General features: G+C 59.6%; 91 protein-coding genes, 6 tRNA genes and 2 pseudogenes (2 of these 99 cut by a window edge). 34 read left to right on the plus strand and 65 right to left on the minus strand.

Annotated features, from left to right (window positions below; all coding sequences use genetic code 11):
* The 11 genes from G1C94_RS00350 to G1C94_RS00400 form a co-directional block, all read right to left on the minus strand.
* A protein-coding gene (locus G1C94_RS00350) for an RluA family pseudouridine synthase (protein ID WP_172143645.1) crosses the window boundary here: on the minus strand, positions 1-201 show its start. Its footprint begins 726 nt before the window's first position; only the first 201 of its 927 coding nucleotides appear in the window; the start codon lies at positions 199-201; its stop codon lies beyond the left edge, outside the window.
* Complete coding sequence (gene lspA / locus G1C94_RS00355; protein WP_172143647.1) at positions 198-725, minus strand: signal peptidase II; 528 nt, start codon at positions 723-725, stop codon at positions 198-200. The genes G1C94_RS00350 and lspA overlap by 4 nt, the downstream gene beginning before the upstream one ends.
* Positions 722-1,903 carry a DivIVA domain-containing protein gene (locus tag G1C94_RS00360; RefSeq protein WP_172143649.1) on the minus strand — a complete coding sequence of 394 codons (1,182 nt, stop codon included), beginning with the start codon at positions 1,901-1,903 and terminating at the stop codon, positions 722-724. The genes lspA and G1C94_RS00360 overlap by 4 nt, the downstream gene beginning before the upstream one ends.
* Before the next feature lie 96 nt (positions 1,904-1,999).
* Entirely contained in the window at positions 2,000-2,281 is a 282-nt protein-coding gene (locus G1C94_RS00365) for a YggT family protein (protein WP_172143651.1), read from the minus strand.
* A 72-nt stretch (positions 2,282-2,353) separates the two neighbouring features.
* The gene (locus tag G1C94_RS00370; protein WP_172143653.1) at positions 2,354-2,818 is read right to left on the minus strand and encodes a cell division protein SepF; all 465 of its coding nucleotides are present in this window, start codon (positions 2,816-2,818) and stop codon (positions 2,354-2,356) included.
* Between the two features lie 53 nt (positions 2,819-2,871).
* On the minus strand, positions 2,872-4,050 hold the full coding sequence (ftsZ, locus tag G1C94_RS00375) for a cell division protein FtsZ (protein WP_172143655.1): 1,179 nt from the start codon (positions 4,048-4,050) through the stop codon (positions 2,872-2,874).
* Positions 4,051-4,255: 205 nt separating this feature from the next.
* A complete protein-coding gene (gene dusB / locus G1C94_RS00380) occupies positions 4,256-5,452 on the minus strand; it encodes a tRNA dihydrouridine synthase DusB (protein ID WP_335341194.1) in 1,197 nt (398 codons plus the stop codon).
* A gap of 65 nt (positions 5,453-5,517) precedes the next feature.
* Positions 5,518-6,993, minus strand: coding sequence for a glycine--tRNA ligase (locus G1C94_RS00385; RefSeq protein ID WP_172143657.1), 1,476 nt, complete (start codon positions 6,991-6,993; stop codon positions 5,518-5,520).
* Between the two features lie 66 nt (positions 6,994-7,059).
* On the minus strand, positions 7,060-8,148 hold the full coding sequence (ychF, locus tag G1C94_RS00390; RefSeq protein ID WP_172143659.1) for a redox-regulated ATPase YchF: 1,089 nt from the start codon (positions 8,146-8,148) through the stop codon (positions 7,060-7,062).
* Between the two features lie 27 nt (positions 8,149-8,175).
* A complete protein-coding gene (gene proC, locus G1C94_RS00395; RefSeq protein WP_172143661.1) occupies positions 8,176-8,976 on the minus strand; it encodes a pyrroline-5-carboxylate reductase in 801 nt (266 codons plus the stop codon).
* A 51-nt stretch (positions 8,977-9,027) separates the two neighbouring features.
* Positions 9,028-10,365: an alpha/beta fold hydrolase gene (locus tag G1C94_RS00400; protein WP_172143663.1), complete on the minus strand. Its 1,338-nt coding sequence runs from the start codon at positions 10,363-10,365 to the stop codon at positions 9,028-9,030.
* Between the two features lie 75 nt (positions 10,366-10,440).
* Between G1C94_RS00400 and G1C94_RS00405 the strand changes: the two genes are divergently transcribed.
* Both G1C94_RS00405 and G1C94_RS00410 read left to right on the plus strand, forming a co-directional pair.
* Positions 10,441-12,726 carry a sensor histidine kinase gene (locus tag G1C94_RS00405; protein ID WP_172143665.1) on the plus strand — a complete coding sequence of 762 codons (2,286 nt, stop codon included), beginning with the start codon at positions 10,441-10,443 and terminating at the stop codon, positions 12,724-12,726.
* A gap of 5 nt (positions 12,727-12,731) precedes the next feature.
* Complete coding sequence (locus G1C94_RS00410; RefSeq protein ID WP_172143667.1) at positions 12,732-13,421, plus strand: response regulator; 690 nt, start codon at positions 12,732-12,734, stop codon at positions 13,419-13,421.
* 126 nt (positions 13,422-13,547) lie between these two features.
* Here G1C94_RS00410 and G1C94_RS00415 read toward each other — a convergent pair whose 3' ends face one another.
* Positions 13,548-14,864 carry an O-acetylhomoserine aminocarboxypropyltransferase/cysteine synthase family protein gene (locus G1C94_RS00415; protein WP_172143669.1) on the minus strand — a complete coding sequence of 439 codons (1,317 nt, stop codon included), beginning with the start codon at positions 14,862-14,864 and terminating at the stop codon, positions 13,548-13,550.
* 350 nt (positions 14,865-15,214) lie between these two features.
* Between G1C94_RS00415 and G1C94_RS00420 the strand changes: the two genes are divergently transcribed.
* Genes G1C94_RS00420 through G1C94_RS00430 form a run of 3 tightly spaced genes read left to right on the plus strand, consistent with a single transcriptional unit; the run spans position 15,215 to position 18,520 of the window.
* Entirely contained in the window at positions 15,215-15,643 is a 429-nt protein-coding gene (locus tag G1C94_RS00420; protein WP_172143671.1) for a YraN family protein, read from the plus strand.
* The gene (locus tag G1C94_RS00425) at positions 15,643-17,184 is read left to right on the plus strand and encodes a YifB family Mg chelatase-like AAA ATPase (RefSeq protein ID WP_172143673.1); all 1,542 of its coding nucleotides are present in this window, start codon (positions 15,643-15,645) and stop codon (positions 17,182-17,184) included. Before G1C94_RS00420 ends, G1C94_RS00425 begins: the two co-directional genes overlap by 1 nt.
* Positions 17,185-17,194: 10 nt before the next feature.
* Positions 17,195-18,520, plus strand: a complete 1,326-nt coding sequence (locus G1C94_RS00430) for a DNA-processing protein DprA (RefSeq protein ID WP_172143675.1) — start codon at positions 17,195-17,197, stop codon at positions 18,518-18,520.
* Between the two features lie 7 nt (positions 18,521-18,527).
* Here G1C94_RS00430 and G1C94_RS00435 read toward each other — a convergent pair whose 3' ends face one another.
* Positions 18,528-18,872: an MGMT family protein gene (locus G1C94_RS00435; RefSeq protein WP_172143677.1), complete on the minus strand. Its 345-nt coding sequence runs from the start codon at positions 18,870-18,872 to the stop codon at positions 18,528-18,530.
* A 194-nt stretch (positions 18,873-19,066) separates the two neighbouring features.
* On the opposite strand from G1C94_RS00435, the gene G1C94_RS00440 reads away from it, so the two are divergent.
* The 3 genes from G1C94_RS00440 (at position 19,067) to G1C94_RS00450 (ending at position 22,577) form a co-directional block, all read left to right on the plus strand.
* Positions 19,067-20,890, plus strand: coding sequence for an FAD-binding protein (locus G1C94_RS00440; RefSeq protein WP_172143679.1), 1,824 nt, complete (start codon positions 19,067-19,069; stop codon positions 20,888-20,890).
* Positions 20,891-20,964: 74 nt separating this feature from the next.
* Complete coding sequence (locus G1C94_RS00445; protein WP_172143681.1) at positions 20,965-21,882, plus strand: succinate dehydrogenase/fumarate reductase iron-sulfur subunit; 918 nt, start codon at positions 20,965-20,967, stop codon at positions 21,880-21,882.
* Between the two features lie 23 nt (positions 21,883-21,905).
* Positions 21,906-22,577, plus strand: coding sequence for an O-methyltransferase (locus G1C94_RS00450; protein WP_172143683.1), 672 nt, complete (start codon positions 21,906-21,908; stop codon positions 22,575-22,577).
* Here G1C94_RS00450 and G1C94_RS00455 read toward each other — a convergent pair.
* The 8 genes and pseudogenes from G1C94_RS00455 to G1C94_RS07705 form a co-directional block, all read right to left on the minus strand.
* Complete coding sequence (locus tag G1C94_RS00455; RefSeq protein WP_172143685.1) at positions 22,567-23,373, minus strand: LOG family protein; 807 nt, start codon at positions 23,371-23,373, stop codon at positions 22,567-22,569. The genes G1C94_RS00450 and G1C94_RS00455 overlap by 11 nt on opposite strands.
* 322 nt (positions 23,374-23,695) lie before the next feature.
* Positions 23,696-24,973: pseudogene (locus G1C94_RS00460) on the minus strand (Na+/H+ antiporter NhaA); the annotation flags it as partial.
* Positions 24,974-25,128: 155 nt separating this feature from the next.
* Positions 25,129-25,202: transfer RNA gene (locus G1C94_RS00465), tRNA-Arg, on the minus strand.
* An 80-nt stretch (positions 25,203-25,282) separates the two neighbouring features.
* On the minus strand, positions 25,283-26,611 hold the full coding sequence (gene clpX, locus G1C94_RS00470; protein ID WP_172143689.1) for an ATP-dependent Clp protease ATP-binding subunit ClpX: 1,329 nt from the start codon (positions 26,609-26,611) through the stop codon (positions 25,283-25,285).
* Positions 26,612-26,714: 103 nt separating this feature from the next.
* Positions 26,715-27,362: an ATP-dependent Clp protease proteolytic subunit gene (locus tag G1C94_RS00475; protein ID WP_172143691.1), complete on the minus strand. Its 648-nt coding sequence runs from the start codon at positions 27,360-27,362 to the stop codon at positions 26,715-26,717.
* Positions 27,363-27,367: 5 nt separating this feature from the next.
* Complete coding sequence (locus tag G1C94_RS00480; RefSeq protein WP_172143907.1) at positions 27,368-27,982, minus strand: ATP-dependent Clp protease proteolytic subunit; 615 nt, start codon at positions 27,980-27,982, stop codon at positions 27,368-27,370.
* Between the two features lie 156 nt (positions 27,983-28,138).
* Positions 28,139-28,672 (minus strand): DNA-deoxyinosine glycosylase, encoded by a 534-nt coding sequence (locus G1C94_RS07700; RefSeq protein WP_172143909.1) that lies wholly within the window; start codon positions 28,670-28,672, stop codon positions 28,139-28,141.
* A gap of 168 nt (positions 28,673-28,840) precedes the next feature.
* Positions 28,841-29,350: pseudogene (locus tag G1C94_RS07705) on the minus strand (endonuclease III domain-containing protein); the annotation flags it as partial.
* A gap of 126 nt (positions 29,351-29,476) precedes the next feature.
* On the opposite strand from G1C94_RS07705, the gene G1C94_RS00495 reads away from it, so the two are divergent.
* A complete protein-coding gene (locus G1C94_RS00495) occupies positions 29,477-30,592 on the plus strand; it encodes a metallophosphoesterase (RefSeq protein ID WP_172143693.1) in 1,116 nt (371 codons plus the stop codon).
* 331 nt (positions 30,593-30,923) lie between these two features.
* Here G1C94_RS00495 and G1C94_RS00500 read toward each other — a convergent pair whose 3' ends face one another.
* The gene (locus G1C94_RS00500; RefSeq protein ID WP_172143695.1) at positions 30,924-31,613 is read right to left on the minus strand and encodes a DUF3800 domain-containing protein; all 690 of its coding nucleotides are present in this window, start codon (positions 31,611-31,613) and stop codon (positions 30,924-30,926) included.
* Between the two features lie 964 nt (positions 31,614-32,577).
* Positions 32,578-33,591: a colicin transporter gene (locus tag G1C94_RS00505; RefSeq protein ID WP_172143697.1), complete on the minus strand. Its 1,014-nt coding sequence runs from the start codon at positions 33,589-33,591 to the stop codon at positions 32,578-32,580.
* 236 nt (positions 33,592-33,827) lie between these two features.
* On the opposite strand from G1C94_RS00505, the gene G1C94_RS00510 reads away from it, so the two are divergent.
* The 5 genes from G1C94_RS00510 (at position 33,828) to G1C94_RS07935 (ending at position 38,173) form a co-directional block, all read left to right on the plus strand.
* Positions 33,828-34,073: a helix-turn-helix domain-containing protein gene (locus G1C94_RS00510; protein WP_253902242.1), complete on the plus strand. Its 246-nt coding sequence runs from the start codon at positions 33,828-33,830 to the stop codon at positions 34,071-34,073.
* Between the two features lie 164 nt (positions 34,074-34,237).
* Positions 34,238-34,561: a hypothetical protein gene (locus G1C94_RS00515; RefSeq protein WP_172143700.1), complete on the plus strand. Its 324-nt coding sequence runs from the start codon at positions 34,238-34,240 to the stop codon at positions 34,559-34,561.
* Positions 34,562-34,639: 78 nt separating this feature from the next.
* Entirely contained in the window at positions 34,640-36,055 is a 1,416-nt protein-coding gene (locus G1C94_RS00520) for a hypothetical protein (RefSeq protein WP_172143702.1), read from the plus strand.
* Positions 36,056-36,794: 739 nt separating this feature from the next.
* The gene (locus G1C94_RS00525; RefSeq protein WP_172143704.1) at positions 36,795-37,991 is read left to right on the plus strand and encodes a hypothetical protein; all 1,197 of its coding nucleotides are present in this window, start codon (positions 36,795-36,797) and stop codon (positions 37,989-37,991) included.
* Positions 37,991-38,173 (plus strand): helix-turn-helix domain-containing protein, encoded by a 183-nt coding sequence (locus G1C94_RS07935; protein WP_417852134.1) that lies wholly within the window; start codon positions 37,991-37,993, stop codon positions 38,171-38,173. The genes G1C94_RS00525 and G1C94_RS07935 overlap by 1 nt, the downstream gene beginning before the upstream one ends.
* Here the strand turns inward: G1C94_RS07935 and G1C94_RS00535 are convergent.
* From G1C94_RS00535 to guaA, 12 genes are all read right to left on the minus strand, one after another.
* A complete protein-coding gene (locus tag G1C94_RS00535) occupies positions 38,161-39,426 on the minus strand; it encodes a tyrosine-type recombinase/integrase (RefSeq protein ID WP_172143708.1) in 1,266 nt (421 codons plus the stop codon). The two genes, G1C94_RS07935 and G1C94_RS00535, sit on opposite strands and share 13 nt — an antisense overlap.
* A gap of 165 nt (positions 39,427-39,591) precedes the next feature.
* Positions 39,592-39,664: transfer RNA gene (locus tag G1C94_RS00540), tRNA-Ala, on the minus strand.
* A gap of 91 nt (positions 39,665-39,755) precedes the next feature.
* A complete protein-coding gene (locus tag G1C94_RS00545; protein ID WP_172143710.1) occupies positions 39,756-40,466 on the minus strand; it encodes a histidine phosphatase family protein in 711 nt (236 codons plus the stop codon).
* 15 nt (positions 40,467-40,481) lie between these two features.
* Complete coding sequence (gene rsfS / locus G1C94_RS00550; RefSeq protein WP_172143712.1) at positions 40,482-40,862, minus strand: ribosome silencing factor; 381 nt, start codon at positions 40,860-40,862, stop codon at positions 40,482-40,484.
* A 9-nt stretch (positions 40,863-40,871) separates the two neighbouring features.
* Positions 40,872-42,254, minus strand: a complete 1,383-nt coding sequence (gene glmU, locus G1C94_RS00555; protein ID WP_172143714.1) for a bifunctional UDP-N-acetylglucosamine diphosphorylase/glucosamine-1-phosphate N-acetyltransferase GlmU — start codon at positions 42,252-42,254, stop codon at positions 40,872-40,874.
* 97 nt (positions 42,255-42,351) lie between these two features.
* A tRNA-Gln gene (locus G1C94_RS00560) sits at positions 42,352-42,422 on the minus strand.
* A 63-nt stretch (positions 42,423-42,485) separates the two neighbouring features.
* Positions 42,486-43,505 carry a ribose-phosphate diphosphokinase gene (locus G1C94_RS00565; protein WP_172143716.1) on the minus strand — a complete coding sequence of 340 codons (1,020 nt, stop codon included), beginning with the start codon at positions 43,503-43,505 and terminating at the stop codon, positions 42,486-42,488.
* A 233-nt stretch (positions 43,506-43,738) separates the two neighbouring features.
* Positions 43,739-44,974, minus strand: coding sequence for an ATP-binding protein (locus G1C94_RS00570; protein WP_172143718.1), 1,236 nt, complete (start codon positions 44,972-44,974; stop codon positions 43,739-43,741).
* Positions 44,975-45,166: 192 nt separating this feature from the next.
* Entirely contained in the window at positions 45,167-45,853 is a 687-nt protein-coding gene (locus tag G1C94_RS00575) for a phage head-tail adapter protein (RefSeq protein WP_172143720.1), read from the minus strand.
* A 528-nt stretch (positions 45,854-46,381) separates the two neighbouring features.
* Positions 46,382-47,629 carry an ATP-binding protein gene (locus tag G1C94_RS00580; protein ID WP_172143722.1) on the minus strand — a complete coding sequence of 416 codons (1,248 nt, stop codon included), beginning with the start codon at positions 47,627-47,629 and terminating at the stop codon, positions 46,382-46,384.
* A gap of 234 nt (positions 47,630-47,863) precedes the next feature.
* The gene (locus tag G1C94_RS00585) at positions 47,864-48,535 is read right to left on the minus strand and encodes a DUF3800 domain-containing protein (protein ID WP_172143724.1); all 672 of its coding nucleotides are present in this window, start codon (positions 48,533-48,535) and stop codon (positions 47,864-47,866) included.
* A 202-nt stretch (positions 48,536-48,737) separates the two neighbouring features.
* Positions 48,738-50,300 carry a glutamine-hydrolyzing GMP synthase gene (gene guaA / locus G1C94_RS00590; protein ID WP_172143726.1) on the minus strand — a complete coding sequence of 521 codons (1,563 nt, stop codon included), beginning with the start codon at positions 50,298-50,300 and terminating at the stop codon, positions 48,738-48,740.
* Positions 50,301-50,778: 478 nt separating this feature from the next.
* On the opposite strand from guaA, the gene G1C94_RS00595 reads away from it, so the two are divergent.
* The 5 genes from G1C94_RS00595 (at position 50,779) to G1C94_RS00615 (ending at position 60,232) form a co-directional block, all read left to right on the plus strand.
* Complete coding sequence (locus G1C94_RS00595; RefSeq protein WP_172143727.1) at positions 50,779-53,256, plus strand: phosphoketolase; 2,478 nt, start codon at positions 50,779-50,781, stop codon at positions 53,254-53,256.
* 94 nt (positions 53,257-53,350) lie between these two features.
* Positions 53,351-54,643, plus strand: coding sequence for an MFS transporter (locus G1C94_RS00600; protein ID WP_172143728.1), 1,293 nt, complete (start codon positions 53,351-53,353; stop codon positions 54,641-54,643).
* A gap of 122 nt (positions 54,644-54,765) precedes the next feature.
* Positions 54,766-57,012: an AMP-binding protein gene (locus G1C94_RS00605; RefSeq protein ID WP_172143729.1), complete on the plus strand. Its 2,247-nt coding sequence runs from the start codon at positions 54,766-54,768 to the stop codon at positions 57,010-57,012.
* A 239-nt stretch (positions 57,013-57,251) separates the two neighbouring features.
* Positions 57,252-58,919, plus strand: coding sequence for a phosphate acetyltransferase (pta, locus tag G1C94_RS00610; RefSeq protein WP_172143730.1), 1,668 nt, complete (start codon positions 57,252-57,254; stop codon positions 58,917-58,919).
* Between the two features lie 86 nt (positions 58,920-59,005).
* A complete protein-coding gene (locus G1C94_RS00615; RefSeq protein WP_172143731.1) occupies positions 59,006-60,232 on the plus strand; it encodes an acetate/propionate family kinase in 1,227 nt (408 codons plus the stop codon).
* 72 nt (positions 60,233-60,304) lie between these two features.
* Here G1C94_RS00615 and aroA read toward each other — a convergent pair whose 3' ends face one another.
* The 3 genes from aroA to G1C94_RS00630 form a co-directional block, all read right to left on the minus strand.
* Entirely contained in the window at positions 60,305-61,630 is a 1,326-nt protein-coding gene (gene aroA / locus G1C94_RS00620; protein WP_172143732.1) for a 3-phosphoshikimate 1-carboxyvinyltransferase, read from the minus strand.
* Between the two features lie 8 nt (positions 61,631-61,638).
* Positions 61,639-62,568 carry a hypothetical protein gene (locus G1C94_RS00625; protein ID WP_172143733.1) on the minus strand — a complete coding sequence of 310 codons (930 nt, stop codon included), beginning with the start codon at positions 62,566-62,568 and terminating at the stop codon, positions 61,639-61,641.
* 38 nt (positions 62,569-62,606) lie between these two features.
* Positions 62,607-62,680 (minus strand) — tRNA-Pro (locus G1C94_RS00630).
* Positions 62,681-62,754: 74 nt separating this feature from the next.
* Here G1C94_RS00630 and G1C94_RS00635 point away from each other — a divergent pair.
* On the plus strand, positions 62,755-63,912 hold the full coding sequence (locus G1C94_RS00635; protein ID WP_172143734.1) for an ABC transporter permease: 1,158 nt from the start codon (positions 62,755-62,757) through the stop codon (positions 63,910-63,912).
* 7 nt (positions 63,913-63,919) lie between these two features.
* Here G1C94_RS00635 and glgX read toward each other — a convergent pair whose 3' ends face one another.
* The 11 genes from glgX to G1C94_RS00690 all read right to left on the minus strand — a co-directional run bounded on the left by glgX (position 63,920) and on the right by G1C94_RS00690 (position 79,114).
* Positions 63,920-66,064, minus strand: a complete 2,145-nt coding sequence (gene glgX, locus G1C94_RS00640) for a glycogen debranching protein GlgX (protein WP_172143735.1) — start codon at positions 66,062-66,064, stop codon at positions 63,920-63,922.
* A 12-nt stretch (positions 66,065-66,076) separates the two neighbouring features.
* A complete protein-coding gene (locus G1C94_RS00645; RefSeq protein WP_172143736.1) occupies positions 66,077-66,985 on the minus strand; it encodes a Nif3-like dinuclear metal center hexameric protein in 909 nt (302 codons plus the stop codon).
* 57 nt (positions 66,986-67,042) lie between these two features.
* A complete protein-coding gene (gene polA, locus G1C94_RS00650; RefSeq protein ID WP_172143737.1) occupies positions 67,043-69,886 on the minus strand; it encodes a DNA polymerase I in 2,844 nt (947 codons plus the stop codon).
* Positions 69,887-69,897: 11 nt separating this feature from the next.
* Positions 69,898-70,653 carry an ANTAR domain-containing response regulator gene (locus G1C94_RS00655; RefSeq protein ID WP_172143738.1) on the minus strand — a complete coding sequence of 252 codons (756 nt, stop codon included), beginning with the start codon at positions 70,651-70,653 and terminating at the stop codon, positions 69,898-69,900.
* Positions 70,654-70,710: 57 nt separating this feature from the next.
* A tRNA-Leu gene (locus G1C94_RS00660) sits at positions 70,711-70,784 on the minus strand.
* 174 nt (positions 70,785-70,958) lie between these two features.
* Entirely contained in the window at positions 70,959-72,401 is a 1,443-nt protein-coding gene (pyk, locus tag G1C94_RS00665) for a pyruvate kinase (protein WP_172143739.1), read from the minus strand.
* Between the two features lie 152 nt (positions 72,402-72,553).
* Complete coding sequence (locus tag G1C94_RS00670; protein WP_172143740.1) at positions 72,554-73,543, minus strand: TerC family protein; 990 nt, start codon at positions 73,541-73,543, stop codon at positions 72,554-72,556.
* A 35-nt stretch (positions 73,544-73,578) separates the two neighbouring features.
* Positions 73,579-75,690: an excinuclease ABC subunit UvrB gene (gene uvrB / locus G1C94_RS00675; protein ID WP_172143741.1), complete on the minus strand. Its 2,112-nt coding sequence runs from the start codon at positions 75,688-75,690 to the stop codon at positions 73,579-73,581.
* 9 nt (positions 75,691-75,699) lie between these two features.
* Positions 75,700-76,296 (minus strand): dephospho-CoA kinase, encoded by a 597-nt coding sequence (gene coaE, locus G1C94_RS00680; RefSeq protein ID WP_172143911.1) that lies wholly within the window; start codon positions 76,294-76,296, stop codon positions 75,700-75,702.
* Between the two features lie 291 nt (positions 76,297-76,587).
* A complete protein-coding gene (rpsA, locus tag G1C94_RS00685) occupies positions 76,588-78,060 on the minus strand; it encodes a 30S ribosomal protein S1 (RefSeq protein ID WP_172143742.1) in 1,473 nt (490 codons plus the stop codon).
* A 184-nt stretch (positions 78,061-78,244) separates the two neighbouring features.
* Positions 78,245-79,114 (minus strand): bifunctional methylenetetrahydrofolate dehydrogenase/methenyltetrahydrofolate cyclohydrolase, encoded by an 870-nt coding sequence (locus G1C94_RS00690; RefSeq protein WP_172143743.1) that lies wholly within the window; start codon positions 79,112-79,114, stop codon positions 78,245-78,247.
* 315 nt (positions 79,115-79,429) lie between these two features.
* On the opposite strand from G1C94_RS00690, the gene G1C94_RS00695 reads away from it, so the two are divergent.
* From G1C94_RS00695 to G1C94_RS00710, 4 genes are all read left to right on the plus strand, one after another.
* Complete coding sequence (locus G1C94_RS00695; RefSeq protein ID WP_172143744.1) at positions 79,430-80,452, plus strand: metal ABC transporter solute-binding protein, Zn/Mn family; 1,023 nt, start codon at positions 79,430-79,432, stop codon at positions 80,450-80,452.
* Between the two features lie 77 nt (positions 80,453-80,529).
* A complete protein-coding gene (locus tag G1C94_RS00700; protein WP_172143745.1) occupies positions 80,530-81,399 on the plus strand; it encodes an ABC transporter ATP-binding protein in 870 nt (289 codons plus the stop codon).
* Entirely contained in the window at positions 81,396-82,229 is an 834-nt protein-coding gene (locus G1C94_RS00705) for a metal ABC transporter permease (RefSeq protein ID WP_172143746.1), read from the plus strand. The genes G1C94_RS00700 and G1C94_RS00705 overlap by 4 nt, the downstream gene beginning before the upstream one ends.
* 605 nt (positions 82,230-82,834) lie before the next feature.
* A complete protein-coding gene (locus G1C94_RS00710; RefSeq protein WP_172143747.1) occupies positions 82,835-83,881 on the plus strand; it encodes a hypothetical protein in 1,047 nt (348 codons plus the stop codon).
* 966 nt (positions 83,882-84,847) lie between these two features.
* Here the strand turns inward: G1C94_RS00710 and ispF are convergent.
* Positions 84,848-85,342 carry a 2-C-methyl-D-erythritol 2,4-cyclodiphosphate synthase gene (gene ispF / locus G1C94_RS00715; RefSeq protein ID WP_417852139.1) on the minus strand — a complete coding sequence of 165 codons (495 nt, stop codon included), beginning with the start codon at positions 85,340-85,342 and terminating at the stop codon, positions 84,848-84,850.
* Complete coding sequence (locus tag G1C94_RS00720) at positions 85,330-85,920, minus strand: CarD family transcriptional regulator (RefSeq protein WP_172143751.1); 591 nt, start codon at positions 85,918-85,920, stop codon at positions 85,330-85,332. The genes ispF and G1C94_RS00720 overlap by 13 nt, the downstream gene beginning before the upstream one ends.
* 139 nt (positions 85,921-86,059) lie before the next feature.
* On the opposite strand from G1C94_RS00720, the gene glgB reads away from it, so the two are divergent.
* Genes glgB through G1C94_RS00735 form a run of 3 tightly spaced genes read left to right on the plus strand, consistent with a single transcriptional unit; the run spans position 86,060 to position 90,155 of the window.
* The gene (gene glgB / locus G1C94_RS00725; protein ID WP_172143913.1) at positions 86,060-88,315 is read left to right on the plus strand and encodes a 1,4-alpha-glucan branching protein GlgB; all 2,256 of its coding nucleotides are present in this window, start codon (positions 86,060-86,062) and stop codon (positions 88,313-88,315) included.
* A 29-nt stretch (positions 88,316-88,344) separates the two neighbouring features.
* Positions 88,345-89,070: a response regulator transcription factor gene (locus G1C94_RS00730; RefSeq protein ID WP_172143753.1), complete on the plus strand. Its 726-nt coding sequence runs from the start codon at positions 88,345-88,347 to the stop codon at positions 89,068-89,070.
* A 20-nt stretch (positions 89,071-89,090) separates the two neighbouring features.
* Positions 89,091-90,155, plus strand: a complete 1,065-nt coding sequence (locus G1C94_RS00735; protein ID WP_172143755.1) for a sensor histidine kinase — start codon at positions 89,091-89,093, stop codon at positions 90,153-90,155.
* Here the strand turns inward: G1C94_RS00735 and G1C94_RS00740 are convergent.
* Entirely contained in the window at positions 90,124-90,852 is a 729-nt protein-coding gene (locus G1C94_RS00740; RefSeq protein ID WP_253902244.1) for a ComF family protein, read from the minus strand. The genes G1C94_RS00735 and G1C94_RS00740 overlap by 32 nt on opposite strands.
* A 23-nt stretch (positions 90,853-90,875) precedes the next feature.
* Complete coding sequence (locus G1C94_RS00745) at positions 90,876-91,670, minus strand: HAD-IIB family hydrolase (RefSeq protein WP_172143757.1); 795 nt, start codon at positions 91,668-91,670, stop codon at positions 90,876-90,878.
* A gap of 76 nt (positions 91,671-91,746) precedes the next feature.
* Here G1C94_RS00745 and G1C94_RS00750 point away from each other — a divergent pair, with 76 nt between their 5' ends.
* Positions 91,747-92,175, plus strand: coding sequence for a metallopeptidase family protein (locus G1C94_RS00750; protein WP_172143759.1), 429 nt, complete (start codon positions 91,747-91,749; stop codon positions 92,173-92,175).
* Between the two features lie 8 nt (positions 92,176-92,183).
* On the opposite strand, the gene G1C94_RS00755 is transcribed toward G1C94_RS00750, so the two are convergent.
* Genes G1C94_RS00755 through G1C94_RS00765 form a run of 3 tightly spaced genes read right to left on the minus strand, consistent with a single transcriptional unit; the run spans position 92,184 to position 97,020 of the window.
* The gene (locus G1C94_RS00755; protein WP_172143761.1) at positions 92,184-93,656 is read right to left on the minus strand and encodes a DUF5719 family protein; all 1,473 of its coding nucleotides are present in this window, start codon (positions 93,654-93,656) and stop codon (positions 92,184-92,186) included.
* A gap of 17 nt (positions 93,657-93,673) precedes the next feature.
* Entirely contained in the window at positions 93,674-96,724 is a 3,051-nt protein-coding gene (locus G1C94_RS00760; protein ID WP_172143763.1) for a glycosyltransferase family 2 protein, read from the minus strand.
* Positions 96,721-97,020: a WhiB family transcriptional regulator gene (locus G1C94_RS00765; RefSeq protein WP_172143765.1), complete on the minus strand. Its 300-nt coding sequence runs from the start codon at positions 97,018-97,020 to the stop codon at positions 96,721-96,723. The genes G1C94_RS00760 and G1C94_RS00765 overlap by 4 nt, the downstream gene beginning before the upstream one ends.
* Positions 97,021-97,237: 217 nt before the next feature.
* On the opposite strand from G1C94_RS00765, the gene G1C94_RS00770 reads away from it, so the two are divergent.
* From G1C94_RS00770 to G1C94_RS00785, 4 genes are all read left to right on the plus strand, one after another.
* Positions 97,238-98,614: an LCP family protein gene (locus tag G1C94_RS00770; RefSeq protein WP_335341191.1), complete on the plus strand. Its 1,377-nt coding sequence runs from the start codon at positions 97,238-97,240 to the stop codon at positions 98,612-98,614.
* 128 nt (positions 98,615-98,742) lie between these two features.
* Positions 98,743-100,059: an LCP family protein gene (locus G1C94_RS00775; protein ID WP_172143767.1), complete on the plus strand. Its 1,317-nt coding sequence runs from the start codon at positions 98,743-98,745 to the stop codon at positions 100,057-100,059.
* A 96-nt stretch (positions 100,060-100,155) separates the two neighbouring features.
* On the plus strand, positions 100,156-101,904 hold the full coding sequence (locus G1C94_RS00780) for an FtsK/SpoIIIE domain-containing protein (RefSeq protein ID WP_253902245.1): 1,749 nt from the start codon (positions 100,156-100,158) through the stop codon (positions 101,902-101,904).
* A 94-nt stretch (positions 101,905-101,998) separates the two neighbouring features.
* Positions 101,999-102,277 carry a WhiB family transcriptional regulator gene (locus tag G1C94_RS00785; protein WP_172143769.1) on the plus strand — a complete coding sequence of 93 codons (279 nt, stop codon included), beginning with the start codon at positions 101,999-102,001 and terminating at the stop codon, positions 102,275-102,277.
* Positions 102,278-102,383: 106 nt separating this feature from the next.
* On the opposite strand, the gene G1C94_RS00790 is transcribed toward G1C94_RS00785, so the two are convergent.
* The gene (locus G1C94_RS00790; RefSeq protein ID WP_172143771.1) at positions 102,384-103,871 is read right to left on the minus strand and encodes a sensor histidine kinase; all 1,488 of its coding nucleotides are present in this window, start codon (positions 103,869-103,871) and stop codon (positions 102,384-102,386) included.
* 129 nt (positions 103,872-104,000) lie between these two features.
* Here G1C94_RS00790 and trhA point away from each other — a divergent pair, with 129 nt between their 5' ends.
* A complete protein-coding gene (trhA, locus tag G1C94_RS00795) occupies positions 104,001-104,891 on the plus strand; it encodes a PAQR family membrane homeostasis protein TrhA (RefSeq protein ID WP_172143773.1) in 891 nt (296 codons plus the stop codon).
* Between the two features lie 116 nt (positions 104,892-105,007).
* On the opposite strand, the gene G1C94_RS00800 is transcribed toward trhA, so the two are convergent.
* The 5 genes from G1C94_RS00800 to G1C94_RS00820 form a co-directional block, all read right to left on the minus strand.
* On the minus strand, positions 105,008-105,490 hold the full coding sequence (locus tag G1C94_RS00800; protein WP_172143775.1) for a GreA/GreB family elongation factor: 483 nt from the start codon (positions 105,488-105,490) through the stop codon (positions 105,008-105,010).
* Between the two features lie 71 nt (positions 105,491-105,561).
* A complete protein-coding gene (locus G1C94_RS00805) occupies positions 105,562-105,969 on the minus strand; it encodes an FKBP-type peptidyl-prolyl cis-trans isomerase (protein ID WP_172143777.1) in 408 nt (135 codons plus the stop codon).
* A 76-nt stretch (positions 105,970-106,045) separates the two neighbouring features.
* Positions 106,046-106,615, minus strand: a complete 570-nt coding sequence (locus tag G1C94_RS00810) for a cadmium transporter (protein ID WP_172143779.1) — start codon at positions 106,613-106,615, stop codon at positions 106,046-106,048.
* Positions 106,616-106,755: 140 nt separating this feature from the next.
* A complete protein-coding gene (locus G1C94_RS00815) occupies positions 106,756-108,183 on the minus strand; it encodes an ATP-binding protein (RefSeq protein ID WP_172143781.1) in 1,428 nt (475 codons plus the stop codon).
* A 600-nt stretch (positions 108,184-108,783) separates the two neighbouring features.
* Positions 108,784-110,586, minus strand: coding sequence for a cell wall-binding repeat-containing protein (locus G1C94_RS00820; protein ID WP_172143782.1), 1,803 nt, complete (start codon positions 110,584-110,586; stop codon positions 108,784-108,786).
* Between the two features lie 481 nt (positions 110,587-111,067).
* Between G1C94_RS00820 and G1C94_RS00825 the strand changes: the two genes are divergently transcribed.
* On the plus strand, positions 111,068-113,470 hold the full coding sequence (locus tag G1C94_RS00825) for a Cna B-type domain-containing protein (RefSeq protein ID WP_172143783.1): 2,403 nt from the start codon (positions 111,068-111,070) through the stop codon (positions 113,468-113,470).
* Between the two features lie 225 nt (positions 113,471-113,695).
* On the opposite strand, the gene G1C94_RS00830 is transcribed toward G1C94_RS00825, so the two are convergent.
* From G1C94_RS00830 to G1C94_RS00840, 3 genes are all read right to left on the minus strand, one after another.
* Positions 113,696-113,775 (minus strand) — tRNA-Leu (locus G1C94_RS00830).
* A 39-nt stretch (positions 113,776-113,814) separates the two neighbouring features.
* Positions 113,815-114,813 (minus strand): Ppx/GppA phosphatase family protein, encoded by a 999-nt coding sequence (locus G1C94_RS00835; protein WP_172143785.1) that lies wholly within the window; start codon positions 114,811-114,813, stop codon positions 113,815-113,817.
* Positions 114,810-115,343 carry the 3' portion of a DUF501 domain-containing protein gene (locus G1C94_RS00840; protein ID WP_417852135.1) on the minus strand. 63 nt of this gene lie beyond the right edge of the window, so only the last 534 of its 597 coding nucleotides appear in the window; its start codon lies beyond the right edge, outside the window — the gene reads right to left on this strand; its stop codon occupies positions 114,810-114,812. Before G1C94_RS00840 ends, G1C94_RS00835 begins: the two co-directional genes overlap by 4 nt.

Genomic DNA, 115,343 nt, shown 5'->3' on the forward strand with positions numbered 1-115,343 from the left:
GCGTTCTTCAACGAGGTCGATTTCGACCGTCTCCCCCGCCTGAAGCACGGCGGATTTGGCCACTTCCCGGCCAATCACGCGCACCTGCCCGCTGTCAATCAGACTGGCCGCCTTGGAACGCGACACTCCCAGCATTTTGGCAACGGCCACGTCGAAACGCGAGCCAATCAAACCTTCGGGTGCGGGCACAAGTCGGCTCATGCCCGTTCGCCTTTGTGTTCGTCATCGCTTTTGCGCTCAAACGGCACATTGAACGCCAGCATCAGCACGATGGCCACGCCAACGATGACCAGATAGATGTCCGCGATATTGCCCACGGACCAGCCATAATCGATGAAATCGACGACCTTGCCATCAAGAAAACCGTCCGCATAAGCCACGCGATCAACCAGATTGCCGAGCGCGCCGGCGAATGCAAAGGCCAAAGTGAGCACCCAGGCATACGAGGTGGTGCGTAAAGCCAGCACGACCAACCCCACGCAGACCGCCATGGCCAACAGGGAAAACACCCAAGTGAACCCGGAGCCGAAACCGAGGGAAGCGCCGGGATTGCGCACCAGCGTGAAGGAAAGCTCTCCCTCGATCACCGTCAGACTGCGGCCGTCGGACAGCGCCGACAAAGCCCACTGTTTGGACAGCTGGTCAATCAACAACGCCACCGCCGCCACGCATACGAAGACGGCCACGCGCCAGCGTAGCCGTCCTGTCGTATTGTTGCCGTTCACTGAGCAGGCTGCTCGGTCTTGTCGTAGTTGTTCGTATCGGACACCTGGCTCATCAACTGGCCGAGGAACTCGGTGAGACGGGCGCGATACTCGGTCTCGAACTGCTTGAGACCCTGGATGTTGCCCTCGACGACCTTGGACTGGGTGGCCAAGTTGACGCGCACCTGCTGGGCGTACTCATCGGCGGCGGAACGGGTCTGCTGATCGTATTCGGCGGAACGACGCTGCACTTCGGCCTCGTACTGGTCGGCCTCGGTATGCTTGCCGTTCATATAGGTATCGGCGTCCTGACGGGTCTTCGCGGAATACGAATCGGCCTCGGAACGGGTCTGCTGCAGATAGGCATCCGCCTGCTGGCGCACCTGCTGGCTGTAGTTGTCGGCTTCGGTGTGCGTATGGTTGGAGTATTCCTCCGCCTTGGCAACGAGTTCGTCGTAGGCGCGCTGGGCCTGATCCTTGAGTTCGGTGGCCGTCGCCTTGCCCTTGTCGACGTACTGATCGTGCAGTTGCATGGCCAGCGTGAGCATCGCCGTGGCGCGCTCGGGTTCGGTGCTGGCGGCAGCGGCGGCACCCGCGATCTTCTGCAGGGAACCGGTCTCGGTGTTCGGCTCGACCTTGGAAAGCTGTTCGCGCAGCTGCTCTTCGCGCTGCTTGGCTTCCTGCAGCTGACGGGAAAGATCCTCGCCTTGGGCACGAAGCTGGTCGCGTTCCTGCTGAATGGCGGCGATCTGCTGAGCCACTGCCTCCTGATTGCCCGAAGCCTGAGCCGCCTGGGCGGTGAGTTGATCGATCTGGGCGTTCAGATGATCGACCTGCCCCTTGAGCTGCTCGTTCTGGGCAGTCAACCCGCGGTTCGATTCCTCCGCCTCGCTCAGCTTCGCCATAACGGCCTTGTCGCCATCGGCGGCCAGGGACTGGGCGTTCTTGAGGTTGCTGTTTTCGTTCTGCAACTGCTGGACCTGCGCGGTGAGATCCGAAATCTTGCCGTTCAGCTCCGCGACATCCGGCCCCAAGGACTGAGTGGACTGCCCTCCTGCAACGGCCTGCTTGCTCAACGCCTCAATGGTTTCGGTGACTTGATCAAGAAACTCATCAACCTCGTCGGCGTTGTATCCCTCTTTGAAACGCACGAGCTGGAACTGATGTTCCCGAATGTCCTTCGGCGTCAACAAAACCATAACCAATACTCCTCACTTCGAGGCAGCCGCCTCTCTTAAGTGCATACCATGAAAGACCATACCACGACCCCCGCACCCACGCAGGGAACGGGGTTGTCATATAAGAACGCGGAGCACCACAAGGAGGAAATAGAGGACGATGAAACTCATATCGAGGGCGACGGCACCCATGCGAATGGGAGGTATATAGCGGCGCAACCAGCGAAGCGGGGGTTCCGTGACGCGATAGATCACGTCGATGATTTCTGCGAGCAAGCCGCGCGGATACCAGCGAGGGGACAGAACGGCCACCCAATCGAGGATCATCCTGGCGAAGAGCACGGCTATATAGGCGTCAATGATGGCATTGACGACACGCATCAGCAGATAGAACAGCATGACTTCACCGTATCAGGGGCGGATGGCATTTCGCCCGAGACGTAAAACGGGGCGAAAACGGCCATAGGGGAATCAGTCAGCGAACAGGTCGTGCGAAGAGCTCGCGGGAGCCACCTCTTCGACCTTGATGTTCACTTGGGAGGGGCTCAGCAGGAAGACGCGGGGGGTGACGCGCTCCATCGAACCGTGCACGCCGAAAACGACACCCGCGGAAAAGTCGACGATGCGATAGGCCACGGATTCGGAAACATCGGTCAGGTTCAGCACGACGGGCACGCCGTCGCGAATGGCGCGACCCACCATCTGCGCGTCCTCATAGGACTTCGGATGGATGGTGGTGATGCGGCTGAGCTTGCCGGGGAACGGGGTGGAGGTGCGGGACGAAGACGCCGAGGCCGTGGAAATCGGGGTGACGGTGTGGTCTGAATCGAACGAGCCTTCTTCCTCTTCGATGCTCTCATCGACGGTAAAATCGTCGTCCTCGGCCACATCGGACATGCCAAGATACGACATTGCGTTCTTCATAAACCCGGCCATGACAGGTTCCTTTCCTTAACGTTCCTCAAAAACCTACGATCCGCTCACCCTGATCAGCGCAGAAAATCGGGGATATCAAGATCATTCGTTGCATCGCCCGTGTCGCCGGACGGCAGATCCTCCAACGACTGGATGTTGTTTTCGCCGTTTGCTGGGGCGAAATTGAACGGCACCTGCCCGGTGGGAACGGCAGGCGTTTGCGGCGTTTGCGGTGCCACCGGGGTGTCTGGTTCCACTTTGCTTTCCTGATTCGAGGCCGATCCCATATTGGACTTGTTGGCATCGAAGCCCGCGGCAATGACGGTGACGCGCACCTCGTCGCCGTATGCGTCGTCCAACGCGAGACCCCAGATGATCTGGGCTTCGGGATGGATGGACTTGCGCACCAGCTCAACCGCCGCGGAAGCCTCCTGCAAGCCGATGTCGGTGGGGCCGGCGACATTGATCAGCGCGCCGTGGGCGCCTTCGATGCTCTCCTCCAACAGGGGGGAGGAAATGGCCAGCTCGGCCGCTTGGGTGGCGCGATCCTCGCCGCGAGCCGAACCGATGCCGAACAGTGCGGTGCCCGCCCCGCGCAGGATGGCCGTGACGTCGGAGAAATCGACGTGAATGTAGGAGTTGGAAGTAATCAGATCGGTGATGCCCTGCACGCCGGAAAGCAGCGCGCTATCGGCGGTCTTGAAGGCCTCCATGATCGTGATGGAACGGTCGGAAAGCTCAAGCAGACGGTCGTTGGGGATGACGATGAGCGCGTCGACTTCATCGCGCAGGTTGGTGATGCCAAGCTCGGCGGAAGCGGAACGCTGCGGCCCCTCGAACGTGAACGGGCGGGTGACCACCGCAATGGTGAGCGCACCCTGCTGGCGGGCCGCACGCGCGACAATCGGGCTTGCACCAGTGCCGGTGCCGCCGCCTTCACCGCAGGTGACGAACACCATGTCGGCGCCTTTAAGCGATTCTTCGATATCGGACTGATGATCCTGAGCGGCTTTCGCACCCTTCTCCGGGTCGGCGCCCGCGCCAAGACCGCGGCTGGAATTGTCGGAGAGCGAAATCTTGACATCCGCATCGGAGCGGAGCAGATCCTTCGCATCGGTGTTGATGGCCACAAACTCGACGTTCTGCAGACCTTCGGAAATCATGCGGTTGACGGCATTGCCGCCTGCACCACCGACGCCAACGACCTTGATATTGGTTTTGTCGTTCAACTCAGTCTGGGCGATTTCGCTCACGTTTGGCTCCTGTCATTCCACGGTCACGCATAACTGTAGCGCAGAACAGGCCGATATTGTGTGACATTTGTGCGCGTGTGCGCAGTTTATTTACCTAATCTCACCGATTTTCCGGCGGTTGGCCGAGCGTTGAATCATCACGCGGCGCATTACAGGCGCTCTATCAGGGGCGATATATAACCCCGAAGGCAATTTGGCGCGATGGCTAGTAGCTGGCATCCATCGGGTCGTCACCGAACAGCGTCTCGCGTTCCTGATGGGTGGTGGTGCGTGAATCAAGCCAGCCGTAAGGCAGATGCACTTTCTTGGCGAAACGGACACGCCCACGGGGCTTGTCAACCACACGTTCGGGAAAGCGCACACTCGGATCGAGCCGGTCGATCTGGCAGCGCACGTCGTCAAGACTTTCGCATTCCATGAACGACTTGCGCGTGGCCCCTCCCACGGGGAACCCTTTCAGGTACCAGGCGATATGCTTGCGCAAATCATGCACGGCCATCCGCTCGTCGCCGTCATAGAACTCGGTGAGCAACTCAGCGTGGCGCATAATGACGCGACATACCTCACCCAGTGTGGGGTTGCAACGCTCAGCGGAACCGGCAAAGGCGTGCTTGATGTCGGCGAACAGCCACGGGCGGCCTTGGCAGCCGCGCCCGATGGCCACGCCGTCGCAGCCGGTCTGCTCGACCATGGCGAGCGCGTCATCGGCGCCCCAGATGTCGCCGTTGCCGAACACGGGGATGTCGAGTGCTTGCTTGAGCTGGGCGATGCGGGTCCAATCGGAATGCCCGCCATAATATTCGGCGGTGGTGCGCGCGTGCAGCGTGACGGCGGCGCACCCCTCATCTTGCGCGAGACGTCCGGCTTCGAGGAAGGTCTCGTGCTCGTGGTCGATGCCGACGCGAATCTTGGCGGTGACGGGGATGTCCGCCGGCTCGCACACCCGCACCACGCGGCTGATGATTTCGGCGAACAGATCGGTTTTCCAAGGCAGGGCGGAGCCTCCCCCGCGACGGGTGACTTTGGGCACCGGGCAGCCGAAATTCAAGTCCACATGGTCGGCCATGTGCTCGTCCACCACGATTCGCGCGGCCTGTTCGACAATGGCGGGGTTCACTCCATACAGTTGCAGCGAGCGGACATTCTCGCTGGGGGCGAAGCGACACAGACGCAACGCCTTGGGATTGCGGGCCACCAGGGCACGGGCAGTGATCATCTCGGCCACATACAGGCCGTCGGGGCCGTATTCCTCGCAAATCACGCGGAACGGCCAGTTGGTCACGCCGGCCATCGGCGAAAGCACCACCGGGGTGGGCACGCTGATGGGGCCAAGCTTCACCGGGCGCATGGGCCGCGAGGCGACGTGCGAGGAGCGCTTTTGCGAGCGCGGATCGACACCCACGCGGCAATCGCCCCGAGCGTCGAGATACTCGATGTCGTGGTCGTCGCTCACGCTCGACACCCGGCTCAGTACAGGCCGCCGGCCTCGGCGATATGAACAGAATCAGGCCAAGCCTGCCCACCCATGGACACCGGCATCTGCGGCACGCTGACGTGCTTCTCGCCGATGCGCTCGGCCACATAGTCGGCCACCTTGTCGAGGCTGACACGCTCCTGGGTCATGGCGTCGCGCTCGCGGATGGTGACGGCCTGATCGTCGAGCGTATCGAAATCGACGGTGACGCACAGCGGCGTGCCGATCTCGTCCTGGCGGCGGTAACGACGGCCGATGGCACCGGCCTCGTCGTAATCGATCATCCACTCGCGCTGGCGCAGATCGCCGGCCAGTTGCTGGGCCACGTTCTGCAGTTCCGGCTTCTTGCTCAGCGGCAATACCGCGGCCTTGACGGGGGCGAGACGCGGGTCGAGGTGCAGCACGGTGCGCTTGTCCACGCCGCCCTTGGTGTTCGGGGCTTCGTCCACATCGTAGGCATCCACCAGGAAGCACATCAGGGAACGGGTCAGGCCCGCGGCCGGTTCGATGACGTAGGGCACGTATTTCTCGCCGGTGGCTTGGTTGAAATAGCTCAAGTCCTCGCCGGAATGCTTGGCGTGCGCGGACAGGTCGAAATCGGTGCGGTTGGCCACGCCCTCAAGCTCGCCCCAATCGGAACCCTGGAAGCCGAACTTGTATTCGATATCCACGGTGCGCTTCGAATAGTGCGAGAGCTTCTCCTTCGGATGCTCATAATGGCGCAGGTTTTCGGGCTTGACGCCCAAGTCGAGATACCACTGGGTGCGCGCGTCAATCCAATACTGGTGCCAATCCTCATCCTCGCCGGGCTTGACGAAGAACTCCATCTCCATCTGCTCGAACTCGCGGGTGCGGAAGATGAAATTGCCGGGGGTGATCTCGTTACGGAAGGACTTGCCCATGTTGGCGATGCCAAACGGCGGCTTCTTGCGCGAGGATGTCATCACGTTCTTGAAGTCCACGAAAATGCCTTGGGCGGTTTCCGGGCGCAAGTAGTGCAGGGAATTCTCGTCCTCCACCGGGCCCAAGTGGGTGCGCAGCATCATGTTGAAATCGCGCGGTTCCGTCCACTTGCCGCGCTCGCCGCAATTGGGGCAGGCGATGTCGGCCATGCCGTTCTCGGGCAGCTTGTCGCCGTGCTTTTCGGCGTAGCTTTCCTCGAGTTTGTCGGAACGCTGGCGCTTATGGCAGTTCAGGCACTCGACCAGCGGATCGTTGAACACCGCCACATGGCCGGAGGCCACCCACACGTCGGTGGGCAGGATGATGGAAGTGTCCACGCCTACCACGTCGCCGCGGGTGACGACCATGGAACGCCACCATTCGCGTTTGATATTGTCCTTCAACGCCACGCCGAGCGGACCATAATCCCACGCGGAACGGGTGCCGCCGTAGATTTCGCCGGCGGGGAACACGAAGCCGCGACGCTTCGCAAGGGAGACGACTTCATCAAGTTTGGACTGAGCCACAATGCACCTTCTGGTTTGAACGGTTTGGGGGTCTTACAAATTCCGAAGCATATCTGTATATGTTGACTAGACATTGAATTTGAATTCGACGATGTCGCCGGGCTGCATGACGTAGTCGCGGCCCTCCTGGCGCAGTTTGCCTTCCTCTTTGATCTTGGCCATCGAGCCCTCCGCGGCCACGAAATCGTCGTAGGAGACGATATCCGCCTTGATGAAGCCCCTCTCAAAATCAGTGTGAATCACACCGGCGGCCTGCGGGGCGGTGTAGCCCTTGTGAATCTGCCAGGCGCGCACTTCCTTTTCGCCGGCGGTCAGGAAAGTCTGCAAACCGAGGATGTCGAAGCCCACGCGGGCCAGCTGGTCGAGGCCGGATTCCTCCAGCCCCGCGTCGGCAAGCATTTCGCGCGCGTCCGCCTCGTCCAGTTCGGTCAGATCGGCTTCAAATTGCGCGTTGAGGAAGATGGCCTTGGCCGGAGCCACGCCGGCGGCCAGTTTGGCTTTCAACTCATCGTTGGCCAGCTCGTTGTCGTCCACGTTGAACACGTAGATGAACGGCTTGGCCGTCATCAGGTGCAGGTCGTACACGTCGGCCTTGCCGATTTCACCTGCCGAGGCGGCCTCGTCGATGGTGCGTCCGGCCTCAAGAATCTCTTTGGCTTTCTTGACGGCATCCATATAGGATTGCTCGATCTTCTTGCCGCGCAAATCCTTTTCCAGTTTCGGCAGGGCGTTCTCGATGGTCTGCAAATCGGCCAGAATCAGCTCGGTGTTGATCGTCTCGATATCGTCGGTGGGGTCGACCTTGCCGTTGACGTGCACGATGTCGTCGTCCTCGAAGGCGCGCACCACCTCACAGATCGCGTCGGCCTCGCGGATGTTGGCCAGGAACTTGTTGCCTAAGCCTTCGCCTTCGGACGCGCCCTTGACGATGCCCGCAATGTCCACGAAAGTGACGGTGGCGGGCACGACCTTCTCGGTGTGCACCAAATCGGCCAAAATCGGCAAACGGCCGTCCGGCAGGGGCACCACGCCGGTGTTCGGCTCGATGGTGGCGAACGGGTAGTTCTCCGCGAGCACGTTATTGCGGGTCAGGGCATTGAACATGGTGGACTTGCCCACGTTGGGCAGTCCGACGATTCCGATGGTAAGAGACATGATTCCCTACAGTACTTGCCCGCCTTGTCATCCGACGATGGCATCGATGGCGTCGATAACTGCGCCGCGGAAAGCGTGCTTCTCAAGGCTGGCAACGCCCTTGATGGTGGTTCCGCCCGGCGAGCAGACGGCGTCCTTCATCGCGCCGGGGTGGGTTTCGGCGGCCATATACATCGCGCCGACGCCTTCGATCATCTTGGCGGCGAGACGATATGCCGCCGCGCGCTGCAAACCATGTTTGACGCCGGCGTCCCCAAGCGCTTCGAGATACATATCGGTGAAGGCGGGGCCACAGCCGGCGATGGTTCCGGCGACACCCATCAGCGGGGCATCGACGCGCTCGATCAGGCTGATCGCCGAGAACAAACGTTCAAACGTCTCGGCTTGATCCGCTTCGAGCGTGTGTTCGGCTTCGGTGACCAGCACGCCTTTGCCGACGGCCATCGGGGTGTTCGGCACCGTGCATTGGATGCGCAGGCTGGCGAACCGGTCGGCGAACAGTGTGCGATACGTGCTCAACGTCCAGCCGGCCGCAATCGAGACGATGAACTTGCCGGGCTTGGCGAGCTCGCTGGCAAGTGGAGCCATGACCGATTCAATCTGATATGGCTTGATGGCGATAATCACCATATCTGCGGCCTGCACGACGGCGCTTGCGTCACGCAACGGGCGAATGCCGAGCTTGGCCGCGTTTGCTTCGAGCTTGTCGAAATGCGCGGCGCATGCGACGATATCGCCGCCCGTGAGCGCGCCGGCATCGACCAACCCCTGCGCGATGGCCTGGGCCATATTGCCGTATCCGATGAAACCGATGGTTGGATTGGACATAAATCACTCCCTTTATTTCATGCGTTATTTCATACGCTGTTTCAGACGCTGTCAGAACAGTTCTTCCAAGTCGCCGCGGTTCAGCGCCTCGGTGAAGATGTGCTTGAACACCACACATCCGTGCAACCCGTCATGCTCGAACTCATTGGTAGTCCAATAATGTGAATTGCCGACGCGCGACAGCGTGTCGAGCTGCATGCCGGAATCCACATACATGTCGTCAAAATACACCGCGGCTTGCAGTGGCACTTCGTTGCGCGCCAGCTGCTCGACATCGTAGATCGTGCCGAAATGCGTGTCTTCCATCAGCGCATCCATGGCCGGTTTGAACGGGCGCAACGCGCTCTCCTGCTCAAACATCCACGGAAAGACGCACTCGCCGGTCATCATCAACGGGCGGCGGCCCGTGTCGAATTCGGCGGTGTCGTCGCGCACGCGCTGTGCGGCCCAACGAATTGGCTCGTCCAGCTCGCCGTTGGCATAGATGAACTCCTGCAGCGGCCAATAGAGCGGGCGCGAGGAGGTGGCATCCATCACCTTGGCAAGGAACTCGTCAGACAGCCGCGCATCGACATCAGCCGAGCCGTCGCCATCGAGGAAGGCATCGTCAAGAATCCAATGCACGCGCTCGAAACTCGGTTTCATGCCGAAATCGGAGCCCAGGCATTGCAAACGCTGCACGGTGAGCGGGTCGCCGTTCGGCAGTGCGATATCGCCGGCCTCGAGTTTGTCGGCCACACTCGCCATACGTTCGACATCCTGCGGATAGCGCTCATAGAACTGCTTGGTCTTGGCGACCATGCGCGGGAAGGTATGGCGGTACACCTCGGTGGCATCGGCCGGAACGTGCGGAATGCCTCCGGTGGTGAAGCTGGCTGCCACACCTCGCGGGAACAGGGAAAGGTATGTCAGCGTCAGGAACCCGCCGTAGCTCTGGCCGAGCGTGACCCAACGCGCGCCGCCGAACTCGCTCAAGCGCAGGTGCTCGAAGTCGCGCACAATCGAATCGGCAAGGAAATGCTTCAAATAGGCCGCGCCCTGAGCGCCATCCATCGTTTTCATCACGTGCGTGTCCACGCGCGAGGAACGCCCGGTGCCGCGCTGGTCGGGCAGGATCACACGAAAATGCTTGATGGCCTCTTCGATCCAACCGTCCGAGGCGGGGCTCAGCGGGCGCGGCCCCGAATCTCCCGGCCCCCCTTGCAGGAACACCAGCAGCGGCAAATCGTCATGCACATGCTCCGGCGCGGCGACCACGCGGTAGAACAGCTTGATGGTTTCCCCGGCAACATCCTGGCCGGGCTGGCAGGCCGACCAGTCGAGCGGCACATCAATGGAGTGATCTTCAACGGCCAAACCGGGCACATAATATTTCGCAAGCAATGTCATATCCCCGACTGTATCGCACAAATCAGCCGTACGAGTGATGTCGGCTCGCGAACGCGCACATTATTCTTGAAACTTATGAACGCTGACGGCCGCCTGAAAACATGGGTCGTATCGAATCGCACGCTGTTGCTCGATACGCTACTGGCCGTGCTGCTAGTCGGCACGGCCATCGGTCTCATCGGCATCACCAACCAAGACGATGTGCCGGGTCTGCTGTTGCCCACATCTCCCGCGGCATTGGCGGGGTGGACGTTGCCCGCCTTGATTCCGCTGGCTTTGCGGCGCATCAAGCCCGAGCCTGCGGCCTGGATGTTCATTGCATTGACGATGATTCATCTGATATTCGGCCCAGCAACCGCATACAGCGACTTCTATGCGCCGCTGATGCTGTATTCCGTGCTGGTATATGGCGCGTACAACCATACCGTTCGTTTCATTACGACGGCGATGGCGATGTGCGTGTTCGCCACGCTCATCTGGTCATGGGCGACACGATTGGACGGCAGCATATTGTCATTCGCCCTGGCCAGCGGCATGTGCGTGGTCAGCGTCGTCATCATGGCGTTCTGGCAACGAGCACGGCGCGCCACGGTGAAAGCCATGCAGGAACGCAACACCTTGATCGCCACACGAGCACAAGATGAATGCCGCATTGCCGCACAAGCCGAGCGCGCACGCATCGCTCGCGATATGCACGACGTGGTGGCGCACACGCTGTCAACAATCATCGTCCAATCCGATGGAGGGCGATACGCCGGCACGCAGGATCTCGATGTCGCGCAACGCACGATGGCAACCATCCGCGCGGAAGCGCAACGCGCGCAACATGATATGACGGGCCTGTTCGACATATTCGCCAATTCCGACAACGCCGGTTATGCAGGGCTGGACACGCTTATCAGGCACGCCCAATTGCCCGTGACGCGGCGCATCAACGGCGTCGCGCGGCCGGAATTGCTGAACGGGCAAACCAGCGAGGCGTTGTTCAGGCTTGTGCAGGAGGCCCTGTCCAACGCGCGCAAATACGCCGGTGCCGACGCGAACGTGATCGTCACCGAAATATGGTCGTCGGGCACGTTGCTCATCAGCGTGTCGGACGACGGGCAAGGGGCGCGAGTCTGCTTGGACGGGCACACGCCGGGCTATGGGCTGATTGGCATGCGTGAGCGCGTCGAAGCGGCCGGAGGCACCGTCAGCGCCGGGCCGCAAGCTGCGGGCGGTTTCATCGTGCAGGCCAGCTTGCCGTTGGCGAACGTCCAACAGCACTCCCCGGACTTTGTGCCCAAGGCATTCACCGCGAAACTGCACGAGATGGCGAGCGCGTTGCGTTCCAAGCCGTTCGCGCAGGACAATGCGTCGAAGGTCAATTGGATCGCCACGCTCTCCCTGTGGTGCGAGCGGCATTATCTGCTGATGGATATGCTGATCGCACTCGCGCTGATGATTCTGCTGAACTCCACCACATTAAGCGAGATGCTCATGTCAGGGCAGTTTCTTGACAGCGGCATGACGCGCCTTATCGCCACACTCGTCACCGTGGCGCTCTTGTTGCCGCTGGCGTTTCGGCGGCGTTTGCCCGAAACCAGCGCCCTGACGCTGGCCGTGCTGTCGCTGTTGCAATCGCTGTTCTTCCCCGCGCCGCTACTGACCGTCAACTTCTTTGTGCCGATTTCCGTATATTCGGCGGTGATGTATGGGCGGGACAAGGCGTGGCGCTGGGTGAGCGTGGCGCTGGTCATCGATTCGTGGGTTGCGGGCATGCGCATCATGGCCGGATACAATGGCGTCGCTTCGATATACCAAGTGCTATTCGTGGATTCCACAGGCTTCAATGTCCCCGCGCTGCTGTTCGCCGGAATCCTTCCCAGTGCGATAATCATGATTGGTTGTTTCGGGTGCGTGGCCTTGGCGCGATGGACGCGTTCGCAGGGAGCGAACGCGCTGGTTCTGCAACAGCGCGAGGAGGCGTTACGTGCCGAGGAGGAAAGGCAAAAGGTGCTGGCGGCCAATCTGGAACGCAATAGGATTGCCGCGGCCATGCAGGAGGATGTCACAGCCACGCTGGGCACGGTGATCAAGCAGGCCGACAACGGCTTGGCTCTGTTGGGCGGCACTGCGCGCCCCGTTCCCACCACCGAAGACATCGCCGGGGCCTTCGCTTCAATCGGAGAGCAGGGGCGCCGGGCGCTGGCGCATATGCGTCAGCTGCTGGCTGTGTTGCGCGAGACCGGGTTCAGCGACGACAGGCACGAGGATGTTCAAATGCGTCTCAAACCTGCGGCGCGCCTGCAAGAGCAGATAGAATCAGGGGGATTTCAGGATATGTCGAACGATGACGGCAACGTCTCTTCATTAAGGTGAGGGTTATGAGCGCAGAACGAATTCGTGTGGTTATCGCCGACGATCAGGAACTGGTCCGTGCCGGTTTCGCCATGGTGATTGGCTCCCAGCCGGATATGCAGGTGGTCGGCCAAGCGGGCGACGGCACCGAAGCGGTGGCATTGGCTGAAGAGCTGCGTCCCGATGTGATTTTGATGGATGTGCGCATGCCGCAGATGGATGGGCTCGAAGCCACCAAGCACATCACCGCCACGATGTCCGGCCAGACGCATGTCATCATCCTGACCACTTTCGATTTGGACGAATATGTGATGGCGGCGATCAACGCCGGTGCCTCCGGATTCCTGCTCAAAGACACCGAACCGGAAACATTGCTCGCTTCGATACGCACGGTGCTCAACGGCAATGCGATCATCGCGCCATCGGCCACCAAACGTCTGATCGAAACGATGATGAAAACCGGGTTCGCCAACGGCACCAACAGCGCCGGAGCGGCCAGCGCCTCGTACACCGATCCCGAGCTGGACGACCTGACCGACCGTGAACGCGAGGTACTGGTCGAAATCGCGCACGGCCTGTCGAATCAGGAGATTGCCGACAAACTGTTCATCAGTCTGCCGACGGTGAAAACGCACGTGGCGCACATCCTGTCGAAAATCAACGCACGCGACAGAGTGCAAGCCGTGGTGTTCGCCTACGACAACCATTTGGTCTAGTTGGTCTCTAGACATACTGCGGTTTTCGCTGGCTGAATAAGCTGAATAATATAGCGCGGCGGCCCGCATCGCGATATGTGCACGATGCGGGCCGTCGAAATATATTCAGCCAGTGAAAAGCCGTGGCTACTTGGCCAGGCCGGATGCGCGCAAAGCCTCGAAGCCGCCCTTCAGGTCGTCGAGGATGTCCTCGATGTTCTCGGTGCCGATGGACAGGCGGATGGTGCCCTGATGGATGCCCTGATCCTCCAGCTCCTCGGCCGTCTCCTGGGAGTGGGTGGTGGAGGCCGGGTGGATCACCAGGCTCTTGGCGTCGGCCACGTTGGCCAGCAGGCTGAACAGGTGCAGGTTGTCGATGAACACGCGCGCCGCATCCTTGCCGCCCTTGATGTCGAAGGTGAAGATGGAGCCGCCGCCGTTCGGGAAGTACTTCTTGTACAGCGCGTTGTCCTTGCGGCCTTCGATGGAGGGGTGGGAGATGGACTCGACCTCGGGCACCGTCTTCAGATAGTCGACGACCTTCAGGGCGTTCTCGACGTGACGCTCGACGCGCAGCGAGAGGGTCTCGGTGCCCTGCAACAGCAGGAACGCGGCGAACGGCGAGAGCGTGGCGCCGGTGTCGCGCAGCAGGATGGCGCGCACGCGGGTGACGAAGGCCGCGCCGCCCAGCGCCTCGTAGAAGTTCAGGCCGTGGTAGGAGGGGTCGGGCTCGGTCAGGGTGGGGAACTTGCCCGGTACCTCAGCCCAGTTGAAGTTGCCGCCCTCGACGATGACGCCGCCGAGCGTGGTGCCGTGGCCGCCGATGAACTTGGTGGCCGATTCCACCACGATGTCCGCGCCGTGCTCCAGCGGGCGGAACAGGTAGGGCGTGGCGAAGGTGTTGTCGACGATCACCGGCAGGTGGTGCTTGTGCGCGATGGCGCTGATGGCCTCGAAGTCGGGCAGGTCGGCGTTCGGGTTGCCGAAGGTCTCGAAATAGACGAGCTTGGTGTTTTCCTGAATGGCGTCCTCGAACTCCTGCGGGTTTTCGGCGGAGACAAAGGTGGTGGTGATGCCGTCGCGCGGCAGGGTGTGGCGCAGCAGGTTGAAGGTGCCGCCATAGATGTTCTTGGCCGCCACGATGTGGTCGCCACTCTGGGTGATGTTGCGCACCGCGTATTCGACGGCCGCCGCGCCGGAAGCCACGGCCAGGCCAGCCGTGCCGCCTTCGAGGGCGGCGATGCGATCTTCGAACACGCCTTGGGTGGAGTTGGTCAGACGGCCGTAGATGTTGCCCGCATCGCTCAGGTCGAAGCGCGCCTCGGCATGGTCGAAGTTGTGGAAGACGTAGCTGGTGGTCTGGTAAATCGGCACCGCGCGGGAGTCAGTGGCCGGGTCGGCTTGTTCCTGACCGACGTGCAGCTGCAGGGTTTCAAAGCGATAGTTCTTGTTCTTCTCGGTCATGTTGGCTCCTTTGTGGATTCGATTTACGTTGTTCCCGTCACCCGCCTGCCGTGTGGCGGTTGGCGAGGTGCTGGTTATGAACGTATTCGTTTGCGGGCTCATAATGCAAGCCAAACGCTATCGGGGTTGCCTATAGCCCCTTCTAAACCGTTGGAATCACTGGGGTTCAAGGGAGTTTTAATACGATTTTCCCCATATCGGAAAGTCCTCGCGACACGCCGAGGCCCGGCCGAATGTGGATAACCGCATCTCTATCCACACGTTATCCACGACACGCCCGAGGCAGGGGGTCGAGTACACATTCCTCCCCACGGTTGCATCAACGCTTGGGCACCCCGCACAGTGGAGGCATGAGCAACATATCGACACACCAACAGGCGCTTGACGTCGTCGCCGCGCAACTGTGCGACGAGACGCTTTCCAGCCGCAAGCTCGGCTCGCTCGGCGAAGACTATGCCGCGACATGGCTTGCCGCGCAGGGCTGGCGCATCCTTGAGCGCAACTGGCATTGTCGTTACGGCGAACTGGACATCGTAGCGGTTGACGACGAAAGCCGCATCGTGTTCGTCGAAGTGAAAACAAGACGGGCCACGCGATTCGGCACGCCCCAGGAGGCCGTCACGCAAGCCAAGCAGAAGAATCTGCGCCGCGCCGCCGTGCAATGGCTGTTGGCCCCGGAACATCGAGCCAGGCATCGCGGCGTGCGCTTCGACGTGATCACCGTGGTGATACAACACGGCGGGCAACCGGCCGTCCACCACATCAAGGAGGCGTTCTGATGGCTATTGGAGGCGCATTATCCATAGGTCTCATCGGCTTGAAGGCCTTCACCGTCACGGCTCAGGCGTTCATCAGCCCGGGCCTGCCCTATTTTTCCATCATCGGCTTGCCGGACACTTCGCTGTCAGAGGCGCGCGAACGCGTGAAATCTGCCTGTCAGGCGAGCGGCTTTTCATGGCCGCAAACCCGTGTGACCGTGAACCTCTCCCCCGCGGCGATGCCCAAACGCGGCTCGTCACACGACCTGGCCATTGCCGCGGCGGTGCTCAGCGCGGCCGGCGCGATCGGCCACGACTCCCTGGCCTCAACCGTGGTGATGGGCGAGGTGAATCTCGACGGCACGGTGCTGCCCATCAACGGCGTGCTGCCGATTCTGCTGCATGCCCGCGAGCGTGGCATCACACAGGTGATTCTGCCCGAAGGCAATATGGATGAGGCACATCTGATCGACGGTTTGCACGTGCGTGGCGTGCGGCATGTGGGCGAACTCATCGAACTTATGGGAGGGCAAGCACGATATCGCATACCCGACAACTACCGCCCGAACGAGCGGGTCGCTTCGGCCGACGAGCCGCTCATGTTTCCCGGATTGGGCGATATGAGCGAAATCGTCGGTCAGGAGCATGCCAAATGGGCGCTGGAGGTGGCTGCGGCCGGCGGCCATCACCTGCTGATGACGGGGCCTCCCGGCTCGGGCAAGACCATGCTCGCCTCGCGCATGCCGGGCATCATGTGCCCTCTGACGGACGACGAACAGTTGGAGGTGGCGATGATTCGTTCGTTGTGCGGCGCATTGCCCGCGCATGGCATCAGCGACGTGCCGCCGTTCGAGGCACCCCACCACACCGCTTCCACCGCGGCGTTGACCGGAGGCGGCACCGGCCTTGCGCAACCGGGGGCGATCACGCGCGCGCATCGCGGCGTGCTGTTCCTGGACGAGGCGCCCGAGTTCTCCGCACGGGCGATGCAGACGCTCAGAGAGCCATTGGAATCCGGGTATATCGCCATATCGCGCTCAAAAGGCACCACGTATTACCCGGCGTCGTTCCAGCTGGTGATGGCGGCCAACGCATGCCCGTGCGGCATGTCCTACGGCACCGGCGAGCGTTGCACATGCAGCCAACGCGAGCGGCAACGCTATTTCGCCAGACTTTCCGGCCCTATTCTCGACCGCATCGACATTCAGGTGGAGGTGCCGCCGATTTCGCGCATCATCGTCAATCGCGAGGTGATGGAGCCTCGCGCCACCAGCGCCCAGATTCGTGGGAGGGTCATCCAAGCACGTCAGATTGCGCGCGAACGCTTCCGTGCGCACGGCTGGAATTGCAATGCCCAGGCTTCGGGCACTTGGCTGCGCGAACATCTGTCGGCGAGCGCGCTCGAACCCATCAACCACGCTCTCGAAACACACCGTCTGAGCTTGCGGGGTGCCGACCGCGCCATGAGATTGGCATGGACGCTGGCCGATCTTGCAGGCGCAACCTCCCCCGGGCGCGACGAAATCAATCAGGGCATCGCCCTGCGCACCCATTTGAGCTAAGGAAACCCGCATGAATGCCGCAATCCATCCCCCATTGAGCACAGAGGCGCTGGCACGCGCCACACTCACGTTCTGCCTCGATGGCGCGGACGCGCTGATGTATGCCGCGCTCAAAGGGGCGGGTTCGGCGCAGGAGGTGTTGGAGCTCATCATCGCCTCGCGTCCCGACGCTTCTGGGCAAACGGAGGCTTTGCATCGGCTTGATCAGGTGTTCGCCACGGGATTGTCCCGATGGGGGCGCAAACCCACGGCTCAGGCCCTTGCCGCGTTCCATCGATCGTTGGACGGGTGGCATGCGAGGCTCGCCCAACTGCCTTCCTTGAATTGGCAACAGTTGGGCGACTGGTTCACGATGGATGGCGCCCAGTGGATCGTTGGGCCGGACAGTGCGTTATGGCCGCGTCAGTTGATGGACTTGTCCACGCGCAAGGACTGGGCGCCGCCCTTGTGTCTGTGGGGCATCGGCGACGCCGAAGCGTTGACTTGTTGCGACAACCCCGTGGCGGTGGTCGGTTCGCGCGGTGTCAACGACTATGGCCGTGGCGTGGCCCGCGAGGTGGCGGCGTGCGCCGCTTGTGATGGGCATTTGGTGGTTTCGGGAGGGGCGTTGGGCACCGACGCGGCGGCGCATTGGGGTGCCCTATCCGCCACGCAACATCGCGGGCTTGAAGCTTCAGGCCGCACGGTGGCGGTGTTCGCCGGAGGGCTCAATCATATTGGCCCGCCGTCGAATCTACGCCTGTTCGACCAGATCACGGCGAATGGAGGCGCGCTCATCAGCGAACTGTGCCCCAGCACCATTCCCGAGCCGCGTCGATTTCTGATTCGCAACCGCATCATCGCGGCATTGGCATCAACGGTGGTGATCGCCCAGGCACGCCTGCGTTCGGGCGCGCTCAACACCGCGGGGTGGGCCAACGAGCTGGGGCGCACGGTGGTGGCCGCGCCCGGAGACATCACTATGCCGCACAATGCCGGGTGCAACCGGCTGATTTCCCGCGCGGAGGCGCTGATTCTGACCAGTCCGCCAGACATCAGGGAGTTCTGTCATGCCCCGCACCCTCCGCTCGGAAGCGACGGTTTCAACGACAAAGAAACCGACGGCCCACCTGCCGGGGATGATCATCTGACGGATTCCCAACGCACGCTCATCGACACGATTCGATTATGTCACCGACGTCATCTGACGGCCACGCCGGACGCCCTACTGTCATGCATGATGCGACAGGCGAACGCCAGCAAACCGACCATCGCCCAGATCATGGCCGACTTGGGGACTTTGGAAGTGCAGGGTCTCGTCGAATACAACGGCGCGGCCAATCTCACCACGGGCTGAACGGAATCTATGCCTGCCATTGGCACCGGTCGAGATCGACGCGCCAGCCGTCGGCACCGGCGTTGCCGTTGGGGGCAGGCGGGATGAATGTCACGCCCTCGTCTTCAAGCAGGGCGCGCTGCTCGTCTGGCCCGCCGAAGGCGAAGCCGGGGGCCAGCGACCCGTCGCGGAACACCACGCGATGGCATGGGGTCACGCCAGGTTCGGGGTTGGCATGCAAGGCATACCCCACCGTTCGCGCGTTGCGCGGCGCTCCGGCCAGCGCGGCCACCTGCCCATAGGTTGCCACGGTTCCACGCGGAATACGCTTGACCACTTCATACACGCGACTGTTGAATGATTGCTCCGCCATACCTCTCATTATGTCCATTATGTCCGCCAATGGCCCCGACTGTGCGATTCGCGCGCAAAACCGTGCGGCAATCGGGCAAAGCCGCGGCCCCAAACACCCAATCCCGACATGAGCCATCTTCTCCATGACGCGCCTGCCCAGCCACAACCGACCATCTGCCCGGCAAGTCACCCCTTGTTGTGAGAATGGCAGATATGAGCCCGAAGCACTTGGAAAACATGTATGACGCGGTGATTGTCGGCGCGGGAGCGGCCGGCCTGTCGGCGGCGTTGGGGTTATTGCGTTCCCCCGAAGTTGGGGACATGCGGGCGAGCGGAACCGAGCCGAAGATCCTGGTGATATCCAAGCTGCAACCGCTGCGCTCGCACACCGGCTCGGCCGAGGGAGGCATCGCCGCGGCCCTGGGCAATGTGGAGCAGGACGATTGGCAGTGGCATTATTACGACACCGTCAAAGGCGGCGACTGGCTGGTCGATCAGGACGCGGCCAAGCTGCTCGCGCAATACGCGCCTGAAACGGTGATCAATCTGGAGCGGCAGGGCGTGGCCTTCTCCCGCACCGAGGACGGGCATATCGCGCAACGTCGCTTCGGCGGCCACACCCGCGATTTCGGCGGCAATGCAGTCAAACGCGCCGCCTATGCGGCCGACCGTGTGGGGCATCAGATTCTGCACACGTTGTGGCAACAGTGCGTGGCCAATGGCGTCGATTTCGCCGAGGAATGGTACGTCACCGATCTGGTGCTCGATGACGAGCGTTCGCGCGTGGCCGGCGTGGTCGCCTTCGACACGCATGCCGGCACGTTGCATGCCGTGCATGCGCGCAACGTGCTGCTCGCCACCGGCGGCGCCGGGCGTCTGTTCCACACCACTTCGAACTCATGGGACTTGACCGGCGACGGCATGGCGCTGGCGCTGGCGGCCGGATTGCAGTTGGAGGACGCGGAGTTCGTGCAGTTCCATCCCACCGGCTTGGCGCACACCGGCATTCTGCTGTCCGAGGCGGCTCGCGCCGAAGGTGGCGTGTTGCGCAACGCGCGAGGAGAGGCGTTTATGGAACGGTATGCGCCGGGGCATGGCGATCTGGCCGCACGCGATGTAGTGAGCCGTTCGATCATGGCCGAAATCGACGCGGGCCGCGGTGTGGTCGACCCGAAGGAGCCGAACGGCCCCAAGGATTGCGTGTGGCTGGATCTGACGGGCATCGACGCCGAACATATGGAGCGCACCTTGCCCGAAGTGGTCGAGACGATACGCGCATACGCGAACCTCGACCCGACGCGTGATCTGGTGCCGGTCAAGCCCACGGCGCATTACACGATGGGCGGCATTCCCATCACCACGGATGGCGAAGTGTATCGCTGGGAAGATGGCCGGCGAGCCGTCATCGAAGGTCTGTTCGCCGCGGGCGAGTGTTCCTGTGTGTCCGTGCATGGCGCGAACCGCCTGGGCGGCAACTCCCTGCTCGACGCCTGTCTGTTCGGCACCCGCGCCGGCAAGGCCATTGCCGCGCGCCTCGACGCGCCGGCAGCCGGCACCGATGATGTTGATCCCGCAGTGGATACCGCCGCATCGGCACGCAAAAGCGACCTCGATGCGTTATTGTCCGCTCAAAGAGACAACGAGGACAATCCCTACCGGCTGATGGCCGATCTCGGCATCGTAATGGAGCAGGCGGCTGCGGTGCGTTGCAGCGAAGGCACACTCGCCAAGGCAGCCGACGCGCTGGACGGCGAACTTGCGTCACGCGCCGCGGCACTCACCGCCCATGAGCATTCCCCCGCTTTCAATCAGGAGGTCACCGCCATTTGGGAGGCACGCCACCTCATCATGCTGGGCAAAGCCGTGCTCACCGCCTCCGATGCGCGGCACGAATCCCGCGGCTCGCTCAAGCGCACCGACTACCCGCAGCGCGACGACGAGCATTTCCTCGCGCATTCGATGACCGACGCGAGCCACACGGTGGCTTGGCAGCCGGTGCACATCGTGGACGTTGAGCCAAAGAAGCGCGAATACTGATAGTTTGCGGACAAACAGTTCGCGGACAATGGTTTGTGACACAATAGTGTGCTGAACGAATAGGAGACTTGCGCATGACGAACACCACGGTGACTTTGCAAGTGCATCGGTTCGCACCTCGTCCCGAACGCGATCGCGGCAGCAGCCCGTTTGCCCGCACAAGCTCACCGTTCGGCTCCTCCGGCGAAAGGCGTCGTCGCCCTCGCGGCAAGCAGTGGGTGCAGGAATATACGCTTGAAGCGCGCCCCGAAGACACGGTGCTCGACTGTCTGCTGACCATCAAACGCACCATCGATCCGACACTGGCCTTCCGCTATTCGTGCGGACATGGCATGTGTGGCTCCGATGCGGCATCCGTCAACGGCACGCCCACGCTGCTGTGCACCGCAACGTTGAAAGATTGGGCCAAACCGTGCGTCCCCGGCTCCGCAACCGATGATGAGGGGTTCCGTTCCACAGGCGAGCCCGGTGCCGGCACCGTCTCTGCCACCGAACACAGCGAAACCGGAGGCCGCAATCTCGGCGTCATCGAGCTTGCGGCCCTGCCCGGCTTCCCGGTGCAGCGCGACCTGATCGCCGACATCGACCCCATGCTCGAACAGATCAAGAAACTCAAGCCGTTTCTGCAGGCGGACGGCGTGCTTGCCACCACTAAGGGCGGCAAAGTCGATGTCTTTGAATACCTGCAACATCCCGACGAACTCGCGCGCTATGAGCAGTTGAGCAACTGCATCGCCTGTGGCGTGTGCGAAGGCTCCTGCCCCGTGTTCGCGGGCGGCGATGCCTTCATCGGCCCGGCCGCGTTGATTTCGGCCAGCCGCTTCATCAACGATTCACGCGACAGCGCAGCCCAAGCGCGCCTGGATGCCATCGACACCGCCGACGGCGTGCCCGCCTGCCAGTCGGTGCGCGCCTGCACACGCGAATGTCCGCGTGGCATCGACGTGGGCGAGGAGATGTGGCAAATCGTCGCTAAGGTAAGGGAACGTTAACGAGCGTAAAGGAGCTTCGCATCATGAATCAGACCACCTACACCAATCTGGCCAAGGCTTGGGGATATGTGGAGGATCATGCGTTCGCTCGACAGGCACCCGAACTCAACGAGGCTCGCACGCATGCGCAGGCGGCCGGCATGCCCCAGGGCTCGGCGGCGCAGGCTCATCTGCTGGCCTTGCTGGTGCGCATAACAAATGCGAAATCCGTCATCGCCGTCGGCACCGGCTCCGTGGTCGAGACGCTTGAGCTGGTGCAAGCCCTTGAGTCAGAAGGCCAACTCACGGCGGTCGACTCGTCTTCCCAGGGCATCACGCTTATTCGCCAGGCGTTCGCGCGCCTCCAGGACGAGACATCCACCACCCTGCGCGCCGTGAATGCCAAAGCCAGCGAATTTCTGCCCCGTCTCAACGGCGAGGATTACGATCTGATCGTTGTGGCCGGCGACCCCGGCAATTACGCGCCCGCATTCGAGCAGGCGTCGCGACTGTTGCGCACACGAGGCACCATCGTGTTCACCGACATGCTGGCTCTCGAAAGCGAAGGCAGCAACGGCGGCGTGATCAACCCCGCAGACCGCGGCGACAAGGCCACCGCAATGCGCGAGCTGCTCGGCACCATCGAAGCGGACGAGCGATTCGACACCGCCCTGATCCCAACCGGCACTGGGCTGCTGATCGCCGTCAAGCGCTGATTGCGCCGGTGGCGACGCGCACCGCTTCATCCACGTCATCGGTGATGGTGACGAGCTGTGGATCCACGCCGGAAATCATGCCGCCGCTCTTGACGGTCCCGTTCAACCAGTCGAACAGGCCCTGCCAGTAGTCGCAGCCAAACAGCACCACCGGCATCGAGGTGACCTTGTGCGTCTGCACCAGCGTCAGCACCTCGAACAATTCATCAAGCGTGCCGAAACCGCCCGGGCACACGATCATGCCCGACGAATATTTGACAAGCATGGTCTTGCGCACGAAGAAATAACGAAAACTCATACCGAGGTTCACATAGTCGTTGATGCCCTGCTCACGAGGAAGCTCGATGCCGAGCCCGACCGACTTGCCGCCCGCGAGCGCGGCGCCACGGTTGGCCGCCTCCATAATGCCAGGGCCACCGCCGGTGATGATGGCGATTCCACGCGAGGCGATCGCCTTGCCCATGTATTGCGCCGCCTGATAATACTGTGAATCCTCGCGGGTGCGAGCCGAACCGAAAACACTGACGGCCGGGCCAAGCTCGGCGAGCGCGCCGAAGCCGTCAACGAATTCGGATTGTATGCGCAATACGCGCCACGGATCGCGATGCAGCCAGTCAGTGGATTGGTCGGCTTTCAGCAGTGCGGCTGTGGAGCTGTCAGCCGGAATCAGGTTTCCGCGCAGAATCTCCGGGCCACGGCGGTATGTGCGCTCAAATGGCACGGACGGGGCGGAACCGCTTGAAGCGGCTGCCGTACGCTCGATTGGGTTTGATGATTCGTTGCGTTGTATAGTCATACGTCAACTCCACGCCTATATGTCTTCTATATCTATATTTACTGTCGTCTGCTCATTATTGTAGCGAAATGGCATGTTTATTCGGCTGACGAAAGATTTCTCCGCTCGCTTCGCTCGGTCGAAATGACAATCCCGTTCACTGTCATTTCGAGCGGAGCGAACGCAAGTGAGCGCAGTCGAGAAATCTTATAAACAATTACCGATTCTCTTCGGTGCCCGACGCTTCAGGCGAGGCGATGCTGCCAGAACCGAACGTCTCGACGCTCATGCCCATAGTGCCACCAGAACGCTCAACACCCCTCGAAACAGACGGTTCATCCGCATGTTTCGCCGCCGCCTGATCGGCGTACCGTTTCGATTGCCGGCTCAACAGCACGCCTGAAATGGCCGCAGCCAACAGCGAGGCGACCAATACGCCGAAACGCGCTTCGGCCGACAGCTCCGCATCAGGATAGGCCAGCGAGGCAATCAGGAAGGAAACGGTGAAGCCGATGCCGCAGGCGCAGGCCGCGGGGAACAGATCGCGCACGCGTAAGCCCTTGGGCATCTTCAGCCCGGCCACATGCGTGGAGATCCATGCCACCAGCATGATGCCCACGGGTTTGCCGACGACCAACGCGACGACGATGCCGACCACCACGGGGGAAACCATCAGCGCCAAAGTGAGCGATTCAAAATGCACGCCCGTGGCGAACAAGGCGAAGATGGGCAGGGCAACCAAGGCGGACAGGGGCTGCAATTTGTTGTGATAGCGTTCCGCTCGCGGCGACTTCTCGCCATACATCTCGCGCGAGGGCGTGAGCAAACCGACCAGCACGCCGGCCAATGTCGGGTGCACGCCGGCCTCGAACATCATCACCCATGCCAGCACGCCAACCAAGCCGGCCAGCAGCCAGGGAATCTTTCTCAGTCTGACCAGATAGGCCCAAGCGACGGCGCACACGGCAATGCCGATGAACCAATACCACGCATTCAACGACGAGAAGAACAGCGCGATCAGCACGATGGCAAGCAAATCGTCCACCGTGGCGAGCGTCATCAGAAACGCGCGAATCGAGCCGGGCAGCGCTTTGGCGAACAGGGCGAGCACCGCCAGCGAAAACGCGATGTCCGTGGCCGTGGGGACGGCCCAGCCTTGCGCGATGGAGGCAAAGGAATGTACCGCGCCGGAGGCGATGGTCTCGAAACCAGGGCCGGGAGGCGCGAAATACGAGAACAGCGCGGTGACCGCCAGGAAGAGCACCGGCGGCACCAGCATGCCGCCCACCGCGCACAGCATGGGCACGGCGGCGGCTTTGGGGTTGGCCAGCGAGCCGGTGGTCAGTTCCTGCTTCAAATCAAGCCCGACCATCAGGAAGAACACCGTGAGCAGACCGTCCTGCGCCCAGTGGCCGAGCGGAAGGTCGATGTTCGTGTGCGGGATGGCCACATGCGTTTCGGCGATGGTTTCGAACAGATGCGCCGTGGCGGGCAGGTTCGCCAGAATCAGGCCGAGCAGGGCGAACGCGAGCATGATGAGACCTGAGATGCGATCGGATGCGGCGATTCGTCGGATGGTGGCCCACCATCCCCCGGTCGTGTGCTCGCGGGTCTCGCCCATTATCACTCCTTAACGCTTCCGGCATGCCCACTGAATCGGCCTGCCCCATACCAGTGCCAACAATACCGAAACCATACGAATGATTTCGCCCCCAGCGTTACGCAAGCCCCACCAACCAGAAAAACCCGCCGCAACTAGGCGACGGGTTCCTGCGGTGCGCCAGACAGGATTCGAACCTGCGACCTGCTGATCCGTAGTCAGCTGCTCTAATCCGCTGGGCTACTGGCGCGTATTGCCTCGTTCAGGCAACTCGACTCATGTTACTCAGGGCCCATCCCTTTCGCAACCCGGCGTGTCACCCTAGTCACCCTATGCCGCCCGCCGCTTGCGCATGGAAGCGGCTTCATCTCGTTCGGCACGCACGATCTTCGGCGCGCCCGCGCCCAACACCGCGGATTCATCGACCACCACTTCGGTGACGTCATCCATGCTGGGCAGCTGGAACATGGTGTCCTGCAAGGTGCGTTCGATAATCGAGCGCAACCCGCGCGCGCCGGTGCCCTGACGGATGGCGGTGTCGGCAATCGCATGAATCGCGCCATCGGTGAACTGGAGTTTGACGCCATCCACAGCGAACAGCTTCATGTATTGCTTGACCAGCGCATTGGATGGCTGGGTCAACACCGCGGCCAAATCGCCGGCGGTCAGTTCCTTGAGCACACTGATCACCGGCAGACGCCCGATGAACTCGGGCAACAGGCCAAACTCCGCCAGATCGTCGGCGCTGACCTGTTCGAGCAGCTCCTCATCCGCCACCTCGTGGTCGTGCCATTTGGCGCCAAAGCCGCTTTCCCTAGCACCGAGCCGCGTCTTGATGATGTCGGTCAGCCCGACGAACGCGCCGCCGCAGACGAACAGGATGTCGCGCGTGTTGACCTGGATGGTCTCCTGATCACGATGCTTGCGCGTGCCCTCGGCAGGCACGGAGGCGATGGTGCCTTCGAGGATTTTCAGCAGGGCCTGTTGCACTCCCTCGCCCGACACATCGCGGGTGATGGAGGTGTTCTCCCCTGATTTGCGGGCGATCTTGTCGATTTCGTCGATATAGATGATGCCGTGCTCGGCTTTCGCCACATCGCCGTCCGCCGCCTGCAGCAGCCGTTGCAGCACGGTTTCCACATCGTCGCCCACATACCCGGCCTCGGTGAGCGTGGTGGCGTCCGTAATGACAAACGGCACATTCATCACCTTGGCGAGCGTTTGGGCCAAGTAGGTTTTGCCCACGCCGGTCGGTCCCATCAGCAAAATGTTCGATTTGGCCACCTGCACGTCGGCCAGCGGGTTGCGTTTCGCGGTGCCGCGCGCCTTGCCGTCAAGCTGCCCGGAGGCTTGTTCAAGCTCCATATTGACGCGCTTGTAATGGTTGTACACCGCGACGGACAGCGCTCGTTTGGCCGCCGCCTGACCGATAACGTATTTATCCAGATACGCGTTGATCTGCACCGGCTTGGGCAAGGTCAGCGCGTTGACTTCGGCGTCCTTGCGCCGCTCGTCGGAGATGATGCCCACGCACAGTTCGATGCACTCGTCGCAGATGGCGGCGCCTTGGCCGGTGACGAGCTTGCGCACCTGATGTTCGGTTTTGCCGCAGAACGTGCAGGTCGGCACGTCGTCGTTATAACTCACCACACGTGGCATGCGTCCTCCTGACCATCTGCCTGTTTCCTGCAGACAGAATACCCCTGCCTTCCATCGGGCAAGGGTATTCGTTTGTAAAGATACGTGGCGTATGGCCGAGTCGTCACTGACGGTGCTCAAGCACCTCGTCGACGATGCCGTATTCCTTCGCCTCCGGTGCCGTCAGGAAGGTGTCGACTTCGATGTCCTTGCGGATCTTCTCGACATCCTGACCGGTGTGTTTGGCGAGTGTGTTTTCGAGCCATTCGCGCATGCGCAGCATCTCGCGCGCCTGGATCTCGATTTCGGTGGCTTTGCCGAAGCCCTGGTCGATGGCCGGCTGATGGATGAGCACGCGCGCGTTCGGCAGCATCAGGCGCTTGCCTTTGGCACCCGCAGCCAGCAGGATCGCGGCGGCGGAGGCAGCTTGGCCGAGGCACACGGTCTGCACGTCGGGCTTGATGTACTGCATGGTGTCGTAGATGGCCGTCATGGCCGTCATCGAACCGCCGGGCGAGTTGATGTACATCATCACGTCGCGGTTCGGATCCTGACTTTCGAGCACCAGCAGCTGGGCCATGATGTCGTCGGCGGAGGTGTCGTCCACCTGCACGCCCATGAAGATGATGCGATCCTCGAACAGCCTTGAATAGGCATCCATCGTCTTCATGCCATACGGCGTCTTCTCAGAGAACTGCGGCATGATATAACGGTTGGTCGGCCCGGCCAAACGCTGGGCGCGGGCGACGAACTGCGCTTCCTGACTTGCCATGTGGCTCACTCCCCTTCCGTCATCGTGTCGTGCGTGGTGATGATCTTGTCCACGAAGCCGTATTCCAGCGCCTCGGAAGCGGTGAACCAGTGGTCATATTCGTTGTCGCGGTAGATTTCCTCGACGGTGTGCCCGGTCTGCTCGGCGGTCAGCTCGCTCATCGTCTTCTTCATGTCCATGATGAGTTCGGCGTTGATGCGCACGTCGGTGGTGGTGCCGCCGATGCCGCCGGACGGCTGGTGCATGAGCACGCGGGCGTGCGAGGTGAGGAAACGCTTGCCTTTGGTGCCCGAGCTCAACAGGAACTGCCCCATCGAGGCGCACATGCCCAAGCCCACCGTCGCCACGTCGGGCTGGATGAGCTGCATGGTGTCGTAGATGGCCATGCCGGCGGTGATCGAACCGCCCGGCGAGTTGATATACAGCCAAATGTCCTGATTGGGGTCTTCGGCGGCCAGCATCAGCATCTGCGCGCAGATGCGGTTGGCCATATCGTCTTTGACTTCCTCACCCATCCAGATGATGCGGTCTTTGAGAAGTCGGTTGAAAATCGGATCAGCCGGCCCTTGGGGCGCGTCGTCGCCCGTCATTACCGGCAAAGGTGCCAGGGTATTGCTCACCATTTTCTCCATTCGAATACACGTCGAACAAACATTGTCCAGCCTACCGCCCTCAAGCGACCGCGCGCCGCATTCACCCCCTTTTCGGCTCCGCGCGTATTGCACTGCCCATCCCCGCTCTTACAATAAACCGCCCATATTCCATTCGGGTCGATCTCAACGTGACGATTTCGCGATGCACGAATACTCGTCCACCAATCGAGACAGCTTGGCGGCCGCGTTGGCAGGGCTGGTCGAAGGCAGTTGCGTCATCGGCAAATCAGTGATGCCGGCATCCGCCAGTCGCGGTTCGCACAATTTGCGATACAGCTGCGCGGCTTTGGTTCCGGTGGTGAATACGTGCGCGATATGCGAGGCTTTGATCAGCGCGACCAGGTCATTCGGTTCGGCGTTGCGAATGCTGGCATCGCTGGCACCGACGATATCACACGAGGCGATGACGTCCCACAACGCCACATGATGCCGCAACGCGAACCGTTTGCGCGCCTCGACCAGACGCTCGCCATCAACGCCGCCCGCCAAACAACTATCGTCGTCGAACACCGCCGCCATCACCGGCCAGAAACGATTGCGCGGGTGCCCGTAATAGAACCCCATCTCGCGCGATTTCGGGCTGGGCATCGACCCCAAGACCAGCACGCGGGACTCGGCGTCGAACACCGGCGAGAACCCATGCTCCACATGCTGCAAGTTTTCGAAGGTCAATGCATAACCGGCGATGAAGCTCTCATTCCAGTCATGCTCGTTACGGCAGGTCTTGCCCAGCTCGTCAATCAGCCCGTGGAACTCCTTGAGCTCGTCAATGTCCCAATCGGCCACGAACGGCTGAACGCGCGACCGGAAGCCTTCATAGGATTTCGGCAAATCAGCAATCCCCAACGTCTCGAACAGACGGCGGGCGTAACGATCCGCAATGAATGCGGGACGATCGAAAACATACAGCAGAATGTCATCGGCCGTCTCGCCGCCAATGCCTCGGACGGCGAGCAACTCGTCGCGCAACTCGGCATCGGTGCGATCGCGCACCATATCGGGTATCAGGTCGTCGTCGCGTAGCTCGCCAATCGACGAAAACCAAGCACAGAACGCTTTGACGTAACCGGCTTTCGTCCGCCAGTAGCCAGCCGGGCGAATCAGTTCGCCCAGTTCCTCGTCAGGCATGTCGAGCAGGGCTTGCGGCTCGAGCACGTTGCGCTCTTTGAGTTGGCGCAATGCGGTTTCGACATTGCCCCATGCCGTATTCTGCGTGAGAATCGCGCCAATCGCAATCTCAAACCGACCGTCGGCCGGCCACCACCACGTGCGCCCCATACGCTCGAGCATCAGCTCATACAGCCCGCGCACCGTAATCCATGCACCCATACCCATCAGCCTACACACTAGGCCATCGACACCCCCATTTTTCGGGGGTAACCTCGCAGCGCGATATGGGTTTACGCTGTACCCCCAGTTCGCCGACGACGGCGACACCCACAACCTTAAAAGGGGGTTCCAATGTTGGATTTTGTGATATGGGCGGCGCTCTGCCCACTCGCCATCGTGTTGCTGTTCTTCGCACAGCGTCCCATACGCAAACGCTCATCGGTCGTATTGAACATCATCATGTTCATCATCAAAGCGTTTCTGATGGTATTGTTCGCGCTTCTGGCCGTTACCTTCGATTCGATACTCAGTTGGGGACTTGTCGGCCTCACCTACGCGATATACATCGCGTTCCTTGGCGATCTTCTCTTCGACTGCATTCGCGGGATTGTCTATGTGGTTCGACGCGACACGGCAATGCTCGACAAAAGCCTCACGGCCAGCCTCACCCTCAGCCTCGTATGCGGGCTTGGGGTGATGGCATACGGCGGCATCAACTCGCAAATCGTGCGCAAGACCACCCGAACCTACTACTCCAGCAAACTCACCAGCGAACACAACTTCGTGTTCCTTTCCGATGTCCACGTCGGCGGTGCGCAGTCACATGACACCTTGCGCAAAGTTTGCGAGCGCATCGATAAGGACAACCCTGATTTCGTTGTTCTCGTCGGCGACATCACGGATGAATACACCACGAAACAGGACATGCAGAACACCTATGAGCTGTTCGGAGGACTCAATGCACCCGTGTATTTCGTCTACGGCAACCATGATCGCCAATACAACTCCCACTTTACGGACGGGCGCAAATACACCGAGGAGGAGCTCCGCGACGCCATCACCGGCAACGGTCTGACCATTCTGAAGGACGAGTACCAGCGTATCTCGGACGATCTGGTGTTGATAGGGCGCGAGGATCTGACCGCAGGAAAGGGGCGCAAGGACTCGCAATCCCTGCGCAAACGCAACCCCGACGCGAATGCGTTCCTGCTGGCCGCGGAACACCAGCCATACAACACCGCCGACACCGTCGCGCTGGGCCCGGATCTGCAGGTTTCCGGGCACTCCCACGGTGGGCAGCTGTTCCCGTTAAGGACCCTGTACACGGCTCTCGGGTATGAATCCTTTGGCGAATACCAGCACGGCGACACCACACTGCTTGTCAGCTCGGGCGAATCGGCTTGGAAACTGCCCGTGCGCACCGAATCACCCTGCGAATACGTGCACGTAACCCTCAAACCGCAGTGATAGGGGCACCGCGCCATGCCAGTCGCTTGTCGTACTGGCTGGGTGAGAAACCTTTACAACCCGGCGGGCGCCAATGCAATCTGAGCCATTGGCCCCCGCCGCAAACTTAAGCTTCCATGAAATAGAGTCCCAAGACTTCCATCCGGCCAATGATGGTAATTTGATTGCTGGCGTTCCTTAAAAGGAAAAAGCGGCCTTCAGCTTAATCCAACGCTTACGTCTCTGCCTTCACGTCTCTGTCGTTGGGAAATCGGATACCTAAAAAGGTACCTAAAGGGCACGTTACCTGCATCATGTTTTCGAGGAACACTTTCACGCCATGTCGCTGGAATTAGGGCAAGGTGATGTAGTCGATGGTTTCCTTGATGAGGTCGTACCGTCCGCTAGTGGCGGCGTAATAAAGCCTGTTGGCGGTAATGTCAGCCGCCCGCACGAGCGAATCCTGACATGAATCCTTAAGCTGGAGATTGACCGCGCCCATGCCTGGGAAAAGCGGGGGAAAGAAATGTTCCCACCGATAGTTGTATGTGCCAATCTTGAACTCATTCTCAAGCGCTTCACCCAATTCGTACCGGCCGTCAGTGGCAGTGGAATGCTCGTCCATAAACACGAAGAGATCATTCACGGCATCACAACTGATCTCACCATTGCGAATCATGGTCTTGAATGCAGATTTGAGTCCCATTTTGAATACGTAGTCAAGGTAGCGCTGCTTGCTTTTCTTGTTCTGGTAGATGTTCTCCAGAACATCTCGCTGCCGAACAACAACACCGAATCTATGACAATGGTTCATGGCACGGAACATTGCCGCCTTCTGTTTGTTGCTCAGATAGACGGCCTTCATTTCGCGGTGTCCTTTGGCAGCGCCCGCCTTGCGCTGTTCGCGTTCGGCTGAGATATAACGCCTCTGGGCAATGTCGCGAGACTTCTTGTTGAGGAAAATGAGCCCGCCGAACACGAAGAAATCGTTGTGCACCTGATCGAACACGCCCGACTCGTCGGCGTACACGAATATGTTCATCGGCCCTCCTTACGAATGCAGAAAAGGCCGCTGTGGAGCGGCCTTTTCTCCATGGGGCCGACGCCGGTAACACGACGCTTAAACGTTAATTCGGAATCCCATGTATACAGCGCATATCTGCCTGTACCAGTCAGGCTACCACACGGCACCCCCGCAATGGCGAATCTTGCCGAAACCTCTTCTCGACATAACGCCTCCTATCGGCATGTCTCGGTGCCCGCCCGTGCCGCCCTGTGCGCTCCAAACGTGCCCTTCAGCCTGTAGAAACCCGCTTAATTTAGTAGAGATAGGCGAAATATGCCCCACCAAGAGAAATAAACAAAATCCGCAGAACATTGATATTCCGCGGATTTCAGTCCATACATTGTGGAGCTGAGGAGATTCCGTATATTTGTTGCTATTCCAATGATTTTACGTCTTTTTTATAGAATATGGTGATTTTATTGGGTATATAAATGATATCTAGCATATCCATTCTGAGCTTGCGTACACCCGTTCACAGGCGGATGCGACTTCGCATACGGGGTTCGATCCATCGCATTGGGATACGGCGACCCGACCGCACGAGATGAAGCGGATCGCGACCCACTGCCCGGGCCGCCCGACCTCAGTCGACGAGCACCCGAACTCGGCTGGGCTCCCGTCGACTGGTCAAAACCGCCGGTCAGGCCGAAGCAGACATTCCCGGGTTTGAGGGGTTGGCTGCACAAAAGGCATCTCGATTCTCGCTACAGGCGGGAGTGGAAAGACTCACGGGAATACGTCGAATGGCGCATCAGACAGATATGGGCGGAAACCTCTTCAGAGACGAACGGGCGGAACGCAACCCGGTAGAAGCCACCGGGCTGCTGCGGGTCGCCCACCCCTTTACGGGCATGAAAAAGGGCCTTCGGAATACTCCGAAAGCCCTATAGGAACGAAGCCATGAAAAAGGAGGGGATCGTATGGAGCCTATTTGTTGACCCTAATTAAGAGACCAGCCGTAGCCCCCCGCGCAAGAGTCTCCATTAATGCTTATATCCACTGAGCAACCGACCCAGCCATCGTGCATTTCATAATCACCAGTCACCCACCAATGCCCTTCGTTGTCGTTCGACTGCGTGTTGGTTTGTGGCGTACTGGAGGTGGAGCCGCCGCCACTGCCGGAGCTGGAGCTGGAGCCGCTGTTGCCTCCGCTCGTGTAGCCGCTGTAGCCGCTGTAGCCGGTGTTCGTGTACGCGGGCGTATACGACTGGGCTTGCGCGGCGGCGGCTTCCGCAGCGGCCTGGGCTTCCGCCTCCGCCTGCGCCCTGGCCTCCTCATCCGCGCGGGTCTTCGCCGCGACGGAATCATTCACCCTCGCGACAGCCTCGCCGATGGCCCGCTCGTCCCTGCCCTCAATGGCCTTCGACAGGTCGTCACGCACCGCATTATCCTGCACCTTACCGTCCGAATCGTTCAACAGCGTCGTGGCGTCATCAATGATCTTGTCGAGCTTCGACTGGTTGACGTTCTCCACGGCCTTGTTCAGGCTTTCCTTGTGGGTCTTATACCAGTCCGTCTGTTCACCCAGCTTCACGGTCGCGTCCTTCAAGCCCTTCACGTCCTTGACGGGACAGTCCACGACCTCCGGCTCGCTGGCTTTCAATTCCGTGGCAAGGTTTTCGACGGTCTTGCCGTCCTTGACCTGCTCGACCGTGATCCCGCTCGCGGTTTTCGCGTCACCGGCCACCAGCTTCGCATACCCCGCCTTCACGCTCCCCACCGATTCCGCCGCACTCGCGCAATCCGCCTTCGCCACGTCCAGCTCATGCTTCGACCACGCCAGCCAGCCGCCCACACCGGCCGCAACCAGCACGACCACCACAACCGCCGCGATGATCGCAACCAGCCGTTTGCGGTCACCCTTGCCGGTGCCAGTCTCCGCAGCCTCCTCGGCCTCCTCGGCACCAACGGCGCTAACGTCCTCGTCCAAGTCCTTGTCGTCCATACTTCTCAAACCCTCCTTGAAAGGTCTTTTCCAAACCTCACGGTCATACCTGTTGCTCTACATGCGGGGGTGTTTGCCGATTGAGTTAGCTTGTTTCGTTTCCCTTTCGTCTCCGGGGTCCGTTCCAGGTTTCCTGTCACAGGCCTCCGTTCTTTTCCGCATCCGCAGAAAGCTACATTAGTGTAGCTACATGTATGTTAGCGCGCGCTTAGCCTGACCGCATGTCGGATGTCGAGGAATGGGCCTTGTACGCGAAGCGGGTCGGGTTGAACCTGCAGAAGGCGCGTTTGGCCAAGGGGTACAGCCAGGAGCGCGTCGCCTATGACGCGGGTCTGTCGAAGGTGCAGTACCAGCGTTTGGAAAACGGCGGTTTCGCCGGTGATCCGCCAAGTAATCCGACCATCCGCACCCTTATGGCCGTTTGCCAGATTCTCGGGGTTCGCCCGGACGACGTGCTGCCCGAGCCTTGGCCGGACCTGCACGCGCGATAGGTTCCGCGAAGGCCGCCCGGCGGCCTGCCGTTTTCCCCGGCCGTTTTCCCTCGCCCCTCTCATACAGGGGTTTTCCGCCCGCATAGTCGCGGTGTATCACGGGGGTTGTCCCCGTGGGCACTGTCACGGGGTGCATTTCCCGTGGATAAGGGGGAATATCAGTCATGATTATTCCTGTTGATTTGTCTCGGTTCGCTGATCAGGTGCAGTTCCTGAGCGTCTCGCCCGTGGAGGTGTTCGAGGACGGGCATCGTGTCGAGGGCATGCAGGCCGTGAACTCGGACGGCGTGCCCTTGTGGGCGGTGCAGGCGCTGGTGCTGCGTCAGGGGCGTCGTCCCCAGTTACTGAAGGTCAAGGTGCCTTCGGACAAGCCGTTCGGCATTCCGCCGACCCGTCCGATTGTGTTCGACGGTCTGACGGCCGTCACGTGGGAGCGCAACGGGCGCAGCGGTGTCTCGTTCAACGCCTCGGGTATCGCCGAGGCCTAGTCCCGTCCGTATCGGGACGGCAAGGCCCCGCGATCCAAAGCGGGGCCGTCCGCCCTTCGTCTTTTAGGAAGTGATGATATGAAAAAGATTGACGGGAAATCGCGTGCGGGCCTGTCCTTGGCATGTTCGCTGCTGCGTGCGGTGTGCGCGAGTCTTGCGTGGCTGATTGTCGGGGTGGTGTTTTCGCTGGTGCCGGGCCTGCCCCTGTGGGTGCGTCTGTCGCCCGTCGCCTGCCTGCTCGCCCTGACCGGCGTGTGCCTGTGCAGGAGGTTGCCCGAACGGGTCCGCCGTGATGCCGGGTACTGCATTCCCGTGCTTGGCGACCTCATGCGTCGCGACCGCCGCCGACGGCGGCGGGACGCGAATGGGTGGCTGCGCGAATGCGCCGTGGTGCGCCGTGACGATGAAACCGTGTACGAGGTGTACCTGCGTCGCCCTTCCCTCAAGTCGACGGGTCTGCTGGAAGTGGACGACCTGCCCGTATATGGGATGAGCGAGGAACGGTTGCGCCGCGCCCTGCGCGACGGGATGGCCGCGTGTGACGCGGAGGATTTTGACCTGTACCGGCCCGACCCGGTGCGTTGGCCGCATCGGTGGCGCGCCACCCTGTATTACAACGACCGCCTTGCCGGTTTGCGCGAACCGCGACGATTGGACGCGCTGCCCGACACGCAAGTGGGGACGGGCCACCTGTCCGTGTTGGTGGGACGCGCCCTGCACGGCGAGCGTCGCCTCGAACTGTCCGAACTGCCGGGCCTGACCTTTGCCGGCATCCCCGGCATGGGCAAGACTGCCGCCGCCAGCTTGCTGGTGTCGGGACTGCTGTCACGTCCCGATCTGGTGGACGTGTACGTGGCCGATGGCAAAGGAGGCGGTGACTGGCAGTGGGCCGGGCGTTTCCTGCCGGAAGACCGGTACACCAATGACGACTCCTACGAGCACGTGCTGGCCATGCTGCGCCATATCCAGCTGATCATGCGCGAGCGCCTGTCGAGCAACGCGGCTAGCCACGGCGACAGCAATTTTTGGCATTGGGGGCCCACCCGCGAGCAGAAGGCCGTTGTGCTCGTGCTGGACGAAATCCAGACATGGACCGATCCCGCCTCGCGCACCAAGGCGAACCGGGACAAGGCGGCCGAGTTCACCGCTCTGGCGACCGATCTAGTCAAGAAAGGCCGCAGCGCTGGCATCAGCGTGCTCGCCATGACCCAGAAGCCCACCACCGACAGCCTGCCCAGCGCCCTACGCGACAACGCCGCCATGAAAACCGCGTTCCGCTGCACCACGCCCGACATGGCCAAGGCCGCGCTCGGCACCATCCCCGACGACGCCCCGGACCCGACCCTCATCCCCGGCAACGCCAAGGGCCTGTCCGTGATGACCCGCCCCGACGGCGGTGCCGAATGGGTCCAATGGGATTGGCTGCCCGAACCCCTCATCCCCCGTCTGCTGGAGACAGCGCGCGACGACACGCCGCCGCCCCCACGGCGGTGAGGACGGGAGGGCGGCCACCGGGGCGACCGGAGGCCGCCCTTTCGCATACCAGGGAACCCTAAGGAGTGCTTTCGGAGGGACGGGGACGAAAAACAAACCTCAGGCCGGTCCGGTTGCGTCAATGCGCGGCCGAACGGACGCGCCGAACCCCAAAGGGGTTCGTCTCCACGAGTTGACGCAACCGGACCGGCCGATACACTCGACAAACCCCCGCACCCCGTCTCACCGGCACTGTCCCGTCGGCGACACGCCCGACCCCGCAGTGGACGCGATTCCCCAAAACCCCTTCCACAGGCCTCCGACCGAACGGAATCCACCACGACAGAAACTAAAAAACGTTGATTTTTCAACGATCCCGCGAAGACACGTTTGTGTACAAATCGTGAAAGTGTGATGTAAATCACATTCCAGACGCGCGAAGGCGCATTTCTCCTTGAAATCGCAACGGACAGGAAAAACGGCTTAATTCCGCCATTCCCCCGACTTCCGGCAAACATCCGCCCGAATGCATGGGACGCATATACGCGGGCATGAAGATAACAATATCGCGTGCACCCGGCGTTACAGGGGCCTCGAGTGAGGGAAATTCAGGGGGTAGTGTTACCCCTGAATTTCCCGTGCCATGTGCCAAAACCTATTCCATCGTTGGAATTACGCCATTTCTGATGGCACATCCGTCTGGCACTGCTTACATGCCGTGCCAAGAACCTGCAATTCCATTCCCGCATAGGCGGTGCGTATGACCACCGCAAACAGAACCGCCAGAGGCGGGAAGAAGAAATCCCTCAAGGCGCGCGACTGGTGCGTCACCATACCCTTCGAGGACATGGGATTGGACCAATTATCCGCACTGATGCAGGACAGAGGATGGCTGTGGATCGCTTCCCATGAACGCGGAAGCTCTTCCACCGAACGGAACCCTGATGGGTACGAGCATTGGCAGTTGTATTTCAGCGCTCCGAACGCGGTGCACTTCACCGCGCTCAAAAAGGTCTTCCCATCCTCGGCGCATTTGGAGCCACGGCGAGGTTCGGTCGCTGACGCAGTGAATTACTGCATGAAGATGGACGCAACGCATGTGGGCGGCCCCTACGGCAACAAACCGGAAGATTTCAAGGGGTGGAAACCGGAAGGCCAAGCCGAACCCCATACTCCCTCCGAAAAGAAACGCGATGCGGTGCGACGGGCGATCAGGTCGGGTATGTCTTTCGACAAGCTGTTGTCGGATGACTATCTGGCAACGATTGCGTTCGGAATGCAGAAGTGGGCGATTGATGCGTTGTTTGAGCAACAAGCCAATCAGGGTGCCCGCAATGTGACGGTCGTCTGGGTTGAGGCCAATGACGTCTTTGAGGTGTCCAATTCGGCCCGCATCTGGCTGTCCAAGCGTTTTGGTTCGCAATGGGGTGAGTGGAAGCTGGACGAAAGTTTGGGAGTCGATAAGCTGCAGAGTGGGTTGACTCCTGCCACTCGCGCGGTGCTGCTAAGCTGCCCCGCGTCGATTAACTCGTCCACGCTGGACGTCCTGCGACTTCTGGTTGCCGAGTCACCGATGCAGGTTCCGCGACGATGGGGCGAAACGTTCTGGGCCGGCTGGTCGCTCGTGGTGATCGTGGCGACGAATTCCCCCGAAGTGCTGAATATTGCCGGGCAGAACGGTAAATTCATCACTGGGCGAATCTCTTCTTGGGGCAAGATTGCTTCGGAATGTCCCGGGACGGACGCGGCCCGATTTAACGAACTGCTCGACAAAGCGGCGGTCGAGGGTGGCCTGCGGTTTTTAAAGCATTTCCTCGGAGCCCGCGAACTCACCTCACACACAGCTGACGAGCTCGCCGACAATGACCGTTTTCTCCCGTTGTCGTGGGATGGCTATCCCGTCTTCGACAACGTGAAGTCCCATGTGGACGTTCTCCGTTCCGGGGGTGATGCCTAATGCACTTCACCCATGAATGGTGCACGAGACGGGAAGCCGCCGACTACTTGCATGTGAGCACGCAGACGATAGACCGCTGGCGCTTGCAAAAGCGCCTGACATGGCGACGTGTGGGACCGAGAATGATTCGCATCAGAACGGACTCGATCCAACGACTTCTCGACTGGGATTATGCCGCCTGATGCGACATCTTGGCTAGCTCGGTTTTCAACCGGGCTAGCCGCTCTTCGGCTTCGCGTATCTCCGCCTCGACCTGTGCCGCGTTTCGGGGCATAAGCGTCTGCATCGCCTTGTTGATGCCCTCGCGCTGCCGCGTCGCCTTGTCACGCTGGTATATGAAGTTGATGGTTTCGCTGGTATGTCTTGCCGCATCCGCGGTTTCCCTAGGACTCAAACCGCCCTCGTTGATGAGGGTATCGGTGAAAAGGGCTTTCAACTGGTGCGGCGTTAAATCCGGCCTTCCGGCGATTCTCGCGGCTGTCTCGAAATGCTCTCGGACAGTGTTGTCACTGATGATGCGACGCCCTTCCGCCCGGGACTCTATCAGCATTGATTCAGGGTCGTTTGGCTGCCTGCCCATGCGTTCCTCGAGCAACGGCACCAATGGGTCCGGTATGACCAGATCCGAAGAGCTCGTCGGGGTTTTCGTTTCCTTGAGCCTTCGTTCCCCCCGGTCATGATCTCCCCTGCCTACACTATGACGGACATGGAGTATCTTGCGTTTTAGGTCGATGTCCTTTAGCTGCAGGGCGCAAACCTCGTTGATTCTCAGTCCGCAGAAAGCTGCGACATAGACAAAAATTCGGGTATATTCCGGCATGTTCTGATAGATGATTCGCAACTGGTCACCGGTGGCCGGTTCCACACTCTGCCTCTTGCTTTGGGGGACTTTGGGGTTCGGGAGAACGCAGGGGTTCTCATTGATGATGCCCTCGTTAATCGCCTTGCGCAGAATTCTTTTCAGAAGCATGTAGGTACGACGCTTGGATGAGGGCTTGTCGTTCATCTTCGTCTCGTACCAAGTTTCTATGTTTTCCCTTGTGATTTCCGCTATTGTGCCATGAGTGAAACCCATCTCATCGATATGGGACAGGGCTTCGCGCAGTTTTCTTTTCGTCCCCTCGGTCTTGTTGATGCTGAATTCCGCAACGGCTTTTGCCGCGTAGGGCATGAATGGCTGATGCTGTTTCACCCATTCGGCCTCTTCCTTCTTACGCCTCTCCTTCGGGGGCAGCCACCGTTGCTTGCCAAGCCGGTGGAGACGCACCAGTTCTTTTTCTTCAGCCAACCATGCGTAGGCTTCACGTTTGGTTTCAAAGGTCGGGCTTTTGATACGAGCAGGTTTGCCACCTTTGATGGGGTTGGCATAGGTGCCCCTGTACTTACCGGATGGAGTTTTCTCCGTGCTGCCAAATGTGTCTTTTGTGCGTGCCATATATTTCAGCCCATTCCTGATGGGGATATTTTTGGGTATATCCATGATATCTTATGGCTTTTTATGATATGTACAGCCAGCAGATGTGATAGCCGACAAACGTTGATATTCCGCCATTTTCGGCATGAAAAAAGGGTTTCCGGATTTCTCCGAAAACCCTGCCGGTGGAGCTGAGGAGATTCGAACTCCTGACCCTCTCCATGCCATGGAGATGCGCTACCAGCTGCGCCACAGCCCCGTATTCAATTATCGGTTCGTTTGAAACCTCGTCTACCTTACGACAGAAATCCCGATTCGGCAAATATGGCGTGTCGCGTGCGGCGTCATGTTCAGCGCTCGCGTTCCCACTCCTGCGTGTCGGCTATGGCGGGGCCATGATTGTAGTCCATCAGACGCCAGCGCACGGTGCCATCTGCGAAGTCCATCGGCACCAGGCGAACCCAGTGCGCATTGCGCATCGACAGCATGCTTGCGAACGTCGGATCGACCTGCTCAAGCCCCAGCAAAGTCTGCAGCGTCTGCGAAATCCACGCGCCGTGCGAGAACATATACAAGTCCGTGTCGCCTCCCCCGCGCGAGGCCCAGTCCAGCAACGCTTCGACACCGCGACGCCCCACCGCCGCCTTGGGTTCCGCGCCGTACTTCATCTCGCCGCCCTTGTGTTCGGCCCACAGCCGGTAATCTTCGGGGTAGCGCTCCTGCAAATCGCTGACGGCGCACCCGTCCCAATCACCGAAACTGCGCTCACGCACGCGCTCGTCGGGTTGTACGGCGACATCAACGCCGGTCTCGCCAAGCACATCAGCGAAGGCCTGAGCCGTGGCGCGCGCACGCACCAGATCGGAGCAGACGATGAGCCTGTTGCTCACCTGCGGTCGCTGATCCACATACAGCTCCTTCAGCGCGACCGCCGTCTGACACGCCTGCCAGCGCCCCACGGCATCGAGGGGGATATCGACCTGCCCTTGCAAACGATGCGCCGCATTGTAGGCGGTGCGGCCATGACGTACCAGAATAATGGAACGGACGTGTTCAGCCATAATTTCCCGGCCTTTCTAAGCGCTTTGGGGGTGTTCGAGTTTCAGGTCGACCTGCGGGCAGTCGCGCCACAGCCGTTCGAGGCCATAGAACTCGCGTGATTCGACGTGCATGACATGAATTACGTAATCACCGTAGTCGAGCAACACCCACTGCCCCTCGGTCAGGCCCTCGCGTTCGCGCGGCTGACGTTTGGAGCATTTCGTATACAGGTCGCGCTCGATTTCCTCGGCCACTGCGAGCACCTGCCGCTCGTTGGAGGCGGTGGCGATCATCATGATGTCCGTGATGCCGAGCGGTCCGGTCACATCGAAAGCGACGATATCGGTGGCTTTCACTCGGTCGGCCGCCGCCGCGGCGATGCGAATGTCGTCAATGGATGATTGCAGTGCTGGCATATTGTCCTTTCAGCGTTCCCAAGCCGGCTTCCAGTTTTCGACGGTGTGTTGCGTGTTCTCCGAATACACCATGGCGTCGTCGGGCACCTCGTGGCGCACCACGGAGCCCGCGCCGGTGGTCACATTGTCCCCCACCTCGACGGGCGCAACGAACATGTTGCCCGCACCCACATGCACGCCCGAACCGATCTTGGTGCGGTTCTTGTGCACGCCGTCGTAGTTGGCGGTGATGCAACCGCCGCCGATATTGGTGTGGTCGCCCACTTCGGCATCACCCACATAGCTTAGGTGCGGCACTTTGGTGCCGTTGCCGATATGCGCTTTCTTCATTTCCACGAACGCACCCGCCTTTGATTCCTCGCCGAACTCGTTGCCCGGGCGCAGATACGTCCACGGGCCGATGTTCGCGGCGCGGCCGATGTGGGATTCCTGCACGCGCGAGCGCTCCACAACCGCCTGTGCGTCCACGGTGGCGTCGATCAGCGTGGTGTAGGGCCCCACGACGGCTTCCTCGCCGATCACCGTATGCCCCTGAAGGAAGCAACCGGGCAGGATGGTGGCGTCGCGGGCGATTTCGACCTCGTCCTCAATCCATGTGGTCGCCGGGTCGAGAATCGTCACTCCGTCGCGCATCCAGCGCTCGCACACGCGCAGGTTGTGCGCCTTGGCCAGTTCGGCCAGCTGCACGCGGTCGTTCACGCCTTCGACGCTCAACGGGTCAGGCGCGGCGAAAGCGCCCACGGCACCGTTCTCTTTAGCCGTCTCCAACGCGTCGGTCAGATAAAACTCACCTTGGGCATTGTCCGCCTTCAGCCCTGCAATCGCCTTGGTGAGCACGGCGGCATCGAACACATACACGGAGGTGTTCACCTCGCGCACGGCCAGCTCGCTGCTGTTGGCGTCTTTCTGTTCCACAATGCGCAACACATTGCCGTCGCGATCCCGAATGATGCGGCCGTAGCCGGTCGGGTCGTCGAGCACGGTGGTCAGCACCGTGGCACCGTTGCCGCTGCGCTCATGGAAATCAAGCAACATACCAAGCGTGTCGGAGTCAAGCAATGGCATGTCGGAGGCCGCAATCAGCACCGATCCGGTGAGTTCGCCGGCGGCTCCAAGCTGGTTCATGGCACATTGCACGGCACGGCCTGTGCCCGGCTTGTCATCCTGCTCGACAATGGCGGCGTCTTCGCTATAGGAACGTGCGGCCGCGGCCACACGTTCGGCTTGATAACGCACCACCACGGCGAGCGTATCGGGGTCGAGCGCCGCAACGGAATCCATCACGCGGTTAAGAAAGGTCTTGCCCGCGAAGGTGTGCAACACCTTCGGTTTGGCCGAACGCATGCGGGTGCCTTCACCCGCGGCGAGAATGATTGCTGCGGACAATGCCATGTTCTCGTAACTCCCGTCTGTATCGCGGCGTGTCGGGACACGCCCGGAAAACAAACAGCCATCCGTTCAGCGGGACTGTCGGATGGCCGTAGGTTCGCTCCCCCACCTGGACTCGAACCAAGACAAAGGGTTCCAAAGACCCGTGTGCTGCCATTACACCATGGGGGAATCGGCGGGCCGTGACCCACCAAGTATTCATTTATACCACAGACACAACCTATAGGCGAGTCTTTAGGCAAATAGGAAGCCCTGACCGTGGTGCTCCGGGTAGGTGTCGAACAGTTCCGCCACGGAACCGTCCTCGAACACCGCGCGGATGGCACCGGCCAGCAGCGGCGCGATGGAAAGCACCGTGAGCTCGTCCCAGCGCTTGTCGTCGGGAATCGGCACGGTGTCGGTGAGTACGACCTCTCGCGCGCCGCAGCCCTTGAGCCGTTCGACGGCGGGGCCTGAGAGCACGCCATGCGTGGCCACCACGGTGACCGACTTGGCTCCCGCCTCCTGCAACACCCGGCATGCGCCAACGATGGTGCCGGCCGTGTCGATCAAATCGTCGACGAGCACGCAGTCTTTGCCCGCCACCTCGCCGACCACGCGGTTGGCGACGGCCTGGTTGGGTCGGGTGATGTCACGCGTCTTGTGCACGAAGGCGAGCGGGCCTCCGCCAAGACGCTGCGCCCACTGCTCGGCCACGCGAATGCGCCCCGCATCCGGCGAGACGACGGCGACGTTGTCAAGCTGACCTTGGAAACGATCGCGGATGTAATCGACGAGCACCGGCATGGCAATCAGATGATCGACCGGACCGTCGAAGAAGCCTTGCGACTGGGAGGCGTGCAGATCGACGGACATGATGCGGTCGGCACCGGCGGTTTTCAGCAGATCGAAAATCAGACGGCAGGAGATGGGTTCGCGCCCACGATGTTTCTTGTCCTGACGCGAATATCCCACCAACGGGCACACGGCGGTGATGGAACGCGCGGAGGCGCGCTTCAACGCATCGATCATGATGAGCTGCTCCATAATCGCCTTGTTGATGGGCATGTAATGGCTTTGCAGCACGAACACGTCGGCACCGCGCACGGATTCGGTGTAGCGCACGTACATCTCGCCGTTGGCGAAGTCATATGCGGTGGTTTCCAGCACCTCGATACCGAGCTGATCCGCCACTTCCTCAGCGAGTTTCGGATGAATCCTTCCCGTGACGAGAATGAGGTTCTTGTCGGGTTTCCCTTCGAGGATTGCGCTCACCGTATCTCCCAAATGTTGATGTGGCCATTGGTGACAAGCCCAGTGTAACGGCCCGCGCCGACCGGTGCACAGGTGCGGGTGCTCCCTTGCCATCCTGAGCGCAGTGTGCACCGTTCCTCGTCATCCTGAGCGCAGTGACAGCGGAGCCGAAGAGTCCGCGCATTCGGGAAGGGTGGGAATGTCAGGCAGGGGCGGTTTTTAGTGGTGGCTGCAAACACTTATGCGGTGGACATTCAGGCTTGCGATTCAAGAAGCTCGCCTTCGCTCGCCATGAAGTCGACCATGTTCATATGGCGCACTCCCTCACGCTCTTGCAGAAGCGGGTCAAGTGTGAAAAGGAACCTTGGGTAACCGTCGCGAATGCGGCTGAACGGGCGGTACTCGCGCTCTTCCACGTTGGGATCGGCGATACTCATCGACACTTGGATGTAAGCGTACGCGTTTCGCCTGCGGGCGATGAAGTCGCATTCCAGCTTGCCGATGCGGCCCACAGCGAGCTTGTATTCCCTAGACCTCAGGTACAGATAGAGCGCGTTCTCGAGCGAGGGGCCGTAGCTCGGCCTGACATCGACGTTCCTCGCGAAGTAGATTCCGGGGTCGGCCAGATAGTACTTCTCCTCCCCTCGGAGCGACTTGCGCGACTTCAGGTCGAAGCGCGGGCAGCGGTAAAGGAGCTTCGCGTTCACCAGCAGCTCGATATACGATGCGATGGTCCTGCGTTGAACGGCGATCTTCTCGACATTGTTGAAGTGGTCGACGATGTTGGTCAGGCTCGTGGGCGCCCCGTAGTTGTTGATGACATATGTCATGACGCGTTCGAATGTTTCGAAGTTTCGGATCTTCTTCCTGGCCTTGATGTCCTTGTCAATGATTTGGCTCACGACGTCCTCGATGTAGCGGGCTTTGGCATCCGGGTCGTCGAATTCCAACGAGCGCGGGAAACCGCCGTAGCGCAAGTAGTCCTCGAACTCAAGCCGGGCATCGCGAACTTCCTTGCCCATGAAAGTCTTCATGCCGAGGTACTCGGCGAAGGAGAGGGTGAACATCTCGAACTCGACGTAACGCCCCGTGAGCTTGGTCACGAGTTCGCCGGAGAGCAGGTATGAGTTGGACCCCGTGATGAAGATCGAGAACCCGCCGTCGGTGTTGAAACCGTTTAGGACCTCCTCGAAGCCCTCGACGTTCTGGACCTCGTCGATGAATAGGTACTTGAAGTCGTTGTCTGAAAGACGTGTCTCGATCGCGGCCTCGAGCTGATCGGGAGTCTTGATGGAGCGGCTGCCCCGCTTGTCGAGGTTGAGAAAAACGATATCCTTGTCTTTTACGCCGCGCTCCTTGAGCTCCTCGGCAACGCACTGCATGAGGCACGATTTGCCGCAGCGTCGCACGCCCGTGATGACCTTGATCAGGTCGTCATCGTAAAAGGGCCTGATCTTCTTCAGATACTGCTCTCGGTGGTATAGCTTCAAGCAAATCGCCTCCTTTGCAAAGAATAACAAAAGAGACGATAAACGGCAGTTAAGGAACCAAAATTATAAGTTTTGGGAAAAATTAGTGCATTAAACGCGAGTTTAAACCTACTTCCATCTAATGGCGAAAGCCTCTTCGGTTGGTTCCAGCTTGCCGCACTCTACCCCAGTTTGCCCCACTCCACATAGTTCCTATTTAAGCCGTCCAAGTTTTGGGACGCAGTTCGATCTTGGATGAATTTTATTTTTGATTCGAATACTTGCTTCAATGTGCATGATCCAATGTCGGGAGAAGGGCATCCGAAGTAAACCCCTGACGTCTTTTCCGCACCAGTATTCAATCAACCAGCAAGCACTTTCGTCCGTGCTTACTACCTGTAGCCTCTGCAGCCTCTCCTTGTCTGCCTCCCCGAATTTCCTGTGCAAATCTCGGTATGAAAGTTGCTTTAACAGCCTATCTGTGCTGTCTTTGACTGCGACTGCATAGGCATACAGGGCATCCAGATCGATTGCTTTAGAAAAATCTTCGATTTGACTGCCGGCCAATTCATTGCCCGTGGTGATAATCGGTGCACCGATTTTACTCTGATACGCATTGAATATCTCGCTGTCGTTCTGAATCAGGCTGTGCGCTACAATGTCCTCGATTCTGAAAACATGCCAGATGGAATAAGCGATAGTTTTGCTGTGATACCCCTTTGCGTTCGGAAAGGGCATAGCGTTGAAATCCTCACGGCGCAGCTCATGCTTCATATTAAGCAACTCATCCATAAGAGCCTGCCGCAAGGTCAAAAGGGTCTTGATCCCTTCTGAAAAGGTTGATTCTTTCCTTAGCTGCATCTGAAGGGTTTTATTTAAGTCAGACCATTCCTTATTCATAATTCATCTCCATATTTTTTGAGCAGGTCTTGGAACACTTCTGTCATCATGCGCCGTGTTTCCCGTTGCGAAAATCAGCAGGTTTTTGCGGCGCGGCTGCTTCAACCTCTTTTTATTATGGACATCACGCCGCGCCGTCGCAACGAACTTCCAACTCAAGCCAGTTCCCCATCTGACGCCATGAAATCGACCATGTTCATATGGCGCACTCCCTCACGCTCTTGCAGAAGAGGATCGAGCGTGAAGAGGAACTGCTCTCGGTGGTATAGCTTCAAGCAAATCGCCTCCTTTGCAAAGAATAACAAAAGAGACGATAAACGGCAGTTAAGGAACCAAAATTATAAGTTTTGGGAAAAATTAGTGCATTAAACGCGGGTTTAAACCTACTTCCATCTAATGGCGAAAGCCTCTCTTCAGTTGGTTCCAGTTTGCTGTAGTTTGCTCCAGCCTGTCCCACTCCACATAGTTCCCATCTAAGCCGCCCAAGTTTTGGGGCGCAGTTCATCCATCCTCGCGCTCCCTGCAGTCTTACGAGCTCTTGGCACTAAAGTCGAGACCGTTGCCGATTAAGTCGGTCACGTTCTCGTGGATGATCCCGCTCCTGCGCTGGATCGGGTCGGAGCGCGTGATCACGAACTTGGGGTAATTGTCGCGGATCCGCTCAAGCGGACGGTACTCGCGATCCTCGGCCTTCTCACTGCCCATGATCGTCATGGCCACTTGGACGTAGGAGTAGCCCATGTCGCGGCCGCGCATGATGAAATCGCACTCGAGCTTCCCGATCCGCCCCACGCTTACCTCATAGACCAGGCTCCGGGCGTATCGGTACACGATATTTTCAAGAACGGGTCCGTAGTTGATCCTGTTGTCGGTGTTGAGCGCGTAGTAGAAGCTCAAATCGGCAAGGTAGTACTTCTGCTCGCCTGAAAGCGACTTGCGCGACTTGACGTCAAACCTGGTACACCTGCTGATTATCTTCGCGTCCTCAAGTATCTGCAGGTAGCGGTTGAGCGTCTCGTGGCTCACGCGGACCCCCTGTTTGGATTCGAGGTCGGACTTGATGTTGCTAATCGACATGGTGGCACCGAAGTTGTTTATTACGTAGTCTCGGACGAGGTTGAAGACAGAAGCGTTCTTTATCTTCACGCGCCTTTTGATGTCCTTCTCGAATATCTCTTCGATCACCGACTTGGCGTAGGAGCGCTTGTCTGCTAGGGAGGGGTAGTCGAGGGCCTTCGGAAAGCCACCGGCAAGGATGTAATCGTCAAGCTCGGCTGCTGGGTTCGGATTGATCTTCTGACCTAGGAAGCGCTTCATCTCACAGTACTCGCGGAAGTTGAGCGTCTGCATTTCAAACTCAATGTAGCGCCCCGTGAGCTTGGTCGCCAGCTCGCCGGAGAGTAGGTAGGAGTTGGACCCCGTGATGAAGATCGAGAAGCCGCCCTCGGCGCGGAACTCGTTGATTACCTCCTCGAATCCCTTCACGTTCTGGATCTCGTCGATGAAGAGGTACTTCAGTCCGTCGACCTGAAGCATTGGCTCAATCAGCTTCTCGAGTTGGTCGGGCGTCTTGACGGACCTGAAGCCGTAGCGGTCCAGGTCGAAGAAGGCGATCCTCTCTTCGGAAACCCCGCTTTCCCTAAGTTCCTCCGCAATCGTGCGCATCAGACAGGATTTGCCGCATCTGCGCACGCCCGTGATGATCTTGATCATGCCGTCGTCATGGTAGAACCCGCGTATCTTCTTGAGGTAGTCCTCGCGTTTGAACAAAAGCATGCTGCCTCCCGATTCTCGTCAGAGATAGCATAGCAAATTTGCGCGTTATCGTGGTATCTACGGCAAAAAAGTCTGTAAATACCACGACAACTAAAGAATTTCCTCACTCCCACTCGATGTGAACATCTCTATCATGGATGCCCTGACGTGATTCTTTGTATCAGTGGTTGCGGTTTCGTCTCGTTCGCGCACGTTTTTCTGGCACCCAAAAAGTACCCCGTGCTGAAAGGCCTTCTACAGCAGTTTCTTGCGGATTTTCTTGAGCCAGTTTTTCTTGAAGTATCCATATGTTCCAAAAAAGCGATCGTATGTCTTAGTCGTCTCACCGGCCTCGAACCTCAACGCTGCCAACTCAAGTGTGCAGATGAGGTCGGCAGCCTGCGCGAGGCGGTAATCCTTAGGACTGCCGTCCTTGTACATGACCGCCTCGGTGGAAAGCGCGTATTCCACGGCGTCGTGCAATGCCTTGGTCACGACCTGTTGGCCGTCGTCATAGTAGACCTTCACCTTGTCGAACCCCTGGAGATAGTCGAGGTTGTCGAAGATAAAATTCACGACGTCGCGCTTCATCCTAGCCTCAAGTGCTGCGCCATCGCGAAGTTCGCTCTTCTTGTACGAGAATGTATGATATTTGATGGGCATATGCTGAAGCATGGTGAAAAACGACTGCAGCAGCCGTTTCCTGTCTTGAATGTCCATGCCGGCGTAGTCATCTTTGGAGTACATGAGCGGTGAAGTGTGTAGCGGAATGTTTGGCAGTCTCTTCGCACGCAGGTCGTTCTCATAGATGTCTATGATTTGAAGGATATTGTCGGATTGCTCGTGGAGAACTAGTGTGAGCAAATAATACTTCGACTGCGTCCCGTTCTCGCCGGACTCGTCGACAAACAGGCTCGCTTCGAGCATTCGTTTCTCCTTGCGTGAATATAAAAAATGCCGGGGGACAACCCCCGGCTCCTGATGGCCCTTCCTTACGGAGAGACTAAATGTAGTATCGCACGCGCCATCGTAAAAAGCAAGGACTGGTTTGAGAGGGCCTTATAACCCTAAAAAAGGTGCTCTGCAATATGGCAAGGCACCTCCAATAGGTACTGCATTTTGTAAGGAATCACTCCCACTCGATGGTGGCGGGGGGTTTGGAAGTGCAGTCCAGCACCACGCGGTTGATCTGGCGACATTCGTTGGTGATGCGGGTGGAGATGGCGGCAAGCACATCGTAGGGGACGCGCGACCAGTCGGCGGTCATGGCGTCTTCGGAGGAAACGGGACGCAGAACGATGGGCGAACCGTAGGTGCGCTCGTCACCTTGCACGCCCACGGAATGCACGTCGGCGAGCAGGACGACGGGGCACTGCCAGATGTCGCGGTCGAGGCCGGCCTTGGAAAGTTCCTCGCGAGCGATGGCGTCGGCTTCGCGCAAGAGGTCGAGGCGTTCGCGCGTGATTTCACCGATGATGCGGATGCCTAGACCTGGGCCGGGGAACGGTTGGCGCCATACGATTTCGTCGGGCAGGCCGAGTTCGGTGCCGATGGCGCGCACTTCGTCCTTGAACAGGGTGCGAAGTGGTTCGACGAGCTGGAACTTGATGTCTTCGGGCAGGCCGCCCACGTTATGATGCGACTTGATGTTGGCCGCGCCGTCACCACCGCCGGACTCCACGACGTCCGGGTAGAGGGTGCCTTGCACAAGGAACTTCACTTCCCTACCTTGGGCACCGGCTTCCTCGATGACCTGACGCTGCGCCTTTTCGAAAGTGCGGATGAACTTCTCGCCGATGATCTTGCGCTTCTTCTCCGGCTCGCTCACGCCTTTGAGCGCTTCAAGGAAGTCGGCGGCGGCATCCACGGCGATGAGTTTGATGCCGGTGGCCTTGACGAAATCGTGCTTGACCTGCTCGACTTCGCCCTTGCGCAACAGGCCGTGGTCGACGAACACGCAGGTGAGCTGGTCGCCGATGGCTTTGTGCACCAAGGCCGCGGCCACCGCGGAATCGACGCCGCCAGACAGCCCGCAGATTACTTGGGAGCTGCCCACCTGTTCGCGGATTTTGGCGACTTGGTCTTCGATGATGCTGGAGGCGTCCCAATCGCAGCCAAGACCGGCGCAATCGTGCAGGAACGTCTCGATGAGCTTCTGCCCCAGCGGGGTGTGCTTGACTTCGGGGTGCCATTGCACGCCGTAGAGCTTGCGTGCCGCGTCTTGCATGGCGGCGACGGGCGCGCCTTCAGTGTGGGCGAGCACTTCGAATCCTTCCGGCGCCTTCTTGACGGCGACACCGTGGCTCATCCACGTGCTCTGCTCGTTCGGGGAACCGGCGAGCAACCCGCGCGTATGGTCGATGACGGTGCCGGTTTTGCCGTATTCGCCCAACGCTGCCTTGTCCACGTCACCGCCGAGTTCGTGGGCCATGACCTGGAAGCCATAGCAGATGCCCAACACGGGAACGCCCGTCTCGAACACCTTGGCGTCGATGGTGGGGGCACCCTCCTCGAACACCGAAGCGGGGCCGCCCGACAGAATGATCGCTTTCGGATCTTTGGCCAGCATCTGATCGACGGGCATTGAATGTGGCACCAGCTCCGAATACACGTTCGCTTCACGCACACGGCGGGCAATGAGCTGCGCGTATTGCGCTCCAAAATCGACGACGAGCACGGGACCGTTTGCCATTGACTTAAATCTCCTAGATACCTATATACAAAAGGATGGGCAACTGCTTTGATTATGGCGGCGTTAGCAGACATTGTAATGTGCATTGCGATCCGTCTGCGCACTTCGGCATCGAAGCGATGAGAATCCCAAATAAATGCAACATTTCCTTTCATAAGTAGCTCAACACGCCGGTTGAGTGGGAGCTTAAAACGAACGCTTCACAATGAGAAAAAGCCGTTTCGTTATTGATATTTCAACATTTCTCAAGTAAACCGGCAAAATTGTGCGATTCACAAAACGACCATAGAAATAGCACTTTTTCTATCTTTTTTACAACTTTTTCGCACATACCTGAAAAAAACCGGCCAAAACGTCGCACACTGCTCGTACCATGAAGAGCGATTGGGCGTGAGATTTCCAAGGAAACGCGGGAATCGAACAACCGAACCTATAGTAATCAAATCGCACTACACAGTGCAGGAGTACAGGAGTACACATGACGAATCCTGTTATTGGCACCCCTTGGACGAAGCTCAACACCGCAGTTTCCAAGGAATCCCTGGAAGGCGTTGACAAGTATTGGCGCGCCGCCAACTATCTGTCGATTGGCCAGATTTACCTTCGTAGCAACCCGCTGATGAAGGAACCGTTCACCCGCGAAGACGTCAAGCACCGTCTCGTCGGTCACTGGGGCACCACCCCCGGCCTGAACTTCCTCATTGGCCACATCAACCGTTTGATCGCCGATCACCAGCAGAACACCGTGATCATCATGGGTCCGGGTCACGGCGGCCCCGCCGGCACTTCCCAGTCCTATCTGGACGGCACCTACACCGAGACCTTCCCGAAGATCACCAACGATGAGGCTGGTCTGCAGAAGTTCTTCCGCCAGTTCTCCTACCCGGGCGGCATCCCCTCCCACTACGCTCCGGAGACCCCGGGTTCCATCCACGAGGGTGGCGAGCTGGGTTACGCTCTGTCCCACGCCTACGGTGCGGTGATGAACAACCCGTCCCTCTTCGTGCCGGCCATCGTCGGCGACGGCGAGGCCGAGACCGGCCCGCTGGCCACCGGCTGGCAGTCCAACAAGCTCGTCAACCCGCGCACCGACGGCATCGTGCTGCCGATCCTGCACCTCAATGGTTACAAGATCGCCAACCCGACCATCCTGTCGCGCATTTCCGACGAAGAGCTCCACGAGTTCTTCCACGGCATGGGTTACGAGCCCTACGAGTTCGTCGCCGGCTTCGACAATGAGGATCACATGTCGATCCACCGTCGCTTCGCCGAGCTGTTCGAGACCGTCTTCGACGAGATCTGCGACATCAAGGCCGAGGCTCAGACCAACGACATGGCCCGCCCGTTCTACCCGATGATCATCTTCCGCACTCCCAAGGGCTGGACCTGCCCGAAGTTCATCGACGGCAAGAAGACCGAGGGTTCCTGGCGTTCCCATCAGGTGCCGCTGGCCTCCGCCCGCGACACCGAGGCCCACTTCGAGGTGCTCAAGAACTGGCTCGAATCCTACAAGCCGGAAGAGCTGTTCGACGCCAACGGCGCGCTGAAGCCGGAAGTCACCGCCTTCATGCCCACCGGCGAGCTGCGCATCGGTGCCAACCCGAACGCCAACGGTGGTGTGATCCGCGAAGAGCTCAACCTGCCGAACCTCGACGATTACGAGGTCAAGGAAGTCAAGGAGTACGGCCACGGCTGGGGTCAGCTCGAAGCCACCCGTCGTCTGGGCGTCTACACCCGCGACATCATCAAGAACAACCCCGACTCCTTCCGCATCTTCGGACCGGACGAGACCGCTTCCAACCGTCTGCAGGCCGCTTATGAAGTGACCGACAAGCAGTGGACCGCCGGCTATCTGTCCGCTCAGGTCGACGAGCACATGGCCGTCACCGGTCAGGTCACCGAGCAGCTCTCCGAGCACCAGATGGAAGGCCTCCTTGAGGCCTATCTGCTCACCGGCCGTCACGGCATCTGGAGCTCCTACGAGTCCTTCGTGCACGTGATCGACTCCATGCTGAACCAGCACGCCAAGTGGCTTGAGGCCACCGTGCGTGAGATTCCATGGCGCAAGCCGATCTCCTCGATGAACCTCCTGGTCTCCTCCCACGTGTGGCGTCAGGATCACAACGGCTTCTCGCACCAGGATCCGGGCGTGACCTCCGTGCTGCTGAACAAGTGCTTCAACAACGACCACGTCATCGGCATCTACTTCCCGGTGGATTCCAACATGCTGCTGGCCGTTGCCGAGAAGTGCTACAAGTCCACCAACATGATCAACGCCATCATCGCCGGCAAGCAGCCGGCCGCCACCTGGCTGACCCTGGACGAAGCTCGCGCCGAGCTTGAGAAGGGTGCCGCCGAGTGGGAGTGGGCTTCCACCGCGAAGACCAACGACGAAGCGCAGATCGTGCTTGCCTCCGCCGGCGATGTCCCCGCTCAGGAGATCATGGCCGCCGCCGACAAGCTCAACGAGATGGGCATCAAGTTCAAGGTCGTCAACGTCGTGGATTTGGTCAAGCTGCAGTCCACCAAGGAGAACAACGAAGCCATTTCCGACGCCGACTTCGCCGACCTGTTCACCGAGGACAAGCCGGTGCTGTTCGCCTATCACTCCTATGCCCGCGACGTGCGTGGTCTGATCTACGATCGCCCGAACCACGACAACTTCAACGTCCACGGCTATGAGGAGCAGGGCTCCACTACCACGCCTTACGACATGGTGCGCGTGAACAACATCGATCGCTACGAGCTCGTCGCCGAGGCTCTGCGCATGATCGACGCTGACAAGTACGCCGACAAGATCAACGAGCTCGAGGCCTTCCGTACCGAAGCCTTCCAGTTCGCGGTCGACAACGGTTACGATCACCCGGATTACACCGACTGGGTCTACTCCGGTGTCAACACCAACAAGCAGGGCGCGGTCTCCGCTACCGCCGCCACTGCCGGCGACAACGAGTGAGGCATTTGCCTAGCTAATTAGGAAAGGGGATCGGGATTCGTCTCGGTCCCTTTTTCTATACCATCCCGTCGGCTCTGTTTCCACTGATTTTCGGATGGCATACGAGCCTAAATTTCGAAGGAGCACAACCCGACGCCCCAATAGGGAGGACACCTACGTGCGTAGTTGCATACAGCGATTTAAAGACAGATTCTATCGCGAGTATCTCTGGTACACGGCGCTGGAGACCGATCTGCTGTTCTTTGTGGTTTGCGACGTGCTGTTTCTGACGCAGGTAAAGGGGATGTCAAAGGAAAGCTTCTCCCTGCTGACGTTTCTCTCGCTTGCCTTCTCGCTGATAATCCAATATCCATTGCTCAGGTTCATCAACCGAGTCGGCAATAAGACGGCGGTGCGTACCGGCAGTGTGGTATTTGCACTCTCGGCGGTATGCATCACCTTCGCACCCGGTTTCATCACGGTGCTGATCGGCGGATTCCTGAAATGCATCGGTCACACATTGAACGCGATGGGTACGGCGATTTTAAAGAACCGACTGACAACGGAGCATCGGGAAGATCGGTTCGTTTCGTATCAATCAGATGCCAACGCCGCGACGTCGCTGATCATGATGTTGACCTCCTTGCTCTGCTTACCGCTGTTTACGCTCAACGAGTATCTTCCGATGGTCGCCTGCATTGTGCTCAGTCTTGTGGGAATCGTTTTCGCTTTTCTGATATCACACGACGATGATTCTGCGCAGGAGATCAATTTGGCACCAAATCTCAAACAATCCGCCAAACGACAGAGGAACGTGTGGAATTCCCTGAACATTCTGCTGTTCGCCTCTTTTGCGATTTTCTGCGCGCTAACAGGGACTGGGCTGTCGTATGCAAAACTGAATTTCCAGCAGTATCTGATCAATCAGGATCCGGAATACATCATGATGCTGCTGAGCGTCATAACGACGGTTGTTTATCTCATCAGAATCGTGTCCAATATGGCGATGCGGAAGGCGTATGGCAAAGTCAAAAATCGCGTCGCAATCTTCGTCTCGATACTTTTGGCTGCAGGATTGGTGATGCAGACCTTGCCTTGGTTCTCTTTCACAGGAGATACGATCGCCTTCCTGTGCATCGGCTATCTGCTGATGGCGTTTGTGCGCGACCCGTATATCACGCTGATTCGGCATATCTCACTTGAGGATGATGACAAGGCAAGGCAGCAGAGCATGCTAATTACTCTCAACGGCGCCCAAAAAGCGGGATCGCTGATCCTCTCGGCTGTGGCCACCCTGATGCTGAACCATTGGGATGTGCTGTCCGTCATGATTTTGATGACCGCCCTCGCGATGGTGACTATCGTGCTTTGCGTGCTCATAATCAGGAAGTACCAACAAACGTCATGATTACCAGTTAAATATGCCGCAACCCGAACAGTTGTCGCCGCATGCACAAATACTAAGTGATATTCAAAAATCGCGTCGCAATCGAGAACGCGTCGTAATAGAGAAAAGGTGTGTCTGGATAGATGAGCAGAACTGTTTTGCAGATGTTGGAACAGCGCGTGATGGATACGCCGAAACGCACCGCGGTTATCTATGAACCGGATGATCGAATCACATATTCCGCGTTGTGGGAACTGTCCGGCAGGGTTTATGCATGGCTGAAAACGCGGGGCATCGGTGCGGAGGATATCGTGATGTACTGCCTGCCCAGAGGAATCGGCTTGTATGCGTGCATCATCGGCACGCTGCGGGCGGGCGCCGCCTTTGTGCTGACGGAAACGGACAATGATTGCAAACGCACGGCCTACATACGAAAAGACTGCGGATGCAAGTTCTTTGTGGATGAGGACTGTTGGAATGAGATCATTGAAACCGAACCGATCAACGGCTACGAGCCAATCAATCTGCACAACCTCTGTTACATTGCCTATACATCTGGCACAACGGGAAATCCGAAGGGCGTCCTGCATGAATACGGCTCGCTGGAAAACGCGTGGAAGTCGGTCAGGATGGACGGTAAACCCCTCCTGAGCGAGGAGGATACCTTTCTGGCGATGAGCCCGATGAATTTCGTGTCTCTGCCAATTATTTTTTCGCTCTCTTGCGCGTTCGGGAACGCCGTGGCGCTCATGCCCTACTCGTACCACAGTGACGAAGAGCGCTTCAATGAATATCTGAAAGATGCCGGGGTGAACTGCGGCTACTTGACCCCCTCCTTCCTGCGCAACCACTACCCTTTCCACCAACAGTGGAGGATGTGCATCCTGTCCAGCGAACCGGCGGACGGACTCTACATCGATGGCATGAAATGCTATAACTGCTATGCCTCCACCGAGTCGGGATGCCTGCTGACGGTATTCGAGTTGCCTCGCGCCGTCACTCCGGCTCCAGTGGGCAAATCACAGTCGGATATCGAGCTGTTCATCCTTGACGAGGACGAGATGGAGACGCCGACCGGTGAGGTTGGGGAAATCTGCTATCGCAATCCCTATGTTCGCGGGTATCTCAATCTGCCTAGCCGCACAAGGAAATTGCTGCGCGGCAGGATTTTCCACACCGGTGACGCCGGGGCATTAACCGCTGATGGCGATCTCATCGTTCGCGGACGGCTCGATGAGATGTTCAAGATCGCAGGCTACCGCATCGAACCAGACGAGGTCGCCAATGCCATCCGCAGCGTGAGCGACCTGCAGCACCTTGTCGTCAGAGGGTTTGTATATAAGGACATATCAGCCATTGTCGTGTTTTATACGGATGATGTCGAAATCGATGAGGTCGCCATCAGAGAACGACTGCTGCAAATACTCCCGGAGTATATGATTCCGACAAATTACATCCGCTTGCGGGACTTCCCCCTGCTGGAAACAGGCAAGTTGGACAAGCTGAGCTTGCTGCCGCCGGAAGGAAGCTGGGAAAATCTGCGGAAACTGTCTTCCGCCAATCTGCCGGTACTTGGAAAAGGCAGGACCGCCACCGTGTTCGCCTTTGGGCAGGATAAAGTGCTGAAGCTGTTCAAGCCGTCGATTCCGTTCGCCATGATTCGCCAGGAGATGGTACTGACCAAAGCGGCGCATTCGATGGGAGTCCCAGCGCCCAACACCTATGAGTTGGTTCGTTCCGGAGCTGGTTACGGTATTCTGACGGATAAGGTGAGCGGCACGGTCTTGCAAGAAGTGATTGGCGCGCAGCCGCAGGAACGCCAACATCTCATCAGCCGGTTTGCGAGCGCCGTAAAAGCGCTGCATCAGATTCATGTGTCGGACGAGCGCGTGCCCGATATCAGGGAGGTTTCCATAGCGCTGTGCGAACAGCTTGATCCGGCTTTGTATTCACCGGAGGATACAGCAAAGATTCGCGCTGTTTTTGAGAGTATTGCGCCTGCCGAAACATTTGTGCACGGTGACTGCCAACCGGGTAATGCCATCGTCAAGGGCGATGACACCTGTTTCATCGACTTCATGCTGTGCGGAAAAGGAGATCCGATCTTCGATCTGCTGTGTATGTATTCGCATTACATCTTCCTGCCGTCCTTTGTATCAGACGAGAAATGTGTGGCGGAACTCGGCATGGACAAAGTCGGCGCGCAGGCTTTGTATGACATGTTTATCAAGGCCTATTATCCGACACTGTCGGATGCGCAGATCGTCAGTGTGGAGGAGCGGATCGAGCGCGTCCATGCCGCGAGGATATGCCTTGCCTCCGTTGTTCTGCCGGGTGTATTTCCTGTCGATGTGCTGCAGAAGGCAAAAGACAAGGTCGTCCGATTCTGAAAGCACCTTGCCGTTTCCTTGCGGCCTCAAGGAAGTTCGGAAAACGGCAAGGCGGCTCAGTTCGCTTGGATTCATCTCTTATTTCCTCATGTTTCAAGCGATTTGTGTGGTATATCACACTGCAATTCAAGGCAATATTCGGCAACATGCCGTGGATTCACTCACCTCTCGCATTACAATGGGCAACGGTGTGAACATCGAGGTCACCCGCCATATCACTAGCTACATAGGAGACAAAAGTGAGTCTTACCACTGTCACCATCATCAGTCCCGAAGCCGCCAATGGTCGCAATGTCGCCGCGCTTGGCGTTGTCAACGCCCTTGCTGGCGTCAAGAAAACGGGCGTGTTCCGCCCCGCGGTATGCAAGAAGGAAACCTTCACCGACACATTGCTGACGGCCAGCAACGCCGGGCAAAGCCGCGAACAGGCCGTGGGCGTGTGCCCGAAATGCGCGCGGGCGGACAAGGAAGGCTCGCGGGCCGATATCGTGGCCGCCTACGAGACCACCGTGGGCAATATCGCCCCCGAAGCGATGGTGATTGTCGGAACCGACCGTTCCAATGTGAATGACCCCGAGCTCTTCGGCTTCAACGCCGATGTGGCTGCGGACCTCAAGTCCCCCGTGTTCCTTGCCGTATGCACCATCAACCGCACCCCCGAACAGGTGAAGGCCACCGTCGACGCCTGCACCGCCGCCGTCGAAAAAGCCGGCACCGCCGTGCTGGGCGTATTCGTGACGGGTGCCGAAGAGGGCCAGGCAGCCGGCATCAAAGAAGCTCTTGCCGGCGATGTGCCGGTATGGGTGCTGCCCAAGGTGGATTTCGAAGAGGAAGGCGCCGCGGACAAAGCCGCCAAGGTATTCGCCGAGAATGCTCCCGCAGATGAGGTGCTCGCCGCGCTGGACGCGCCGTTCACCGCCCCCCTCACCCCCTATGCGTTCCAATACAGCCTGCTGGGCAAAGCCAAGGCGAACAAGAAGACCATCGTACTGCCCGAAGGCGAGGAAGATCGCATCATCAAGGCTGCCGATTACCTGCTTGAGCGCGACATCGTGAATCTGATCATCGTGGGAGACAAGAACGCCATTCTCGCCCACGGCGGCGAATTGGGCTTGAAGTCGCTCGATAAGGCCGAATTCCAGGCCATGGACGACGAAGCGGTGCTTGGGCCGATGGTCACCAAACTGTGCGAACTGCGTGCCAAGAAGGGCATGACCGAGGAACAGGCCCGTCAGCAGCTCAAGGATCCGAGCTACTTCGGCACCATGCTTGTGGTGCTCGGCAAGGCCGACGGCTTGGTGTCCGGCTCCGTCAACTCCACTGCCAACACCGTGCGTCCCGCTTTGCAGGTCATCAAGACCAAGCCGGGCGCTTCGCTGGTCTCCGGCGCATTCCTCATGTGCTTCAAGGATCATGTGGCCGTGTTCGCCGATTGCGCCATCAACCTGAACCCGAACGCCGAGCAGCTGGCCGACATCGCCATCCAGTCCGCTGAAACCGCCGCCGCATTCGGCATCGAGCCGAAGGTCGGCATGCTCTCCTACTCCACGCTCGGTTCCGGCAAAGGGCCGGATGTGGATGTGGTCGAAGAGGCCACCCGCATCGTCAAGGAGAAGGCCCCCGATCTGGCCGTCGTCGGTTCCATCCAGTTCGACGCCGCATGGTCGCCCACCGTGGCAGCCGCCAAAGCGAAGGGCAACGATGTCGCCGGGCATGTCAACGTGTTCGTGTTCCCGGACTTGTGCGCCGGCAATATCGGGTACAAGGCCGTGCAACGTTCTTCCGGGGCGCTCGCCGTCGGCCCGGTGTTGCAGGGGCTGAACAGGCCGGTGAACGATTTGTCCCGAGGCGCCCTCGTGCAGGACATCATCAACACCGTGGCCCTCACCGCCATCGAAGCTCAATAGTTTTGTAGCAAGCACAGAGTAGTCTAAACAACCGTAATCCGTGTATAAAAACGGAAGAAAACAGTACAAAATGGAGGATGCCCACCATGGCAAAAACCGTCCTTGTCATCAACTCCGGCTCCAGCTCGATCAAGTATCAGCTGGTCGATCTCGAATCCGGCGAAGGCCTCGCTTCCGGCCTCGTAGAGAAGATCGGCGAGCCTGTTGACGGCCACTACAAGCACGAATACAACGGCGAAAAGCACGAGCTCGAAGAACCGATTCACGATCACGAGCAGGGTTTGAAGCGCGTGCTCGGCTTCTTCGATGAGTTCGGCCCCAAGATTGACGAGGCTGGCATCGTTGCCGTCGGCCACCGCGTGGTGCAGGGTGGTTCCATCTTCCCGGACCCGGCTCTGGTCACCGACAAGACCATCAACCAGGTCAAGGACTTGGCCGTGCTCGCCCCGTTGCACAACGGCCCTGAGGCCAAAGGCGCCGAGGTCATGCGCGCGCTGCTGCCGGACGTGCCGCAGGTGTTCGTGTTCGATTCCTCCTTCTTCTTCCAGTTGCCGAAGGCCGCCAGCACCTACGCGCTGAACAAGGAAATCGCCGACCAGTATCACATCCGCCGTTACGGCGCCCACGGCACCTCCCACGAGTTCATCTCCTCCGTGGTGCCGGATGTCATCGGCAAGCCGGCCGAGGGGCTGAAGCAGATTGTGCTGCACGTGGGCAACGGCGCTTCCGCCTCGGCTGAAATCTCCGGCAAGCCGGTTGAGACCTCCATGGGCCTGACTCCGCTGGAAGGTCTGATGATGGGCGGCCGCACCGGCGACATCGACCCGGCTGTGGTGTTCCATCTGATTCGCAACGCGCACATGAACGTGGACGAGCTTGACACCCTGTTCAACAAGCGTTCCGGCATGATGGGCATGACCGGTTACGGCGATTTGCGTGAAGTGCATCGTCTCGTCGCCGAGGGCAACGAGGACGCCAAGCTGGCGCTCGAAGTCTATGTGCACCGCATCGTCGGCTATATCGGCAACTACACCGCCCAGATGGGCGGCGTGGATGTCATCACCTTCACCGCCGGTGTCGGTGAGAACGACGACATCGTGCGCAAGATGGTGTGTGACAAGCTCAGCGCGTTCGGTGTGAAGCTTGACGAGGAGAAGAACGCCACCCGCTCCAAGGAGCCGCGCATCATCTCCGCTCCGGATTCGGCCGTCACCGTCTGCGTGATCCCGACGAACGAGGAGCTGGCCATCGCCCGCAAGTCCGCCGCCATCGCGGACGCCGGCGAAGACACCTACGGCAACAAGGTCGCCTGAGTCATCTCGGATATCAACGAAAGGCCGCTCCCGTGAGGGGAACGGCCTTTTTTCATATAAAATCTTAAAATTCTATGCCAGCATGCCCTGCCACATGGCGACGAAATCGGGAAGGGTTTTGCGCGTGGTTTCGACGTTACGCACGGTGATGCCGTCAATGCGCAAGCCCAGCATCGCAGCGAAAGTGGCCATGCGGTGGTCGGCATAGGTTTCCATCTCGGCGGCATGCAGTGTTTGCCTGCCGACTGGTTCAATGGCAATGCCGTCGTCCAACTCGCGCGCGATGCCGCCCACGCGAGTGATTTCGGCAACCAGTGCCTCAAGACGGTTCGTCTCGTGCCCGCGCAAGTGTCCGATGCCGATCATATTGGTCGGCGCGTCGGCGAATACCAGTATCGCCGCCAGCGAGGGAGCTATCTCCCCCGCCGCCGTCAAATCGAAATCGCCAAGCCCATGAATCACGCCGGTGCCAGTCACACTGCAATAGCGCACGCCGCCTCGCACCGGGAACGACACTTCGGCTCCCATACGCTCCAAATACCCCGGCAGCAACCCACCTGGCTGTGTGGTGTGTTCGGGCCAGTTCGGCACATGCACGGTGCCGCCGGCGATAAGCGCAGCTCCGAGGAACGGGGCGGCATTCGACAAATCCGGTTCAACCGTCACTTGCTCCGGCAGTTGAAGCCCATGCGGGGCGACGTTCCATACGCGAGCCGTCTCATCGGCATCAACAAACCCACCAGCCGCCTCGACATCCGCCACCGTCATGCGAATATGCGGCAGGCTGGGGGTCTTGGCTCCCGTATGGCTCAGTGTCATGCCGCCGGGCAGACGCGAACCAATCAACAGCAAACCGGAAACGAACTGGGATGACCCCGAGGCATCGATACGCACATCAACACACCCAGTCGGCAACTCATCAGGAGGAATGACGGTGAACGGCAACCGGCCGACCTCACCGTGATATTCAATGCGCGCACCGAGCTGTTCCAAACCATCCAGCACCGGCTTCATCGGACGCGCATACGCCTGCTCGTCGCCATCGAAACGCACCGGACCGGCGGCGAACAACGCAAGCCCGGGCACAAAGCGCATCACAGTCCCCGCCAACCCGCAGAACACCTCGGTGTCACCGTTGAACACGCCGGATTCAGGCGGTGTCACACGCACCGTGGTGGGCGTATCGGCATCAATCTCGCAGCGCACCCCAAGCGCGCCCAAAGCATCCATCATCAAATCAGTGTCACGAGAACGCAACAGACCGACCAGCCTCACCGGCCGCCCACCCAACGCCGCAAGCACCAGATAGCGATTCGACAACGACTTGCTGCCCGGAATCTCGACCGTGGCATCAAGCTCAGCCTCAGCCGCCGGAGCCGACCAAATGGTGACGCTCATAAAACAACTCACTTCTTACTTGTGGAATCATATCCTTGCTCAAGAGCCGTCTTCAGACGATCAAACGGCTTGGCCGGGCTTGCATTGTCGAGGGTTTGCTGGAGCTTGTCAGAATAAAAATCACTGAACATGCCGGACGAAATGTCAAGGTCGACCAGTTGGGAAGACAATTGCGTCAACTGCTGGCCTTTCGCTGAACCGGTGGAAATGCCGACGGGGCTGCCGATGTCCTTGAGCTGATTGAGGATGTCATTCGTCTGGTCAAGAGTGCTTGACAGCGTGGCGGCGAATTCGGTGACGACCTTGGCCGGGGCCTCGGCGAGCTTGTCGACGCTGGCCCTGCATGACGAGACATACTGCTCGTATTCGCTCGTGTAATTCGAGTCGAACACAGTGCCGCTGGGGATGGCATCGCATGCCGTTTTCGTTTCGGACAGCGCCTTGGTGGATTGGGCAAGATTGTTCGCAAGTTCAATGAAGCGCTCGGCCTGACGCTCGTACAGATCGTAGGCGGCATTCACTTCCTCATCCTTGTTCGTCACCCTGAGCTGGGCGAACGAATCGATGGATTGACGCAACTCGTCGGTGTGCTTCGCCACATCCGAAACCGCGGTGGAATCATACTGCGAGGATTGCGAAACCAAAAAAATCAACGACTGATCAAGCGATTCGGAAACGGCAGTATATCGCGTCTGCAAATCCGAGGCTTGGGAAACGCCAGATGCGTAATCGGTGGCTCTCAATGAGCTGAACGGCTTGACCATGGCAATGACGACAACCAGCGCAATTGCCACGATGCAGGCAACGGCGCCACCCAACACGGCAGGCAACGGAGGGCGTTTGCGAGGCAGTTTCACAGGAGCCATCAAGTCCTGGAATCGGGGAACGTACAGCGCCTCTTCTACGGCCACGTTGCCTTTGTCCTGTTCGTCGGTCATATACCGATTTCTCCCTATACTGTTAACGGCAATAACAGTCGGGCCGACAGGATTTGAACCTGCGACATCCTGCTCCCAAAGCAGGCGCGCTACCAAACTGCGCTACGGCCCGTTGCCTCGGCATGCCGGGGCACATCCAGCCATTGTACAATACAGCTTGACGCAATCGATAAAAGGGGAGAGTTCATGGGGCGCCATCAACGCGCCGAAACAGGCGGCTTGGTTTCGTTCATCCTGTGCGCGATTATCGGCGTGGGCGGCATGGACGTCTATCTTCGCTACGCTCCCGCAATCTGGCAGCTGACGCAACGCCGCTTCATCGTGTGCTCCGGTCTTGTGGCGGCTTGCGCCGTGTTCTCTTTTCTGATCGGCTATATGAGCCATTCGCGCTCGTTGACGCTCAAGCGCGGCTGGTGGACGCCATTGCGCCGCGTGTTTGAATCCGTGGCGTTGTCCGTCGTCTATGCGGCCACCACTTTCCTATCGTCCTTCGCGCTGCTCAGCGCCATGAACCAGATAATGGGCGGCACGATTTTCGCGGGGTATATGTCGTCCGTCTGCGCCGGTTTCTGTGGCATCGTCGGTTACATGACGTTCGTGCAGGCGCGAATGATGAACGCGAAAACCCTTGCCTCACTGCTGCCGTTCTTCGTCATCTCCGGCGTGTGCACGGCTGGCCTGACCACCGACGATCCCTACTGGTATCACAACAATTTCTCCCAGTTGGGCGACCGCACCACCTTCGCCGCCACCATGTTCAATTCCACACTCATGCTGGCCGGCGTGTGCGTCATCATCGTCAGTTACTTCGCCGTCTCCGAGCTGGTCACCACCGAGCGCTTGATGCGGTTGCGCCACGACCACACGCGCGAGGATCCGAATCGCGGGTACGATATCGCGCACTTCATGGCGCGCATCATCGTGCTGACCGCCCTGCTGACCCTGTCCGGCTTGGCGTTCATCGGCATCGGCGCGTTCCGCTACACGCCCCACTATCTGATGCACAACATCTGCGCGAAGGGACTGCCGTTCATCATGCTGGCGCTATTCCTGGCGCTCCCCTGGCTCGCCCCTCGCTTGAGCCGCGTCACGATGGTGATTTCCGATCTCGCGGCGCTGCTGTGCGCGGGCTTTTGGGTGAACATGATGCTGGGGCACAATACGCTCACCAATGTGGAGGCGCTGGCGGGCATGATGTTCCTCGGCTGGTTCATCGTGTTCTCACGGCAAATCGCCGCCATCGAAGCGGATCGCGTGGCGACTCAGCTCGTCCAAGCGCAGGCACTGGGCAACGGCCATCAGCAGGAGCCGTTGCCCGAATCTCGCATTTCCTCGGATCGGTGAATCGCCATCAGACGGCCGTGTCGGGCTTGTCCGGCTTGTCGACGCTCATCAGCAGCATGAAGCTGCGCGACTGCGCGGTGACGGCAAAACCGGCCTCATAGTTGAGCACAGGCCCCTTGGGATTGTGCGTGTCCACCACCAGCTGCCACTTCTGGCTGTATCGTTCGTCGGGCAATGTGAACTGAATCGGCTCGTAGTGGGCGTTGAAAATCAGGATGAAGTCGTTGTCCACCATCGGATTGCCGTAGAAGTCCACCTCGGGAATATCCGAACCGTTGAGATATACCATCATCGAGAAGGCGTGCGTGTTCTGCCAGTCCTCCATGTCCATGATGGAGCCGGTGTGATCAAACCATTCGACCTGCGGAATCATCTCGGAGTCGTCACCCGGCTCGCGCCCGGTGAAGAAGCGACGCCGATGCAGCACGGGGTGCTTCAGGCGCAGATGAACGAGCTTGGACACGAATTCCAGAAGACCCTCGCGCTCCTCGTCGAGATCCCAGTGCGTCCAGGAAAGCTCGTTGTCCTGACAGTAGGCGTTGTTGTTGCCCATCTGCGTGCGAGCCACCTCGTCGCCGCCGCAGATCATCGGGATGCCTTGGCTGATGAGCAGTGTGGAGAACAGGTTGCGCATCTGGCGTTGACGCAGCTCACTGACATCGCGAATGGTCGTGGGCCCTTCCACGCCGCAGTTCCACGAACGATTGTTGCTTTCGCCGTCGCGGTTGCCTTCGCCGTTGGCCTCGTTGTGCTTGTCGTTGTAGCTCACCAAATCGTTCATGGAGAAGCCGTCGTGCGCGGTGATGAAATTCACCGAAGCGACGGGGCGGCGTCCGTTGACCTGATACAGGTCGGAGCTGCCCATCAGACGCGAGGCGAATTCAGGCAGGGTCGAAGGCTGCGAGCGCCAGAAATCACGCACGGTGTCGCGATACCGCCCATTCCATTCCGACCAGCTGGGCGGGAAGCCACCCACCTGATAGCCGCCGGAACCAAGATCCCACGGCTCGGCGATGAGCTTGACGCGGCTGATCACCGGATCCTGCTCGACGATGTCGAAGAAGGCGGAGAGCTTGTCCACCTCCTGGAACTGACGCGCCAGCGTGGCGGCCAAGTCGAACCTAAAGCCGTCCACATGCATCTCGGTGACCCAATATCGCAGCGAATCGGTGATGAGTTGCAGGGCGTGCGGCGAGCGCATGAGCAGCGAATTGCCGGTGCCGGTGGTGTCGAAATAATGGCGCTGGTCGTTGTCGACCAGACGGTAGTACGACCTGTTGTCGATGCCTTTGAAGCTCAAGGTGGGGCCAAGATTGTTACCTTCGGCGGTGTGGTTGTACACCACGTCGAGAATGACTTCCATGCCGGCCTGATGATAGGCCTTGACCATGGCCTTGAACTCGTTGACCTGCTGACCGCGTTCGCCGGAGCTAGAATAGGCGTTGTGCGGCGCGAAGAAGCCGATGGTGTTGTATCCCCAGTAGTTGCTCAGGCCCTTCTTCTGCAGGAAGGTGTCGTTGACGAACTGGTGGATGGGCATCAGCTCGATGGCGGTGACGCCGAGCTTTTTCAGGTATTCGATGACGGATGGGTAGGCCAGCCCCGAGTAAGTGCCGCGAATGTCCGGCGGCACGTCCTGGTTGAGGTTGGTCATGCCGCGCACATGCGCCTCGTAGATCACCGAATCGTGGTATGGAATGTTCGGGTGCTGATCGTTGCCCCAGTCGAAGTAGGGGTTGATGACCACGGATTTCATGGTGTGCGCGGCGGAGTCGAGGTCGTTGATGAGCGTAACGTCATCGGGTGACTTCAGGTCGTAGGAGAACAGGCTCGCGTCGTCGTCGATGTTGCCTTCGATGGCTTTGGCATACGGGTCGAGGAGCAGTTTGGCAGGGTTGCATCTCAGGCCCTGATTGGGGTCATATGGGCCGTACACGCGGTATCCATACCGTTGCCCCGGCTGGATGCCGGGCAGGTAGTTATGCCAGATGTAGGAGTTCTGCTCCGTCATCTCGACGCGCGTCTCTTGGTCGTCTTCGTCGAACAGGCACAGTTCGACACGCTCGGCCACTTGGGAGAACAGGGCGAAATTGACGCCGGCACCGTCGTAGCTGGCACCCAGCGGATAAGTGAATCCTGGTCGTATCTGCATGATTACAGTATCTCACGCTTCTTCTGTGATCGAGCGCGCCCACGGGTCGGTACAGGTGCGCAGCCAGTTGACTTGGGGACGTTGGCCACCGGCGCGTTCCATTGCGTCCGGCACGTCTTGGATGGCGTAGTTGAACCACATGGATTCGATGGCCGCGTGCGGCGTGTTGATGAAACAGGGACGCACTTGGGCATCGCCGGAATCCCCCTGCCCGAGGGCGATGCCTTGGCCACGCAACGCGGCTTCGTAGCGAGCCTGTTCGATGGCGTCGGTGACGGGATGGTGGCGCAGGTCGCTGGTCACGTACACGTCCGCGCCGCTTGCCCGCGCCTCATCGAACAGCGAGTCGCCGGAACCGGGCAATACCGCCACAATGCGAATAAGCGCGTCCGGGTTGCCGCACACCTGCACGCCGAGCGCCGTGTGCATGCCATATTCATTCACCTGATTGAACACATGCTGCGCGAACGCCTCCAGCGTCGTCGGTTCGGCAAGTCTGCCCACGCGCCCCAGCCCCACCGGGTGCTCGGCATCGTCAATCGGCACCAACGGGCGTTGATCGACAAGCCCGAGGAAATCGGCGGCCGCCTGCCCCACGCCGCGCCACGCGGCATCGGCGTTGGTATGTCCCACCCATAAGGCGCAGCCGGCACGGTTCAGCCGGTTCACCAACGCGCCCCGGAACCCAAGGCCGGAGACCTCGTGCACCGAGCGGAAAAACAGCGGGTGATGGACGATGAGCAAATCCGCTCCCCAATCAAGCGCCTCGTCAATGATGGCGCTGGTGGGATCGGCGGCGAAGGCGATGCGCGTGACGGATTGGGAAAGCTCGCCCACAATAAGCCCCGGCTCGTCCCAACTTTCCGCATAACGCAATGGATATAAGGCTTCCAGCACGTCAACTGTCTCTTTGAGATTCATATAACCTTGTCCTTTCGAAAAATCACCACCCGAACCAGCAGATAGTCGCCGAGCCCATCAATGCGCGGCGAGCTGCCAGTCGGCACCGATGCCGGTGGAAACATCCAGCGGGACGTCGAGTCGGACGGCCGTTTCCATCGCGTTGCGGACGAGTTCGGTCACCTGCTGCGCCTCGCCCGGCACGACTTCGACCACCAGTTCGTCATGAATCTGCAGGATGATCCGGCTTTTCAGACCCGCTTCCTGCAATGCCCGGCTGGCGCGAATCATGGCGACCTTCATGATGTCTGCGGCACTGCCCTGGATGGGGGCGTTGAGCGCGGCGCGTTCGGCCGCCTCACGCGCGCTGCGGTTCGTCGAATGCAAGGCGGGGAAATAGCGCCGCCGCCCGAACATCGTTTCGGTATAGCCGCGCCGACGCGCCTCGCTGACACACGATTCCAGGAAATCACGCACTTTGCCGAACGTGGAGAAATACTTCTGCTTCAACGCTTCCGCTTCACCCGGATTGATTTTGAGCTGCTGCGCCAATCCATAGCTGCTCAAACCGTAGGCCAGGCCGTAGCTCATGGCCTTCACATGGGTGCGCTGATCGGCGGTGATTTGGTCGACGGGAACCTGATGGACAAGGCTGGCAACGTACCTGTGGAAATCCACGCCGCTCCTGAACGCTTCGATCAGTGCCTCGTCACCAGACAGATGCGCCATAATGCGAAGCTCCACCTGCGAATAATCGCAACTCACCAGCGATTCGTACCCTTCACCTGGGATGAAAGCCGAACGTATCTCGCGTCCCACGGCATTGCGATTGGGAATATTCTGCAGATTCGGGTCGGCGGAGCTCAACCGCCCGGTGGCTGCCACCGTCTGCTCGAATGTGGTGTGGATACGTCCGTCGAAGGGATTGATCGTCTCTATCAGCGTGCCGACGATCTGCTTGAGTTTGTTGGTTTCCCGGTGACGCAGCAGCGCGCCGAGGAACCCATTGGCGCGTTCGTCGTTCACCGAACGCATGTACAGCGTTTGCAGGGCGTCGGCGTTGGTGGTGTATGCGCCTTTTTTCGTCCGTTTGGTGGGCTTCAAACCCATATCCTCAAACAGCACTTCGGACAACTGCTTGGGACTTTGCAGATTGACCTCGCGCCCCGCCCACTGCCATGCAATCTCCTGTGCCTGGCGCGCGTCGGCGGCGAAACCGTCACGCATGTCCTTCAGACGCTGCGTGTCGACTTTTGCCCCTTGCGCCTCCATCTTCTGCAACACCCGCGACACCGGCAGTTCCAACGTTTGCAGCAGACCGAACTGTTCGCACATGTCAAGTTTCGGGGCAAGAAAACGAGCCAGCGCGGCAATAATGGCCGCATGCTTCAACTTGCCGGCGTCGGGATCGGAATCCACGTCGCCATCGGCACCCAGATCAAGCATGCCCTGCGTGGCCGGCTCGTCCTGATCCGCGTGAATGTCCAGAAAATGCGACGCGGCCTGTTCCAACGATTCGGCGTGAAAATCAGGTTGCGCGAGATAGCCGGCGAGTTCGGTGTCGAACAGGGGATATGGCAACGCGAGCCCAAGGGCGGAAAACAGATGCAACTGTTCCTTGTAGCCATGCACCACCATGCCGCTCGCATGGGCATCGATGATCCCACCCAAAGCGTCGCGCAAATCCTCATCAAGAGGAGCCTGCAACACCAGCGCCTCGCCAGCGCACAGCAACGTCACCGAGGACGTCGAGACGCGTCCCGGCTTGGCGTTGCCGCACGCATTCAGCACCCACGAGTGTTCAATGGCCTCACTGCAACGCGCGCTGTGATCGATGCCGGATGTCGCTTCGTCGTTGCCGCTTGGCAACTCACCGACATCAGGCCGCCTGACCGGGGCGGGCAAGTGGGCACTCGCCCAATCCCTCAATTCTTTGACGTCATGGGCTCGCTGGCCGTTGGGCAGAACGATGTTCTCATCTTGTTGCGGTTGCGCGGCCTGAGTCTTGGCCGTCTCTTCATTATTGAAGGTCTTCAGTACGCGGTTTTTCGTACGCGCGCCGAACTCCAGCTCATCGAACAGCGCATCAAGCTTGTCGACGTCCACCTGCCCGAACGTGAGATCCTCGACGGTGACACCCAAATCGACGTCGCGGACAAGCGCGTTGACCTTGCGGTTGAGTCGAACCTGATCGAGATTCGCCCGCAGTGCCTCGCCCTTTTTGCCGCCGATATCGTCGGCATGCTCGATGAGGGCTTCAAGCGAACCATATTTGCCGATCCACTTGGCCGCATAGCCGTCGCCCACTCCGGGAACACCGGGGATGTTGTCGGCGGTTTCGCCGCGCAGGGCGGCCAAGTCAGGATATTGAGCGGGCATCACGTGGTATTTGGCGAATACCTCGTCGGGGGTCATATGCTTGAGATCCTTGAAATGATACCCCGGATAGAGCACGGTGACCCAGTCGTCGACGAGCTGGAAGGCATCCCTGTCTCCGGACAGCACCAATGTGCGGTATCTCGCCTGTTCGCCCATCGTGGCGAGCGTGCCGATGATATCGTCGCCTTCATATCCCGGTTTTTCGATGTACGTGACGCCGAGCGCATCGAGCATCCGCTGGATGAGTGGCAGCTGGTCGAGCAAATCCTGGGGAGCCGCGTCGCGCGTGCCTTTGTATTGCGGCAGCATGGTGTTGCGGAAGGTGCCGCCTTTGACGTCGAAGGCGATGGCGAGATGGTCGGGTCGTTCCGCATTGATGACTTGGGAGAGCATCGAGGCGAATCCCCAGACTGCGTTGGTGGGTTTACCTTGCGCTGTGGAAAAACTTTCTACCGGCAACGCGAAAAACGCGCGGAACGCCAGTGAATGGCCATCGATGACCAACAGGGTTCCGCGCGCTTCGCCATCTTCGTACTCAGTCATGGTTCCCAAGCTTAGCTCTCGTCATGTTCAGGCTTGGGATCGCCATATTTCTCGATGATTGCCATCGCCAGTCGCTTCTTCGGGATGCGCTGATCCATCGAAGTCTTCTGAATCCAGCGGAACGCGCCTTGCTCCGAGAAGTCGGCCTTGTCCATGAGCAGCCCTTTGGCGCGGTCGATGAGCTTGCGCTCCTCAAGGGTATCTTGCGCTTTGAGCAGGTCGGCCTGCACTTTGGCAAGTTCCTCTTCGGTGCTCTTGAGCTTGTCTTCGGAACGTTCCATATGCTCAAGCAGGTCGTTGATTTCGGCGAACCGACCCATTGCGACTTCCAGCGCAGGCAGCAGTTTGGATTCCTCATAGGGCTTGGTCACATACGCCATGGCCCCGGCACCTGTGGATTTCTTGACCAGATCGGGCTGGGAGAACGCGGTGAGCATCACCACCGGGGCGATGTTCTCGTCGCAGATGATGCCGGCTGCGGTGATGCCGTCCATGCGCGGCATCTTCACGTCCATGCACACCACATCCGGACGCTTGGAACGAACCAGTTCGACGGCTTCCTCACCATTGGCGGCTTCGCCGACGACTTCGTAGCCGTTGTCTTCAAGCATGCCGACAAGATCCATGCGATTGACCGATTCGTCTTCGGCAACCACGACGGTGCGCTTGCCGGAAGCGGGCTTGTCTTGTTCGGGCTCGTGCGCTACGGCTTTCAGTTCTTCCTCAGTCAGCACCGGCTTCGTTTCCGTGCTCTTCTCTGCAGCCATGCCAACCTCGTTTCCCCGAACACCTCGGCCGGCGTCACCTGCACCCGCCTTATTATGTGCCCTTGGTGGGACTCGAACCCACACTGCGCAGATTTTGAGGCTGCTTCCTCTACCAATTGGGATACAAGGGCGTATCTGAAACCTATGACAGGTTACACCACCATGCCGACCAACGCATGTCGCAATGAAAAACCTCGGTATCGGAAGCAATCAATTTCAACGATTTGCCGACACCGAGGTTCACTCATGCGCGCGGCGTCTCCAAGGCAGGTAAAGCCTCAAGACGCGCGGCATCTGGCGGTTAATCAGTCGCAGGCACCCACGGTGTGCACGTAGATGGAGTCGGTGCGACCGGGCTGATGTTCGCCCTGGGCGGAGCTCAGCACCACGATCTTGTCGCCGTCGTTGGCCTTGCCGGCCTCCTTGAGGATCTTGTCGGTGTAGATCATGAGATCCTTGCGGGACTTGTCGTGGTAATCCTCGTCGACGAAGAAGGACTCGGTGCCCCAGCTCAGAGCCAGCCAGTGGTAGGTGTGCTCGTTGTTGGTGATGCCGTAGATCGGGGTGGCCGGGCGCTCGCGGGAGACGCGATGCACGGTGGAACCGGTCTGGGTGTAGGCGACGATGGCCTTGGCGTCGAGCTTGTCGGCCAGATCGACGGCGGCGGAGGACACCGCGCCGGTGGAGGACATGTCGAGATCCTTCAGCTCGGGGATGCGGTCGAACCCATGCTCGGTGGCGAAGCTCGAGATGCGGGACATGGTGTCCACAGTGACGGCCGGATACTTGCCCACGGCGGTTTCGTTGGAGGTCATCGTGGCATCCGCGCCGTCAAGCACGGCGTTGGCGCAGTCGGAGGCCTCGGCGCGGGTCGGAACCGGGGAGTTCACCATGGAACCCAGCACCTCGGTGGCGACGATGACCGGCTTGGCGTACTGGCGGGCCAGCTCGATACAGCGCTTGGTGGACAGCGGTACCTCTTCGAGCGGGCACTCGACGGCCATATCGCCACGGGCGACCATGATGCCATCGAAGGCCTTGACGATCTCTTCGAGGTTCTCCAGAGCCTGCGGCTTCTCGATCTTGGCCACGATCGGAATGCGGCGGCCTTCCTCGTCCATGATCTCGTGGGCGCGGTCGATGTCGGTGGCGAAACGCACGAAGGACATGGCGATGATGTCGGCACCCGTCTGGATGGCCCAACGCAGATCGGCTTCGTCCTTCTCGGTCAGGGCGGGCAAGGAAACGGCCACGCCCGGCAGGTTGATGCCCTTGTGGCTGGACACGGGGCCGGCCACGACGACCTTGGTGTGCACGTTGTTGCCTTCGACCTTGGTGACCTCAAGGCGCACCTTGCCGTCGTCGATCAAAATCGGATCGCCGGCATGGCAGTCGCCCGGCAGTCCCTTGAACGTGGTGGAGGTGATGTGCTCGTCGCCTTCGACGTCATCGGTGGTGATGATGAATTCCTGACCTTCGGTCAGCTGCACCTTGTCTTCGCCTTCGGCGTTCTTCTTGAACCAACCGCAACGAATCTTCGGACCCTGCAGATCCACCAGGGCTGCCACGTTGCGGCCGGTGGTCTTGGCGGCCTGACGCAGGTTGTTGTACACCCTGAGATGATCCTCGGGAGTGCCGTGCGAGCGATTCAGACGAGCCACATCCATACCCGCCTCGACAAGGCTGGTAATGCCTTCAAGGGATTCGGTGGCGGGACCAATGGTATCGACGATTTTAGCTTTGCGCATGTTGCTTATTTCCTAACTATTGCAACGGACGAGGCCGGACGGCCCCGCTTTCCCACGCAACAGTGTACTAGCCCGGCTCCCCTATGGGTCGTTTTTCCATCAAACGTGTTGTGAACGCTCACAAGAATGTCCTCTCAATGAGCGCGCGGACTTCACTGCGCCGACGAATCGCCCTGCATTGATCTCATTTTGACGACGGAAAGCAAGGCAGTGCCCCCAATGGACACGACAATCACCGCCAATGACAGCCACGTAGGAATTTCCGGCGCCCACGCAACGGGTTTGCCACCATTGATGAACGGCAACGTGTTGCCATGCAAAGCCTCCAACACCAACTTGACACCGATGAAACCGAGCACGACGGACAGTCCCGCCGGCAAATAGACGAGCTTGTCGAGCAATGCGCCCAGCAGGAAATACAACTGCTGCAACCCCAGCAGGGCGAACACATTGGAGGTGAACACCAGGAACGGATCCTTGGTCAGGCCGAAAATCGCGGGAATCGAATCGAAAGCGAACATCACATCAGTGGTGCCGATGGCGAGGAACACGATGAGCATGGGGGTCCAATAGCGCACGCCGTCGCGTGTGGTGCGCAACTTCTCCCCATCGTATTCGTCGCTGATGCGAATCACCTTGCGTAGCAGATGGATGACGCCGTTCTCGTGATACTCCTCATCCTCATCGCCCCCGGCGGCCAGCTTGATCGCCGTATAAATAAGAAACGCGCCGAAAATGAAGAATATCCAAGTGAACCGTTCAATCAACGCCGCGCCCACCAAAATGAACACCCCGCGGAACAACAGGGCGAAGGCGATGCCCACGCTCAGCACATACTTCTGCAGTTCCTTGGGCACCGCGAAATTCGACATGATGATGACGAAAACGAACAGGTTGTCCACCGATAGCGAATATTCGGTGAGCCATCCGGAATAGAACTCGATGGCCGGTTTGGACCCTGCGAAATACCAGATGAAGCCGCCGAAAATCAGCGCCATCACCACGAAGAACGCGATATGCCGCACGCATTCGGCCGTGGAGGGCACATGGGGCTTGCGACCGACGACGAACAAATCGACCGCGAAAAACACGGCAAGCACCACGAAAGTGACGATTTCAAAAGCAAGGGGTGTTTCGGCCATGACACCCCATCGTACGAAGTGGCTCTGACCGGCCTTTATTTGTTCGCCTCGGTCATCTGGCGCAGTTCCTTTTTCAAGTCCCGGATTTCGTCGCGCAGACGGGCGGCGAGCTCGAACTGGAGCTGCTCGGCGGCTGTGTGCATCTGTTCGGACAGTTGGCGGATCAGATCGGCCAGGTCGGCGGCGGGCAGGCCGGCTTTCAGAATCTCCTCGTGCCGCTTGTTCGCCTCGCCTTCGTCGAAGGTGGGCACGCCGAGGTGCGTGTTTCCGGCCTTGCCCGCGTTGCGATAGCCCCCTTCGAGCAGCGTTTGGGTGTCCACGTCCTCCTTGGCGAGCATGTCGTTGACATCGCTGATCTTCTTGATCAGGGGCTTGGGGTCGATGCCGTGCTCCTCGTTATATGCGATCTGCCTGTCGCGGCGGCGATTCGTCTCCGTGATGGCCTGATGCATGGCCTCGGTGATTTCGTCGGCGTACATCAGCACCGTGCCGTCCACGTTTCTGGCGGCACGTCCAATAGTCTGGATCAGCGAACGGTACGAACGCAGGAAACCCTCCTTATCGGCGTCAAGAATGGCCACCAGTGACACCTCGGGCAAATCGAGGCCCTCGCGCAGCAAGTTGATACCGACGATCACGTCGATTTTCCCCTCGCGCAACATGCGCAGCAACTCGACGCGGCGCAGCGTGTCCACATCGGAATGCAAATATTCGACCTTTATCCCACGTTCGAGCAGATAATCCGTCAAATCCTCGGCCATCTTCTTGGTGAGCGTGGTGACCAGCGTGCGCTCATTCTTCTCCACGCGCGCCTTGATTTCCCCCAGCAGGTCGTCGATCTGACCGGCGGTGGGGCGAATCTCGATGTTCGGATCGACCAAGCCGGTGGGGCGGATGATCTGCTCGACCACGCCGTCGGACAGCCCCAGCTCGTAATCGCCGGGGGTGGCGGACAGATAGACCGTCTGTCCCACCCGCTCAAGGAACTCCGGCCACTTGAGCGGGCGGTTGTCCATCGCCGAGGGCAGGCGGAAACCGTGTTCCACGAGGGTGCGCTTGCGCGAGGCGTCGCCTTCGTACATCGCGCCGATCTGCGGCACGGTGACGTGCGACTCGTCGATGACCAGCAGGAAGTCGTCGGGGAAGAAGTCGAGCAGCGTGTGCGGCGGGGTGCCGGCGTTGCGACCGTCGAAATGCCGCGAATAATTCTCCACGCCGGAGCACACACCCACCTGGGTGAGCATTTCCAAATCGTAGGTGGTGCGCATGGTCAGGCGCTGCGCCTCCAGCTGTTTGTCTTGCTTTTTCAACTCGGCTACGCGCTCGTCAAGCTCCTGGCGGATGGTTTTCAGCGCGCGCTCCATGCGTTCCGGGCCGGCCACGTAATGCGAGGCGGGGAAGATGTGCACTTCGCTTGTCTGCGCGATCACATCGCCGGTGAGCGGGTGCAGCGTGGAAATGCGGTCGATTTCGTCGCCGAAGAATTCGATGCGCACCGCAAGCTCCTCATAGACGGGGATGATTTCGACGGTGTCGCCGCGCACGCGGAACGTGCCGCGGGTAAAGGCGATGTCGTTGCGCTGGTATTGCATGGCGACGAATTGGCGCAACAGCTGGTCGCGCTCGATCTGGTCGCCCTCTTTCAAAAACAGCATGCGCCCGGCGTATTCCTCCGGGGTGCCCAGACCGTAGATGCAGCTGACGGTGGCCACCACCACGCAGTCGCGGCGGGTCAGCAGGTTCGCGGTGGCGGCGTGGCGCAGGCGCTCCACGTCGTCGTTAATGTTCGAGTCTTTCTCGATGTAGGTGTCCGTTTGCGGAATATAGGCTTCTGGCTGGTAGTAGTCGTAATAGCTTACGAAATAGCTCACCGCGTTGTCGGGCATGAGCTCGCGGAACTCGGCACACAGCTGCGCGGCCAGCGTCTTGTTCGGCTCAATGATAAGCGTGGGGCGTTGCAGTCGCTCGATGAGCCATGCGGTGGTGGCGGTTTTGCCGGTGCCGGTGGCGCCCATCAGCACCACATCGTTCTCGCCGTTCTCGATGCGCGCGGCGAGTTCGTCAATGGCTTGGGGCTGGTCGCCGCTGGGCTTATAGGGCGATTTGACGACGAACGGCTTGTTTGTGCGCTCGATATTGAATCCCATCACCGCTCCTTAAGTCCACTGCTCATATAGCCTATCAACCGTCTGCAGCATATTCGCCATTGGTTGAGCCGAATCGATAATGGTATCCGCGATGGCTTGGCGCTGTGCTTGCGTGGACTGGTGTCGGATGCGGTCAAGCGCCTGTTGGCGGCTCATATCGCGCGTATTCACCATGCGCTCGATGCGTTCGGCCTCGGGCGCTTCCACGGTGACAATATGGTCGAAAGCAAACGGAATCTCATCAATGACCTCGGCCAGCAACGGAATGTCATGCACGACGATGCGCGCCTCGGGGTGAGCGTTCTCCAAGCGGGCCGCTTCACGGTAAATCAGCGGATGTTCGATGGCATCAAGCCGTTCGCGGGCGCCGGGTTCGGCTTGCCGGCCGAACACATGTTCGGCAAGCCAGGCGCGGTTCAGCGTGCCGTCCGGGTTGAGTGCGTCGGGGCCGAACTCGGCGACGATGCTTGGCAGAGCCTCCCCACCCGGCGCAACCACCGTTCGGGCAAGCGCATCGTAGTCGATCACATACGCGCCCAAGCGCGCGAGCCGTGCCGTCACCGTGCTCTTGCCGGCGGCGATGCCGCCTGTCAGCCCTATTCGCATACCTGCCACACGACGTATCCTAGCCCCACATCCGAAAGAACGTACACTGAACGTCTCTCAGCGTACGTCTCTTCAGATGAATACCGTCTATTTGGAAATTTCGTACACTGACGGTCGCTCAGCGTGCGTTCCTTCATATAAATCAGCTGGTTTTGGAAATTTCGTGCGCTGAGCAGACGTCAGCGTGCGTTCTTTCATATCACGAGCAACGGCGGAAATATAGCGAGGCCCAGCCGGTTCAATCCGGCCGGGCCTCGCGTCGTCTAACGAACTACGTCGTTAAGCAACCGCTCACTCACCAAGCAGCTGGTCGCGCAGAGCGGCGAGCTGATCGGAATCGGCGAGGGTGCCGCTGGAAGTGGTCTCGGAGGAGTAGTTGGACGTCTCCTCGACCTTCTCTTCCTTCTCGTCCTGGCCGTCGGCAGCGGCGGAAGCCTCCGCGCGCTCCATCTCCTTGGCCACGAACTCCTTGTGCTCCTCCCACAGATCGTGGGCGGCGGCGTACTGGGCTTCCCATTCCTCGCGCTGCTTCTCGTAGCCGGCGAGCCACTCGTTGGTGTTCGGGTCGAAGCCTTCGGGGTACTTGTAGTTGCCCTCCTCGTCGTACTCGGCAGGCATGCCGTACAGAGCCGGATCGAAGTCCTCGGAAGCGGAGTCGACGGAATCGTTGGCCTGCTTCAGGGACAGCGAGATGCGGCGACGGTCGAGGTCGACGTCAATCACCTTGACGAACACGGTCTCGCCCGGCTTGACCACAGTCTCCGGGTTCTCGACGTGACGGTTGGCGAGCTCCGAGATGTGCACCAAGCCCTCGATGCCGTCTTCGACGGAGATGAACACGCCAAACTGCACAATCTTGGTGACCTTGCCCTTGACGATCTGGCCGGGGACGTGGGTGCGTGCGAAGCGCTGCCACGGATCCTCCTGTGTGGCCTTGAGCGACAGGGAGATGCGCTCGCGGTCCAGATCGACGTCCAGCACCTCGACAGTGACCTTGTCGCCGACCTTGACGACCTCGGACGGGTGATCGATGTGCTTCCAGGACAGCTCGGAAACGTGAATGAGGCCATCCACGCCGCCCAGATCGACGAATGCGCCGAAGTTGACGATGGAGGACACCACGCCTTCGCGGATCTGGCCCTTCTTGAGCTGCGAGAGGAAGGTCTCGCGCACTTCGGACTGGGTCTCTTCCAGATACTGACGGCGCGACAGCACCACGTTGTTGCGGTTCTTGTCGAGTTCGAGAATCTTGGCTTCGAGCTTCTGACCGATGTACGGCGACAGGTCGCGCACGCGGCGCATTTCGACCAGGGAGGCCGGCAGGAAGCCGCGCAGACCGATATCGACGATAAGACCACCCTTGACAGCCTCGATGACGGTGCCTTCGACAACGCCATCGGCTTCCTTGATCTTCTCGATGTCGCCCCAGGCACGCTCGTACTGCGCACGCTTCTTGGACAGGATCAGACGGCCTTCCTTGTCTTCCTTGGTAACGACAAGGGCCTCAACGGTGTCGCCGACCTCGACGACCTCATCGGGATCGACGTCCTTCTTGATGGAAAGTTCGCGGGAGGGAATCACACCCTCGGTCTTGTAGCCGATATCCAGGAGGACTTCGTCGCGATCGATCTTGACGACGGTACCTTCAACCAGATCACCATCATCGAAGTTCTTGATGGTGGAATCGACTGCCTTGATGAAGTCCTCTTCGGTGCCGATGTCGTTGATGGCGACCTTGGTGACTTCGGTGTTGTTCTGTGCCATATTAAATTAAATGGTTTCTTGCATAGTGGGTGGATATTACTCGATATTCGGTTATGTATATGCGCCCATGCGAAGGCACATACGAGCCTCAACGATACAGGTAGCCATACCCAAGATTTGCGGCGTGTCGCCACATATTATGCCGTCTTTCCCCAACCGTCTGCCCCCGCTAGCCGATGCCACATCACCCCTCGGCCATGTCCACCACATTGGCTAGGAGCATGGCGCGGGTCATGGGCCCCACTCCCCCGGGATTCGGCGTGTAGGCGCTCGCCTTGTCACGGCATGCCTTGTCGATGTCGCCCTTGATGCGATAGCGGCCCGCTTCCTCATCGAAGATGCGGCTGACGCCCACATCGACCAGCACGGCACCTTCCTTGACATCATCCGGTTTGACGAAACTCGCGCTGCCCATGGCGGCCACAATCACGTCGGCGCGGCGCATGTGATCGTGCACGTCTTGGGTGCCGGTGTGACACAACGTGACCGTGGCATTGATGTCGCGGCGCGCGAGCAGCAACCCAATGGTGCGCCCCACGGTAATACCCCGACCCAGCACGCACACTTCCTTGCCGTTCAAATCGATGTCATAGGCGTTCAACAGTTCGACGATGCCGCGCGGCGTGCACGGCAACGGTGTGGCCAAGTCGCTGCGCACATGCAGCACCAGTTCGCCCAGATTGTATGGATGCATGCCGTCGGCGTCCTTGGTTGGGTCGATGAGTCCGATGATTGCGTTTTCGTCGATGCCTTTCGGCAATGGCATCTGGACGATGAACCCCGTGCAGGAGGGGTCGTCGTTGAGCTCACCCACCACTTCGGCGATATCATCAAAGGTCACGTCGGCGGGCAATGTGCGCTTGATCGAACGGATGCCTACTTCCTGGCAGTCGGCGTGTTTGCCGGCCACGTACTTGACCGACCCCGGATCCTCACCGACCAGCAATGTGCCCAATCCCGGCTCGATACCGTTGGCTTTCAAGGTCTCGACGCGCCGCTTCAAGTCGCTCTTGATTCGCGCCGCCACCATCTTGCCGTCGAGTTTCGTGGACATCGTTCCCCTTACGCATCGCTATGAGCCAACCGATACTACGATAAGGTATCGTATCGGCTGTTGCGGCCCAAACCACGCGGAAAGGTGGAAATATCATGAATCACGCAACCAAGACAGGATTCCACCGATAACTCTTCCGACGTATGCTCCGATTCCAACAACACTCCCCAATCCAGCGGCACCACGGATGGACAGACCCATCGGACGAGGGGCAGAGCAACCCCAGCAAATAACGCTTATTGAGAATGATTGTCAACAGCGTTTGCGATAATTCCCAGAACGACCAATGTCTACCTGAGGAAAGGTGGAAATATCATGAATCACGCAACCAAGACAAGCATAGCCGCACTGCTCGCTTCGGCGTTGTTGCTGGCGACGGTGGCATGCGGCAATGGGGCGCAGAATCAGTCCACCCCCTCGACGGATACTTCGCAGAATACGGGCGTAATCACCGTGGTCGCCTCAATCAACCAGTGGGGCTCACTCGCTTCCGAAATCGGCGGCGACGATGTCGAGGTGACTTCCATACTGACCTCCACCAACGTGGACGCGCATGATTTCGAGCCGAAAACCTCCGATCTGACCGCCTTGAGCAAAGCGGAAATCGTGGTGGCGAACGGAGCAGGCTACGACACTTGGGCCACCAAGTCGCGCGGCAGCGAATCGACGCTGGTGTCGGCCGCCCAGATCGTCGGCGCCTCAGACGGGGACAATCCGCATCTGTGGTTCTCCAAGGACGCACGCACCGGCATGGCCAAGGAACTGGCGAACACGTTCTCGAAGGCCCGTCCGGAGCTCAAGAAATCCTTCACCGAGCGGCTCAAGGATTGGCAGGAACGCGAGAAGAAGCTGGATCTTGCGATGAGCAATTTCGCGGATACCCATAGCGACGCAACCTATGCCGCCACGGAATCGGTGGCGTATTACCTCATGTCGGACATGGGCGTCAAGGACGTGACGCCCACGGGCTACGCGCAAGCGAGCGCGAACGGCGGTGAGGTGGCGCCGGCCGATCTGCAGGAGTTCCAGAAGCTCATCGAAGAGAAGAAGGCCTCGGTGGTCATCAACAATAGCCAGGAGTCCTCTGACGCAACGAATATGATCACGGGCACGGCGGGCAAATCCGATGTGTCGGTGGTCGATGTGAGCGAGCAGATGCCGGAGCAATACAAGACGCTGCTCGATTGGGTGAGCGCGCTGATGAACAATGTGATTAAGGCCATCGATCCCAAATACAACAGCGCTTCCCAATCCAGCGGCTCTACGGATGGCACCACAAATGGCGCCACGGATGGACAGACCTCATCGGACGAGGGTCAGAACGAATCCGACAAATAGCGCTTATTGAGAACGATTGTCAACAGCGTTTGCGATAATCCTTAGCACGACCAATGTCTACCTAGGGAGCCTTGCGCATGCGCAACCAGCCGGAATATGCCATCGAACTCAACGATGCCGCCGTCAAACGCGGCGATCGGGTGATTTGGCAGCATGGCACCTTTTCCATTCCCGCTGGCTCGGTGACGGCGATCGTCGGCACGAACGGCGCAGGCAAGACCACGATGATGAAAGTGGAGCTCGGCCTGCTGGCGCTGAGCGAGGGATCCGCAAAGGTGCTCGGGCGGCCCGCCGGCGAAGCGAACCAGCGCATCGGTTACGTGCCGCAAAGCTACGCCTCCAATATCGAATCGAACCTCACCGCCGAGCAATCGGTGCTGCTGGGGCTGACGGGCACGCGCTTCGGCATCCGTCCGATCACACGCGACCAGCGAGACAAGGCACGCGAAGCGATGGCGTTCGTCGGCATCGCGGATAAAGCCGCGTATCGGCTGTCGGAACTTTCGGGCGGCTTGCGCCAAAGGGTCGCCATTGCGCAAGCCATTGTGTCCGATCCCCAACTGCTGATGCTGGACGAGCCGCTGGCCAACCTCGACCTCGCCTCGCAACGTTCCGTCACCCGTCTGCTGGCGCAGCTCAACCGCAAACTCGGCATGACGATCCAAGTGGTGGCGCACGACCTGAACATGCTGCTGCCCATCCTGACGGGGGCGGTGTATTTGCTCGACGGACATCCGCACTACGCTGACATGCGCAACGTGCTCGACTCCAAGCTACTGACGCATTTGTATGGCACCGACGTGCAGGTGGTGACCACGCCGCAAGGCGACATGTTCGTCACGCCGTCCGCCGACGAACACAACAATCCGAACCAAGACATGCACACCGTCGAAGAGGTGGCGCAGATGCACCATCACGGCGACGAGCACAGCGAGGAAGCGCAATGAGCCATATCGAATTCGGTTTCGACCCCAACTGGATGGAAACGCTGTCCACGCCGTTCATGACAAATGCGTTCCTCGCCGGTCTGTGCATTGCGCTCGCCGCGGGGGTGATGGGATATTTCACCATCGCGCGGCACTCCACTTTCGCCGCACACGCCCTGGCGCATATTGGTCTGCCGGGGGCGACCGGCGCCGTGCTGCTGGGACTGCCCGTTTCGCTGGGTTTGGGCGGGTTTGCCTTGGCCGGGGCGCTAGTGATTGGGGCGCTGGGCAAGCGCGTCTCCGAGCGTGAGATCGCCACCGGCACTGTGCTGGCCTTCGCCACCGGGCTGGGGCTGTTTTTCGCCCGGCTGTCGTCGTCGGCGTCGGCGCAGATGCAGTCCATTCTGTTCGGGTCGATTCTGACCATCACCACCGAGCAGATCATTGGATTCCTAGCGTTCGACGTGGTGTTGCTTGTTGTGCTGGCGCTGATTTACCGACCGCTGCTGTTCAGCTCGCTGGACGAGCAGGTGGCTCAGGCCAAGGGCGTGCCGATCGGGGTGATGAACGTGGCGTTCATGGCGATTATGGCCGGGGTGATCACCATCGCCGTGCCCGCCGTGGGTACGTTGCTGGTGTTCGCGCTGGTAATCACCCCGGCCGCCACCGCGACGATTCTCACCGGCAGCCCATTCAAAGCGATGGTCGTCGCCGGACTGCTGTGCCTGGCCGCCATTTGGGGCGGATTGGTAGTCTCCGCGATGTTCCCCGCTCCTCCCAGCTTCATCATCGTCACCCTGTCCACCCTCTTCTGGGCACTCGCCAAAGCCGCCCAAGCATTGCGCCGCTGACCCCATCACCAATCCCGCTCGCGGAAACCCTCCCACCCAATCTCACTCGCGGAAACCCTCCCACGCAATCTCACTCGACGGGCATCGCCCGAGCCAATCCGTCACATCATCCCCATTACCGATCAGACAGAAAACCGACCGATTGGTAATGGAACAATCTCCCACATGTCCCCTCTCGTTACCAATCGGACACCATATCGTCCGATTCGTCACGTATGCGCAAAGTGCCAATACCAATCAGACAGAAAACTGACCGATTGATAATGGGAACGGCATACATTTCACGAGTCATTACCAATCAGACAGGTATACGTCCGATTCGTCACGATGGATGATGATGCAATCCGCTTGCAGTACCAATCGGACAGGTATGCGTCCGATTCGTCACGATGGATGATGATGTAATCCGCTTGCAGTACCAATCGGACAGGTGTACGTCCGATTCGTCACGAGAGGCACAAACCGTTGCGAAATCAGGCAAAACTGTCCTTAAGAAGCATGCCGGCAATATAGAAGTTATCCACAACACGCCCGGGAACAGGAGCTTCGACCACAATGCCCCGTCACGCTGGACAGGGAATAAACACGCCGCCTACGGTCGTTATATGAACAGGAACCATGAAATCGCTTTGCTTGCCGAACTGGCAGAACGACGCGGCTGCTATTTTCACGGGAGCACCCCCGCACTACAGCGGGCGCTACGTCGGCGCGTGGCGGCGGGGACGCTTGTCAGCCCCTATAGGAATCTGTATGCGCGGGCTTCGTACTGGGAATCGCTGAACCCGCGGCAACGACTGATGCATCTGATCCTGTCGCTCGCCATGCGCTACCCGCACTGGACGTTCGCCGCAACCAGCGCGGCGGCCGTTCATGAACTCGAGCTGCCGTGGACATGCATAGGCAATCTGCATGTCACCATTGCCGACACCTTCTGCGGCACGGCAAAAAGGCGTAACGGCACGCGCAGAATCTTCATGCGAGGCATCCCCAAGCAGCGTCGAACGATTCCGCCGCTGCAGTTCACCGCCGATCAGCGTGCCGAATATGGAAGATATGATTCGACGCAAGCGCTGCGCCGACGGCTCGCCCAGAGCGTCACGATATGTGCTACCACTGCCGCGCGCACCTTGGTGGATTGCGGCATGCGCTTGGATTTCGCCCCCGCGTTGGCAATCGCCGATTCCGCATTGCGCAAGCGTCTGACCCATGCCGACGAAGTCGACGCCTGCTGTAATCAGCTTCGTTACGGCCACGATCAAGTCCGACACCTGATGCAATGCGCCAACCCGCTGAGCGAGAATGGTGGCGAATCGTTATGCCGCGCGGGAATCATCGCCGCCGGATACGCCACGCCCCAGCTGCAACGCGAGTTTATCGACCCGCGTGACCCGCTGAACAAGGCGCGGGCAGATTTCGTCTGGGATGCGCCGGATGGTCGAACCATCGTGCTCGAATACGACGGCATGCGCAAATATGTTGACCCGGCAATGACCAAGCGCCAAGATATAGCCGATGTGGTGGCCGCGCAGCTGAAACGCGACACCATGCTCAAGCGCGCTGGTGTGGATTCGATTATTCACGTGACTTACGACGAGGCGTTGGATCTTCACGTGCTAAGGGACAAACTCGCTCGGGCGGGAGTGCCGCGGTGAGGTTGCCCCTCACCTCGCGCAACTGGTAATACAGCTGACTGATAAAGAGTCGCTGATATCAGGGCCATCGTTGAGATACCCATATACCCATAGTTGTACCGATTAGCCGGTTTTCCGTCCGATTCGTAATGGATATACTTAGCACGCCCCGTTACCAATCGGACGGCTTTCTGTCCAGCTGGTAACGGATTGCTGTGTGCACATGACGAATCGAGCGATATGATGTCCGATTCGTAACGGGAAAGCTGTGTCCCGTATTGAATCCGTTACGAATCAGACGCCATATTGTCCGATCCGTAACGGGAGGGCTGCGGGCGCCCCGTGATAGCCTCATTACAAATCAGACGGTTTTCTGTCCGATCGGTAACGGGAAAGCTATGTCCTGTACTGGATTCGTTACCAATCCGACGCTATATTGTCCGACTCGTAATGGGGTTCCGCCCTGTACTGGACCCGTTACGAATCAGACGGTTATTTGTCTGATTGGTATTGATACTTTGCGCATGCGTTACGAATCGGACGATATGGTGTCCGATTGGTCACGAGAAGTGGTGTGTGGTGATTGTTCCGTTACGAATCGGACGGTTTGGCGTCTGATTGGTAATGGAGAGGGAATACGTATATACGGCAGGTAAGTGTCGGTATACGGGTTGATGTGATGGCGACAGGTTATGAACCGATGCAGCGGTAAGGGGACATGGGGCGACGTTGGAGTTTAGCCGATGCTGACCAAGTACGCCCACAAGGGAAAGACCGACGGGCAAAGAGACAACGCTGGAAGGTTAACCAAGGCTGGCCAGGCACGCTCACGAAGGAAACACCAGTGGACAAAGGTTAGCCGATGCTGACCAAGTACGCCCACAAAGGAACGTCGGTGGGCAAAGGGACAACGCTGGAAGCGTTAGCCGATGTTGGCTGGGCGCGCTCGCGAAGGAAAGGCCGACGGGCAAGGGGGAGACGCTGGGGTTAGTCGATGTTGACCAGGGCGGTGGCGAGGGCGGCCAGGCCTTCGCCGCGACCGGTGAAGCCCATGCGGTCGGTGGTGGTGGCGGTGAGGGACACCGGGCAACCGACGAGCCGGGAAAGCGCGGCCACGGCTTCGGCGCGGCGCGAGCCGATTTTGGGACGGTTGCCGACGACCGTTATGGAAGCGGATTGGACAACGGCACCGTGCGCATGCAAATAATCAATGGTTTCACGCAACATATCGGCACCATGCATACCGGCACCATGCACATTCGCCCCCACGCCGAACAGGGAGCCGATATCGCCAAGCCCCGCAGCGGCCAGCAACGCATCGATCAGCGCATGAACGGCAACGTCCCCGTCCGAATCCCCTTCAAGGCCGGAACCCTCATCATCCCACTGCAGGCAAGCCAGCCACATGTCACGGCCACTGCTAGGAGCCGCAAAGCGATGAGCATCAAAACCCTGGCCGACCCGAAGCGTCACTTCTTCGATTTCTTCTCGGCGTCAAGCCGCGCCATGGTGTCCTTGGCGGCTTCTTCGGGAGCCTTAGTGTGATGCTTGTTATCGCCGGGCTGAGGTTCGCTGTAGCCGAGGTTGACGTCGAGCAGACGCTGGGTATTGGCCTCGTCGATTTTCTCGCTCAGGGCGATTTCGGAGGTGAGGATGGAACGAGCCTTCGTCAGCATGCGTTTCTCACCGGCGGACAGGCCATGATCGTCCACATCACGCTGGGCGAGGTCTCGCACCACTTCGGCGATTTTGTTCACGTCGCCGGTGGCGATTTTCTCGACGTTCAGCTTATAGCGCCTCGACCAGTTCATTTCCTTCTCGATGATCGGAGTGCGCAGAATCTCGAACACTTTGGCGACTTCGTTGGCATCGACGATGTCGCGCACGCCAACCTTCTTGGCGTTGTCAACCGGCACGTTAATCACCAAACCGTCGGAAGACAGCACCGACAGCTCCAGATATTCGCGAGTCACCCCCCGCACCGTCCGCTCGGTGATGGCTTCGACCTTCGCCGCGCCGTGACGCGGATAGACGACCATATCGCCGATCTTGTACCCCATGAAACCTCCGACTGAGCAGACACACAAAACCTGAAAAAGTATGCCATGTCCCATGGACGTGCCCACGGTGGACAAACGCCCGATCGACGATGTCCTGACACGCCAAGGCGAATGGACAAAGCCGTGTACACTAATGACCATGAGCACTACCGCGAAGATCGAAGATGATATCGTTGCCGTCCCCGTCAATCAGGGTGATCTTGACCAAGTGAGCAACGCCGAATTCTATAACCCCCATGCCGTTCTGGGCGCACACCTCGCCGAGGGCAAGCATGCCGACCAGACCACCATTCGCGTGCTGAGGCCACTGGCTAAGCAGGTCACCATCCTCACGCAAGCCGGCGAATATCAGGCGCATCATGAATACAACGGCGTATTCATGGCCGTAGTCCCCTCCGTCAAAACCGAGCAGGGCTACAGCGTGCCGGATTATCGTGTCAAAGTCGCCTATGAGAACGGGCCGGAAATCACCGAGGACGATTCGTATCGCTATCTGCCCACCATCGGCGAGATGGATACCTATCTGTTCGGCGAAGGACGCCATGAACGCCTGTGGGAGGCGTTGGGCGCGCATGTCAAGCGCTACGACGACCCGATGGGCGGCGCGGACGGCACGCCCGGCCAGCAGGTCACCGGCGTCGCGTTCGCCGTATGGGCACCGAGCGCCCACGCCGTGCGCGTGATCGGCAACTTCAACTCATGGGACGGCCGCCGTCACGCCATGCGCGCGCTCGGTTCCTCCGGCGTGTGGGAGATCTTCATCCCCGGCATCGGCGCGGGCGAGGTGTACAAATATCAGATTCTCAATGCGAACTATGAGTGGGTGGAGAAAGCCGACCCGATGGAACGCTCGCATGAGGTGCCGCCCGCGACCGGCTCCATTGTGGTCGATTCCGAGCACGCATGGCACGACGACGCATGGATGACCCGCCGCGCCGTCACCGACCCGCATGACGGCCCAATCGCCATCTACGAACTCAATGCCTCCAGCTGGCGCAAGGACGTGAACGACTACCGCGAACTGGCCGACAAGCTGGTGCCGTACATCGAAAAGATGGGCTTCACCCATGTGGAGTTCATGCCGCTGGCGCAGCACCCGTTCGCGGGCTCCTGGGGCTATCAGGTGACGGGATATTACGCCGTCGATTCGCGCCTCGGCTCGCCCGACGACTTCAAATACCTCATCGACAAGCTGCACGAGGCCGGCATCGGCGTGATCATGGACTGGGTGCCCGCCCACTTCCCGAAGGATGCTTTCGCGCTCGGACGCTTCGACGGCACGCCGCTGTATGAAGATCCGGATCCGACGCGCGGCGAGCACCCCGATTGGGGCACGTATGTGTTCAACTTCGGGCGGCGCGAAGTGCGCAACTTCCTTGTCGCAAACGCTTGCTTCTGGCTTGACGAGTACCATATCGACGCGCTGCGCGTGGATGCCGTCAGCTCCATGCTCTATCTCGACTACAGCCGCGAAGCCGGCCAATGGCATCCGAACATCTACGGCGGGCGGGAGAACCTCGAAGCCATCGACTTCCTCAAGGAAGCCAACGCCACCGCCTACAAGAACAACCCCGGCATCATGATGATCGCCGAGGAGTCCACCGCCTATCCGGGCATCACATCTCCCACGGACGCGGGCGGCATTGGCTTCGGCCTCAAATGGAACATGGGTTGGATGCACGACACCCTGTCCTATCTGCATGAAAGCCCCATCAACCGCAAGTGGCATCACAACGAAATCACGTTCTCGATGGTCTACGCCTATTCCGAACGCTATGTGCTGCCGCTGAGCCATGACGAGGTTGTGTACGGCAAAGGCTCGCTGTTCGGCAAGATGCCAGGCGACGACTGGCAGAAGTACGCCGGCGTGCGCGCCCTGTTCGGCTATCAGTGGGCGCACCCGGGCAAGAATCTGACCTTCATGGGCAACGAGCTCGCGCAGTGGGGCGAATGGAACCACGACGCCTCCATCGATTGGGACTGCCTCAATTGGCAGGAACATCAGGGCGTGCAGAGGCTCGTCGCGGATCTCAACAAGCTGTACAAAGAAACCCCGGCCATCTGGAGCCAGGACTTCACCCCGGACGGCTTCCAATGGCTCACCAGCGACGACGCCGATCACAACACGCTGAGCTTCCTGCGCATCGGTTCGAAGGGCGAGCAGTGCGTGGTGGTGGTGAACTTCTCCGGCGATGCTTGGCAGGATTATCAGGTGCCTCTGCCGCAAGGAGGGCGCTGGACGGAAGTGCTGACCACCGACGACCTGAAGTACGGCGGTTCGGGCATCAGCAACGGTTCCTTCGAGGCGAACGCCGGTGAATACCATTCGCGCCCCGCCAGCGCGAAAATCACGGTTCCCGCATTCGCTGCGGTATTCTTGAAGCGGCAAGACTGACGTTTTTCTGCTGAAAGGCGACAATTCAGATGATTAATTCAACTGCACGGCAACAGCCGGCATCCCGCACGGTGCTTGTCGTCGAGGACGAACCGACGCTGGCGACGGCCATTGCCCAGCGCATCACCGCCGAGGGGTGGACGGCTCGTGTCGCGTCGGATGGGGCCAGCGCCGTTGAGGCGGCGGCGCAACTCAGACCCGATCTGGTCATCATGGATATCATGCTGCCGGTGATGGATGGGTTGGAAGCCACCAAGCGCATTGTGACCGCGCGCCCTGTGCCGGTGCTCATCCTCACCGCGCGCGACGATGAGGCGGATAAGGTGATCGGCTTGGGAGCCGGCGCCGACGACTATATGACCAAGCCGTTCTCCATGCGTGAGCTGATTGCCCGTTGCAAGGCACTGCTGCGCCGCGTCGACCGCGCCAAGGTGATCGCCAAGAACGCGGAGAACGAAAAGGTCCTCGACTTCGGGTCGCTGATTATCGATCCGGCGCAACGCACCGTGACGCTTGACGGAGAGTTCGTGCATCTGACACCCACCGAGTTCGATTTGCTGGCCACGCTGGCACGCAAACCCAAATCGGTGCTCACGCGCGAAAAGCTGCTTGAGGAAGTGTGGGATTGGGTGGATGCCTCCGGCACCAGAACCGTCGACAGCCACGTCAAGGCGTTGCGCCACAAGTTGGGTTCCGACATGATTCGCACGGTGCATGGCGTCGGCTACGCTTTCGAGCCTCCCACCGGTGAATAAACCAATCAGACTCAATAAATATGGGCAACAGGCAATACCGTTCTCAGGGCGCGCGTCGGACAGATGTGCGCCCTATCATCGTGTTTCACTCACTCAAGATGGAGCTCAGCGCGCTCATCGCCATCGCCACGGCCATCGCATTCGCCATGTGCTGGTTCCTGCTCAAGTTCGGCTGGAGTGGCTGGATTGCCATGCCGATCACGCTGGTGGTGGCGCTGGGCATCACCTATACCTTTTCCCGCGGCCTGACAGCGCGTCTGCGCCAGTTGCGCGATGCCGCCGAAGCCATGACCGAAGGTGATTACACCGTCCGCGTGCCGCTTGACGATGCCAGTCACGACGAGGTGGGGCAGCTGGCTCGCTCCTTTAACGAGATGGCCGCCGAGCTGCAACACGCCGACCAGATGCGCCGCGATATGGTGGCGAACGTCAGCCATGAGCTGCGCACCCCCGTTTCCGCCTTGCAAGCGCAGGTGGAGAATATGGCGGACGGCGTCACCGAACCCACTCCCGCCAATCTCGAAGGCATTTTGAACCAGACCCAGCGATTGAGCGACCTGATTGCGTTCCTGCTCGATTTGAGCCGTATGGAGGCCGGCGCCGCCAGCTTGGACGTCGAACGTTTCAATTTCGCCGAGTTCCTTGATGACACCGTCGAGCCTCTGGAGCTTGCGGACGGCGGCCACGCACATGACATCCAGATCCATGTGCCGAGCGCCATCATGATGGAAGGCGATCAGGACCGCCTGCGCCAGCTGTTCACCAACATTATCGGCAATGCCCTCAAGCATTCGCCGGACGGCAGCAGCGTGCTGGTCGAGACGCATGAAGATGAGGATCATGGCACGGTGGTCACCAATGTGGTGAATTTCGGATCCCAGATCTCCCCCGAGGAACGTTCCGACATCTTCCGCCGCTTCGTCAAGGGCAAAACCGGCCCCGGAACCGAATCGGGCGGCACCGGATTGGGATTGTCCATCGCACGATGGGCAGCGCAACTGCATGGAGGCACGGTGAAGGTCGTCGATGATTCGCGCGGTGTGGATTTCGAGATTACGTTGCCGAAATATCACATTGAGCAGTAACACGACTCTTCTGTGGTGTGGCGGCGAGCGCCAGCCCCGCCACCACCACTGCCCCGGCTTGGCGAACCGTCTGGGTGCATCGGCGCATCGTCGTGCCTGTGGTCACGATGTCGTCCAGCAATAATACGTATTTGCCTGCCAGCTTTCGGCGGTCGCCGAGCATGTTGTGCTCAGTGAGCCGGGCGGCGCGTTCGCCGGCACCGCTTGTTTGAACCGATTTGCCACGCGCCCGAACGATGGTCAGGGCATTCGCCGCACGGACGTCGATGCCGCGCGTCGCCAAGCTGTGCGCCAGCCCTTTGGCGATTGGCCACAGATGCCGTCGCCCCCGTTCCCTCATCGAGGACGGCGAAGAGGGCGCGGGAACGACCAGCACCTGCGCATCGAGCTTGCGCAGAACGGGTGGCAGTTGCGCCGCATCGATCAGGGCATCGCAGGCGGCAAGAAACGGACGGTTGCATTCCTGATCGCCGTGGTCCTTCCAGTTGAGCACCGCACGTCGCAAGCCCCCTTGGTATGTGCCGCACGCAAACGTCACGCCGAGCAGGGATCCAGGCAAAGGGCGGGTGACGTATTCGCGCAACAGGCCGGCACAATCGTCGCACAGCACTTCGTCCGGTGCGTCGCAGCTCGCGCAACCACGTGGCAACACCAGTCCCAGCATCGCGCGCCACACGCTTGAACGATTCGACACCATAGCCAGCCCGCTTGCCGTAAGTCTTAAGCGCCGATGCGCTTGAGCATTTCATCAAGGAAGAGCAGCGTATCGCCCGGATTGCCGACGACGACCCCCATCGCTCCGGCCTGAACCGCCGGATAATCGTTGCCCTCGGGAGTCATGCGATCGCCCACGAACGCCATGTCAGGCACGTCGATGCCGACCAAACGCGACAGTTCGTGAACGGCGAAGCCTTTGTCGATGCCCCGCTGGGACACGTCCACGCTGGTGTATCCGCCCGCGCGCACCTGCAAATCGGGCACATCAGCCGCAACGGCCTCGACGAGCCCGCGTCTGAGCGCGCCGTCCGGGTCGAAGGACTGTTTGGCTTGCAGGGGCGCGGCCTGTCCCAATACGGAAAAAGTGATTTGCGACCCGCGATCCTCGATGCGCTCGCCCCAGATCCGTTCACGCCACAGGCCCTGTTCGCGGGCGTGACGTTCAAGGCTGCTCATCGCGCGGCGGCGTTGGTCGGCGTTCAGCTCGTGGCTGAACACGCAGCGCCACTGCCCTTGCGACCAACGATAGTAGCGGGTGCCGCTGGTGGGCATGAGATGCAGATGGTCACGATTTGCTTGGGGTTCCAGCATGTCGACGACTTGGCTGGTTACCAGCTCCCAGCGGCCGCCGGTGATGACCGCCACATCGATGTGACGGGTCAGTGCGCTGAAGCGTTGCGCCATATCGGGAATCATCGGGCGTTTGGAGCTGGCAAGCGTATTGTCCAAATCGAAGCCAATCAGGCGTGTGCGGGAGACGAGCGCATCCCAATCCCATTGGTTCCATGCAAGGATCATTGGCACCCCCTGTCCGGACACTGACGGTATGTACATATCCTAACCTATGGGCACCGGTATGGCTTACAGTGGAGATATGCCTGAAGTCCCATGGAACGCACATGTGTATCGCAACCGTCACGGGCGGGGGGTAAGAACCCCGATGTTCGGTATGCGCCTGCCGCGGTATCGCACATCCACTGGCATATTCGACGACCTGCTCGCCGCCCATATCAGAAGACTGAACGAGGCATGGCCGAAGCTGATACAGCCGCTGCAGTTCGCCGTGGAGGACGTGCCGCCCTCCGATCCGACACCTTGGGAAAACGAACCGAATGTGTGCTCCCGGCTGTTTGCCGCCGGGCATGGCGTGCCCACCCGCATCGTGCTGTATCGTATGCCGTTGCAGTCCCGTGCCCGGGGGCGCGAGGAACTGCAATGGGCCATCCGCGACGAACTGGTGGCGCGCATCGCGCAACTGTATGGACGCCGACCTGAGGAAATCGATCCGGATTATCGGTGGTGAAACGCCGTTCAGTGAACCAGCGAGGCGTCCGGGGTTGAATGCACCGTTTCCTCGCTTGCGGCAAGCGCGGTTGGCGCGAGCGAGGACAACCCAGCCACACCGTCACCAAGATCGGCCCCAGTCAGACGCACCGCCCACGCCACTTTCCTGTCGGCGTCGCTGACGAGGGCGGCCAGGCCTTCGCCCGTGACGGTGGCGGCGCTGTTGGCTTTCAGTGTGACCGTTTGCTCGGACTTGGTCTCGCCGTTGTCCGCGATAAACGTGATTTGGGCATCGGTTTGCGCGCTGGAGGTATTGGCCAGTGTCAACGTGGAGGTGACTCCTTCCGGAAGGACGGCAGCCGAGGATTCTTCAGGGGTCACGGCGGACAGCAATGCGAAGTCCTCCTGCCCGTCATTGCCCGAACGCACAGCTTTGACGCCGGCGACAAGATTCGCGTCGCTGGAAGCCAACACCCCGTGCGCTTTGGCGGGGACAGACCCAATGTCAAGCACGGTGACGCGCTGACCTTCCACCTGATGTGTGTCGATCGTGACCAGGCCGTCCTCGGTGACCCAGGAAAGCGACACCTTTGCATCGTGCTCGCCGTACAGGTAGACAAAGGCATGATCGCCTTCGGCCAGCGACGGGATGAGATTCGACGTTGCCGCCTTGCCTGCGGGCATGGCGAAATCCGAGCCTTTGGGTGTCAAACCGTCTATCACGACGGTGCGCACCACCGCGCCGACTGATGCCGACGAACTGTTCACGCTAACATACAGCCCGTCCTGCCCGCCGGCCGCGGCGGAGAGATTCATCGTGGCTTCGCCGTTGGCGGGCACCGTGACGGTGCCGGATGTGGACAGCCCGATTGTGCCGGAGGATTTCGTGCCATAGATTTGCACCGAAACGCTGGCCGTCTTGGACGAGGGGTTGGCGAGCATCAGCTGATGGCTGGTTCCGGTGGACGAGGCAGGCAACAGGAAGGAGTGACTGACTGACGGCACCGCGCAGGTGGCTGCGGAGATGCCGCGCAAATCGCCGTTGGAAGCACGCGAAGCCACGGTGCCGGCCTGCCCGGATCCGGCACCGGCCTTCAGCAAAGTGGCGCTGAGCAGACGGGCTGTGCCGTCCTGATCCGTATAAGTCAGGGCATTGCGGTTGCTCACCGAAGTCGATGACTTCAGCTGGCTGGCTGTGCCGTTGCCGTCAAACGGTGTGACAGATGCGGTATATGCGGAGCCGAACGCGGCAAAGCGGGCGGATGTGGAGAGATCCCCCGCAGAAGCGCGATAATCGCTGTCGCCCCAATCGGTGGAATCGGGCAACGTCATGCGTGCAGGGCAATAGGACTGCAGGCGTTGTTGAACGATGTGATATGCGGTGGCATCGCTACCTGAAGCGGAATCCACCAGCCATTGCGGCATCGAGACAATGCCGAGCAGCACGAAAGCCGCGATAAGGGCGAGACTGGTGATGATGGCGATAATAACACGTATCACACGGACGGAGGTCTTCTTCAAGATCGCAACTCCTCCCTCCGGCCGCGAGGAAAGGCGACCAATACATACAACAGGCACACCGCGGCGAGCGCGACCAGCCAAGTCACGCGCCACACACTGGATTGCGCCGCGCGCTGACGTTCGGTGTTCACGGCCACGTCATTGCTTTGCGATGCGTTGAGACGATAATAGGTGCCCGTCGCATTGGTGACGACGGATTGGGTGCCGTCGCAAGCAGCGACGTTCGTCGACAGCTGATCGGCGGAACCGCCTTGGACGACGAAGACTCCGACGAACCCGAGCTGAACAAGCGAAGTGATCGCTTCATTGTCTGTGTTCGAGAGCAGACGGGCGGCGAGCTGCCCGATCTGCTGCTCCGTATCGTCATACTGCCCGGACGCCACAGACGCCCGCCAGGCGGGGGAACTATCGATGAGATCACCCACCGAGGTGCGCATGACGGCATATGAGACGTTCGTATGCGAATCCGCTTGCAACGCAAGTACGCGCTGATCGGGATGGCTGCTCAGGGCATCCATCGCCACCATCGGCAATCCCCCATTGCTCACGGCAACGGTTCCCTTGCGCTGGATGCCGTAGCCCGAACAAAAGACCACACCTGCAGCCAGAATAATCGCCAGCGCAATGCGCCCAGCCACAGCCAACCCCTGAACCACGGTTTTCGTCCCGGCCGAACGCATCGCGGCGACGCGGCGCACGGCTCTTCCAGCCACAAGGCAGACGCATGACATGCCGCCCAGCAGGGCCAGCGCCAAACCAGGCAACACCGATCCGGCAAGAGAGCCATCGGCATCAGGCGCGATGGCCACGCGAGACGACACGATGCTCAATGCCACGCCGGAGAGCAACACCACCCACATCATGCGTGAGACGCGCAATGCGAACGGCGCCACCAAGGCCATCACAGCCAACAGCAGCACTGCGGCCAGCACAATCTTGCAGCCCAACACCCATATGTCGGACGACGTGCCGAAACCGAAAGCCCGGTTAAGCACATCGTCAAGATTGAGCGAGGACGGCGAACCGTTGACCTCAGCCAGCGGCGTGGTCATATCACCGAACAGCTGCCTCCACTGCCCCTGCGGGGCGAAACGCAACGCATTGACCAGCGTGGGGGCGCACGCCAAAGCGGCCGGAACCGGCATGAGCAACAGCATGGCGCGGTGACGGGGCACGAACAACAGGAAAATCAGAAAAATCAGTACCAGCGGCAACAGCAGCTGAGGCTCCGCGGCGACGACGGGAACGAAGCACAGCGAAGCGGCGGCGGAAGCCTGCACACCAGCGCGAGGGCGAATCGGATCCTCCGTGTGATACAGCCCCACCGCACGGAAAGTGAACGCGAAGGCCGCGGGCAGAAACACCATCACCGTCAGCATCGGCAGATTCGCCGTGGCATACAGCCCCAGCGCAAGGCCGAGGGCGAACCACAGCAGGCCTGTGAACACGCGCACCACATCGGAACGGGTGAAGATTCCAGCCAGCGCCCAGAACGCGAGGGCGCTCATCGGAGCGGCGGCGAAGAACATCAATCCCGAAGCCGCCGACACATGGCCGCCCGTGAGCAGCGAGGCCAGCAGCAACACCCACAGCCAGGGAGCGGGCGCGGCGGAAACCCCTGTGCCGATGCCCCAAACCCATTGCGTGCTGGCAGCCTGCGCCAACTGTTTGAGGGTGGCACCGCTGGCAAGCCACTGGGCGGAATACAGCGAGCCGCCCGCCCACAAGCCGCGAAGCTGCGGCCAATACAGCACAGCCACCGCAGCGAAGGCCGCGATGCCCATCAGCACCGCAAAAGCCCAACGCCGAATGGCACGCATACGCAGATGGGAACGCACCAGCGGGCTGAGCAACACGGTGTTCCGTTGGCTGCGCAACGCGCGCACGCGATCACGCCACTGGGCGATCTGGCCGCGATTGGCCGTTATCAGACTCAGCTGGGCCGACGAAATCTTCGACTGTTTCGATTGTTTCGCCACCGTCGAGCGCGCCGACACCGCGCCGGAAATCGAAGCCAGCGCTCGCCAAGGCATGCACAGCTCGCACCATGCCTCATACGGCTGTTTTTTCACCAAACGCGACAGCGCCAAACCGATGGCGGCGACAAGCGACAACAGCCACATCAGCGGCCAGCGCAGGCGCGCAACATCCGTATATCGATAGCGTTGCCAAGCGTCGAATACGCCCAGCGCATTGTTGACGGGGTTGCCTTCGTCCACAGCCTCGCCCAAACGGGTGCGCACCCCCTCGAATCTGGCGCGACGATGCGCGATGCGGGCTCGCGCAACCACCACCACTCGCCCGCCGCCGCGGCAGATGCGTCGGCACAGATCGACCGATTCGGTATAGGAGGTAAACCAACCGTTGATGCCACCGACATTGCGCAATGTCGCGATCGACACCAACGCGCCCGCAGGAGAGACCGAAAACACATCGGCGCGCGAATCGTATTGCTCCTGATCGGGTTCGCCGTCGACGACCAGCGTGGCGACGCGATGCCGATACGCATACGCGCCAACGTCGTGCAGCCTCTCGCCTTCCCAATCAAGCTGCTTGGCACCAAGCAACGAGGCTCCCGGCGTATTGCGCCGCGCCTCCAGCAGCTCCTCAAGGCATGACTCGTCGGCTGGACGGGAGTCGTCATGCAGCAGCCACAGGCCGCTTATCGACAGGTCCAGATGTGCAGCATCGATCGCCTTGCCAACGGCTTCGCCGAATGAGCGCGCCCTGTTGACGGGCAACACCCGCACATCGACTCTCTGCGCTTCGGGAACACGCTCCATGGGAGCCGCGGAGGTGGGTATTACCTCAAATGAGGTTTGGAACGCTGACCTCCCGCTGCAATCCGCAATCACGATGGTGCCAGGTAACACGTTCTGTCTCAACAGCGAGGACAACGTGGCTGGCAAAAACCGCATGTCACTTTCCACAGTGACCACCGCCGCCACGGATTGCTCCACGAACTGGCAGTGAGAATACGGACGAGCGAACAACGCGTCAGCCAATATCTGACGCACGCCGCTCTGTTCGGCCAAATCGCGGTTCAAGCCTGCTCCTTGCGCATCTTCTTGTAGCGGCGACGCTCCCTTTCGCTCATGCCACCCCAGATGCCGAATCGTTCATCATGATCGACGGCCCAATTGAGACACTGCTCACGCACCTCGCATTGCGCGCATACGCGTTTCGCGTCGCGAGTGGAGCCGCCCTTCTCAGGGAAAAAGGCTTCCGGATCAGTCTGGGAGCACAGCGCCTTCTGCTGCCACGAGACATCTCCGTCCGGCGAGAACAGTCCCCATAGCCCGTCGGACGGCTCTTCGACGGAATCATCGACGACGCCCCACATATGCGCTTCTCCTTGTCTGACCGGCACAATATCCAATCAATAATTACACACATGTGATTTCGCTTTTGTCAAGCTCCCCCGTGTCGTTACCCCTTATTTCTACGCATATGTGTTAGTACCTCATGAAAATTCCGTAGCCGATAGCCGCACCCGGCTTTCTTTTCAACTGTATGCCGTACAATCAAAACGTTTGACCCCCACAGGAAGGTTTGTCAGCGTGAAACGAGCCAAGCCCGACATCCCTAACATCAATGGCTGGAACGATGCTGCGCCGCGCCATAGCACGGCGTTCCGCGTCCAACATCGGGTGCGCAATGCGATAGCGCTCACCTTGGTGGCAATTCTGGCTTTCGCCGGCACCGCGGCAGGCGCGACTCTGCTTGACATCAATGGTGCCATTGCCAACGGCGCCATCGGCGTTATCGCGCAGAAGGGTCAGAGCGATCAGACACAGATCATTGACCCGAACGCCGGCAAACCGATTGAATTCGTGGTGATCGGCCAAGATACGCGCGAAGGTGCGAGCAATGCGGCTGTCGGCGGAGACGGCGCCGAATTGGAGGCAAACCACAACGCCGACACCACCATCGTGGTGCAGATCGCCGCGGATCGTAAATACGTCTCCATGATGTCCATTCCGCGCGACTCGCTGGTCAGCGTCCCCAGTTGCAACACCAGTCGCGGCACGATGAGCGCCCAATACAACGTGATGTTCAATTCGATCTTCGCCAATGCCTACCAGCTCGGCGGAGACCTCTCCTCCGCGGCCAGCTGCACGGTGAATGCTGTGAATTCGCTGACGGGGCTCGATATCCAAAACTTCATCGTCGTGGACTTCGGAGGGCTGCAATCCATGATCGATGCAATCGGCGGCGTCGAACTGTGTATCCCGGCCGATGTGCAGGATGCGTATTCAGGCATCGACCTGACCAAGGGACGTCACCAGCTCGACGGCATGACGGCCACGCAATATGCCCGCATGCGCTATGGTGCCGGAGACGGTTCGGACGTCCAGCGCACCACACGTCAGCAATATCTCATCAAACAGCTGTTCAGACAGGCGCTCAACAAGGATCTGCTCACCCAATCCGGGCAGCTCTACCAGTTGGCGAAAGCCGCATTGAAATCGTTCAATATCTCCAAGGGGCTGGCGAACACCTCCACGCTCGCCGGTCTTGCGATGAGTCTGAAGGATCTCGACGTGTCGCATTTGTATGCCCGCACCGTGCCGGTCACGCAGTCGCCCAGCGACCCGAACCGCGTGGTGTGGACGTCCGACGCGGATGATCTGTGGGCCAAGATGAGGTCGGGAGAGCCGATCGTGGATCAGAGCGAGAGCTCCGTTTCCACGCAGGATGGCCAGCAGGACAGCCAATCGTCTTCCGACGAGAGCACCGATCAGTCCACAACCGACATCTCGGATGGCACCAAGGTCGCAGACGGTGTGTTGAAAGACGGCACGGGCCAATATATCGACGAGGCCTCCGGCGGCATCATCGACGAGGAAACCGGCATCATCTCCGACCCCACCACGCATCAGACCATGGGGATATCCGAGCAATATCTCAACAATGTGGCCTGCCCGGTGAACTGACGGCTGATCCCTGCAACGCCGATAACACCCCCTCATGTGCTGGAAATGAGAAAAAACAGGCGTTGATGCCCTCCCATGCGCTGTTGTATGCAACAGTGGCATAGGTTTTGTAACGCACAGGAGGCGGCATGGCGCAGGAAAACGAGGGTATGGATCCGCGGGATACTCCTCCCAGTTTCGTTCCCGCCGGAAAACGAAGCCGGCAGGCCTCCGATTCCGCGGTTCCGCCGAGCTTCACGCCGTCCCCCCGTCGCCGCACGAATGGCGCGGGCGCATCATCGCAGCCTGCCAGCATCACACCATCGACCCGCAGCGCCGGCGCGACGCCGCAAAGTTTCACGCCGCCGAGTTCTCGGCAGGCACGCAGTTCCACCAACAGTTCCGTCAACAAATCCGCCAACAAGGCGATGCCCTCAAGACCAGTCATGGCCAGGGGGACCGCTCCCCTGGCTTCCCCCACCGCACCGCGGCAGACGATGGCCGACAAGAGGAAGCGCATAGTGCGCGGATTGCTCATAGCCATCGCCGCCCTTCTCATCGCGGCGATCGCCGCAGTATTCTGCACTTGGAACTGGGTGGACGAGCGACTGAACAAGGAAAGCGGCTGGCTGACCGATAAAGCCAAGACCTCGGCCACGTCCTGGCTGATTCTCGGCTCGGACGAACGCGACGGCACGACCGGCGGTGCCGCCGAGGACACGCCGGGCTTCCGCACCGACACGATTCTGGTGCTGACCAAGCCGAAGAACGGCTCCAGCTCCCTGATCTCCATCCCCCGCGATTCGCTGGTCCAAGAAGACGACGAATACATGAAGCTCAATGCCGTGGCCGAGTTACGAAGCAACCAGCAGTTGGTGGGTGTCGTGGAGCGGATCACCGGGCAGAAAATCAACCACATCGCCAAAATCAAGTTCGGCGGATTGCAGCAGGTGGTCGATGCCCTCGACGGAGTCGATCTGTGCTACGACGAGACGGTGGACGACGAGTATTCGGGACTGAACTGGCAGGCCGGTTGCCATGTTGCGGATGGCGCGACGGCGCTGGCGTTCTCCCGCATGCGATATTCCGATGCGCAGGGGGATTTCGGACGTGCGGCGCGTCAACGGCAGGTCATCAGCGCAATCGTCTCCAAAGCCTCCTCCAAAGAGGTGATGGGCAACCTCGCGAAGGTGAAGAAAGTGGCCGAGGCTTCACTGAGCGCCGTCACGGTGGATGACGACACCTCGCCGGCCACACTGATTGGAATGGCTCTGTCCTTCAAAAACGCCACCGGCAAGGATGGCATCACCGGCAGCGTCTATTGGACGGACCCCGATTATCAGGGGGCCGGCATCGGCTCGACGGTTCTGCTGGACGACAACCGCAACAAGCAACTGTTCAGCGAACTGACGGCGGGGACGCATGCCGCCGGCACCGTTGGCACGCTCGCCGAAAACAGTCAATAGCAATTATTGATGGAATCGTGAAGATTGCCGAGGGCTTCGACCACATTGCCCCGTTCGGCTTGCCTGCGCGCATGAGCCTGTCACACACTGGAAGGCATGAAGCAACGACGCCTTGAACGATTGACGATTCTCTCGATGGCGGCCCCCGTGGCCGGCCAATGCGTGATGCTGGCCATGCTGCTCATCTTGCGCCAATGGATGTTCGCCGCCATGATGGTTCCTTCGCTCATCGGCTGTCTCGCCTCGCTGGCGTTGACCTTGCCCCGGAGTGCGCGTGAAACGAAAACCGACGCACCAGTGACGGCACAGTTGCAATCGCATACACCCATCGACGACGCAACGCGCTTCGACCGCTTCGATTGCACCAATCTGGAGCATCTGATGAAGATGGACGACGACCCGCTCCCCTGGCGCACGGTGACGCGCAATTGGCTTCAATCGCCTTGCCTGAGCGTGCCCATCGGCATGGGGGCGCACGGCATGGTCCACCTTGATCTGGCCAAGCAGGGGCCGCACGCGCTGGTGGCGGGCACCACCGGCTCGGGCAAATCGGTGCTGCTGCAAAGCTGGTGCCTGGCCCTTGCCTGCCACAACCCACCGGAACGTCTGCAATTCGTCTTTCTTGATTTCAAAGGGGGATCGGCCTTTCGTCCGCTGGAGCGTCTGCCTCACTGCGTGGGCAATGTGTGTGACCTCGACCTGAAGCACGCCGTGCGCGCGTTGCACGCCCTCGAAAGCGAACTGCGCCGCCGCGAGCAACTCGTCGCAACCAGCCAAGCGCAGGATATCGACACAATGCCGGACGCCCCGCCGCGGCTGGTGGTGGTCATCGACGAGTTCCACGCCTTGCGTGACCAGTTGCCCGATCTGGTGAACCGCATTGTGCGCATTGCCTCGTTGGGGCGATCCTTGGGCATGCATGTCATTGCCTGCACCCAGCATCCGGTCGGGCAGGTGTCGGGCGAGATGAAGGCGAATATGACGTTGGGACTGTGCCTGCGAGTGCGCGACGCGATGCAGTCGATGGAGATCATCGGCTCGGGCAAGGCGGCCAATATTCCGCCGTCTCTGCCCGGCGTGGTGTACTGCAACGACGGCGAGGACACCCAAGCTTGGCGTTGCGCCACGACACGGCATATTTCCCGTCTCGTCGACGCGACGGTGTTCGCGGCACGTTACTTTGGCTCGGTGCCCGCCCCCGCTCTGTTTTCGCCGCCGCTGCCACGGCTGGTGAAGCGACTGCCGCCGACCCCATCCGCCAACGGCATTCCCTTTGCGCTGGCCGACAACGGCGTGACGCTTGGGGTGGCGCAACTGCCCGTCGCCCAAGGCAATATCGGCATCATCGGTCAGCACGGACGCGGCAAAACCACGCTGTTAAGCGAATTGGCAAAACGGCTGATGGAGCAACCGAATCCCGTCCCCGTGCGTTGGACGAGCCGCGAGACGGATGGATTCCACACGCGCGACATGATGGATATATATGGAGACGATCAGCCAACCAACTGCGCGCAGCCGCGAATATGGCTGATCGACGACGCGGATCCCCTATTCGACCCCTTCGGCACGGACCCGCTGTGCGAGCAACTGCGCCAAGCTCTGGCCGACCACAGCATCAGCGTGGTATTCGCCGTGGAAAGCAGCCGCCATGTGCGCATTCCCGAGCACTGCGCGGTGCGCGTGGTGTTCCCGACCTCGGAGCAGGCCACCGATCAAATGAATGGCATCCCGGGCGACATCTGGGCTTCGTTCGATGCGAACGACATGACGATGCCGGGACGTGCAGTGCTTATCGACCATGCCCGCGCGATGCCGATTCAGTGCGCATATGGGCACGCTTCGTGAAGTCTCCTCCATTTCTTTGCCAAAAAGTCTTGAAAAACGTCGGGGAACGTGCTTATCTGTTAAGCAGACACATTTTAGCCGAGAGGATAAAGAGATGAGCAGTGCTTTTGATTGGCGAGCCAGGGCCGCATGCCGCGACAAGGATCCCGAACTGTTCTTTCCCGTCGGCAACACCGGCGCCGCCTATCAGCAGATCGAGGAGGCCAAGGCCGTGTGTCGCACCTGCAAAGTGATTGACGCATGTCTCAAGTGCGCGCTCGACACGAATCAGGATTACGGTGTGTGGGGCGGCCTGAGCGAGGACGAGCGTCGCCAGCTCAAGCGCAAGGCCATGCGCCTGCGTCGATCCCAAGCCATGCAGATGCAAATCTGACGGCGTTATTCCTTAATTCTTAAGTCCACGCAAACGGCGTATCGGCATATCGACATAACGACATATCAGCATGTCGGCATGTCGACATATCCGTCGACACTATTCACTATTCGGGCTGGGCGGCACGCAGCGTCATATCGAGCACGACGCGCGTGCCGCCTTCGCGTCGAGGCTCCCATCTGACGCGCCCGCCGAAATCGTTGGTCACGAAGGTATTGATGATCTGCGTGCCCAAGCCGGAGCCGGAGGAACGCGCCATCCCCCCATTCTCTTCGGCATCGAGGCCGGCACCGTCGTCTTCCACAACCACGTTGAGGCTGGAACCGGAACGACCGGCCGAAATGGTGATATGGCCATCCCCTCGCCCCTCGAACCCGTGCTCGATGGAGTTCGTGATCAGCTCGGTGAGCACCAATGACAGCGGCGTGGCGTCCTGGGCGGGCATCATGCCGAACTTGCCGAGAAAGTTGATGTCGATGTGTTGATCGCGCATCGTGGCCAAGTCCACGGCCATCTTGAGCAGGTCAGCGATCACCTTGTCAAAATCGACGATTTCATCGGCCGTCTGACTTAAGCCCTCGTGCACCATCGCGATGGTCTGCACGCGACGCTGCGCCTCCTTGAGCTCCTTCTTGACTTCGTCCGACTCGGTCTTGCGCGCCTGAAGACGCAACAACGCCGACACCGCCTGCAGGTTGTTCTTCACACGATGATGAATCTCCGAAATCGCGGCGTCCTTGGTTTGCAGCTCACGATCCCGGCGGCGCAGCTCGGTGACGTCACGGCACAGCACGATACTGCCGATGCGTCCGTTCACGTCGCACAACGGCAATGAACGAACCGAAACCGTGGAACGATTGGTGCTGATTTCCGAATCGACCGCCGCCTTGCCGCTCAAGACGAGCGGCAACTGTTCATCGACCTGATCGTCGGTGTGCAGCAAATCGACGCCGAGCTCACTGAGGTAGTGCCCTTGCATGGTGGTGAGCAGGCCGAGCCGACGGAAGCAACTGATGGCGTTCGGCGAAGCGTAGCGCACCACGCCGTCCATGGTCAGGATGATGAAACCGTCCGACACACGCGCGATATGACGCTGGCTCATCACCGCGTCGGAATAGGGGAATTGCCCGCGCGGAATCATCTCATACAGCCGCTTGCCCGCGTTGATGCTTTCCGTCTCGTAGCGGCCGTTCGATTCGCGGGTGGCCATATCGGTCTCGCGTATGACCAGCCCCAGCGTCTTGCCGTTGTGCCGCACCGGCGCGTACACATTGCACACCGTGGCCTTGCCGACGTCGCGCAACACAGTGGAGCGGAACACCGTGTCGGAGTGCATGGCCACGTCCAGTTCGCCGGCCATGTCGTCGGGCATGACCTTGCCCACCATGTCTTCGATGCGCAGGGTCATCACCGTGGAGGGGCGGCATTGCTCGGCCACGACGTAACGCCCGTTGCCGTCCTGCATGATGAGCAGCAAATCGGCGAAACTTAAATCGGCCACCACCTGCCAGTCGGCGACGAGGTGGTGCAGCCATTCCCTGTCCCTGTCGTCAAGGTCGGGGCGGGTCGCGAGTATTTCGGAAAAATCGGCCATGCCCACCATCATAAGGCTTCCGATTGTCCATATGGATATTCGGCAGCGTCACAGCCGTGTTTCATTTGACTTTCCAGTAACCTACGGTATCGTAGGTTACGGTTGCGTAACCACTATGAAAGGAACGCCATGACCGACAACAGCGATGGTATCCGCAAGCAAGCGGCACTGGCACGCGAACAGGCTTTGAAAACCAAAGCGGACACGGTGCGCAGCCGTGCTCAGCTCAAAGCCGAAGACGTACGCCTCAAAGCCGAGGCGAAAGCCGAGCGCATTGTCGCCAAGGCCACAATCAAAGCAGCGAAGATCGAGGGCGTGACCTTAGAGCAGATGGAGCGCAAAATCCGCCTCGACGTGCACGGGCGCCCCAAGCCGGCCATGCGCGGATGGATTCACCTCGTCGCTTCCCCCCTGTCGCTGGCCGCCGGCATCGTGCTGATCTGTCTGGCCCGCGGCGCGGGGCTCAAATGGGCGTGCGCTGTGTTCATGGTCAGCTCGCTGGTGCTGTTCACCAATTCGGCGGCCTACCACTTGGGCGATTGGAGCCCTGGCACCACCGACGTGCTGCGCCGCATCGACCATGTGAACATCTTTCTGCTCATCGCCGGCACCTACACGCCGGTGTCGTTCGCGCTCGATGCTTTCTGGCGCGATGTCATCATCATTTCGATGTGGGTATGCACAGCCGTTGCGATCATCATTCATGTCATCTGGATCAACGCACCACGCTGGCTCTATACAGCGGTCTATATCATCTTCGGCATCTACGGTCTGGCTTATATGGTGCTGTTCTGGAACTCCCCCGTCGCTGGTGCCCCCGTGGTGGTGTTGCTGTGTTCCGGCGGCGCTTGCTATATCGCGGGGGCCATCGTCTACGCCCTGCGCAAGCCCGACCCCTGGCCCAGGGTATTCGGCTTCCATGAGATCTTCCATTGCGGCACCGTCGCCGGATATGCCTGCCACATGGTAGCGATCTACATTGTGATCGTCAATCTGTGGACGGCTTCGCCAGTGGGCTGATCGGCCGGCTTACAAAAGACAGACATACGAAAAGCAGACATACGAAAAACGGCCTGAAGCAACGTTCCCCAAAAAGGTGCGTTGCTTCAGGCCGTTCGCAAAGGCCGCTCCAGCCTTCAGGCGCTCAGCGGCTTGGATTGCTTGATAACCACCGAAATCTCACGGCCATTGGGTGCCTGATAGCTCACGGTGTCGCCGACCGAAGCGCCGTAGATGGCGGCTCCGATCGGAGATTCGGGGCTGATGATCTCATGGTCGGTTGCAACGGCCAGGTCGCGCGCACCCAGCACGTACACCTTCTCGCGACCGTTGATGTCCAGCGTAACCAGCGAGCCGTCGCCCACTTTGCCCTCGGGCGGAGCGGTGAGAATCTTGGCGTTGCGCAGCTTGACGGTGAGTTCGTCGATGCGCCCCTGATTGACGCGCTGCGCCTCGCGAGCCGCATGATAGCCACCGTTCTCGCTCAAATCGCCTTCCGCGCGCGCCGCGGACACCTTGGCGAGAATCTCGTCACGGTATTCGCCTTCGCGCCATTTCAGCTCCTCGGTCATCTTGTTATATGCTTCCTGCGTGAGCAGGATGGTCTTTTCCTCGGCCATGATGGCTCCTTTTCCAATTGGAAAGCGCCGGTTCCCGACCGACGCTTGAAGTTCGAATGATAAGCGATGTTTCAGCGTGTGGAAATAATATCTATCACAAACACCAAGGTGTCATCTCCCGCGATACCGGCCTGTGGTACACCCCTGCTGCCGTAACCGTATTCCGGGGGAATGGAAACAACGAGACGGGAACCGACGTTATGCCCCGGCACCGTCTGATCCCAGCCCTTGATGACTTGGCCGACGCCAATGCCGAAGCTGGCGGGCTGATGGCGATCGAAACTGGAATCGAACGGCTCTTCGCCGCCCCACACCACGCCATGGTAATTCACGGTGACGGTGTCGCCACGACGCACCATCGGTCCGTCGCCTTCCACCAATTCGACGGCTTTGAGCCCCTTCGGCGCCTCATCGGCGGGAAACTCGATGGTCGGACGATCGCCGAACTCGGCGTTCACTGCGGGCATCTGATCTGCCATGTCAACCTCCTGTCTGCACGCAATGCGCTCCAGAATATCACCATTCGCGCCGTTACGGCAGATTGCGCGCGAAAACCTAACGATACAGCGCCGAGAACACCATAACCATGACGACGATGCCAATCACGGCCAGCACAATCTGAATGCCCAGCAGAGTGAACGCGAGGGTTTTCCTTGCAGCGAGCGCCGGCGAATAAATCTTCGCCAGCGCAAAGGCGAGAAAGCCGAATATCGCATAATTGACGGCGAGCGCGATAACGTTGCCGTTTGAGAGCACCGTGCCGTTGAGTCTCTGGTCGAGCGAGTTCATCAGCGTCGTCATCACGAGGACGCCCCACACCGCGTAGCCGATCAGCCCGATCACCCCGTAAGCCAACGGCTTGAAACGCTCGCGCATGCGCCCGGTATAGGCTTCGGCGCACCACAGCAGGGCGAAACCGACAACATAGGTAAACGCCACGGCAATGAGCGTCACCATGCCCATCCACGGCAGCAGAGCGACCACGCGGCCGATCATCGTCAGATAGAAACCGCAACAGCAGATGGCTCCGACGCCCAGCACCGTGCCGATGATGATGGCTTGGGCGAGCATGGTCGGCACGTTTGCTTCGCTGTCCCTATCCACTTGGGTCCATTTGGAGGTCATGTCGCTCCTTATACGTTTGCGTATGTCGTCATGTCAACAATCGTGAGACAGACTACGCGGCCTTTGTTTCATGCAACCCTCGGACAGTGCGGCGCCCGTCGGCTGGCTTCGCGCATGCTGGCGTCGGGCGAACAGACTCCTCAAAGCAGGAATGCCATATATGCCGGCAAACAAACAACCCCCTCCTTTTCGACAAAATTCTTCGTGTGAATGACATACGATTTTCCAATTCTTTGATGGTAGATCTCCGCAAATTTGTTCAGTGATGTCGTCGTGTACCGCTTCGTAGATTTAACCTCAATCGGGAAGATCTTTGGCTTGGTCTTGCTTCCATTGGAAATGATGAAGTCGATTTCGATATCGGCACGATGTTTTGCCTCATTGTACTTAGTGTAAAAAAACAGCGAATAGCCGTTACAAGCAAGGCTTTGGGCAATCACGTTCTCAAACAGCATCCCCTCGTTTATCGATAAATTGTCGCGCAGTATCTGTCTGTAAAGCTCACCATCTGCGATTTCATTTTCGCTAAAAGCATGGCTGACAAGCAGCCCCGTGTCACCCATGTAGCATTTGATGCTTGTTCGCTCTTCATTCAAGGAAAGACCGACATTCGGGTCATTGCAGTTGAAGCATTCGTTTGCAATCATCGAATCGCCAAGCCAGTAGAAAGTGTCCTGATACATCGGATAAGTCGAGTTCTTCTGTATGTTCGATAAACGCACCCGCTTTTCGTGCTGGGAGAGAAAAGACGGAATCTGCTCAAAAATCGACGACACCTTTGCCCGGTATTTAGCGTCGATTTTGGAAATATCGTTTTTGTAAAGGGTCAGGATGTCTCTTTTTTCCTCATCGGCAGCGATAAACGACCTGCCGTTGTCAACATATTGTGAAACGACTTTAGGCATGCCTCCAACCAGCATGTATTGCTTGAACAGCAGCATTGCTTTGTGGTGAAGCCCTTCTTCAAGAGGCTTTTTATCCTCAAAACATTGCTTTATGTATTCGATCATGGTCTTTTCGCCCAATGCCCAGCAGAACTCTTCGAAATCCATCGGGTACATTTTTATTCCCCGCTCTTCCGAGGGAATGGTTATGTCTTTGACGTTTTCCTTTATCGATATGAGCGAGCCTGTTTCAATGTAGTCAAACCTGCCATCCTTCACGAGTTTTTTGATGGATTGACGGGCTTTGGGAAATTGTTGGACTTCGTCAAAGATGATGACTGATTCGTTGGGGTGCAGAGGAGTGTTGTATTCCGTGCCCAGAATCATGAAGAAGGTATCCAAGTCGCCCAAGTGGCTATTGAAGGCGTTGCGGACGGTGTCGCTGGCATCGTTGAAATCAATCAGAATGTAGCTTCTGTATTCATTTTTTGCAAACTCTTCGGCTATGGTTGATTTGCCAATTCGTCTCGCGCCCTCGATCATTAAGGCTTTTTCGTGACTCGCCCTATCCTTCCAGTCCAAAAGCTTTGAGTAGATTTTCCTTTTGAAGGGCCGATCGGTTTTTGCCCCGGAGGTTTTCGCAGCTCTGGAATCATCTGACTTTAGGAAAGTTTTCGTACCCATGTTCTCGATCCCTTTTCGTTGGAACAACAGGAGTTAGCTGGTGTTTGCCGGTTCCACTATACATAAACCATATATAAAGCGCAATGAATTTTGCGGCAATAACTATACAATGCGCGGAGTTAATTTTGCCTGATTGCTATATAAAACGCAGAGTTAATTTGCACGCAGAACTATACAATGCGCACTTTATTCAGATTTCGCAGGATCGAGGAGAACCACTGACGCACAGCGCGGTTGAACTGCACCCCGTTTGTTGGGCTGGGGAAATTCGGGCCAATGATTGAAGGTGCGTTCGTTCGTATGAGGAATCAAGTGAGGCGTTACGATGAGGGGTTCCGTCAGGAGGCGTTGGGGCTCGTCAGGACGACCGACCCTTTTCGGTTATTGTCATTTCGAGCGAGGCCACCCCGGTTATTGTCATTTCGACCGAACGCAGCGAGCGGAGAAATCTTGCTTTGCGGAGTTATGGCGTTACCCGAAAGATTTCTCCACTCCGGCCTGATGGCCTCCGGTCGAAATGACAAAGAGGGCTAGGCCCCGCTGCTACGAAGAACTCACAGGGCTCTTCGTAACAGCGGGGGCCCGGGCAAAGCCCGGCCCTTACGGGCGACGGACGCCCAGGGCGTCGGCCAGGGCGTTGGCGGTGGCCGCGCTCACAGCCGCGGATCCACCGACAACGTAGGCCGTGCTCACCTTGCCCTTGAAACCCTTCGAGTAGGACACCGCGGGGCCCTTGGCATCGGACACCAACAGCACCGGGGCCTTGTTGCGGCCGGCCAATGGACCGGAGACGAGCGCGTCGGGATAATCGTCGCCGCGCGCGTACACCACGCCGTTCATGCCCAGGCCGTTGCTCTGCGTCCACTTGGCCAAAGCCACGCTCGTCTCGTAACGCGTCTGGCCGGCCAGACGAATCACACCCGGCAAACCGGACACGTGCCTGTCGGGCACAGCGTTCACACCACCGACCACAATCACACGCTCGAACCTGGCCAGCGCGGTGCGCTGCGCGGCGGTCAAACCGGCGTCCGGATCGCACAGGAACACCGGCACCTCGCTCGCATACGCATACGAACTCACACTCAACGCATCCGCATAACCCGCACCCGACGCCACAATCGCGGTATCATAATCGCCCCGGCCCCTCCAGCCGCCGAGCTCGTACAACAAGTACGACGTGTCATAACGGGTCTCGCCGCCCTGACGCTCCACCGTTCTCACGTACGACTTCAACTGCGACTCCACGTTCCCGGACACCGCGTTCACACCACCCACGATAATGACCTTAAACGGATTCAAACGCTTGATCTGCGCGACGGCCTGCGAAGACAGGGCATTCGGATCAGTCAACACAATCGGAGCATCCAACACGCCAGACAAACCGGAAGCGGACAGGGCGTCGGGGTAGTTCGCGCCACTGGCCACAATCACCGTGCCCGCCGTGTCCGGGTACGCCTGGGAGACGACCTTGCCCATCGTGTCATACCGCGTATCGCCCGACAGACGGGTCAACCGGCCGGCCTCACTCGCCGGCCTGAACGCCGTATACGTCCCGGCACGCTTCGACGGGATATTCGCCGTCGCATACTCGACACCCGAGCTCGCATCACGCCACAAGGGGGAAACATTCACATACCCCGCCCGCGACGCCGAAGCATCAGGCGAACCAAGACCGCAATCGGAAAGACTCAAAGTGACCCCCGCACCCAAACGCAACTCCACAAGCTTGGAAACACCCTCAAACATGTAGAGCGTGTTGGTACTGCCCCTCACCTTCGACGTGTTCCAGTTCGACAGGTCCAACCCGGTCAACGACGAACAACCCTGGAACATGCTGTACATGTTCGTCACGTTCGACGTGTTCCAGTTCGACAGGTCCAACCCGGTCAACGACGAACAACCCGCGAACATGGCCTCCATGTTGTACACGTTCGACGTGTCTATCCGATCGAGGCCCTTGATGGAAACAAGCCCGCTGAAGCGGGAAGCCAGCCCCGAGAACAGGCGGTCCGACTCGATCGGGAATTTGGGGTACACACCGTCAGCGCCGTACACCACGTCATACATGCCGGAAGCCTCGGCGCTCGCGGTCGCGCAGCCAGTCACGGATCCTTCAGGCCGGCCGGCATCCCAGCATTTCGTACCCGTGGGCTTGCTGTTCTTCAACGTGATCGTGCGGACCTTGGCCTTGTCGATGCCGGAACCAAGGATAACGCCTTCCCTGGGGCGGCCGTCCCTATCGGTGGCCACGCGCAGTGTGGGATCCGTCCCGGCGGCTTGGGCGGGGATGGCGCCCGCGGGACACAGCACGGCCATCAGGGCCATGGCCAGCAGGCCCGCCAGCAACCTTGCAAGCGCCCCGCGGCGCACGGGCCGCGCCTTAGTTGCTACACTTCTCATCATTTCAAACTCCTCTCGATAATTCCGCCCGCACTTCCTCGAGCAAGCGGAAAACCTTAACACCCCAACCCCGAGCAGGGATGGGGGACACGACCCCACGCAACAGGGAACAACCACAAACAAACCGCCACACGGAGACGCTTAGCGCCAAAAATACTCCCCCCCCCAACAAAGCTGCCCTTTTTCAGGGTCCACATCAGGTCCACATCACACACATCAGAGCGCACTGGGCTGCTCGTCAACCCCCGTCGTTAATCGCCGCGTCCAAAACGAGCGCAACGGTTAAGGCGCACGCGGGCACAAAAATGTGGCGTTCTTCACTTATGGCGTTATAACGGCGTTTTCGCGCTGCACAGTTGCTAGGCTTCACTCTCAGACGCAAACCAACTTTACTTAAAACTAATTCGCGTCGACAAGAGCACGGGGTACACCCGTGACCCGAAGTCCACACGAACTGCCTTGGGCGGATAGAGGAGGGAACACCATGAAACACAAACTGCGTTGTTTGCTGGGCGCGCTGATCACGCTCAGTCTGATGCTCGGCGTGGGAGCGGCGAGCACCGTAGCGTATAGCGCGGATGCCGGTTCCGATGCATCGCAATATTTCCATCCGACCATCACCACCGAATCGGATTACGTTGCCAACCTCCAGTATGCATCATTCAATGTGAAATACACCATCGACCACGGCAAGATAAATGCCGGCGATTACATCGACGTCACCGTGCCGGATACCTTGAAAGACGTGTCGCTGTCGTACAGCTCCCTGCTGTTCTCCGGCAAGCAGGACTTGGGGCAGGGCAAATACAGGCTCATCTTCAATGAGAAGGCCATCAACGGCATCTCGGGATCGTTCTCCATCTCCGCGTTCGGCAATAACGACACCTACGCGGCGACAACCGCCACTGTCACCGTGGGCAATGCCTCCAAAACTATCACGGTGGGTGCCGGACGCCACGACACCGGGCCGACGAAGGAGTATCGCGCAATCGTCAAATGGGCGCATGACGGTCAAGGGTACCAGCAAGATACCTCGGAAACTGGCGTATACAATCCCGATCAAGACGTGACCATCAACTATGCCATTGCGGTGAATCCGCGACTTTCCCAGATACAAGACGTCACGGTGACCGACTCCGTCCCCGAGGCGGCAACGGTCGTCCCCTCTTCCATTCGCATTCTGACCGTCAACCCGGATAATACAGGTGGCCCTGAACTCTCCCAGGAGGAAGTCGCCAAAATCTCCACGGTGAACGGTAATGATCTCTCCTTCAACTTCAGCAACATGCTGGACGGCACGAAGTATTACCGCGTGCAATACTCGGTAACCATCCCCAAGGGAACCAAGGCCGCCATTAAGAACACCGCCAAGATCGAATACGGCTCCTCCGCGATCAAGGATGTGGAAGCCTCCACTTTCACAGTCAAGCCCATGTCCGGATACAGCGCCTCGCTGGGCTACAAGAGCGTCGACAAGACCAAAGTCACCAATGATCCCAGCGACCAGACCGTGACCTATACGATTTCGTTCGAGAATGATCAGGAGTTCGCTGCGGGCGAGATCAACCTTACGGACGAGCTTGATTCCGATGTCACGTATATGGATTCCTATGGCTCCGACTACTTCTCGCTGAGCTACGACCAAGCCACCAATGCCGTGCACATCACCAACAAGAAGGCGATCCCGGCCTCCATGAAGCAGGACGTCACCATCGTGACGGATTTCAGCAAGGTGAAGGTGGGGCAGACCGTCTCCAACACCGTTGGCGGCAACACCGTCAAAACCAAGAAGGCTGACGGCTCGCTGACGCTGACCGCCCGCAAGAGCGTTGACGGCGAAGCTCCCGGCAACCGCACCTTCGACTTCGAGCTGCTGGATGAGAGCGGCAAGATTCTGCAGACGAAGCAGAACGGCGAAGACGGAACCATCTCCTTCGACCAGATTGACTACGGCGAGGGTGACAGCGGCAAGACGTTCATTTACACCGTGCGTGAGTCGACGAATCAGAAGCTCAACGGCTATACGCTCGATAATTCCGTCTATACGGTGACGGTGACCCCGATTGACGAGGACAACGACCTACAGTTCGAATGCATACCGACGATTACCAAGAACGACTCGGTTGTTGACGCCATCTCCTTCAACAACACCACCGTCAAAACTGAGGTGGCCGTGAGCAAGAAGTGGGTCGGCAAGGCTTCGGACAAGGCAGTGATCGATCTGCTCGCCAACGGCGAGGAGACCGGCAAGAGCGTGACTTTGAGCGCCGACAACGACTGGAAGGGCGCTTTCGCGGACTTGGCTGAATACGACGATGATGGCGCCAAGATCGCCTACACCGTGAAGGAACGGGCCATCGAGGGGTATTCCTCGAAGGTGTCGGGCGATGCCGAGAGCGGCTTCGTCGTGACCAATACGTTGGTGGAGGACAGTTCACCCGATGAGGATAAGCCTGCGGACGAGCCGTCTGACACGGACAAGCCGTCCGATACGGACGAACCGTCTGACACGGACGAACCGTCTGACACGGACGAACCGTCCGATACCGACAAGCCGTCCGACACAGACGAACCGTCCGATACCGACAAGCCGTCCGACACAGACGAACCGTCCGATACCGACAAGCCCTCCAATACAGACGAACCGTCCGATACCGACAAGCCCTCCAATACAGACGAACCGTCCGATACGGACAAGTCATCCAGCACGACCAAGCCCGAGTCCACGGCCAAGTCCACGACCAAGTCGTCTGCCGATACAGGCAAGTCCGAGAGCACCTTGGCTGAGACCGGAAGCACCATCGCGTGGATTGCGGCGATAAGCCTGCTGTGCGTCATTGCGGGAATGGCCGCCGTGATCATCATCCGTCGCACCAAGAAGCACTGATAATGACTCGTCGCCCATCTCCTTAACACGGTGATGTGACGACACCCTGATTGGCCTTGCGTCCCCCTCGCAAGGCCAATCTTTTATTTTGCCCACATTTTGCCCGCATTTTGCCCGCATTGTTTCGAGGAACGTGGGGAAAATGCAAGCAATCAGCGGAAAATAAGGCAAGGCAAACCCCAGAAAACAAAGAGAAAACCCACTGTTTCCAGTGGGTGCGAAATGTGCCTCCGACGGGACTCGAACCCGTAAGCCGAAGCGGCTGATTTTAAGTCAGCTGCGTATACCAATTTCGCCACGGAGGCTTGCGGCCGGCACAACCAGCCGATTGCCATTGTACGTTATCAAGAGGTCAAGAGACGACGACCGTAATCGAGCACGATGCCGTCAAGCAGACCGTGTTCGCTGGCCACGAACGAATCAATACCCTCACCATGATCAGCCTGAGCGGCCTGACTGACCTTGGCCAGCACACGATTCCACACCACAGCACCGCCGCCCACTACGTCGACGCGCCCGGGGTGGATGGTTTTGTATGTGCGGCGTTCGGCGCGGCTCATGCGCAGGAACTTGTCATCCACTGCGTACGCCTCGCTCACGGGCAGGCGATATCCGTCGACGGCCCGGTGGTCGTATTCGGTCAATCCCAATGCCAGCGCGGTCATCGTGGTCACGGTGCCGGACACGCCGATGATTGTGCGTGCGCGCCCAGCCGGAACCGTGCGGAACGCCTCGTCGATGTGCGCGTCGATGTCCTCGATGGCACGCGCGATTTCATCTTCGGTAGGCGGGTCGGTTTTTAAATGACGTTCGGTCATGCGCACGGAGCCGACGTTCATTGAAAACGCGGCCTGCACCTGCCCGGCGGGGGCGTTCTGCCCATCGCCACCAAGCACCAGTTCGGTCGACCCACCGCCAAGATCGACCACCAGATAGGGGGGTTTCAAAGCGCTGCGGTCGACCACGCTGGTCGCGCCAAGAAAGCTCAAATCCGCCTCTTCGGCGCCGTCGATGACCTCGGGGCGCACGCCGAGAATGCTCTCGATGCCGCTCTCGAATTCCTCGCGGTTCTCGGCGTCACGGGTGGCGGAAGTGGCCACGAAGCGCAAATCATCCACTGGGTGCTGTGCAAGAATGTCGGCAAACTCGCGCGCCGCAGCGTAGGCGCGTTCAAGCGCTTCGTCGGCGAAACGGTGGGTTTTGTCCACACCCTGCCCGAGGCGAATCACACGCAACTGACGCGGCACAATCTCACTCATGCCCTGCTCGTCGACGCGAGCCACTTTCAATCGGATGGAATTGGTGCCGCAATCGATGCCGGCGACGGTGACTGCTTTGCTCATTGCCTCTCGTCCTCTTCGCTTTGTTCCGGCTCACTTTGCTCCGGCCAGTCCACACTACAACGACAGAGCGTGGGGCTGAACTCGTCTTTCACCCGTTCAAGCACCATATCGCCAATTGGGTTCGTGCCCGACCCCATCACCAGCGACTGCGCGACCAGCGCATGCAGACACTTGACGCGAGTGGGCATTCCACCGGCGGACGTGCCCTCGATATGCTCCTCGCTGTCCCCCAGTTGCGCGGCCACGGCGTGACGGAACTCAAGATAAAGCTGATGCGCGCGCTCATAAGCCGCTTTCGTTTCGGCATCGTTCTCGACCAATGCGCCATATTCGCGCATCGTGCCCTCCGCTTCGACATGCGAAGCCGCCTTCACCGCCTCGGGGCTGGTCAGATAGCAGGTGGTGGGAAACGGCACGCCGCCCGGCAGCAAGGGCCTCGTGACGACGGCGAGTGGACGCCCGCATGCGCAACGGGCACCGACCGCAACCATGCCGCGCGGATATCTGCCCAACTGACGTTCCACAATGGC

The sequence above is a fragment of the Bifidobacterium panos genome (assembly GCF_012932445.1).
Taxonomy (GTDB): Bacteria; Actinomycetota; Actinomycetes; order Actinomycetales; family Bifidobacteriaceae; genus Bifidobacterium; species Bifidobacterium panos.

What these genes read in the sequence shown, in the direction of transcription:
- G1C94_RS00455 (WP_172143685.1), bottom strand. Translation starts at nt 23,373, where the DNA reads ATGACTATACAACGCAACGAATCATCAAACCCAATCGAGCGTACGGCA.
- G1C94_RS00430 (WP_172143675.1), top strand. Translation starts at nt 17,195, where the DNA reads ATGAATGCCGCAATCCATCCCCCATTGAGCACAGAGGCGCTGGCACGC.
- G1C94_RS00440 (WP_172143679.1), top strand. Translation starts at nt 19,067, where the DNA reads ATGAGCCCGAAGCACTTGGAAAACATGTATGACGCGGTGATTGTCGGC.
- G1C94_RS00405 (WP_172143665.1), top strand. Translation starts at nt 10,441, where the DNA reads ATGAACGCTGACGGCCGCCTGAAAACATGGGTCGTATCGAATCGCACG.
- G1C94_RS00515 (WP_172143700.1), top strand. Translation starts at nt 34,238, where the DNA reads ATGATTATTCCTGTTGATTTGTCTCGGTTCGCTGATCAGGTGCAGTTC.
- G1C94_RS00670 (WP_172143740.1), bottom strand. Translation starts at nt 73,543, where the DNA reads ATGGCCGAAACACCCCTTGCTTTTGAAATCGTCACTTTCGTGGTGCTT.
- glgB (WP_172143913.1), top strand. Translation starts at nt 86,060, where the DNA reads ATGAGCACTACCGCGAAGATCGAAGATGATATCGTTGCCGTCCCCGTC.
- G1C94_RS00445 (WP_172143681.1), top strand. Translation starts at nt 20,965, where the DNA reads ATGACGAACACCACGGTGACTTTGCAAGTGCATCGGTTCGCACCTCGT.
- G1C94_RS00705 (WP_172143746.1), top strand. Translation starts at nt 81,396, where the DNA reads ATGAGCCATATCGAATTCGGTTTCGACCCCAACTGGATGGAAACGCTG.
- G1C94_RS00740 (WP_253902244.1), bottom strand. Translation starts at nt 90,852, where the DNA reads ATGGTGTCGAATCGTTCAAGCGTGTGGCGCGCGATGCTGGGACTGGTG.
- G1C94_RS00780 (WP_253902245.1), top strand. Translation starts at nt 100,156, where the DNA reads ATGAAGCAACGACGCCTTGAACGATTGACGATTCTCTCGATGGCGGCC.
- G1C94_RS00600 (WP_172143728.1), top strand. Translation starts at nt 53,351, where the DNA reads ATGGCATACGAGCCTAAATTTCGAAGGAGCACAACCCGACGCCCCAAT.
- G1C94_RS00415 (WP_172143669.1), bottom strand. Translation starts at nt 14,864, where the DNA reads ATGACCGAGAAGAACAAGAACTATCGCTTTGAAACCCTGCAGCTGCAC.
- aroA (WP_172143732.1), bottom strand. Translation starts at nt 61,630, where the DNA reads ATGAGCGTCACCATTTGGTCGGCTCCGGCGGCTGAGGCTGAGCTTGAT.
- G1C94_RS00365 (WP_172143651.1), bottom strand. Translation starts at nt 2,281, where the DNA reads ATGCTGTTCTATCTGCTGATGCGTGTCGTCAATGCCATCATTGACGCC.
- ychF (WP_172143659.1), bottom strand. Translation starts at nt 8,148, where the DNA reads ATGTCTCTTACCATCGGAATCGTCGGACTGCCCAACGTGGGCAAGTCC.
- G1C94_RS00580 (WP_172143722.1), bottom strand. Translation starts at nt 47,629, where the DNA reads ATGCTTTTGTTCAAACGCGAGGACTACCTCAAGAAGATACGCGGGTTC.
- glgX (WP_172143735.1), bottom strand. Translation starts at nt 66,064, where the DNA reads ATGCAGATACGACCAGGATTCACTTATCCGCTGGGTGCCAGCTACGAC.
- clpX (WP_172143689.1), bottom strand. Translation starts at nt 26,611, where the DNA reads ATGCCACGTGTGGTGAGTTATAACGACGACGTGCCGACCTGCACGTTC.
- G1C94_RS00535 (WP_172143708.1), bottom strand. Translation starts at nt 39,426, where the DNA reads ATGGCACGCACAAAAGACACATTTGGCAGCACGGAGAAAACTCCATCC.
- proC (WP_172143661.1), bottom strand. Translation starts at nt 8,976, where the DNA reads ATGTCCAATCCAACCATCGGTTTCATCGGATACGGCAATATGGCCCAG.
- uvrB (WP_172143741.1), bottom strand. Translation starts at nt 75,690, where the DNA reads ATGGGATTCAATATCGAGCGCACAAACAAGCCGTTCGTCGTCAAATCG.
- pyk (WP_172143739.1), bottom strand. Translation starts at nt 72,401, where the DNA reads ATGCGCAAAGCTAAAATCGTCGATACCATTGGTCCCGCCACCGAATCC.
- G1C94_RS00785 (WP_172143769.1), top strand. Translation starts at nt 101,999, where the DNA reads ATGAGCAGTGCTTTTGATTGGCGAGCCAGGGCCGCATGCCGCGACAAG.
- polA (WP_172143737.1), bottom strand. Translation starts at nt 69,886, where the DNA reads ATGACTGAGTACGAAGATGGCGAAGCGCGCGGAACCCTGTTGGTCATC.
- G1C94_RS00815 (WP_172143781.1), bottom strand. Translation starts at nt 108,183, where the DNA reads ATGGGTACGAAAACTTTCCTAAAGTCAGATGATTCCAGAGCTGCGAAA.
- G1C94_RS00790 (WP_172143771.1), bottom strand. Translation starts at nt 103,871, where the DNA reads ATGGCCGATTTTTCCGAAATACTCGCGACCCGCCCCGACCTTGACGAC.
- G1C94_RS00800 (WP_172143775.1), bottom strand. Translation starts at nt 105,490, where the DNA reads ATGGCCGAGGAAAAGACCATCCTGCTCACGCAGGAAGCATATAACAAG.
- G1C94_RS00695 (WP_172143744.1), top strand. Translation starts at nt 79,430, where the DNA reads ATGAATCACGCAACCAAGACAAGCATAGCCGCACTGCTCGCTTCGGCG.
- rsfS (WP_172143712.1), bottom strand. Translation starts at nt 40,862, where the DNA reads ATGCCAGCACTGCAATCATCCATTGACGACATTCGCATCGCCGCGGCG.
- G1C94_RS00625 (WP_172143733.1), bottom strand. Translation starts at nt 62,568, where the DNA reads ATGACCGACGAACAGGACAAAGGCAACGTGGCCGTAGAAGAGGCGCTG.
- G1C94_RS00655 (WP_172143738.1), bottom strand. Translation starts at nt 70,653, where the DNA reads ATGGCTGCAGAGAAGAGCACGGAAACGAAGCCGGTGCTGACTGAGGAA.
- G1C94_RS00750 (WP_172143759.1), top strand. Translation starts at nt 91,747, where the DNA reads ATGCCTGAAGTCCCATGGAACGCACATGTGTATCGCAACCGTCACGGG.
- G1C94_RS00700 (WP_172143745.1), top strand. Translation starts at nt 80,530, where the DNA reads ATGCGCAACCAGCCGGAATATGCCATCGAACTCAACGATGCCGCCGTC.
- G1C94_RS00575 (WP_172143720.1), bottom strand. Translation starts at nt 45,853, where the DNA reads ATGAATAAGGAATGGTCTGACTTAAATAAAACCCTTCAGATGCAGCTA.
- G1C94_RS00595 (WP_172143727.1), top strand. Translation starts at nt 50,779, where the DNA reads ATGACGAATCCTGTTATTGGCACCCCTTGGACGAAGCTCAACACCGCA.
- G1C94_RS00745 (WP_172143757.1), bottom strand. Translation starts at nt 91,670, where the DNA reads ATGATCCTTGCATGGAACCAATGGGATTGGGATGCGCTCGTCTCCCGC.
- G1C94_RS00500 (WP_172143695.1), bottom strand. Translation starts at nt 31,613, where the DNA reads ATGAACATATTCGTGTACGCCGACGAGTCGGGCGTGTTCGATCAGGTG.
- G1C94_RS00615 (WP_172143731.1), top strand. Translation starts at nt 59,006, where the DNA reads ATGGCAAAAACCGTCCTTGTCATCAACTCCGGCTCCAGCTCGATCAAG.
- G1C94_RS00820 (WP_172143782.1), bottom strand. Translation starts at nt 110,586, where the DNA reads ATGATGAGAAGTGTAGCAACTAAGGCGCGGCCCGTGCGCCGCGGGGCG.
- G1C94_RS00475 (WP_172143691.1), bottom strand. Translation starts at nt 27,362, where the DNA reads ATGGCAAGTCAGGAAGCGCAGTTCGTCGCCCGCGCCCAGCGTTTGGCC.
- G1C94_RS00835 (WP_172143785.1), bottom strand. Translation starts at nt 114,813, where the DNA reads ATGAGCAAAGCAGTCACCGTCGCCGGCATCGATTGCGGCACCAATTCC.
- G1C94_RS00410 (WP_172143667.1), top strand. Translation starts at nt 12,732, where the DNA reads ATGAGCGCAGAACGAATTCGTGTGGTTATCGCCGACGATCAGGAACTG.
- G1C94_RS00720 (WP_172143751.1), bottom strand. Translation starts at nt 85,920, where the DNA reads ATGGGGTACAAGATCGGCGATATGGTCGTCTATCCGCGTCACGGCGCG.
- G1C94_RS00435 (WP_172143677.1), bottom strand. Translation starts at nt 18,872, where the DNA reads ATGGCGGAGCAATCATTCAACAGTCGCGTGTATGAAGTGGTCAAGCGT.
- rpsA (WP_172143742.1), bottom strand. Translation starts at nt 78,060, where the DNA reads ATGGCACAGAACAACACCGAAGTCACCAAGGTCGCCATCAACGACATC.
- G1C94_RS00635 (WP_172143734.1), top strand. Translation starts at nt 62,755, where the DNA reads ATGGGGCGCCATCAACGCGCCGAAACAGGCGGCTTGGTTTCGTTCATC.
- G1C94_RS00360 (WP_172143649.1), bottom strand. Translation starts at nt 1,903, where the DNA reads ATGGTTTTGTTGACGCCGAAGGACATTCGGGAACATCAGTTCCAGCTC.
- G1C94_RS00520 (WP_172143702.1), top strand. Translation starts at nt 34,640, where the DNA reads ATGAAAAAGATTGACGGGAAATCGCGTGCGGGCCTGTCCTTGGCATGT.
- G1C94_RS07935 (WP_417852134.1), top strand. Translation starts at nt 37,991, where the DNA reads ATGCACTTCACCCATGAATGGTGCACGAGACGGGAAGCCGCCGACTAC.
- trhA (WP_172143773.1), top strand. Translation starts at nt 104,001, where the DNA reads ATGACCGACAACAGCGATGGTATCCGCAAGCAAGCGGCACTGGCACGC.
- glmU (WP_172143714.1), bottom strand. Translation starts at nt 42,254, where the DNA reads ATGGCATTGTCCGCAGCAATCATTCTCGCCGCGGGTGAAGGCACCCGC.
- G1C94_RS00775 (WP_172143767.1), top strand. Translation starts at nt 98,743, where the DNA reads ATGGCGCAGGAAAACGAGGGTATGGATCCGCGGGATACTCCTCCCAGT.
- G1C94_RS00420 (WP_172143671.1), top strand. Translation starts at nt 15,215, where the DNA reads ATGAGCAACATATCGACACACCAACAGGCGCTTGACGTCGTCGCCGCG.
- G1C94_RS00605 (WP_172143729.1), top strand. Translation starts at nt 54,766, where the DNA reads ATGAGCAGAACTGTTTTGCAGATGTTGGAACAGCGCGTGATGGATACG.
- guaA (WP_172143726.1), bottom strand. Translation starts at nt 50,300, where the DNA reads ATGGCAAACGGTCCCGTGCTCGTCGTCGATTTTGGAGCGCAATACGCG.
- G1C94_RS00545 (WP_172143710.1), bottom strand. Translation starts at nt 40,466, where the DNA reads ATGGCTGAACACGTCCGTTCCATTATTCTGGTACGTCATGGCCGCACC.
- G1C94_RS00495 (WP_172143693.1), top strand. Translation starts at nt 29,477, where the DNA reads ATGTTGGATTTTGTGATATGGGCGGCGCTCTGCCCACTCGCCATCGTG.
- G1C94_RS00735 (WP_172143755.1), top strand. Translation starts at nt 89,091, where the DNA reads ATGGGCAACAGGCAATACCGTTCTCAGGGCGCGCGTCGGACAGATGTG.
- G1C94_RS00690 (WP_172143743.1), bottom strand. Translation starts at nt 79,114, where the DNA reads ATGTCCACGAAACTCGACGGCAAGATGGTGGCGGCGCGAATCAAGAGC.
- G1C94_RS00765 (WP_172143765.1), bottom strand. Translation starts at nt 97,020, where the DNA reads ATGTGGGGCGTCGTCGATGATTCCGTCGAAGAGCCGTCCGACGGGCTA.
- G1C94_RS00425 (WP_172143673.1), top strand. Translation starts at nt 15,643, where the DNA reads ATGGCTATTGGAGGCGCATTATCCATAGGTCTCATCGGCTTGAAGGCC.
- G1C94_RS00370 (WP_172143653.1), bottom strand. Translation starts at nt 2,818, where the DNA reads ATGGCCGGGTTTATGAAGAACGCAATGTCGTATCTTGGCATGTCCGAT.
- coaE (WP_172143911.1), bottom strand. Translation starts at nt 76,296, where the DNA reads ATGCGAATAGGGCTGACAGGCGGCATCGCCGCCGGCAAGAGCACGGTG.
- G1C94_RS00585 (WP_172143724.1), bottom strand. Translation starts at nt 48,535, where the DNA reads ATGCTCGAAGCGAGCCTGTTTGTCGACGAGTCCGGCGAGAACGGGACG.
- G1C94_RS00645 (WP_172143736.1), bottom strand. Translation starts at nt 66,985, where the DNA reads ATGAATCTCAAAGAGACAGTTGACGTGCTGGAAGCCTTATATCCATTG.
- G1C94_RS00730 (WP_172143753.1), top strand. Translation starts at nt 88,345, where the DNA reads ATGATTAATTCAACTGCACGGCAACAGCCGGCATCCCGCACGGTGCTT.
- G1C94_RS00525 (WP_172143704.1), top strand. Translation starts at nt 36,795, where the DNA reads ATGACCACCGCAAACAGAACCGCCAGAGGCGGGAAGAAGAAATCCCTC.
- G1C94_RS00710 (WP_172143747.1), top strand. Translation starts at nt 82,835, where the DNA reads ATGAACAGGAACCATGAAATCGCTTTGCTTGCCGAACTGGCAGAACGA.
- G1C94_RS00805 (WP_172143777.1), bottom strand. Translation starts at nt 105,969, where the DNA reads ATGGCAGATCAGATGCCCGCAGTGAACGCCGAGTTCGGCGATCGTCCG.
- G1C94_RS00825 (WP_172143783.1), top strand. Translation starts at nt 111,068, where the DNA reads ATGAAACACAAACTGCGTTGTTTGCTGGGCGCGCTGATCACGCTCAGT.
- G1C94_RS00810 (WP_172143779.1), bottom strand. Translation starts at nt 106,615, where the DNA reads ATGACCTCCAAATGGACCCAAGTGGATAGGGACAGCGAAGCAAACGTG.
- G1C94_RS00450 (WP_172143683.1), top strand. Translation starts at nt 21,906, where the DNA reads ATGAATCAGACCACCTACACCAATCTGGCCAAGGCTTGGGGATATGTG.
- G1C94_RS00400 (WP_172143663.1), bottom strand. Translation starts at nt 10,365, where the DNA reads ATGACATTGCTTGCGAAATATTATGTGCCCGGTTTGGCCGTTGAAGAT.